Source organism: Mesorhizobium sp. M0960 (assembly GCF_040319055.1).
In the GTDB taxonomy this organism is placed as follows: domain Bacteria; phylum Pseudomonadota; class Alphaproteobacteria; order Rhizobiales; family Rhizobiaceae; genus Mesorhizobium.
On sequence record NZ_JAMYNN010000001.1, the window covers coordinates 728,697 to 841,350 of the forward strand.

Below are 112,654 nucleotides of genomic sequence, written 5' to 3' on the forward strand. Positions count from 1 at the left end.
ATCCGCCCTCGCGACATCGTTACTATGAAAGCGTTGGAAAATGCCGCGACCGTGGTCTCGGCCACCGGCGGCTCGACCAACGCGGCGCTGCATCTGCCGGCGATCGCGCACGAAGCCGGGATAAAGTTCGACCTTTTCGACGTGGCCAGGATATTCGAAAAGACACCCTACATCGCCGACCTCAAGCCGGGCGGCAAATACGTCGCCAAGGACATGTTCGAGGCCGGCGGCATTCCGCTCTTGATGAAGACGCTGCTCGACCATGGCTATCTTCATGGCGATTGCCTGACGGTGACCGGCCGCACTTTGGCCGAAAATATGGAACATGTTTCCTGGAATGACAGCCAGGATGTGGTCCGTCCCGCCAACAAGCCGATTACCCAGACCGGCGGGGTCGTGGGCTTGAAGGGTAACCTTGCCCCCGAAGGCGCGATCGTGAAGGTCGCAGGCATGGCGGAACTCAAATTCTCGGGTCCGGCGCGCTGCTTCGATTCGGAAGAGGAATGTTTCGAGGCGGTTACGCGCCGTAACTATAGCGAAGGCGAGGTTCTCGTCATCCGTTACGAGGGTCCGCGCGGCGGCCCGGGCATGCGCGAAATGCTGTCGACGACGGCGGCTCTCTACGGCCAGGGCATGGGCGGCAAGGTGGCGCTCATCACCGACGGGCGTTTTTCTGGCGCGACGCGCGGTTTCTGCATCGGCCATGTCGGGCCGGAAGCGGCCGTCGGTGGCCCGATCGGGCTTCTGAAAGACGGCGACTTGATCTCGATCGATGCGGTGAACGGCACGATCGAGGTTGCATTGTCCAAAGCCGAACTGGCGGCGAGGGCAAAAGCATGGAAGGCGCGCACGACCGACTATCAGTCGGGCGCGATCTGGAAATACGCACAGACGGTCGGATCTGCCCGCGACGGCGCGGTCACCCATCCGGGCGGTGCCAAAGAAACACACTGCTATGCGGACATCTGAGTTGTTGAGGTCGTCTGTCCTTTCGGCACTGGTTGCGCTCGCCACGTTTGGCGCGACCTTAGGCGCCGTCGGCCAGGCCATGGCCTTCGACGACAAGGTGTTCGACGACAAGACCGGCGTGAAGCCGCAGTCGAGCCCGTGGGCGGTGTTCCAGTTCGGCTTTTCCGCTTACAAGAACGGCCATAAGGAGCAGGCCGCGGAAGCCTACAAATATGCCGCCGAGAACGGCCAGATCGGCGCCACCTGGAAGCTTGCGCGCATGTATGCCGAAGGCGATGGCGTGGCGCGAGACGACTACGCGGCGTTCAAGTTCTTCAGCGAGATCGTCGACCAGGACGTCGAGCCCGGTTCGCCCGAGGAAAGCTATGTTTCGGACGCGCTGGTGGCGCTTGGCGACTATCTGAGGAAAGGCATTCCCGGCAGCCCCGTCGAGGAGAACGAGGTGGCGGCCCAGGAATATTACATGCGTGCCGCCGCCAACTACCGCAATCCGAACGCCCAGTTCGAGATGGGCCAGATGTTCCTCAAGGGCGAGGGCGGCGTCAAGGCCAGCGTCAAGCAGGCCGGACGCTGGTTCCAGCTGGCGGCCGAAAAGGGCCATGCGGGCGCGCAGGCGACGCTCGGCAACCTGCTTTTCCAAAGCGGCAAGATCGTCCGCGGGCTGGCGATGATGACCGCGGCACTCGAACGAGCCTCACCCGCCGACCAGCCATGGATCCGCGGCATGCAGGAAGAAGCGTTTGCCGCCGCCGGCGAAGCCGACCGTCGCACCGCGATTTCGCTGGCCGACGACATCCTGACCAAGGGTGGCGGCGACCAGTAGGCCGGCGGGATTTGTCGATTTAAATCAGTTCTCGGTCGGTTTCGCCGGCACGCCGCCTGGCGCCGGTGTTGATATCGGCGTGCCTTGCAGATGCGGGGCCAGTGTGTTCTCCGGGCAGCCGTCCCGCTGCTTTGTCCAGGACGTGTTGTTGAGCACCATCTCGCAGCGGGCGAGGTGGCTTTGTCCGGCAAGTGTCAGGCAGGCCATTTGACCGATCTGGAACGATTTGCCATTGGCAAGGCATAGCGGAGCGGCAACGGCCGGCATCGCGCCAAAAGCGAGCGCCGCGGCACACGTGCAAAGTGCAAGTCGGATAGTCATGGGAACCCCAGCCACCATGATGATTTCTCATCAAGCGCGCGATTTGTGGCGATAAGAGGTCAACTTCTCAATGTGCCGCCGGACAGCAGCTCCGATCAGGCCGGCCGCAGCGCCAGATCGATTGCCACCGGCACATGGTCGGAGGGTTTTTCCCAGGCGCGCACCTGTTTTTCGATCGAAGCCGAGGAAAACCAATTGGCGGCTTCGGGCGACAGAAGCAGGTGGTCGATGCGGATGCCGTTGTTCTTCTGCCAGGCGCCGGCCTGATAGTCCCAGAACGTAAAGACGTCGGGGGCGTCGGTGACGGCACGCACGGCTTCGGTGAAGCCGAGATTCTTCAGCCGCCGGAACGCCTGCCGCGTTGCGGGCTGGAACAGCGCGTCGCTTAGCCAGTTTTCCGGATATTTCGCATCGGCCGGCTCAGGAATGACATTGTAGTCGCCGGCCAGGACCAGCGGCTCTTCCAGTGCAAGCCGCTCCTCGGCCCAGCGCTCCAGCCGCGTCATCCAGGAAAGCTTGTAGGAGAACTTCTTCTCGTCGTCGATTGGGTTGCCGTTCGGCAGATAGATAGAGGCAACCCGCAAGGCGCCCTTGTCGGTCGAGAACACGCCTTCGATGAAACGCGCCTGCTCGTCGGCATCGTCGCCCGGCAAGCCGCGATTGACCTCGTCGAAACGCAGCTTCGACAGGATGGCGACGCCGTTGAAGCCTTTTTGGCCGTAGGTCTCGACATTGTAGCCGAGTGCCTCGATCTCGGCGCGAGGAAATTGCTCGTCGACCGTCTTGATCTCCTGCAGGCAGGCGATGTCGGGCGCGCTTTCCGTCAGCCAATGGGTCAAATTGCCGATGCGGGCGCGGACGCCGTTGATGTTCCAGGTGACGATTTTCATGACGTCCTCGATAGGCTGGTGGTCCGGAGACTAGCGATCCGGCGGGTGACGTTCGACAAGGCCGATCGTATTGCCTGCCGGGTCCTTTAGGAAGGCCATCCACTCGCTTTCCCCCGCCTGGCCGAACAGGCCTTCGGTGTCGCGATGGACGAGCGCCGGCGGCGCGGTGAAGGGAACACCGGCGGCCCTTGCCGAAGCGTGGAACTCTTCGAGGTCCGATATGCCGAGATAGACGGTGCCGGCCGGCAGGCCGTCGGTGAAAAGCAGGCGCACGTCACCTGCCATGATGAAGGCGATGCCTGGAGGATCGAAACGCGCATGCAGACTCATGCCGAGCACCTCGCGCCAGAAGGCCAGCGTTGCGTCGAGGTCGCGTCCGGCGGAAAGCGCGATCTGACGGACCGCGCCGATGTCGGGCATTTCTAGATCGAGAAGCTGGTGCCGCAGCCGCAGGAGGCGACCGCATTGGGGTTCCTGATCTGGAACGACTGGCCCATCAGATCGTCGACAAAATCGATCACCGAGCCGCCCATATAGACCAGCGACAGGTCGTCGATCAGCACGGTTGCGCCGTCCTTCTCGATGGCGACGTCGTCATCATTGCGCCTATCGACCAGATCGAACTTGTAGGAGAAGCCGGAACAGCCGCCGCCCTCGACCGAGACGCGCAGGGCCGTCTTGCCGGCTTCGCTCGCCACGATCTTGGCGATCCGCTTGGCGGCGGCGTCGGTCATCTCGACTTTCATGGCGGTCTTGGCATCAGCGCCCATGGGCGTCACCTTGCTTTCGGTTTCGTATGATAGGTATGAAGCGCGACGGGGCAAGTCAACTGCGGCATACGCTATGACCAACGAGTTGGGCGACATCGGATTCGGCTATCGGCCGCGCGCGGCCTATGCCAGCGACCCGGCGAAGTCGCGCGGCCGGCTGTTCGACGAGGTGGAAAGCCCGACGCGCACGCCGTTCCAGCGCGACCGCGACCGCATCATCCATTCGACGGCGTTCCGCCGGCTGAAGCACAAGACGCAAGTGTTCGTCGCACACGAAGGCGACCATTACCGCACAAGGCTGACGCATTCGATCGAGGTGGCGCAAATTGCACGCGCTCTGGCGCGGGCACTGCGCGGCGACGAGGACCTGGCCGAGGCGGTGGCCCTGGTGCACGACTTCGGCCACACACCCTTCGGCCATACCGGCGAGGACGCGCTGAACGAGAAGATGGCCGCCTGGGGCGGCTTCGACCACAATGCGCAATCGCTGCGCGTGGTGACGCGGCTGGAGCGGCGCTATGCCGAGTTCGATGGGCTGAACCTCACCTGGGAAACGCTGGAGGGGCTGGTCAAGCACAATGGCCCACTGACCGATGCCAAGGGCAAAGGGCTGAAGGGGCCGGTGCCGCAGGCGATCCGCGACTATTCCGAACTGCACGACCTCGAGCTCGACCGCTTCGCCGGTATCGAGGCGCAGTGCGCGGCGATTGCCGACGACATCGCCTACAACACCCATGACATCGACGACGGGCTGAGGGCAGGGCTGCTGACGCTGGACATGCTGCAGGACCTCTCGCTGCCGGGGTCGATCCTCAAGGGGGTGCGTGAGCGCTATCCGGCGCTCGATGACGTACGCACCGGCCACGAGCTGATGCGCCGGCAGATCACTATCATGGTCGAGGACGTGATCGTCTCGACGACGGCTAATCTGGCGCGCATCAAGCCCGACAGCGCCGAGGCGGTAAGGGCGGCCGGCGAGACGATGGTGAGCTTCTCCGCCGAGACGGCCGTATCGGAAAAGGAGCTGAAGGCCTTTCTCTACAAGCATCTCTATCGGCACGCGGAGGTCATGCGGGTGCGCGCCGACGCCGACCAGATCGTCAGGGACCTGTTCGACGTCTATTTCGCCGATCCGCGCGCCATGCCGGATGGCTGGCGCGAAGGGCTCGATCGGGCGGAGGATCGCGTCAAGGCGCGCAGTGTTGCCGATTTCCTGGCTGGCATGACGGACACTTATGCACTCAAGGAACACAGGCGTTTGTTTGACCATACGCCGGATTTGAGCTAGGGCGGGCGCGATTTTGCCGGCCAACGAGCCGGATCCCTGCAAAACCGTCAGAGCCATAGCAATGAACATCTTCGCCGATTTCAACGCGCGAATCATAAAGGCCGTCGAAGCGCTTGATTTGAAAGACAAGGATGGCGTGCCGCCGGATCTGTCGCGCATCGCCATCGAGCCGCCGCGCGATGCCAGCCATGGCGATCTCGCCACCAACGCTGCCATGGTGTTGGCCAAGCCGACCGGCCAGAACCCGCGCGCGCTGGCCGAAAGGCTGGCCGAGGCGCTGCGCGCCGACGAGGATATCGCGGCCGCCGAGATCGCCGGCCCGGGCTTCGTCAATCTCAAGCTCAAGGACGACTTCTGGCAGGCACATCTGACGGCGCTGCTCGGCGAGGGCCGCAATTACGGCCGCTCGACAGTCGGGGGCGGCAAGAAAACCAATGTCGAGTATGTCTCCGCCAACCCGACCGGGCCGATGCATGTCGGCCATTGCCGGGGTGCCGTGGTCGGCGACGCGCTCGCCAACCTGATGGCCTTCGCCGGTTACGACGTGACCAAGGAATATGTCATCAACGATGCCGGTTCGCAGATCGACGTGCTCGGACGCTCGGTCATCCTGCGCTACCGCGAGGCGCTTGGCGATGAGATCGGCGAGATTCCGGCCGGGCTTTATCCAGGCGACTATCTGATCCCCGTTGGTCAGGCGTTGGCCAGCGAATTCGGCCGCTCCCTACTGCAGATGCCGGACGAGGAGGCACTTGCCATCGTCAAGGACAGGACGATCGACGCGATGATGGCGATGATCCGCGAGGATCTGGCGCTGCTCAACGTGCATCACGACGTCTTCTTTTCCGAGCGGACGCTGCATGCCAACAATGCGAAGAAGATCCGCTCGGCGATCAGCGACCTGACGCTGAAGGGCCACATCTACAAGGGCAAGCTGCCGCCGCCCAAGGGCGAGAAGCCGGACGACTGGGAGGACCGCGAGCAGACGCTGTTCCGCTCGACCGCGGTCGGCGACGACATGGACCGGGCGCTGGTCAAGTCGGACGGTACCTTCACCTATTTCGCTGCCGATGTCGCTTACCTCAAGGACAAGGTCGATCGCGGCTTCGTTGACCTGATCTATGTGCTTGGCGCCGATCATGGCGGCTATGTGAAACGGCTGGAAGCGCTTGCCCGGGCGATTGCCGGCGACGAGGTCAAGCTTACCGTGCTGCTTTGCCAGCTGGTGAGGCTGTTTCGCGCCGGTGAGCCGGTGCGCATGTCGAAGCGGTCGGGCGAGTTCGTGACCTTGCGTGAAGTGGTCGAGGAGGTCGGCCGCGACCCGATCCGCTTCATGATGCTCTACCGCAAGAACGACGCGCCGCTCGATTTCGACTTCGCCAAGGTGACCGAGCAGTCGAAGGACAATCCCGTGTTCTACGTGCAGTATGCCTCGGCGCGCTGCCATTCGGTGTTCCGGCAGGCAAGCGAGCAATTGGGCGAGGCCATGTTCGACCGCAACCAGCTGGCCGCCGAAGTGGCTTTGCTGACCGACGAGGGTGAGATCGGCCTGATCAGGAAGCTTGCCGAATATCCGCGGCTGATCGAAGCCGCGGCGCTCGCGCTTGAGCCCCACCGGCTGGCATTTTACCTCTACGAACTTGCTTCCAGCTTCCACGGACACTGGAACCGGGGCACCGATAATCCCGACTTACGTTTTGTTAAGGTTAACGACCGACAATTGACGCATGCCAGACTAGGGCTGGTGCAGGCTGTTTCGGACGTTTTGACGTCCGGCCTGACGCTGATCGGAGCCAATGCGCCCACCGAAATGCGTTAGGTTTGAGTAAAAAACCTGTCACCTTTTGCCCACATTGCGCTGGTAAGGGCCAACCCTACGCGACGTCCATGGCGTCCGAATGAGTGCGAGTTCGGGAACAATAATGGCAGACAGAACCCAGCTGAGAGCAGCCGACCACAACGACATCGCCAACGATGATCCGTTCGCGGAACTGACCAGGATCATGGGGTTCGACCCGCGCCAGCCGGTCAAACCGCAAACGCCGGCCCAGCCGAAAGCCGCTGCCGCCGAACCGTCGGTGGATGAGGCCGATTTCGACATCGATCTCGAGAAGGAGTTGATGGGCGAATTCGGCGCCGACGCCAATGACAATGCTTCCCCTGCCGAGCTTCGCGAGCCGACACCCGAACCGGCCGCCGCCGACGAAATGGAGGACGCGCTTGCTGCCTCGTTCGAACAGGATTTCGCGTTCGACGACAGTGCGGTGGATGATGTTGCTCCCGTTGCGGCCGCTCCTGTTGCCGCCGACGAAATTGCCTTCGCCCCCGAAAGGGCGTTCGCTCCCGCTGTCGAGCCCGAGTTCGACGAGGAGTTCGATAACGCCGTCGCCGGCTCGCTCGAAGACGTGTCGCCGTTCGAGGACGACCTTTCGAGTGACGACGAACTTGCCGCCTCGCTCGATCAGGATTTTCGGCACGACGACGATGTGACGGGCAAGATCGGGGCGACGGGCGAGGACGGACCTAGGGCCGCAGCCGATGCATACGCGCCGGTCGACGAGCCCGCCTTCGACGACGAGCCTGCCTTCGACAATGAGTTCGACAACGCCGTGGCCAACTCGCTCGAAGACGAGCTGATGCTCGAAGAGCATGAGCCGATGGAGCAGGCCGTCGCCGTTGAAACCGCGGCGCAAGCCGCCGAGCCTGCGTTCGATGACGAGTTCGACGATGCCGTTGCAAGCTCGCTCGAAGACGAGCTGATGGTCGACGAGCATGAGCCGGCGGAAACCGTCGCCGCCCCGGCATCGCCGGTTGAGGCGGTTTCGGACGATGAGAATTTTGCCGGCCATTTCGATGATGCCATGGCCGATGTCGACATGGACTTAGACGTTCGCCCGAACGAGCCTGCCGAAATCGAAGAACCAGAGGCCGCCCGGCTTTCCGGCACGGCTGCTGAAGCGGCGTTCGACGACCATTTCGATCTGAGCCTCGACGATGCGCTTGCGGAGGACGTCGAAGAGCCCGTGGCGCAGGTTGCGGCCGAACCAGTGGCGCCGGCCGCTGTCGTCCCGACAGCCCCAGTGGCTGAGGAACGCAGCCTGGAAGACGAGCTGAACGCGCTGCTGGGTGCAATGAGCACACGGCCGGCACAAGCGGCCAACGAACCTCAGACAAGCCAGCAGCCTGCCCAGAAGCCTGTGATGGCTGCTGCTCAGCAGCCCGTGGCGCCCGCAATTCAGGAGCCAGCAGTGGCTGCTGAACAGCCAATGGCGGCGGTCAAAGACGTCGCCAACGAACCGGTGCATCCTGTCGACGAGCTGGATTGGGAACTCGACGAGCACGAGCCCGCTGAGCCGCAGCAGTCCAGTGCCGCCGATGACGCCGATCTTGGCAGTGTCCTCTTGGATGAGCTTGAAGGCGAGGATTTCGGCGCTGAAGCCGCTGCCGGACCTGCGGATGATTTGGACAACGATGCGCTCGATGCCGACTTCGCCAGGAATATCGGCCTGGATCATGACTCGGCCGACAAGAGTGCCGCAGCTGCTTCCGAAGAAGATCCGCTCGATGCGCTGAACTGGCTGACGACACGCGCCACGCCGCCCGAGCCGGCCCGCTCGTGGAGCCGCGTGACGCCGGTCGCCCAGCCTCAGCCCGCTTTTGCAAGCCAGCCGGTGGCTTCGGCGCGTCCGGCACCACCGCCGCAGCCGGCTGCAACGCCGTCCTATCGGGCCGCACCGGTCGAAGAGGCGCCGTCCTATGAAGGCCAGGCATCCCGTGAAGAGAGGCCGTCCTATGAAGATCGGCCCGCCTACACGGAAGCTGCACCAACTTCGCATCAACAACCTTCCGCCTATGACGAGATGCCCGATGTCGAGACGGTCGACGTGCCCGAGCGCGTCGTGGCGCTGGCGGACGATCTCGATATTCCGGAGCTCAATTTCGACGATGACGAGCCGGTGGCGCCCGCCTACGACGATCTTGATGCCGATTTTGCCGGCCTTCTCACCGAAATGAATGCCACGGATATAGCGCCTGCCCCGGTGCGCAGTGCTGGCTATGACGATGAATACGATGCCGGCTTCGCGTCTGGCTATAAGCAAGATCGTGGCGAGACGCGCGGCTATGGCGCCAAGCCTGCGGCGGCCCCCGTCAGCGCGGCGGCCGCTTCCTATGCCGATGCAGCGGACGGTTTCGATCTGGGCCCATTGCCCAGTGGCCAGCCGGTTTCGCAAGCCGACGATTTCACCTTCGATGAGCTCGACTACGATCCCGAACTGGACGACGAGATGTCGGTCCCGGGCCTCGCCGAACGCGAGGCCGAAAGGCGGCCGCGCAGGCGCGGGCTGCTGATAGGAGCGATAGTCGGCGCGGTGGCGATCGCCGGAGGCCTTGGCGCCTTTGCGTTGACCCTCGGCGGCAAGAGCGACGGCGATGCGCCGGTTATCGTCAAGGCCGACAACAGGCCGATCAAGATCAAGCCGGAAAATCCAGGCGGCGCCGTCGTGCCGAACCAGGACAACAAGGTCTATGACGCTGTGGTCAAGGGCGCCAAGCCCGCCGAGCCCGTTCAGCAGAAGCTGGTCACCAACACCGAAGAGCCTGTGGACCTGAAAGCCAACGAACCGGAGAGCCGCGTCGTCGATCTTTCGCCCAATGACCCCGACGCCGCGGACGATCTCGACGCGCCCGGCACAGTGGCGTCCGACACCAACGCCTCTGGTATCAACGCGCCTGATACCAACGCGCCTGACACCGATGCGCTTGGCGCCAATGCCGCTGGCGGTACCGAAACTGCCGCCGCACCGGCGCCCAAGTCCGAGGATCGCATCGCGCAGGTTCTGCAGGAGGCCGAGAAGGGTGCCAACCCCGAGATCGTCGCCGTTGCGCCGCGCAAGGTACGGACCATGGTCGTGAAACCTGACGGCTCGCTGGTGGCGCGCGAGGATCCGGCGCCTGCCGCCCCGCAGATGGCTGCTGCCGAGCCGGCAGATCCGGCGCCGCAGCACGTGGCTCCGTCGGCCCAGGCCGACGCCGCCGCGCAGACTGGCACCGTGCCCCTGATCGAGCAGATGACAAGTGATCCGAAGATTGGCGATCAGAAGATTGGTGACCAGCCGAGTGGCGATCAGGCGAGTGGCGATCAGGCCGAAACCACCAAGCTGCAGCCGGCGCCCAAGCCCGACACCAAGGCCGAAGCCAAGGCCCAGCCCTCAGCCAGCAAGCAGTCCGCCAACACCCCGGCCACGGTCCCAGTGGCGCCGCAGCGTCCGTCCGACCAGCCGGTCGACGTAGTCGGCGAAGTCAAGCCCGATCAGGTTGCTTCCATCGATCCGGCCGCGGCCGGCGCTGGTTCGTGGTCGATACAGATCGCTTCGCAGCCGACAGTCGAAAGCGCCCAGTCGACTTATCAGGATCTGCAGCGCCGCTACGGCAGCGTGCTTTCCGGCCGCACCGCCAACATCGTCAAGGCCGAAATTGCCGGCAAGGGCACCTTCTACCGCGTCCGCGTTCCAGCGCAGTCGCGCAACGAGGCGATCAAACTGTGCACCAGCTACAAGGCTGCCGGCGGCAATTGCTTCGTGTCCCACTAGCGGCACCAAAAACCTCTCGAAAAGCCGGCGCTCGCGCCGGCTTTTTTGCGTGAACGGAAATCCCTGGAGGCAATTGCGGGCGATTCCCTTTGTCGGCGCGAAGCTCTAAACTGTTCCGCATGACCGAATCAAAATCCATGATCCTCGGCTGCGCCGGGAAATCACTGACCCGCGACGAGATCCGTTTCTACCGCAACGAATGCCCGTGGGGTTTCATCCTGTTTGCGCGCAATATCGGCGAGACCGAGCAGATCCGCGATCTGGTCGCCGCCATGCGCGACTGCGTCGGGCGCGCGGATGCGCCGGTATTCATTGACCAGGAGGGCGGCCGGGTGCAGCGCCTGCGGCCGCCGCTGGCGCCGAACTATCCGGCTGCCGGCGCACTCGGCGCCTTGTGGCGCGACGACCATGACGCCGGCACCCGTGCCGCCTGGCTGATGGCGCGGCTGCATGCCTTCGATCTGCTGCGCTACGGCATCACGGCGGATTGCCTGCCGGTGCTCGACGTGCCGATCGAGGGCGCCAGCGACGTCATCGGCGCACGCGCCTATGGCAAGGAGCCGCGCGCCGTCATCGAATTGGGTCGCGCCGCGGCGGAAGGCCTGATGGCGGGCGGCGTGCTGCCGGTGATGAAGCATATTCCCGGCCATGGAAGGGCCTTCGCCGACACGCATTTCGAACTGCCGACCGTCGACGCCTCGATCGGCGACCTGCAGCGGCATGATTTTGCCCCGTTCAGGGAGCTCAACCATTTGCCGATGGCGATGACGGCGCATGTCGTCTATAGCGCGATCGACCCGAAGAACCCGGCCACGACATCCGGCAAGGTCATCGAAAAGATCATCCGCGGCGAAATCGGCTTCGACGGCCTGTTGATGAGCGACGACACCTCGATGAAGGCACTTTCTGGGGATTTCCCGTCAAAGGCGGCCGCTATCCTTGCGGCGGGCTGCGATCTGGTCCTTCACTGCAACGGCGTGTTTGAGGAGATGGCCGGCATTGCATCGCGAACGACCGGACTTGAAGGCAAGTCGTTTGAGCGCGCGGAGCGGGCGCTGACCTATATCAGGAACTGTGACGTAGCGGACGAGACCGAGATTCGGGCCGAATTTGCCAGTTATTTCGACGCGGTGGCCTAGCATCAAAGGAAGCGAAGTGGCGGAAACATTGGACCTGAAGGCCGGCAAGGCCGCACCGATGGACCGTCTGTGGGCCGAGAACGATGATTCCCGGCTGACCGGCGATCCCGCTTTGGTCGTCGACGTGGCCGGTTTCGAGGGTCCGCTCGATCTTCTGCTGCATCTTGCCCGCAACCAGAAGGTCGACCTGTCGCGCATCTCGATCCTGGCGCTGGCCGAGCAATATCTGGCCTTCGTCGAGAAGGTGAGGGCGCTGCGGCTGGAGCTTGCCGCCGACTATCTGGTGATGGCGGCATGGCTGGCCTTCCTCAAGTCGAAGCTCCTGATCCCCAAGCAGCCCGGCGACGAAGGCGAAAGCGGCGAGGAACTGGCGGCAGTGCTGCAGTTCCGGCTGAAGCGGCTGGAGGCGATGCGCGACGCGGCGGCACGGCTGGTCAACCGCAACCGGCTCGGACGCGACGTGTTTGCGCGCGGCATGCCGGAAATGGTCATCGTCGAGAAGCGAAATGCCTATTCGGCCTCGCTCTACGATTTGTTGACCGCCTATGCCCAGCAGCGCCAAAAGCAGGCGATCACCAATGTGACGATCGCCAGGCGCGGCGTGTGGTCACTCAAGGATGCGCGTGACGTGCTGATCAGGCTGATCGGGTCGCTGCGCGACTGGACGGCGCTCGACAGTTTCCTGGTCGAATATCTGGCTGGCCCGGAAGAGCGGCGCACCGCTGTCGCCAGCTCGTTTGCCGCAACGCTGGAACTGGTGCGCGAAGGCAAGATGGAGATGCGGCAGGACCAGGTGTTCGCGCCGCTTTATCTGCGCGGCCGCGCTCAAGCCATCAAGATAGTCGAGGTGACACCATGAGCGAACGCGCCAACGCTTCGGTCATTCCGTTCAAGGTCGAGGACGACGCCGAGCAAGGCGCGGTTGCCGAGAACCCGGCACAAAACCAGGGGCAGAATTTGTCGCAGAATCCCGGCGAGCGGCTGCATATGGCGGAGGCCGTACGGATGGCCGAGGCGATCGTATTCGCCAGCGCCGAGCCGGTCAGCGAAAAACAGCTCACTTCGCGGCTGCCCGACGGCATCAACATTGCCGCGGCGATGGCCGAACTGCAGCAGATCTATGCGCGGCGCGGCGTCAATCTGGTGCGCGTCGGCGATGCCTGGGCCTTCCGCACCGCCGGCGACCTCGCCTTCCTGATGAGCCGCGACACGGTGCAGCAGCGCAAGCTGTCCCGCGCTGCCCTCGAAGTGCTGGCGATCATCGCCTACCACCAGCCGGTGACGCGCGCCGAGATCGAGGACATCCGCGGCGTCGAGACGTCAAAGGGGACGCTCGACACGCTGATGGAGACGGAATGGGTGAGGATGCGCGGCCGGCGCCGCACGCCCGGCCGTCCCGTCACCTACGGCACAACCGACATTTTCCTCGACCATTTCGCGCTGGAGGAGATCCGCGATCTCCCCGGCATGGAGGAATTGAAGGGTGCAGGATTGCTGTCCGGCCGCATGCCGTCGAATTTCTCGGTGCCGCTGCCGCCGGCCGACCCCGATGCGCTCACCGACGACGAGGATCCGCTGACCGACATCGACCTCGAGGACCTCGGCCTTTTGACGCCGCGCGTCACAGAAGATTGAGCCGAGCGCCATCTTTAAGCCACAGCCAGGATGGAACTGCGCCGATTGGTAGCGGGCCGCCGTGCCGAAAGTGCGTGACTTCGGCCATTCATTCATGAACTCTGTCGCAGTTCTGTTTGAATCCGAACCCGAAAGCGCATAGATCAGCGTCTGGGAAACCGTTCGAGAGAGATTTGCTATGGGTTCATTTTCGATTTGGCACTGGATGATCGTTCTGGTGATCGTGCTGCTGGTCTTCGGCCGCGGCAAGATCCCCGAGCTGATGGGCGACATGGCCAAGGGCATCAAGAGCTTCAAGAAGGGCATGGCCGACGACGAGACTGCCGAGGACAAGCGCACCGTCGAACACCGTTCCGACGAGACCGTGTCGGTACCGAAGGAAAAGGCCAGCAAAAGCTGAGCCCAAAACTTTGGTTGGCCAAAACTTGAGTCGGCCTGAAACTTGAGTCGGAACGTATAGCCATGTTCGAAGTCGGCTGGACCGAGATGCTGGTGATCGCGATCGTCATGATCGTGGTCGTCGGGCCCAAGGATTTGCCCAACATGCTGCGCACCTTCGGCCGCACAACGGCGAAGCTGCGCGCCATGGCGTCGGATTTCCAGCGGCAGTTCAACGACGCACTGAAGGAAGCCGAACTCGACGACGTCAAGAAGTCGGTCGATTCGCTGAGAAGCCTCAATCCGGCAGCCGAGATCAGGAAGCAGCTCAATCCATTCGAGCAGGCCGCCGCCGACGTCCGTTCCGGCGTCGATGCCGTGATGAAACCCAAGCCGGCGGTCGAGGCCGCCTCGACAGAGCAGGCAGCCGAGCCGCTGAAGAACGGCGCGACGACGATGCCGGGCGTCAGCCCGCCGGAGCCGACGCCGGCCACGCCGATCTTTCCGGCGATGACGGACGAGTCCGACGTGGCGCCGGCAGTAGAGGCGCAAACGACTGCAGCGGCCGTGCCGCAAAAAGCACCGGCGGCAAAGAAGAAGCCGGCGCCCGCGAACGCCGCGGCCGCAGTGCCGGCCAGGCCGGCCAAAACCGCTGCGCCGAAGGCAAAAGCTGAGCCGAAAGCGCAGTCATCAGCAGCGAAGAAGCCGGCGGCAGCAGCGAAGAAGCCTGCGGCAGCAACGAAGAAGCCGGCCGCCACGAAAACGGCGGGAGCCGCCAAGTGAGCACTTCGGACACGGAAAAGGACGAGATCGAAAAATCGTCGGCTCCGCTGATGGAGCACCTGATCGAGTTGCGCCGGCGGCTGATGTGGTCGATCGGCGGTTTTTTCGTTGCTTTTCTTGTGTGCTTCTTCTTCGCCAAGAAGCTGTTCAACCTGTTGGTGATCCCGTTCAGATGGGCGACCCAATGGGCCGGGCTCGACCCGCACAAGGTCGAGCTGATCTATACGGCGCCGCAGGAGTTCTTCTTTACCCAGGTCAAGCTCGCCATGTTCGGCGGCATGGTCATCGCTTTTCCGCTGATCGCCACGCAGATCTACAAATTCATCGCGCCCGGCCTCTACAAGAACGAGCGCAATGCCTTCCTGCCGTTCCTGATCGCCTCGCCGATCCTGTTTCTGATGGGCGCGTCGCTGGTCTATTTCTTCTTTACGCCGATGGTGATGTGGTTCTTCCTCGCCATGCAGCAGACCGGCACCAACGACCAGGTGCAGATTTCGCTGCTGCCGAAAGTGTCCGAATATCTCAGCCTGATCATGACGCTGATCTTCTCCTTCGGCCTGGTGTTCCAGTTGCCGGTGGTGACAAGCCTGATGACGCGAGTCGGCATGCTGTCGTCGCAAGGGTTGGCCGAGAAGCGCAAATGGGCGATCGTCATCGCCTTCGTCGTGGCGGCGGTGCTGACGCCGCCCGACCCGATGAGCCAGATCGGCCTCGCAATTCCGACGATCCTGCTCTACGAGGTCTCGATCTGGTCGGCTCGCTTGATCGAGCGCAGCAAGGAGCGCGACCGTGTCGCCCGCGAAAAGCAGGACGCCACGGAAGAGGTGGCCGAAAAGCCGGCGGACGCGTCGTCGACGTAGGTGGGGTTACCGGCTGGCATCTTTCTTCCGGCCGCAGCAACTTTGTTCTTGCTTTGTGCCGGCAGCTATGCTACTAATCTGGGTATGGTGCTGATTCGGCGCCGACGACCCGCCCTCTGAGGCGGGTTTTTTTGTTTCAGGTTCCCTTTCGACCAAATGTTGCGAGTGCTGCCGTCTGTGAAGTCGGCGGGACAGATGGCGGCGTGAAGAAACGCCGGCGTTCCCGTCTTGCATCAATGAAAGATGCGGTTTACGCCCTCTGGTCTTTGTTTTGGGCATGTCGTTGCCCCACAACCGCTGCGCATTTTTTGGGCGACATGCCCTCGAGGACGAACAGACCATGCTTGACATCAAATGGATTCGCGACAACCCGAAGGCCCTTGTCGACGCGCTCCAGAAGCGCTCGTGGTCGGCCGAGGCGGCGCAGTCCACCGTCGACGATCTGATCGCTGCGGATGAGGCGCGGCGCGAGCATCTGACCGAGCTGCAGACCAGGCAGGAGCGCCGCAACGCCGCATCGAAGGAGATCGGCAATGCCATGCGCTCGGGCGATGCCGCGCTTGCCGAACGGCTGAAGGCTGAGGTCGGCGAGATCAAGGCCTTCATCCAGAACGGCGAGGCGCGCGAACGCGAACTCGACAAGGCGCTGAACGACGCACTGGCGGTGCTGCCCAACGTGCCGTTCGACGATGTGCCGGTCGGCAAGGACGAGCACGACAACGTCGTCAAGCGCGTCGTCGGCAAGCTGCCGACGCGGCCGAATTGGGTGAAAGAGCATTTCGAGATCGGCGAAGCGCTCGGCATGATGGATTTCGAGCACGCGGCAAGGCTTTCCGGCTCGCGCTTCACGGTGCTCAAGAACCAGCTGGCGCGCATGGAGCGCGCACTCGGCCAGTTCATGCTCGACCTGCATACCACCGAGCACGGCTACGAGGAGATCGTCCCGCCGCTGATGGTGCGCGACGAGGCGCTTTTCGGGACTGGGCAGCTGCCAAAGTTTGAGGAAGATTTGTTCTTCGCCCGGCATGGGGATGGCAGGCTTGGCCTAATCCCCACCGCCGAAGTCCCACTCACCAATCTCGTGCGCGAGGAGATCACGCCGCACGAAAAACTGCCGCTGCGCTATACCGCGCTGACGCCGTGCTTCCGCTCCGAGGCGGGTTCGGCCGGCCGCGACACGCGCGGCATGCTGCGTCAGCACCAGTTCAATAAGGTCGAGCTGGTGTCGATCACCGATCAGGACTCGTCGATTGCCGAGCACGAGCGCATGACCGAATGCGCCGAGGAGGTGCTGAAGCGGCTGGGCCTGCCGTTCCGCACCATGACGCTGTGCACCGGCGACATGGGCTTTGGCGCGCGCAAGACCTACGATATCGAGGTCTGGCTGCCCGGCCAGAATACCTATCGCGAAATCTCGTCGTGCTCGGTATGCGGCGATTTCCAGGCCCGGCGCATGGACGCCCGCTACAAGGACAAGGATGGCAAGGGCAACCGCTTCGTCCACACGCTGAACGGTTCGGGCACCGCCGTCGGCCGCGCTCTGATCGCCGTCATCGAAAATTACCAGAACGAGGACGGCAGCGTAACCATTCCTGAAGCGCTTCGGCCTTACATGGGCGGTCTGGAAAAGATCGAATCGAAATAATGCGCATCCTTCTGACCAACGACGACGGCATCCATGCCGAGGGCCTTGCATCACTCGAACGCATCGCCCGCACGCTGTCGGACGACGTCTGGGTGGTGGCACCGGAACAGGACCAGTCCGGCTATGCGCATTCGCTGTCGATCTCGGAGCCGCTGCGCCTGAGGAAAATCGGCGAAAAACACTTTGCCGTGCGCGGCACGCCGACCGACTGCGTCATCATGGGCGTGAAGAAGATCCTGCCCGAAGCGCCCGACCTGATCCTGTCCGGCGTCAATTCCGGCGCCAACATCGCCGACGACGTCACCTATTCGGGCACCGTCGCCGGCGCCATGGAAGGCGCGCTGCTCGGCGTGCGCTCGATCGCCATCAGCCAAGCCTATTCCTATGTCGGCGAGGACCGCGTCGTTCCCTATGAGACAACCGAGGCGCTGGCGCCAGCGCTGCTTCAAAAGCTCGTCGCCATGCCGTTGCCGGACGGCGTGCTGCTCAACGTCAATTTTCCGAATTGTGCGCCGGAAGAGATCGCCGGAACTGTGGTCACTTCGCAGGGCAAGCTGGTCCACAGCCTGTGGGTCGACGAGCGGCGCGACGGGCGCGGCCTGCCTTACTACTGGCTGCGCTTCGGCCGCGAGCCGGTCGAGGGCAAGCAAGGCAGCGACCTCCATGCCTTGCGCAATCGGCTGGTGTCGGTGACGCCGCTGCAGCTCGATCTCACCGCGCATGAAATCCGCGATCAACTGGCCAAGGCGCTCGCATGAACTTGAATCACGCTGCAACGGTCGACGACCGCGAAGGTTTCGCTGCCTTCCTGCTTCGCCTGCGCGGCAGGGGCACGGTGCCGAAGGCGCTGATCGCCGCCTTCGAGGCGACGCCGCGGCGCGGCTTCCTGTCTCCGCATTTCCACTCGATTGCCTGGTCGGACCGTATGCTGCCGATCGAATGCGGCGAGGCCATCGAAGGCGCCGACCTGCAGGCGGCGGTGATCGCGGCACTTGCCATCGAACCGGGCAACCGCGTGCTCGAGATCGGCACCGGATCCGGCTACACGGCGGCGGTGATGTCGCGGCTTGCCGCGCGGATCGTCACCATCGACCGTTACAAGACGCTGGCCGAACAGGCCCGGCAGCGTCTCGAGGCACTCGCCATCGGCAACGTCATCGTGCGCCAGGCGGACGGTTCCAACGGGCTGGCCAACGAAGCGCCGTTCGACCGCATCGTCGCCTGGGCGGCCTTCGACAGCCTGCCGCGTTTCCTGCTCGACCAATTGTCGAGCGGCGGCATCGTCATTGCGCCCATCGGACCCGACGAGGGCGAGCAGGTGCTGGCCAAGCTGACCAAGGTCGGCAGCCGCTTCGAACGCGAGGATATCGGCCTGGTGCGTCTGCAGCCGATCCTGCGCAGTGTCGCGGCGGTCATCTAGGGTGTGTCGATATTCAGGTGAGGCCGGCCTGCAAATTGCGGCTTCCTCCGCTTCCGGTGCTCACGTACCCAAATGTACGCTCCGCTCCGGTTCTCGGAATCCACCATTTTCGGCTCGGCCTGACCTGAATCTCAACACACCCGGCGCTCGATCCTCGAAACATTTTTAAGAAAATTTGCGTCTGATTCTACAGGTTTAACCGACCGGTAACATTAACGCGCTTTAATCAGGCTCAGTTGTACCGGGTCTGTGCGGGTTAGTGCGATGCAATTCAGTGTTTTGAAGGCAAACGGACGCAATCTGGCGCGTGGCTGCGCCGTCCTCATGATCGCAGGGGCTGCGACGGGGTGTAGTTCCCAGGTGGCGCGGTTCAACAGCGTCGACGACGTGTTCACCGCCTCGACCAACAACCAGCGCGCCATCATCGACAAGCAGGATGCTGCCCAGCCCTATCCGGGCGATGTTGCGGCCGCGCCGATCGACGGCAGCCACACCCAGTCGGTCAGCCGCTCAAGCCTCGAACCCGTTACGGCGCAGCAATTGCCGCCGCCGGCTCCCGCCCTGGCACCCGCCGCTCGCCCGGTGCGTACCGCTGCCGCGCCGGCCCTGGCGCCTGCCGCTCCTCGTGTCGACAGGACGGCAACCGGCACCGTCGCTCCTGCGGCAAGGCCGTTCAAGAACGCCGAGCCCGACGCGCCGCGCGTGGCGACGGCCGCCGGCGCACCGCATGCAACCGAGATCGTCGTCAAGGACGGTGAGACCATTTCCGGCCTGTCGCGGCGCTACGGCGTGCCGGCCGACGCCATCATGAAAGTCAACGGGCTGAGCGCGACCAAAGGGCTGAAGACCGGCCAGAAGCTCGTCATCCCGGCCTATGCGTATTCGAGCAACGGCGCCGCGCCGAAAGTCGCCGATGCCAAGCCCGCGAACGGCACCAGGCACGACCAGCCGGCCGATGCGCCGGAGAAGGTGGCCGTGCTGCCGCAGCAGCCGAAGGTCAGGGAAGGCAAGTCCGCCGCGCAGGTGGATGCCTCGGCTGCCGCAAGCCAGCCGAAGGATGGAAAGGCCGCGCCAAAAACTGCTTCGGCGACGGCCAAGCCGGCCGGAGCCGGCGGCACCTACACGGTTCAGCAAGGCGATACGCTGTCCGCCATCGCCAGGAAGACCGGCGTCGGCGTCGTTGCGCTGAAGCAGGCGAACGGCATGCAGGATGGACTGCTCAAGATCGGCCAGACCCTGAAAGTGCCGGCAGGCGGAACCGCTGTCGTCGCCAGTGCGAAGCCGGCAAAGGTCGATCCGGTGACGACGGCCACCACCCAGCCGCCGGCCAAGGGCACGCCGACGCAGACGCTCGCCTCCTACACGCCGCCGAAGAAGGACGCGAAAGTCATCCAGCAGGCCGAGGACGACGATGCGGTGGCGCCGGATGCAACCGGCATCGGCAAGATGCGCTGGCCGGTGCGCGGCCGCGTGATCTCCAGCTTCGGCGGCGGCAAGGACGGCGTCGACATCGCGGTGCCCGAGGGGACGCCGGTCAAGGCAGCCGAAAACGGTGTCGTCATCTATGCCGGAGACGGCCTCAAGGAATTCGGCAACACAGTGCTGGTGCGTCACGAAAACGGTCTGGTCACCGTCTACGGCCATGCCAGCTCGATCGAGGTGCAGCGCGGCCAGAAGGTCAAGCGCGGCCAGGAAATCGCCCTGTCCGGCATGAGCGGCACCACCGACTCGCCGAAACTGCATTTCGAAGTGCGCAAGAACTCGGCGCCGGTCGATCCGTCGGGTTATCTCGAATAGAGAAAAATCCGATTTTGCGGGCCGCCTGACCTTCAGCCCGCCGAGGAAGTCCGCTCCGCAAGGTGCGGGCTTCTTCTGTTGCCAGTCCTTGAGCGGCTAGTCCTTGAGCGATTTTCCGAGCCGGCCTGCCAGATCCTGGGTGAACTGCCAGGCGACGCGGCCCGAACGGCTGCCGCGGGTCGTCGCCCATTCCAGCGCCTCGGCGCGCAGCGTCTCGGGATCGATGGCCAGATCATGATGGCGGACATAGCCATCGATCATGTCGAGATATTCGTCCTGCGAACATTTGTGGAAGCCAAGCCACAGGCCGAAGCGGTCCGACAGCGAAACCTTCTCCTCGACCGCTTCCGACGGGTTGATCGCCGTCGAGCGCTCATTGTCGATCATGTCGCGCGGCAACAGATGCCGCCGGTTCGAGGTGGCATAGAAGATGACGTTGGCCGGGCGGCCTTCGACGCCGCCTTCAAGTGCTGCCTTCAGCGATTTGTAGGATGTGTCGTCATGGTCGAATGACAGGTCGTCGCAAAACAAGATGAAGCGAAACGGCGCTGCCTTCAGCAGGCCCATCAGCTTCGGCAGGGTGTCGATGTCTTCGCGGTGGATCTCGATAAGCTTGAGCGGCACGTCGGGCTTCGCCGAAGCGTTGACCGAGGCGTGTACCGCCTTGACCAGCGACGATTTGCCCATGCCGCGCGCGCCCCATAACAGCACGTTGTTGGCAGCGTAGCCGGAGGCGAAGCGCTCGGTGTTGTCGACCAATATGTCGCGGACGCGGTCGACGCCGCGGATCAGGCCGATATCGACGCGGTTGACCTTGCGCACCGGTTCCAGATAGCCGGGATCGGCCTGCCAGACGAAGCAATCGGCCTCGCGGAGGTCGGTTTGAGGCACCGGCGGCGGGGCGAGGCGGGCGACCGCCTCGATCAGGCGGTCGAGCTTCTGGTGCAGGATATCGATAGGGCTGTCGGTCATCTCTTGTCTTTTTGTTTCGCGTTTTGTTTCGCGTTCAGGACGGTGCGGTAGGGCAACCTACCTGATTTCAGCGGTTTCGAAACTCGTCCCAAGCATTTGTTCGGGCATGATCTTTTGCGAAAACCGAGCATCGCTTTTCGTGATCACCCTCTAACACGGCTCACCAGGCCGGAAAAGCAGCCGATTTGCCCGGCAGCGCAGTTGCATTGGCAACGTTACCGACTATATTCCGGCCAAATTTGGCGGGGCCGCCTTGCGGCTGTTTTTCAAAGTTCAGGAGTACCTCGATGTTCGTGACACCGGCATACGCCCAAGGCATCGGCGGGGACTCGTCCGCAATGTTTATCCAGATCGTGCCGTTTGCTCTGATTTTCGTGATCATGTATTTTCTGATCATCCGGCCGCAGCGCACGCAGCTGAAGAAGCGCGGCGAGATGCTGGCGGCGGTTCGCCGCGGCGACACCGTTGTCACCGGCGGCGGCTTGGTCGGCAAGGTTACCAAGGTGATCGACGACAACGAGCTCGAGATCGACCTTGGCGGCGGCACCAAGGTGACGGCGCTGCGCTCGACGCTTACCGACGTGCGCGTCAAGGGCGAGCCGGTGGCGAACCAGAACGCCAAGAAATAACCGAATTGTCGGCGGAACGATCCGCCAGTACGCCCTGACGGACGACGCCATATGCTTTATTTTTCGCGCTTCAAGATGATCCTGATCTGGCTGGCCGTGGCCGCCACAGTGGTCCTCGCTGCGCCCAACCTTTTTTCCGCCAGCACGCTGGCCAAGCTGCCCGACTGGGTGCCGAAGCGGCAGATGACGCTTGGCCTCGACCTGCAGGGCGGCTCGCATATCCTGCTCAGGATGGATCCGAACGATCTGATCAAAGATCGGCTGGAGACGACGCGCGACGAAATCAGGACGCTGCTGCGCGATGCCAAGATCGGCTATACCGGCCTTGCCGGAACGGGCCGCACGGTGCAGGTCCGCATCACCGATCCCGCACAGATCGAGGCTGCCAAGAAGGCGTTGAAGACGTTGACCGATCCGGTGGCGGCCGGCTTGTTCAGCGGCGGCTCGATCCAGGAGATGACGCTGGATGATTCCGAGCCCGGCCTGCTCAAGTTCACCGTCACCGATGCGGGCATCAAATATCGTACTTCGGCAGCGCTGACGCAGTCGATCGAGGTCGTCGGCCGCCGCGTCAATGAACTCGGCACGACCGAGCCGATCGTGCAGCGGCAAGGTGACGACCGCATCCTGGTGCAGGTGCCGGGTCTCCAAGACCCGCAACGGCTGAAGGAAATTCTTGGCCAGACCGCCAAGCTGACCTTCCAGATGGTCGACCAATCGATGCCGGTGCAGGACGCGCTGAACGGCCGTCCGCCGCCGGGATCCTCGGTGCTGTATTCGCAGGACGACCCGCCGGTTCCGTATCTGATCGAGAACCGCGTCATCGTTTCGGGTGAAAACCTCGTCGATGCCCAGGCGACGTTCAACTCCCAGAACAACGAGCCGGTTGTTTCGTTTCGCTTCGATTCGAAAGGGGCGCAGCGGTTCGGCCAGGCGACATCACAGAACGTCGGCAAGCTGTTTGCCATCATCCTCGACAACCAGGTGATTTCGGCACCGCAGATCCGCGAACCGATCCCCGGCGGCACCGGCCAGATATCGGGGAATTTCACCGCTGAGAGCGCCAACGACCTCGCCGTGCTGCTGCGCGCCGGCGCCTTGCCGGCGACGCTGACGGTGATCGAGGAGCGCACGGTGGGCCCTGGCCTCGGACAGGATTCCATTCATGCCGGCAAAGTCGCCGGCATCATCGGTTCGATCCTGGTTGTGGCGTTCATGTTCGTCGCCTACGGCTTCTTCGGCTTCCTCGCCAACATCGCGCTGGCGGTGCATGTGGCGATGATCGTCGGGCTGCTGTCGCTGCTTGGAGCGACGCTGACCTTGCCCGGTATCGCCGGTATCGTGCTGACCATCGGCATGGCGGTCGATTCCAACGTGCTGATCTATGAACGCATCCGCGAGGAGCGACGTGCCGGCCGCTCGGTCATCCAGGCGATCGATACCGGTTTCAGCAAGGCGCTGGCCACAATCGTCGATTCCAACGTCACCTCGCTGATCGCGACCGTGGTGCTGTTCTATCTCGGCACCGGGCCGGTGAAGGGCTTTGCCGTCACCTATGCCATCGGCATCCTGACCACGGTCTTCACCGCCTTCACCTTCACCCGCCTGCTGGTGTCGATCTGGCTCCGCCGGGCCCGTCCGAAGGAGTTGCCGCGGGCGCCTGTGACTTTCGTTCCGCCCGGAACGAAAATTCCGTTCATGGGCATCCGCCGCTGGACATTCACGCTGTCCAGCGTGCTTTCGGTCCTCGCGGTTGTCGGATTCATGACCATCGACATCAATTACGGCATCGATTTCAAGGGCGGCTCACTGATCGAGGTGCAGTCCAAGTCCGGTAATGCCGATCTGGCCGACATCCGCGGCAGGCTGACGGAACTCAATATCGGCGAGGTGCAGGTTCAGCAGTTCGGCGAGCCGAACGACGTGCTGATCCGCGTCGGTACGCAGGAGGGCGGCGAGAATGCCGAGCAGACCGTCATCGACAAGGTGCGCGGCGAGCTGCAGGACCAGTATGATTTCCGCCGCGTCGAAGTGGTCGGGCCGACGGTCTCGGGCGAGCTTGCCAAGCAAGGCACCATCGCCATGCTTGTCGCGCTGCTCGGCATCCTGATCTATGTCTGGTTCCGCTTCGAATGGCAGTTCGCGGTCGGCGCCATCGTTGCGACCGTGCATGACGTGGTCATGACGATCGGCTTCTTCGTCATCACCGGCCTGGAATTCAACCAGTCGTCGCTGGCGGCGATCCTCACCATCATCGGTTATTCGCTCAACGATACGATCGTCGTCTATGACCGTGTTCGCGAGGATCTGCGAAAATACAAGCGAATGCCGCTGCCGCAATTGCTGAACAACGCCATCAACGAGACGCTGTCGAGGACGACGCTGACCTCGGTGACGACGATCCTGGCGCTGCTGGCGCTGGTGCTGTTCGGCGGCGAGGTGATCCGCTCGTTCACCATGGCCATGCTGTTCGGCGTCGTGTTCGGCACCTATTCGTCGATCTTTATCGCCGCGCCACTGCTTATCCTGTTCAAGCTGCGGCCGCAGGCCACAGCATCCGATGAGGAAAAGCCGGTGGGCGGCGGCAAAGCCATAGCCACCTGACGGCTTGCCGCAAACGTGGCCAAGGGCATCGTCATCCGCGAGGCGCATTTCCCCGGCCGCGCACCGATCGAGGCTTACGGCAATGGCGGTTTCCGCTTTGCCGACATGTCGCACCGCGGCTCGCTGCTGTGCCTGCCTTCTGGCATCTATGGCTGGGAGCCGGCCGATCCGCTGGCGCTGACGGCAGCGGATTTCACCAAGCTGTTCAACGAGGCCGACAAGGTCGAGATCCTGGTGGTCGGCAGCGGCAAGGATCTGAGGCCATTGCCGGCGGCGTTGCGTGCTGCGCTGAAGGATGCCGGCATTTCCGCCGATCCGATGTCGACCGGGGCGGCAGTGCGGACCTATAACGTGCTGCTGGCTGAAGACCGCGCCGTGGCCGCAGCACTCATCGCCGTCGACTGACGTGGCCGAAAACACCAAAGCCGTCATGGAGACGGTGCGCGCCGCCGATCATGACCGCTATCTCGCCGCGCTCTACGCGCCCGAAGACAAGCGGGACGCGGTGTTTTCGCTCTATGCCTTCAACGCCGAAATTGCCGGCATACGCGATCGCATCCGCGAAGCGCTGCCGGGTGAAGTCCGGCTGCAATGGTGGCGAGACGTCATCGCCGCCGAAGAGGATCGCGCTAAGGTCGGCCATCCCGTGGCCGACGCGCTGAGGGCGACTATTTCCGCTCACCGCCTGCCCAAGGCCGCTTTCGACAATATGCTCGAAGCGCGCGTCTTCGATCTCTATGACGACCCGATGCCGTCGCGCACCGATCTCGAAGGCTATTGCGGCGAGACTGCCGCCGCGCTCATCCAGCTTGCGGCGATGGTGCTCGATCCGGTCGAAGCACCGCGCTTTGCCGAACTTGCCGGCAGGGCAGGTTGTGCGCAGGCGATGACCGGTCTCCTGCTTCTGCTGCCGCTGCATCGTAAGCGGGGACAGTGCTTCGTTCCGGCCGACATTCTGGCTGCGGCGGGATCGTCGCCGCAAGAGTTCGCTACAGGTGACGGCGGGCCGGGCGCGGAACGCGCCGTTGCCGCGATGATCGCGCTGGCACGCGAGCATCTCTCAGCTTTCGAGCAGGGGGCGTCCGCCCTGCCGATTTCACTGCGTCCGGCGTTTCTGCCGCTGGCGCTGACGGGCGCCTATCTCGGCAAGATGGACGGCTCCCGCCATTCACCGCTTGATGGCGCGGTGCGGCTTTCGGCCTTGCACCGGCATTGGCTCTTGTTCCGGCGCGCAACGCGGGGCTGGCCGGTCGCATAAAGGCTGCCGCGTAGCCAACCCGACCGTCATTCCGCAGCTTCCGCCTGCGCCGGCAGCCCGAGCCATTCGCGGCAGTCGGCGAGCGCGCGCGATGTCACCGCGTGCCGCTTGGCGACCGTCTTGTCCTTGCCGCGCAGTCGCTTGCCTTCGATCTTTGGCGCGTCCACGGGCGGGAACAGGCCGAAATTGACGTTCATCGGCTGGAAAGAGCGCTTTCCCGGCTCGTCGTCGGAGACAATATGGCCGCCGGTGATGTGGTTGAGCAGCGCGCCGAAAGCGGTGGTCAACGGCGGCAGCGACGGCGCATGGCCAAGCCTTTCGGCGGCGGCGAAACGCCCGGCGAGCAGGCCGATGGCGGCACTCTCGACATAGCCCTCACAGCCGGTGATCTGGCCGGCAAAACGCAAGCCGGGCCGCGACTTCAACTGCAGCGAAGCGTCGAGCAGCGTCGGCGAATTGATGTAGGTGTTGCGGTGCAGGCCGCCGAGGCGGGCGAATTCGGCGTTTTCCAGCCCAGGAATGGTGCGGAAAATGCGCACCTGCTCGGCGTGCTTCAGCTTGGTCTGGAAGCCGACCATGTTGTAGAGCGTGCCCAGTGCGTTGTCCTGGCGAAGCTGGACGACGGCATAGGCCTTTACAGACGGATTGTGTGCATTGGTCAGCCCCATCGGCTTCATCGGCCCGTAACGCAATGTCTCGATGCCACGCTCGGCCATCACCTCGATCGGCAGGCAGCCGTCGAAATAGGGCGTGCCTTCCCATTGCTTGAATTCGGTTTTCTGGCCGTCGACCAGCGCCTGCACGAAGGCAAGGTACTGCTCCTTGTCCATCGGGCAGTTGATGTAATCCTTGCCGGTGCCGCCGGGGCCGACCTTGTCGTAGCGCGACTGGAACCAGCAGATATCCATGTCGATCGTGTCGAAATGGACGATCGGCGCGATGGCGTCGAAGAAGGCGAGCGCGTCGGCGCCGGTTGCTTCCGCGATCGACTGGGCGAGCGAAGGGGCGGTCAGCGGGCCGGTGGCGACGATCGCCTGGTCCCAGTCCGCCGGCGGCAGGCCAGGCACTTCCTCGCGCCGGATGGTGATGAGTGGGTGCGCTTCGAGCTTTCTGGTGACCGCTTCGGAAAATCCGTCGCGGTCGACGGCCAGCGCACCGCCGGCCGGCACCTGGTGCGCGTCGCCGGCGCTCATGATCAGCGAACCGGCGAGCCGCATTTCGGCATGCAGCAGGCCGACGGCATTGGCTTGCGCGTCGTCGGAGCGGAAGGAATTGGAACAGACGAGCTCGGCCAGCCCGTCGGTCTTGTGCGCATCGGTGCCGCGGACGGGACGCATTTCATGCAGGATAACCGGAATGCCGGCTTCGGCCGCCTGCCAAGCAGCTTCGGAGCCGGCGAGACCGCCACCGATGACGTGAATGGGATTTGTGTTCATGAGCGCCGAAATAATCCCTTGGCGCGGCGATTGCAATTACACGAATCAGCCGCGCTGTTGCCGCCACGCGCTGCAATCGTCTACTATTGCGAATGGGTGGGAGTCTCGGGGTCTTTGCCAGAGCGACATTTCTGACAGTCGTGATCGCCGTGGGCGGATCAGCAGCGGCCGGCGAACCGGCCGCGACGGCTTCCAAGCGGATCCCCATATGCCATGGTTACGGTTGCAACTATCGCACGACGCTGGCGCTTGGCCCCAGTGACGGTGCGCGTTTCCGCTCTATCCTGCGTGCGGGCGCGGGTTCGCCCCAGGCCGAGCGCTCCGCTATTTCGAAGGCCGTCCGCTATTTCGAACAGCGCATTTTCCAGGCCATCGGCGTCCGCGACCAGCCGCAGTCGAAATTCGGTGCATCGCGCGTCAGGGGCCAGATGGATTGTGTCGACGAATCGACCAATACGCATGCGTTGCTGGTCTATCTTGCCGAGCGAAAACTGCTCAGGTTTCATAAGGTCGAGGACAAGGCCTCGCGAGGCCTGTTTGTCGACGGGCGCTATCCGCATTGGACGGCGGTGATCAGCGACCGCGGCGGTACAGAATGGGTGGTGGATTCCTGGTATGCGCCGATGGGCGGCGCGCCGGATATTTTTCCGCTGAGCCAGTGGAAGAAGCGAGGCGTGCTGAAGAGCGGCGCGCTGGACTGACGACGGGGACGTCCCACCAAAAACGGCTCCCGGGGCGTTTCGAGCCTGAAAACAACAACACCCGCCGGGGGAGGAGGTCCGGCGGGTGTCGTTTTGTTGGCCGATCCTCGGGAGGAGGTGAAGATCGACCGTATTCGTCATCGCCGGGGAGGAGGTCGGCTTTGACGAAATTCCTTTCGCCATTTGAAAGGGCGCGAAACCCTTCTTAGAAACAACGCCCGCCGGGGGAGGAGGTCCGGCGGGCGCCGTTTTTGTGGTCAACCCTCGGGAGGAGGTGAAGGCTGACCGTATCCGTCAGGGTCGGGGAGGAGGTCGACCCTGGCGAAATTCTGCTGGTTAGATCGCCCTGCGAGCGACCATCTTGATCTCGTCGCGGACGATGCCGAGATCATTGAGCTGGCGGTTTGACAGGCGACCCAGCTCGGTAACCGTCTCGCGGTAGACGCGCCAGTTACGATAGTTGCGGATCAGGTTCATTGTCGTTCTCTTTCAAAACTGGTTCGGACCATTTGCGGTCCGAAAGGATTAGACCGCCTTGCGGGCGACGTAGTGGATGTCGCCGCGGCTGATGCCGAGGTCGGTCAGTTCACGGGTGCTCAGGCGGCTCAGCTCAGAAACGGTGTCCCGGTAGCGGCGCCAGTTGCGATAGTTGCGGATCAGGTTCATGGTATTCTCGTTTCGTCTTTCTTTCGGATCATTCCGTCTTTGTGTGCACCGTGAAGATAAGAGGGGTCATATCGATTTAAAAGCGCTATTGGTGCATGGCAGCAATGCAAATTGTGCATTGCAGCATTAACGCGCGTCCAGTTTTCTGCCCAGATCGGAAAATGCCGTTAGGTCAAACGCTTGGGCGGACGAGCTAAAAGGGCTAAACAAAGGGGGAGGGGCATGGCGAGCTATTCGTCACGGGTCAGGTTGGATATCGCACGATGGCAGCAGGCCGGCCTGATCGACGCGCCGACAGCCGACGTGCTGACGCGCGACGTCGAGGCCAACGAACGCAAATCGCTGAGCTTCGGCTCGATCCTGGCGATGATGGCGGCACTGTTGTTCGGCGCGGCCATCCTGATCTTCATCGCCGCCAACTGGGAAGTCATCCCGCGGCTGGTACGGGTCGCAGCACTCTTTGCCGTTATCCTTGCCGGCTATGTCGGCGGCGCGGTGCTGAAAATGCGTGACCATGCGGCGATCGGCGAAGCGCTGTGGATCGTCGCGGCAGCAGCGTTCGGCGGATCGATCGCGCTGATCGGCCAGATGTACCATTTGTCTGGCGACGAGGCCTCCGCCGTGGTCACCTGGGGCGCCGGCACGGCGCTGGCGGCGGTGGCGCTGCGCTCGAACCCGCTGACCGTCGCTGCCGTCGGCATCGCCGATGCCTGGCTGTTCCTGAAAGGCTTCGAGTATCGCGCGGAATTCCCGCATCTCTTCGTCGTCATGGCGCTGGTGCTGTTTGCCGTTTCGTTCTGGACGCGCAGCCAGGCGGCGCGCCACCTGATCATCCTGTCGGTGCTGTTCTATCTCGTGCTCCTGGTGACGCGGTATGACACGCTGCAACTCGCTATCCCGCTCGTTGTCGCGTCGGTGTTGCTTTTTATCGCCGCGATCTTTGCTGCCGGGCCGGTCGACAGGATCTTGCAACTGGGTGGCAGGCTGCCCCTGCACGCGCTGATCGGCTTTCTCACCGGCCTGGCGATGATCCAGTTCGAACTGGCGGATGAAAGCAGCTACAGCAGCGGCTTCGCCATTGCCTCGGCTGTTGCGCTGGCCGGCATCGTCGCGGCGATCGTGCTGGGCGGCCGCGAGAGCCGGGGACTGCGCTGGGTTGCCTATGCGGGCTTCGCCTTCGAACTCGCCATCATCTATGTGGTGATGCTGCAATCAATGCTCGACACGGCAGGCTTCTTTCTTGCGGCGGCGGTGCTTCTCGCCGTTCTTGCTTTCATTATCATCCGCATAGAAAAGCGCATGAACGCTCCGGATATGACAGGTGCAGCAGCATGATGACCGGCAAAAGACTGATCATCTCGGCGCTGGTCCTGGCGCTCGTCCAGATCGGCTTTCTGAGTTGGATCATCGCCGGACGCGCGGCGATCCTGCGCGACGGCAAGCAAGTCCTGCTCAGGGTTGAGCCGATCGATCCGCGCGATCTCTTGCGTGGTGACTACATTCTGCTCGGCTACGACATTTCGCGCATACCGGTGAAGCTGATCGGCAACATTCCACCCGGCAAGCTGGCGAGTGACGACACGCCGATCGTGGTCAGGCTGAAGCCGGGCGCCGACGGCTATTGGGGTCCGACCGCGGCTTGGTTCGGGCAAGCGCCGGTGCCGGCAGCATCCGGTGAAGCCGATATCGTCGGACACGTCTCCGAGGGCTCGGATCTCAGCGCAGCCACGACGATCGCGCCGGATTACGGCATCGAGCGCTTCTATTTGCCGGAGGGCGAGGGCATGGCGATCCAGAACGACATGCGGGTGCGGCCGTTCGGCATCCGCGTCGCGATCGCGGCCAACGGCACGGCGCAGATCAAGGCGCTGGTGGACGGCGACAAGACGCTGTTCGAGGAGCCGCTCTATTGAAGCGTGGAAGAATCTAGGTGTCGGCGCTCGGGGGATCGAAATGGTGCGCCATAGTGGCGCCTGTCCTCCTCCGCCAAGGCTTCGGAGGGCACTCCTTCGTCTAACGAGCTTCGAGCGGCCTGCCACCCGAAGCTCGAAGAGCGAAGGGTGGTGCGGATGAAGGGACTCGAACCCCCACGCCTTTCGGCACTGGAACCTAAATCCAGGGCGTCTACCAATTCCGCCACATCCGCATTGCCCGGCCAATCCCATGTAGCCATCATTCTGTCAATGTCAGAGCCCACATCGGCATCATTGGCCGGAATGCAAAGATGGTTGAAAATCAGCGTCGCCTGTGACAAAAGGCGTGTCGAATGTGACGGGACGCGACGATCCGCTTCTGCAGAATGTGATAAGAAGTAGGAAAAACAAAGACTTACTCACATTTTGGAGCGTATTTCTGGAGGATTTGTGCCGCGTTGGGCGGACAAATCGCCAAGTCCCGCACCAAAAGCCATTCCCGGCAAGATCATACCGGCAGGCTGTGAACGGCAGGGGCCGTTTGACGGCCTCATTGGTGGAAACAAAGGTTTTATGATGCAGGTCACCGAAACGCTCAACTCCGGTCTCAAGCGCGAGATCAAGATCACCGTGCCGGCCGGTGACATGGAAGCCAAGCTGATGGCGCGGCTCTCCGATGCCAGGAACAAGGTCCGCATCAACGGCTTCCGCCCCGGCAAGGTGCCGGTGCAGCATCTGCGCAAAGTCTATGGTAAATCGTTCATGGCCGAAGTGGTCAACGAGATCCTCAACGATTCGACCCGTTCGATCATCACCGGGCGCGGCGAAAAGGCTGCCATGCAGCCAGAAGTGATCATGACCGAGGACGAGAAGGAAGCCGAGAAGATCCTGGCTGGTGGCGCAGATTTCGAGTTCCGCCTGAACTACGAGGTCATTCCGCCGATCGAGATCAAGGATTTCTCCGACATCAAGGTGACGCGTCAGGTATTCGAAGTGCCTGATGAGGAGATCGATGAACAGGTCAAGCGTGTCGCCGAGTCGGCGCGCACTTATGAGCCGAAGACCGGCAAGGCCGCCGAGGGCGACCGCGTGACCCTCGATTATGTCGGCAAGATCGACGGCGAAGCCTTCGGCGGCGGCGCCGGCACCGATCAGCCGCTGGTGCTCGGCTCGAAGGAATTCATCCCTGGCTTCGAGGACCAGCTGGTCGGCAGCAAGGCCGGCGACGAGAAGCAGGTCACGGTTACCTTCCCGGAAAACTACCAGGCGGCGCATCTGGCCGGCAAGGAAGCCACTTTCGACGTGACCGTCAAGGAAGTGTCGAAGCCCGGCGAACTTGAGATCAACGACGAGATGGCCAAAAACCTCGGCCTGGAGTCGCTGGAGCGCCTGCGCGAGGTGGTGCGCGGTCAGATCGAAAATCAGTTCGGCTCGATGACGCGCCAGAAGGTCAAGCGCCAGTTGCTCGACCAGCTCGACGCCGCCTACTCGTTCGAGGCGCCGTCCAAGCTCGTCGAGGCCGAGTTCAACAACATCTGGAACCAGGTCAACCGCGATCTCGAAGCCGCCGGGCGCACCTTTGCCGACGAAGAGACGACGGAAGAGGAAGCGCGTGCCGAATATATGCGGCTTGCCGAGCGCCGCGTGCGTCTCGGCCTGGTTCTCGCCGAAATCGGCGAGAAGGCGGGCGTCACGGTGACGGACGAGGAATTGCAGCGCGGCCTGTTCGAGCAGGTGCGTCGCTATCCGGCCAACCAGCAGCAGGAGGCCTTCGAATTCTATCGCAACAATCCCGAAGCGCTGAATACGTTGCGCGCGCCGATGTTCGAAGAGAAGGTGGTCGACCATCTGCTTGGCCAGATCTCGGTCACCGACGTCAAGGTCAGCAAGGAAGAGCTGCTGGCCGACGACGAGGATACGGAGACGACCAAGGCCAAGCCGGCGAAGAAGGCGGCTGCGAAAAAAGCCGACACCAAGAAGGCCGACGACGACGCTGAAGAGCCCAAGAAGAAGGCTGCGCCGAAGAAAAAGGCCGCCAAGGACGCTGAATAACGTCCCTGCTGAATTCCAAAAGGCCGCCTTCTCGAGGCGGCCTTTTTCGTTGTGGCGCAGGCGCAACGGATTTCACGCATCTGGCGGTCGAGGTGGCGATACGAAGCTTTGATGATTATCTGCGCTGGGTTGCGGATCGCAGCGGTTGTTGGAGGCATCGTTGAGACAGTTCTTCGGTATCGGAAGCGTGGTCGCGGCGGCGTTCCTGCTTGCGTCGGTCTACGGCATCGCCCAGGCTGACACGGTTCTCGACAACTGGCGGTTCGACAAGACCAGCGACGGTCTGGTCACCGCCTCGCTTTACGCTACCAACAAGCTCATCACCGGCGGCGGCGCATTGAGCTACAGCCCGGTATTGACGATTGCCTGCCGGACCGCCGGCGAACCGCGTTGGAGCGAATGGCTGCAGCTGAGCGATACTGTTTCCGCCAGCCGAACCATCGCCATGTCGGTGACTGTCGACCAATCCGGCAAGCTCAACGAAAGCTGGTCGGTCGGCCCGCGCAGCAGGATGCTGGTGCGCGACGGTGCCGACGGCATCAGGCGACTGATTTCCGCGGACCGGCTGCTGCTGTCCTGGCGGTTCGGGCTGCTGTCGGGGCGCGGCAAAGCCGAGTTTGACCTCGCCGGAGTTGAAGAGGCGGTCGGCCGGATCGCCACCACCTGCAACACCAAATTGCCTTGAGCAGATTGTCCGCATGAAACCTTTGCATGGCCGAACTCTACCTGCCGGCCGGGTTCCGTGGTATGTAGGTGCCGCAACTCCAGGCAGTGGATATCCGTTCTGCCATTCAAGAGCGCATGCCAGCGGACTAGATGTCGGCCTGTGCAGGTCAGCCAGGGCAAATTGGCGATCAGGGAGGAAATGCCATGCGTGCCATTGTGTTTTTTATCATCATGTCGGTCGCGACCGTCATCGCCGGCCCCTCGTGGGCTCAGGATGCCGCGGCGGGTGAGAAGGTCTTCGCCAAATGCAAGGTCTGCCACGTCGCGGACAAGGATCAGAACAAGGTCGGTCCGTCGTTGAACGGCGTCATCGGCCGAACGGCCGGCACGCATCCGGGGTTCAGCTATTCCAAGGCGATGACCGAGGCCGGCAAGTCCGGCGTCAAATGGGACGAAGCCACACTGACGAGCTACCTTCGCGATCCCAAGGCGATGGTCAAAGGAACGAAGATGGCGTTTCCCGGCCTCAAGAAAGACGAGGACATCGTCAATGTCATTGCCTATCTGAAGCAATTCTCCAAATAACGCGGCTCTTCCGCCGGATCTTGGTATCGCAAACAGGTCGAGGCATAGCCTCGGCCGCAATCTGCCGGCAGTGTCGGTGGGGAGGGCGGCTTGTTGCAAAAAAGACATTGGCCGGCTAGGCTGCCGTTCCCATCGGTGGTCGTCTGAATGTCGACTGAAGAAAGCCGTCTCAAGGATACCGGCATCCGCCTCTCGGAGGCGACGGCGTGTGATTTCCTTGCGCTTTTGAAACCACGGGTCATGGCGCTTGCCGTGTTTACTGCGTTCGTCGGCCTGATGATGGCGCCCGGCGTAATGAATCCAGTTATCGCCGTAATCGCCATCGGCGCAATTGCGGTCGGAGCAGGAGCCGCCGGCGCGCTCAATATGTGGTACGACGCAGACATAGACGCCTTGATGTCTCGCACGTCCAAGCGACCAATTCCGTCAGGCCGCGTCACGCCTGGCGAAGCTCTCGGCTTCGGTCTGGTGCTTTCCGCACTGTCGGTCATGACGCTCGGCGTGCTGGTGGGGTGGCTTGCCGCATCGTTGTTGGCGTTCACTATCTTTTTCTATGTCGTTATCTACACAATGTGGCTGAAGCGCTCGACGCCACAAAATATCGTCATAGGCGGCGCGGCAGGCGCCCTTCCTCCAGTGATCGGGTGGGCGGCTGCAACCGGCGCAATCGGCATCGAAAGTGTCATTCTGTTTCTGATCATTTTCCTCTGGACGCCGCCTCATTTCTGGGCGCTGGCCCTTTTCAAGGTCGGCGACTATGCCGCGGCGGGCATCCCGATGATGCCGAATGTGGCCGGCCAGCACTCGACCAGAAAACAAATCTTCGCCTATTCGCTGGTCTTGGCGCCAATCGGCGTGCTTCCTTGGGCCTTCGGCTTCGCGAGCGGATACTACGGCACTGCTTCAGCAGCGTTGGGCGCAGGGTTCATTTGGCACGCCTGGAAGGTCCTCGTCGCCGACAAGGAGATGAAGCCGGCAAAGGCGCTGTTTGCGTATTCGATTGTCTATCTTTTCGCGATCTTCGCGGCGCTGCTTGCCGACACCATTGTAATGCGAGTGGTCGCGTCAGCCGGCTATTGAGCCCGGCTCAAAACATCACGTTGGCAGAGCACAAAATCCCAGCAACAGCAGAATAACGACGCCAAGGCCGAGTATGAGAACTGTCCTTCCATCCATGACCTTCACCTTCGTCTAGAAGAGCATATCGAAGAACGGCATCCAGAGCTAGTCGGGCTACCCGGGACCTCTTACCCCCGGGGGCCTTCGTACAAAGCGCGACAAGTCCCCCGCATGAGAGTATATTGATCATGGTGCAGGTCGCGGTTTGCGTGGCCAATCACGCAGAACGGCAGCACCGTAAAACGCGACCTTACCGGACCCGGTCTGGAGGAATGGTCATGGCAAGTTTTCACGTGATAGCAGGCGCCAACGAGACGCTGGAACACACCAGAATTCGAAAAATCGGTGTCTCCGATCTTTTTGATGCGCTCAGGCGTGGCGTCGATGATTTCATGGTCAAGCCGTCGCACATCGTTTTTCTCTGCCTGATCTACCCGCTTGCGGGGGTCGTGCTTGCCGTCTGGACATCAGGCAACAACACGCTGCCATTGTTGTTTCCGCTTGTGTCCGGCTTTGCGCTAATTGGTCCGTTCGCGGCGATCGGCCTCTATGAGATCAGCCGGCGACGGGAAGCCGGGCTCGATGCCTCGTGGAGGCACGCCTTTGAGGTCAGAAGTTCTCCGGCGCTGCCGGCTATTGCGGCGGTCGGCATCATGCTGCTTGCGATATTCATCGCCTGGCTTTTGACGGCCCAGATATTTTACCAGACCGTGTTCGGCCCGGCGCCGCCGCAATCGCTGTCCAGCTTCATCAGTGATATATTCGCCACGGGACGCGGCTGGACACTCATCATCCTGGGTCACGCCATCGGCTTTGTGTTCGCCGCGGTTGTGTTGTGCACCACGGTCGTCGCATTCCCGTTGTTGCTCGACCGCGATGTCGGCGCCTACGAAGCCATCCACACCTCGGTGCGCGTTGTCCTGGCCAACCCGATCGTGATGGCAGTGTGGGGCCTTATTGTCGCCGTCGCCTTGATCATCGGCTCGCTGCCAGTGTTCGCCGGGTTGGCGGTCGTGCTGCCGATCCTTGGTCATGCCACCTGGCATGTCTATCGGAAAGTTGTCGAATCGCCGCCGGCTACCAGACCGTGAGCTGAAAAACCTGTCCTCCGCACCGAGCGCCGGTGCGGGGAGGGTGGGGCAGAGCTTTCAATAGGCGGGGTGGCTGAAACGGGCCTGGCGCGCGTCTTTTGTCAGGTCGCGGAAATCCTTGCCGCTCACATGCACCAGCGTCCTATGGTCACCGCCCTCGAAATAGATTTCGGGAGCGTCGCCGAGGCTTTCATCGAGGACCACCGGCACATCATAGGCAGCGCCGATCGGCGGCACAGCGCCGACATCGCAATCGCCGAACAACGAGACCACCTCGTCTTCGGAGGCAAGTCCAAGAGGCTTGTCCATAACATCCTGCAATGTCGCGAGTTCTATCCTGTGCGTGCTTGGAACCACGGCCAGCGCGTAGCCACGGTCGTGGTGAACGACCACCGATTTGGCCATTATGCTGCCAGGCACATGTGCCGCAATGGCGGATTGTCTGCTTGTCGCCGTGCGGTGATGCTCGACGGTGTCGTAGGAAATGCCTTTCTTATCGATGAAGTCCTTCAGTCTGTTTGCGATGGTCATCTTGGGCGCCCCTTGCTGGTGTTCGCGACGCATGTGGAAACGCCGGCATCGCCTGTCGTTTCCGATACCAACAGAAATGGTCCAGCCGTAGATTGTTTCAAGGCGAAGGCTCCAGAACAGGACGGCCTGGATCCGGATTGCATGTCAGGGCCCGGCCCCGAAAAACGCCATTCGGGTGAGAAGGGTGTAGTCCGCTTCGAAGACCATCAGCGTCACGAATACCAGCACCAGCACCGGCGGCAGGATGATTGCATATGTCAGCGCCAGCCGTTCCCAGGCCATGTGCATGAAGATGGCGACGATCAGCCCTGCCTTGAGGATCATGAAGATCAGGATCAGCGACCATCTGAGATAGCCGTGGAGCCCGAAATAGTCGACCAGATAGGAGCAGGTGCTGAGGATGAACAGCCACGCCCAGACCACCAGGTAGAGCTTGATCGGGTGCTCCTGATGAACCTCCGTAGGGGTAACGCTGGTCGCCGTCGCATCATGCGTACGGGCGCTGTCGAGCGTGTGTTGTCCAAGGCCATTTGCGGTTGCTTCAGCCATGTCCTGCCTCTCACCAAAGATAGAAAAATGCGAAAATGAACACCCAGACCAGGTCGACGAAATGCCAGTAGAGCCCCATGATTTCGACGTTTTCGTAGCGGCCCCTCCGGCTGGTGAAGAAGCCGGGCCGTCCGACGTCGTAGTCCCCGCGCCAGACCTTTCGCGCCACGATGATCAGGAAAATCACCCCGATCGACACATGTGTGCCGTGGAAGCCGGTGATCATGAAAAAGGATGCGCCGAACTGTGCAGCGCCCCACGGATTGCCCCAAGGCCGCACGCCCTCGGTGATCAGCTTGGTCCATTCGAAGGCTTGCATGCCGACGAAGGTCGCGCCGAGTGCCGCGGTCAAAAGCATCAGGACTGCCGTCTTGCGGCGGTCGCGGCGGTAGCCGAAATTCACCGCCATGGCCATCGTTCCGCTGCTCGAGATCAGGACGAAGGTCATGATGGCGATAAGGATCAATGGAATGTCGGAGCCGCCGATGCGCAGGGCAAAGACCTCGCTCGGATTGGGCCACGGCACGCGTGTGGAGATACGGTCGGTCATGTAGGAGAGCAGGAAGCAGCCGAAGATGAACGTGTCGCTGAGCAGGAAGATCCACATCATGGCCTTGCCCCAAGACACGTTTTTGAACGCCCGCTGATCCGAGGACCAGTCGGCGGCGATGCCTTGCCAGCCTGCGGGCCGCGGCCCCGTTCGGCCGATGTGGGTCAGTGTCGTCTCAGCCATCCGCCCGTTCCTCCTAGGTCAGCAACCCTCGGCAAATGTCGATTAAAGTCGAAGCCCAGCCGGCCAGAAGAGCGAAGATGGCGAGCCAGACGAAAAGCAGGAAATGCCAGTACATGGCGCACAGCTCGACGCTCAGCCGAAGCCGCTGCGGCCGCGCACCGTTCCAGGCACCGACGGTCGTTCTGCCCAGGCCGACCAGCCCTCCCAGTATATGCAGCCCATGCATTCCCGTTAGCAGGTAGAAGAAGCTGTTGGCCGGATTGGACGCCAGAAAATAGCCATCCGCGCTCAGTTCCCGCCATGCCATAAGCTGTCCAACCAGGAAGGCGAGCGCCGTGAGTCCAGCGGTGGCGAGGCCGAGCCTGACCATGTCCACTTGACCCTTGCGCGCCGCGAGCGAAGCGCACTGCATGGCAATGCTGCTCAAGACCAGTACGCCGGTATTAAGCCAGAGCAGAGGCGGGATGGGCAGCGGCTGCCAATCCGACAGCGCCATGCGCATGAAGTAGGCACTGGTGAACAGCGCGAACAGGCAGCCGACGACGGCAAGGAAGACACCGAGACCGATCTTTGCGGTCGGAAGCGCCGATCGGTCCAGGGCGACAAAATCCCCGACCAAACCTTGCTCGAGCCACGGCCTCGTCATTAGCCGCTGATGCGAGAGCCACCACCCAGCAATGCCGGCGATCACGAGCAGGAAAACCAGAATGACGCTCATGCCGGCTCCCTGGAAGGTCCGAAGGAGCCCGGAACGTTTTGCGGTATGAAGTCCTCCTTGGCGCCCGGTACGCTGTAGTCATAGGCCCAGCGATAGACGATCGGCAGATCCTTGCCGAAATTGCCATGGCCCGGCGGTGTTTCGGCCGTCTGCCACTCGAGCGTCGTTGCCCGCCACGGATTGCCACCAGCCTCACGGCCATGGCGGATGCTCCAGATGAGATTGAACAGAAACACGATCTGGGCAAAACCGACGATAAAAGCCATGATGCTGATAAACGAGTTGAGGTGGTGGGCCGATTCCGTCATCACCGTCATATCGGTCAATTCGTTGTAGCGCCGCGGCACGCCCATCAAGCCGAGATAGTGCATGGGAAAGAAGATCAGATAGGCGCCAAGGAAGGTGACCCAGAAATGGAACCGGCCCAGCGTCTCGTTCAGCATCCGACCGGTGACCTTCGGATACCAGTGATAGATCGCGCCGAAGATTACGATGATCGGGGCGACCCCCATGACCATATGGAAATGGGCGACGACGAACATCGTGTCCGACAGCGGAACGTCGACGACGACATTGCCGAGGAATAGCCCAGTCAACCCGCCATTGACGAAGGTGACGATGAAGGCCAGGGCAAAAAGCATCGGTATGGTGAGGTGGATGTCGCCACGCCACAGCGTCAGCACCCAGTTGTAGACCTTGATGGCTGTCGGAACCGCGATGATCAATGTCGTGGTGGCGAAGAAAAAGCCGAAATAGGGATGCATGCCGCTGACATACATGTGGTGCGCCCAGACCACGAAGCTCAGTGCGCCAATGCCGACGATGGCCCAGACCATCATGCGGTAGCCGAAGATGTTCTTGCGCGCATGGGTGCTGATCAGGTCGGAGACGATGCCGAAGGCCGGAAGCGCCACGATGTAGACCTCAGGGTGGCCGAAGAACCAGAACAGATGCTGGAACAGGATCGGGCTGCCGCCGCCATGCTGCAATTGTTCGCCCATCTCGACGATCGCCGGCATGAAGAAGCTGGTGCCGAGCGCCCGGTCGAGCAGCATCATCACGCAGGCGACGAACAGTGCCGGGAAGGCGAGCAGCGCCATGACGGTGGCGGTGAAAATACCCCAGACGGTGAGCGGAAGGCGCATCAGTGTCATGCCGCGCGTGCGGCCCTGTAGCACCGTCACGACATAGTTCAAGCCGCCCATGGTGAAGCCGATGATGAACAGGATCAGCGAGACGAGCATCAGGATGATGCCCCAGTCCTGGCCGCCTGGCGTACCGGTCATGATCGCCTGCGGCGGATAGAGCGTCCAGCCGGCACCTGTCGGTCCGCCGGGGGCAAAGAAGCTCGACACGAGGACCAGCACGGCCAGGAGATAGATCCAGTAGCTCAGCATGTTGACATAGGGAAAGACCATGTCGCGAGCGCCAACCATCAGCGGGATCAGATAGTTGCCGAAGCCGCCCAGGAAGAGTGCGGTGAGCAGGTAGATCACCATGATCATGCCGTGCATGGTGATGAACTGGTAGTAGGCTTCCGGGGTGATGAAGTCGAACGTGCCGGGGAAGCCGAGCTGCAGCCGCATCAGCCAGGACAACACCAGCGCCACCATGCCGATCGCCGTCGCGGTCGCCGAATACTGGATGGCGATGACCTTGGCATCCTGCGAGAAAACGTATTTCGTCCACCAGCTGTGCGGATGGCAAAGTTCCATTTCCGCGACTTCGGCCGGCGGTACCGCATCTGCAGGTGTGATATCGACCATAGGAACACCTCCGTGCCCTTTTCGGCCATGCCCGACAGTTCGGGCCTGCCGCAATCTTTTCAATGCCGACGGCGCGCCGTCGTTCCGGCGTCTACTCTGCCGAGCCCATCTGTTGGGGCGCGGACAGCTGCGCAAAAGTCTGCTGCTGGCCAAGCCACGCCAGATAATCTTCCTGCGTATCGACCATGACCACGCCATGCATCATCGGATGCCCTTGGCCGCAGAGTTCGGCACACAGGACCTGGAAGGTTCCGGTCTTGGTCGGAGTGAACCAGAAATAGGTGACTGAGCCCGGGATCATGTCCATCTTGGCGCGGAATTCCGGCACGTAGAAATCGTGCAGCACATCGATCGAGCGGAGCAGCATCTTGACCGGTTTGCCAACCGGCAGATGCAGGTCGGCCGCTTCGACCACGACGTCGTCCTGGCCGTTGGCATCAGCGGCGATGACGCCGAGCGGATTTTCAGCGTTGACGTCGCGAGTGTCGGATGTGCCGAGCTTGCCGTCCTTGCCGGGCAGGCGGAAACTCCATTGCCATTGCTGGCCGACGACTTCGACCTCGGTTGCGTCGCTTGGGACGTTGACGAAGCGGCTCCAGACGAACAGGCCGGGAACCAGCAAAGCCGTGACACCGACGGCAGTGACGACTGTCAGCCAGGATTCGAGCCGCCTGTTCTCAGGTTCATATGCCGCCTGATTGCCTTCCCGATGACGGAAGCGGAAGACGCAATAGGCCATGAAAAGAACCACGGCGGCGAAGACGACGCCGGTGATCCAGAAAGTTATGATGATGGTGTTGTCGATATAGTCCCAGTTCGAGGCAATCGGCGTCCACCACCATGGGCTCAGGAAGTGGAACAACACCGAGCCCACGACGATCAGAACGAGTACAAGCGCAACGGCCATGTCCCGGTTCCTCCCGGTATTCCAAGCGGCGCAAAGCCGTCCCGGGAAATACCAAGTGCATCATAACTTGATTTGCGATGAAAATTCTAGAGCCGGCGGTGGGAAGGGCAAAAATACCATTTCTCGGTGCTGGCGGTCCTTCGGTTCGGCGGTGATCAGCGGTAGCGCGCGGCAAACATCGTCAGCGTCGAGTAAACGGCAATGGCGAGCATGCCGAATGTGCCCGGAACGGCGATCGTCGGGGATCGTCGCGCGCAGGGTTCGATCCCCTGCTCGACCGACAGCTCGACGAAGGGAGTGGAGCCCCTTTATTGGCCGGCAGATGTCACCCGCCAAACTGTGTTGCCGACGTCGTCGGCGATGAGCAGGGCCCCGGTTTTGTCGACGGCCAGGCCGACAGGCCGCCGCGCGCCTTGTTGTCCTTGTCCAAGAAGTCAGTCACCACGTCCTGTGCGGCGCCACTCGGATGGCCGCGGCTGAATGGTACGAACACCACCTTGTAGCCATTGAAGCGCGTGCGGTTCCAGCTCCCGTGCTCGCCAACGAAGGCGCCGGCGCGATACGCCTGGGGGAGGCTGGTTGCCGTGTAGAAGGCCAATCCCAGAGGGGCGACGTGGGAGCTCAGCGCATAATCCGGAACGATCGCTTTCGCGACCAGGTCCGGACGCTGGGGCATGACTCGGGGATCGAGATGCTGGCCGTAATAGCTGTATGGCCACCCGTAGAAGCCGCCGTCCTTTACCGACGTTAGATAATCCGGCACGAGATTGGGGCCGAGCTCGTCGCGCTCATTGATCACGGCCCAGAGCGCCCCGGTCTGCGGCTCCCAGCTCAGGCCATTCGGATTGCGCAAACCGCTGGCGAAAATGCGCGACCTGCCGGTAGCCCTGTCCACCTGCCAGATCGCGGCGCGGTCCTTCTCCGCCTCGATGCCGTTCTCGGCCACGTTGCTGTTCGAGCCGATGCCGACATAGAGCAGCGAGCCGTCCGGGCTTGCCACCAGGCTCTTCGTCCAATGGTGGTCGATCGGGCCGCCGGGCAGGGCGGTGAGCGGCGTTCCGGGCGCGGTGATCTTGGTGTCGCCGGTGGTGTAGGGATAGCGAACAATGGAATCAGTGTTGGCAACGTAGAGATCGCTTCCCACCAGCGCCACGCCGAAGGGCGAGCTCAGGTGGTCGAGGAAGACGCTGGTCAGCTCGGGCTTGCCATCGCCATCGGCGTCGCGCAGCAAGGTGATGCGGTTGCTTGGGCCGCTGTCGCCGCCCGAAGTGACCCACGATTCGATCCAGCCCATCACCAAATCCTTGGGCCGTTTGATCGGTTCGCCGCCCGGCGCCTTGGACTCGACCACCAGGACGTCGCCATTGGGCAGCACATAAAGTGAGCGCGGATGCTGCAAGCCGTTGGCAAAAGCCTGGATCTGCAGCCCCTGCGCGACTGTCGGCTTTTCGTCGTTCTTCCATCCTACCACGGAAGCGAGATGCATGGGCGGGAAGAAATATTGGATCGGCTCCGGCAGGTTTGGATTCGGCCCTATCTGACTGCTGGGATCCGGGTCGTTGCCGCTGCACGCTGCAAGAGTGATCGCCGCAGTGCAAGTAAGGATGGACGCCGCGATGCGCCCGGCCTGTCTGATGGAGCTTGCTACGCGCATCAATCCGCCACTCCGACGTGATGCCGGTACACCATGGACCAGCCCAGCCAACCAGTGAAGATGAGGATGAGCACGACAACCGCCGAGAGGATCAAGCCGGTGGGAACGATGGAGGTCCATGCATCGCGGGTGTGCACGAGCATGTTGATCACGGACAACACCAGCGCCAGCAGATTACCGAGCACGTGCGGCCAGGCAGGGGGCTGTGCCCTTATCAGCGGATTAGCCAGAAAATCGATCAACCCCACGATCGCTGCAAGGCAGCCCATGATCACGCCGACGGTAACCAGCCAAGCGGAGAAGTCCGCCCACATCATCTCCGCCGTTCGCCAATAGGCCAGATCCGTCAGCAGGGTGCCGACGAAGCAGGCGATCGGAAACGGCACTAGCATCGGATGAATGGGATGTCCCGCAATCCTGGCCGTCGAACGCGGATTGTCACCGACCATAATGCGCAATCCTTCTCAGTTCTCGTCCAACAACCCCCAATACGGCCTCCGGCAGCTGTTGCCGAGAGGCCGGCAGACGACACATCGATCCGTCAGGCCCAAAAAAGGGCGCTGGCTGGCTGCGCCTGCTAGGCGGCGGACTGGGTCGGAGGGTTCTGGTACATCATCCAGAGCTCGATCGCGGCCAGGACGGCGACCAGAATGCCGATCACGACATGCACGGTCATCGCCGTGGTCGCCTGGAATCCAAGCACCCAGGGCGATACGAGAACCCACAGTCCGACGACAAGGTTCACCCACTCTTCCCACACGGCAAATGCCGCGAGGGCGGCAATCGAAAGCACGACAATCAAGATTCCGCTGCCGAGGGCGTTCTGCGTCTGCGGGCCTGCCGCAAAGGCGAAGATCCAGGGAGAGAAGAACAGAATTGCCCCAAGGATCAGGTTGGCTACGTCACAGAGCCTGGCGTTTGTCCACTGGTTCATGGCATCCTCCATTGGGAGCGTTTGTGGCTCCCGAGTTCGGCAAGGTGGTGCCTGAGTCCGGCGAGATGCGCCCGAAGCCGCTCACTCCGTGTTACGGCAGTGCCCTTGCCCGGCCGGAGTTTCCGCATCTGGCGGTACTCCAGCCAAATCCGGCTATCTAACTGAATTCCGGGCTTTATGTTCCATTCGGCACCGGCACGCCTGGATCACTTGATGGTGATCGAGCGATCCAAAGCCGCAGTGGGCTTGGTCAGCGGCGACGTGCCAGCGGCGCGGACAGGCTCATTCTTTTCTCGATCCGGTGAAAACATTGGTCGTGGATCGCAGTTCTTGAGACGAGACGCTCTTGCTCGTCTTGATTGCCGCCGAAGCTTGTTTAAGAGACGACCGGTCCGGATTGACGCGCGATACTTTCGCTGCAAAGGTGTTTTAACGACTTGTTTACCATGCGTCAGTCAGGGTTGGGGGGAAATTGGAACCGTTTCTGGGGGCGAACCGCCTTAATTGGGATGATCGGGCCGAACTGCACTCGACCGACACAACGGGCAGCTACCACATCGAGAATGTGCTGGCAGGCGGATCCAATCTCTATGAATTGGAAACGCGCGAGGTCGGCGATATTGCGGGCAAGGATATCGTCCACCTGCAGTGTCACATCGGGCTTGACACGATCAGCCTGAAGAATCTCGGCGCAGGCAGCGTGACCGGCCTCGACTTTTCACCGACGGCGATCGCGGCGGCGCGGGATTTCGCTGCGAAGGCAGGCACCGACGTACGTTTCGTGGAAGCGCCCCTGTTCGAGGCCGTCGAAGCGCTCGGCCGGACCTTTGACATCGCTTACGTTACCTGGGGTTCGGTAAACTGGCTGGACGACGTGTTCCGCTGGGCGCGGGTGGTTGCCAGTCTCCTGCGACCCGGCGGCCGGCTCTACATGGCCGAGGGCCATCCATTGATGTTTCAGTGCGATCGAAAGGCCGCGGCCCTGGAGTTGAAGCACGACTGGCGAACGCCGATAGCTCGGCCGCTCGCCTGGAACGAGGAACTGACCTACACCGGCGACAATCGTATCTTGAAGCATCCTCGCTATTATGAGTGGATCCATCCGATCAGTGACGTGGTGAACGCGCTGATTTCAGCTGGTCTGACGCTCGATTTTCTCAATGAGCATGACACGGTTTCGTGGCAGCACTTTTCATTTGCAGTGCGGGCCGGCAAGGATATGTACGGCCTGCCAGAGAACTCTCCCAAGATACCGATGGCCTATTCCATTGGCGCGACGAAGCGGAGCGTCGGCAAGATACCATATCTTGTGTCTCACAAGTCGATTGAGGGCCACTAGCCCAAGGTCAACGCTCTTGACGTACTCGGGTCGGAGCATCGAGGTGTGCAATGGCGCTCGTGTCTGCGGTCTTCCGAGCAAGGCTGATCTCGTTTCATGTTGGTCCGCTTCATGCAGCCTGCCTTCAACATCGCGCGGGCGGTGGTGTCGATGTCGACATAACAGCCGGCGTCAGCCATCGGAAAATGCGAAATTTTTCAGGAGTGTGAAGGTCAAATTAAACATTGAACGCTAATATTCCTCATCGGGTCGACCCGAGAACCTGAAATGGCAATTGAGGAATCGCCTATTGGCTTTTTTCCGCGCTAGGTTCGGCGGCATTAAGGAGGCCGTCTTTTCGTCGGCAAATATTCCGGCGGCGATCGCGTTTGTCGTCATCCTTATCAGCGCAGCGTTCGCGGAGCACCAGAACAAGATCGTCTCGGACCAGGCCGTCCGTGCGGACGTGCTGACCAAGGTCAACCTCATCCGCGCCAAGCTCGAAGGCAATATCAACGGAAACCTTCAACTCGTGCATGGACTGGTCGCTGCGGTCGTAACCGAGCCCTATATGGGACAGCAACGCTTCGCTTCGCTGGCGAGTAATCTGTTTGGCGCGAACTCGCAATTGAACAATATTGCCGGCGCGCCCGATCTGGTCGTTTCCCTGATGTACCCGATGGAGGGTAACGAGCAGGCGATGGGCCTCGATTACCGCAAGAACGAGCGGCAGCGTGCGGCTGCGCTAAGGGCGCGAGACGAACGCAAGCTGGTGCTTGCCGGTCCCGTCGATCTGAAGCAGGGAGGACAAGGCTTTATCGGTCGCTTTCCGGTTTTCGTGCGGAGCGCGGGCAATACGGAAAGGTTCTGGGGCATCATTTCCGCCGTTGTCGACGTGCAGCGTCTCTATCGGGCGAGCGGGCTGCTTGACGACGATCTCGGGATTGACATAGCGCTGATCGGCAGGGACGCTCTCGGCCAAAATGGAGACCAATTCTACGGCAATGAGCGGATCGGCAAAAGCGATCCGGTGACGGCCGACGTTTTGCTCCCGTCCGGTTCGTGGCAGATCGCGGCCATTCCCAAAAATGGCTGGCCTTCGACGCCAAGTAACGCATGGTTGTTGCGCGCGATCATGGCGACGGCCGGGGCCTTGGTTGTGTTCCCCTTCCTGGTCACAGGTCGCCTGATCGGCGAAAGACAGCGCAATTATGCGGAATTGCGTCGATTGTCACGACGCCTGGAACTCGCTCTGGAGGCCTCGGCTATTGGGGTTTGGGAACACGATCTCGCGACCAACGAGCTTACGTGGGATGATCGCGTAAATGAAATATATGGCAAATCAACCGGGGAGCACCGGGGCTACATAGACTGGGCGGGTGCAATCCACCCAGATGATTTGGCTACCGCCAACGCAGATTTCGACAGCGCGGTGGCCAGCGGACGACCCTATTTGTCGGAGTACCGGATTGTGCGTCCGGATGGCGAGGTCCGTCATGTCCGGTCCAAGGCGATCGTTTACCGGGTCGCAAACAACACTCCAAAAATGATAGGCGCGGAATGGGACGTTACAGCCGATGTCCTGCTGAACCAGGATCTGGTTCGAGCAAAACAGCTGTCCGAGTCGAAAAATGCAGAACTCGAGTCGGCCAAAGCGCGCATAGAGCACATCGCGCTTCATGACTCGTTGACCGGCTTGCCCAACCGGCGTTACCTCGACCAGGTACTGGAAGATTACGCGGCAAACGCCAGGCGCTCAGGCGGGCATGCGGCACTGCTTCACATCGATCTGGATCGGTTCAAGCACATCAATGATACGCTGGGCCACGCCGCCGGTGACGCAATGTTGGTTCACGCGTCAACAGTCCTCAGATCGAAGGTCGGCGACGAGGGATTCGTCGCCCGCATCGGGGGAGACGAATTCATCGTTCTGTGCGTGGTGCGCGACGATACCAAGCAACTGGCGCTGCTCGCTGACCGCGTCATCAGCCAGATGCGCGAACCGGTCTACTACCAGGGCCATCGATGCCGTTTTGGTGTCAGCGTGGGAATCGCAGTCGACAACGGAAAAAATATCGAAGCCAAACACCTGCTGGTAAACGCCGATATCGCGCTTTACCGAGCAAAGAGGCGTGGGCGCAATCGATACGAATTCTTCACCGACGCGATGCAAAGCGAAATCGTCGATACAAAGCGGATTGCCGACGAAATTCTCGGCGGCCTTGAGCGCAACGAGTTCATCCCCTTCTACCAGCCCCAATTTGACGCAAAGACGCTCGAAATCGTGGGGGTTGAGGCGCTGGCGAGGTGGAGACATCCAGAAAAGGGTATTTTGGCGCCCGATGTCTTCCTGAGAATTGCGGAAGAACTGAATGTGGTCTCGATCATCGACCAAGCCATATTGAAGCAGTCGCTTTTGGACTTCAAAGAATGGTCCGCTGCGGGACTCCACATTCCGCGGGTATCGGTCAATGTTTCGGCGCGACGCCTTCAAGATGAGGAGCTCATCAAGAGCTTGCGAGAACAAAATATCGAAAAAGGGACAGTTTCATTCGAGCTTGTTGAGTCAATTTTCCTGGACGAGAACGACGACCTTGTCACCTGGAATATCGAGCAGATAAAAGAACTCGGGATTGACATCGAAATAGACGATTTTGGTACTGGTTACGCTTCGATAGTCAGTTTGCTCAAGTTGCAGCCTCGCCGGCTAAAGATAGATCGGCAGCTGGTCACCCCAATCGTCAAATCGCCGCAAAGAAGGCAGGTTGTCTCGTCAATCATTGACATCGGCAAGTCCTTGGGTATCGAGGTCGTGGCGGAAGGTGTCGAGACGATGCAGCACGCACGGATACTCAAAGGCCTGGGCTGCGACATGTTGCAGGGTTATGCCTTCGGCTACGCGCTCGATTCCGACGGACTAAAGGCCTTTGTTCGATCCCGGCGGCTGCGCACAGCCAGCTGAGCGCCAGTCCCCGCATTTACCGGCGCGATCGGCGTTGAGCGTCGCATCAATATGCGCGTGGCAGGCCAGGCCGGTAACAATAAGCCTCAAATAAGCAGCAGGCCCTTCATGCTGGAGTGGCCTTTCCTGCCGATGATGATGTGATCGTGAACGGCAATGCCAAGCGGTTTGGCCGTCTCGATGATCAGCTTGGTCATCTCGATGTCGGCGCGCGACGGCGTCGGATCGCCCGATGGATGGTTGTGAGCCAGAATAATCGCCGTCGCCGAGAGCTCCAAGGCGCGCCTGACCACCTCGCGCGGATAGACCGGCGTGTGGTCAACGGTGCCGACCTGCTGCACTTCGTCGGCGATCAGTGCGTTCTTCTTGTCGAGGAACAGGATGCGGAACTGCTCCCGCTCCTCGAAGGCCATGACCGACCGGCAGTATTCGAGAACCTGCGTCCAGGTCGACAAAAGCTCGCGGCCGGCGATCTCGCCGCGCGCCATGCGCTGCGCCGTTGCGGCAACCACCTTCAGGTCGAGCGCCACCGCCGGGCCGATGCCCTTCACCTCCTGCAGGCGCTCGACGGGCGCGCCGAGGACCTCGGCCAATGTACCGAAGCGTGCCAGCAATGCCTTGGCGACCGGCTTGGTGTCGGCGCGCGGGATCAGCCGAAACAATAGAAGCTCGAGCAGTTCGTAGTCGGGGAGGGTGTTGGGGCCGGCAGCAAAGCGTTCGCGCAGGCGGTCGCGATGGCCGAGATAATGCGGCTTGTCGGCGGCCACCGCCTTCGCGGGCGATCGCACCGGCCTTTCGGGAAAGAAGGCCCGCTCGTCGTCGTCACCGTTCATGGCTGCCCCACCCAGCATTTGCCGGGCAAGGTAACGCCCGATCTGCCAGACACTAGGCCCGCAGGCCGGGGCGGTCGAGGTTTTTTGGCGATAGCGTGAAGATCTCGCAGCCGGTTTCGGTGACGCCGATCGTGTGCTCGTACTGCGCCGACAGCGAACGATCGCGCGTCACCGCGGTCCAGCCGTCCGACAGCACTTTCACATGCGGCCGGCCGAGATTGATCATCGGCTCGACGGTGAAGATCATGCCCGGCCGCATCTCGACGCCTTCGCTGGCGCTGCCGTAATGCAGGATATTCGGCGCGTCGTGAAACAGCCGGCCGACCCCATGGCCGCAGAAATCGCGCACCACCGAGCAACGCTCGGCTTCGGCGTAGGTCTGGATGGCGGCGCCGATGGCGCCGGTGCGGGCGCCCGGCTTGATTGCCGCGATGCCGCGCATCAGGCACTCATACGTGACTTCGAGTAGCCGCTCCGCGGCACGCTTGATCGTGCCCACTGGATACATGCGCGAGGAGTCGCCATGCCAGCCGTCGAGGATATAGGTGACGTCGATGTTGACGATGTCGCCGTCCTTCAACGGCTTGTTATCGGGTATGCCGTGACAGACGACGTGGTTGATCGAGGTGCAGGATGATTTCGTGTAGCCGCGGTAGTTGAGCGTCGCCGGAAGCGCGCCATGGTCCATGCCAAATTCGAAAACGAAACGATCGATCGCCTCGGTGGTGACGCCGGGCGCCACCATCGTCACCAGGTCGTCGAGGCAGCGCGCGGTGAGATCGCAAGCCTTGCGCATGCCGATAAAGCCTTCCTCGTCGTAAAGACGGATCTGGCCGGTGTTTCTGAGCGGTGCCGCGGCGGCGTCGAGATAGGTGACCATTTTTATCCGTCTTGCAGAGATGCGAGGCTGGATGAGCCTCGGCGAGAGAAATCTCCCCAGATTTGGCACTGGAAAGCGCAAGGTTCAAGGACGAACTGCCGGCGAACGGCCGAAGACCAGCGATATATTCACGCCTGAGGCATTCTCCTTGCCTGGAGCGGCCCATGCTTCGCCGGGTTCATTGGCTACCGCAGTGACGACACATTTCTAGGCGAGAAGTCGGCCCAAGCACTAAGCCGCTACGGCAACTTTTTGCAACGAACGGCGTCGCTGCGGGGGCGTCGGTTCGGGAGAGATCGCATGGACAGACTGCAATTCGAGGTGCCGGTGCGGATCGCGCCTGTGCCCGGCCAGCCGGTCGAGGAAATCTACAGTGTCGAGCAGGCGCTCGATTTCCTGCAAACGTGGCCGGTCCGCCGGAAGGGGCCAACCTACCAGGCCGCGTTCAACGCCTGTTTTGGTGCCACGGTGGACATCGTCGAGACCGAGGACGCATGGCGGGCCTTCATGGCCTTTTGCCGGGTGAGCGGCCTGCTGGCCAGGGACATGATGGTTCCGCGCAAGCGCGGCGGCGAGGCGAGGGGACTGCGGGCGTAGGGAGCCGTCGACATAATCTTCAATTTGTCTGGCAGCCTTTGCCGACATCCTCATCAGAGTGGTGGTCCGGCAAGGTTACGCAGCGCGTTAGCGATGGCATGTGCTAAGTACTTGAGGTCTCTGGTACGCCCAAGGGGAATCGAACCCCTGTTACCGCCGTGAAAGGGCGGTGTCCTGACCGCTAGACGATGGGCGCGCTCAGATGTGAGCGCTTATAGTTGCGTCGCGACAAACCGGCAACCCGTCTGCTGCCGGCTGCGACAACTTTTTTCCTTTGGCTCCAAACCGCGTCTTTCCGACAGCCAAGCTGGTTTTTGCGGCATGATGCAACGCCGCCGAAGGGCCTTCAGTGGCGGAAGAACCTCGCCCTAGCCGCGCCTGCGGCAGCGCCAGTTCCAGTCGCGCTCCGGTCCGACATCGACGTGGACGGATTCGGTGTGGCAGTAGGTGCCGACGCCGCCGCGGCCCGGCATGGTGCGGATATAGCTCGCCAGTTCCCATTTTGAGACGCCGGGAACCTGGATGTCGGCGGCGGCGCAGTACATGTGCAGCGAGTTCTTGGCACCGTTGGCGCGACGGTTGCGGGCCGGATCGCGATAGCCGGAGGTAACCGTCATCTTGCGGCCGTAGTGGCCTTCGATCGTCTTCAGCACGCGAACCAGCGACGGCTTCAAGCAGGCGACATCGACGCTTTCGTTCTGTTTCAGGAGACCGTTGGGTGCCAGCCGGGCGAGGCCGGCGGCGGAGGCGACCTGGTAGGCGCCACCCGAACCTTCGTCTTCGTTGAGGTCGACATCACTCTCGTCGTCGAGGCCGGATTTGCGCTTGATCTCGAACAGTGCCGTCTGGCGCACGCCGGGCAGCGCATCGGCCGTGAAGTGGCTGGTATCGCCGGCCGATGCCAACTGCACCGGCTTTTCAGCCGGGTTGGCCGAGGCCAGGGTGACGGTGGGCTTTGCCGCGGGCGTCGCCTTGGCCTGCAAGACCGCTGGCTGCCCGCCCGATCTGCTGTTGGCCGGCGATGCCGCCGAAGCAGGCGTAGCGCTGAACAGCGAGGCCAGGAAGTTTTTCTTCGGTGCATAGGCCTGTGGCTGCGGCATCTCGCCGGCGGTCACATAGACCGGGTTGTTCATCGCCGGCGCGGCGGCCTTGGCATCGGGCTTCGATGCGCCGGCATCGGCGGCGGCACTGTTCTGCGCAACAGCGTTGGCCTGTTCAGCCGCCTCGGCGTTTGGTTGCAGCGGTTGCGGCGAATGTCCCGCGATCGTCTCGGCCGCCGTGGGAACGGCGATCGGGAAGCCGGCATCGGACTTGGCCCCTGGCTTGGCCATTGGCACATAGGCGACCTGCTCGGGAAGGTTGGCGTCGCCCTCTGCATTCATCGTCATTTGTGCGGTTGTCATCTGCGACGATGAGGCGGCCGTGCTGGCCTGGGGCGCACCGGCGGCCGTGCTGATTTCGGTGGCCGAGGCATTATAGCCTGGCATGCCGACCGACATGGTCGGGTCGCCGGCAGAGGTGCAGGACGCCAGAAGCACCGAGAAAAGCGCCGCCACAATGGCGCGGCTTTCTCCCTTCGCGAGGCGCGATCCTGCTGATCTCAAAACAAAATTCCCCCTCGATATCCGACCGGTTCGTCATTGGCGCGGCGTCGAAACGTCTCGTCGAAATGACCCTTGTTCCCCGAACCGGAAACGAGACCTGTGTCAAATCTGCAAGCCTCAAAGTAATTTGGCGGCTAGAGGATGAATCAAGGCTGCTCAGGGTTGACGACACCATTTCGCCCGCTTTTGGCGGCGCGTCAACTCACCACACATTACAGATGGTTACACACGCATCTTGACATAGGTGCCGGGGGCTTCGCCTAGAACTTGCATATGCTCGCCCGGTTTGCGGGCCGGTACGCGGGTATTGTCCCTGGCTTCGATCCAGCGCTGCCAGTGCGGCCACCAGGAGCCGGGATGGTCAGTGGCCCCGGCGAACCACTGGTCGAAGTCCCCAGCCGGCTTGCCGCCGGTCCAGTAGTGGTATTTCTGCGCCGCCGGCGGATTGACGACGCCGGCGATGTGGCCGGAGCCGGCCACGACGTAGTCGACCTCGCCGCCGAAATATTTCGAGCCGAGGAACACCGACAGCGCCGGCGCGATGTGATCCTCCTTCGAGGCGAGGTTGTAGACAGGGATGGTGACATCCTTCAGCGAAACCGTGCGGCCCGCCAACTCCATCATGCCTTGCGAAAGCCTGTTCTCGAGATAGCAATTGCGCAGGTAGAAGGAATGGTTGGCAGCGCCCATGCGGGTCGAATCGGCGTTCCAGTAGAGCAGGTCGAAGGGCAGGGGATCCTTGCCGCGCATGTAATTGTTGACGACATAGGGCCAGATCAGGTCGCCCGAGCGCAGCATGTTGAAAGCAGTCGCCATCTTGGTGCCGTCGAGATAGCCTTTTTCGCTCATTGCCTTTTCAACGGCCGCGACTTGCTCCTCGTCCACGAACACTTTCAAGTCGCCGGCATAGGTGAAATCGACCTGCGTGGTGAAGAAGGTCGCCGATTTGATGCGGTGGTCGCCTTCCTGCGCCATCAAGGCCAGCGCTGCCGCCAACAGCGTGCCGCCGACGCAATATCCGATGGCGTTGACTTGCCTTTCGCCGGTGGCCTTTTCAATCGTGTCGAGGCCGTATTGCAGGCCCTCCCTGATATAGGCCTCCCAGCTCTTGGCGCCGTGCCGCTCGTCCGGATTGATCCAGGAGATGACGAAGACCGTGTGGCCTTGCTCGACCGCCCAGCGGATGAAGGATTTTTGCGGGTTGAGGTCGAGGATGTAGTATTTATTGATCCATGGCGGGCAGATCAGCAGCGGCCGCTTGAGCACGGTCTCGGTCGCCGGCTCGTATTGCAGGATTTCGGCGACGTCGCTGCGGCCGACCACCTTGCCGGGCGTGGTGGCGAGATTCTTGCCGATCTCGAAGGGTGAATAATCCGCCTGCCGCAGCTTCAGGTCACCCTTGCCTGCGGCAATGTCCTCGGCCAGCATTTTCATGCCGCGCACCAGGTTTTCGCCGTTCGAGGCGACGGTCTCGCGAAACAATTCCGGATTGGTCAGGATGAAATTCGACGGCGAGATGGCGTTGGACACCTGCCTGACATAAAAGCTGGCCTTGTGGCGGGTGTGCTCGTCCAGACCGTCGGCGTGCTCGACCAGTTCGGCCGCCCAGCGCGAGGTGACGAGATACGCCTGTTTGAGGAAATCGAAAAAGGCGTTGCGGCCCCATTCCGGGTCCTGGAAACGCTTGTCGCCGCGCTCGGGCTTGACCGCATCCTCGGTCTCCTCGGCACCGGCGCCGATGCGCTGAACGGCATTGGCCCAGACGGCCATATAGCCGGAAAACAATCGTGTCTGTGCCTCCAGCGCGCGCTGCGGGTCGGAGAGCCAGTATTCGGTGAGTTTGGAGAACGTCTTCACCATGTCGACGACCGGCTCGGCGACATGATCGCGCACCTCGCCCTTTTCCCGCGGCTCGGCCCATGCCGAGGCGGCCTTGCCGGCCTGCTCGATCATGCGGGCCATGTTCAGAGCAAAGCGTTCCGGGTCCTTAACCAGATATTGCTCGACGGTCGAAGGTTGGTCATCTTCCGCTTTGCCCGAATCGGGTGTTTTGGACATGGTTCGCGGGGTTCCTCCCGAAGCGTTTTGTTGACATATTACCATGGGATATCTGACAGGGTCCAACGTGCTCTAACCCGGCCGCCAGGAAAACAATATGACGATTAATATTGGCAAGAACGTTTTTTCCGGCACTGGTCGTTTTTGCCGCATGGCGCTCGTCCTGCTGGCGATGGCCGGTTGCACGAGCAGCAACATAGAAGGTGCAGCGCCCGCCACCGGCCTTGTCGGGGCGAAGGACACCGGTTCCTACCCGAACCTGAACATCCCGCCGCAGGTGGCGGCCGAGCAATTCACCGACGAGGAAAAGAACGCCAAGCTCGCCCAGCTGAAGGCCGAGGAGCAGGGCCAGGCCGCGAAGGGCGGCGGCGTCAAGGTCGCGGACCAGGCTGCGCTGGACCAGCTGGCAAAAAAACACGGCGCCGAGGCGCTGAAGCAGATCGAAGGCAAATGCGACCCCGCTCTCGACCCTAATTGCAAATAAGCTTATACGCGCGACCGCAACCTCACTGTCTGGAACTGCCATGGAAGAATTTCACAAGGTCCGCCGGCTTCCGCCCTATGTCTTCGAACAGGTCAACCGGCTGAAGGCCAGTGCCCGCTCGCGTGGCGCCGACATCATCGACCTTGGCATGGGCAATCCGGACCTGCCGACGCCCAAGGCCATCGTCGACAAACTCTGCGAGGTAGTGCGTGATCCGCGCACGCACCGCTATTCGTCGTCGCGCGGCATTCCGGGCCTGCGCCGTGCCCAGGCCAATTATTATGCCCGCCGTTTCGGCGTGAAGCTCGACCCGGACAGCCAGGTGGTGGCGACGCTCGGCTCGAAGGAGGGTTTTGCCAATATGGCGCAGGCGATCACCGCCCCCGGCGATGTGATCCTGTGCCCCAATCCGACCTATCCGATCCACGCCTTCGGCTTCATCATGTCGGGCGGCGTCATCCGCTCGCTGCAGGCCGAACCGGACGACGGTTTCATCCCGGCACTGGAGCGCGGCATCCGCCATTCGATCCCGAAGCCGCTGGCGCTGATTCTCAATTATCCGTCCAACCCGACGGCACTGGTCGCCTCGCTCGATTTCTACAAGGAGGTGGTGGCTTTCGCCCGGAAGAACGACATCATCATCCTGTCGGACCTTGCCTATTCCGAGATCTATTTCGACGGCAATCCGCCGCCTTCGGTGCTGCAGGTGCCGGGCGCCATCGACGTCGCAGTCGAGTTCACCTCGATGTCGAAGACCTTTTCGATGCCGGGCTGGCGCATGGGTTTTGCCGTCGGCAATGAAAGGCTGATCTCGGCGCTGACGCGGGTGAAATCCTATCTCGACTACGGCGCCTTCACGCCGATCCAGGTGGCGGCCGCGCATGCACTCAACGGCGACGGAGCCGATATCGCCGAAGTGCGCGACGTCTACCGCAAACGCCGCGATGTCATGGTCGACGCCTTCAGCCGTGCCGGCTGGACCATTCCCGCACCGGCGGCGTCGATGTTCGCCTGGGCGCCGATCCCGGAGCCGTTCAAGCACCTCGGCTCGCTCGAATTCTCCAAGCTCCTGATCGAGCACGCCGACGTCGCGGTGGCGCCGGGCGTCGGCTTCGGCGAGCATGGCGACGATCACGTGCGCATCGCGCTGGTCGAAAACGAGCACCGGATCCGTCAGGCAGCGCGCAACATCAAGCGCTTCCTCGCATCCAGCGCCAAGCAGCCGAATAACGTCGTACCGCTCGCCGCGCATCGCTGAGTTTTCTACACATCAATCGACCGAATGGGGCGTCGCCGGACATGGCTGAAGCGTTGCGTGTTGGAATTGCCGGCCTCGGCACCGTCGGTGCGTCGGTGGCTCGCGTGCTGCGCGACAAGGCGGCGGAACTGACGCGGCAGTGCGGCCGCGAGATCGTCGTGTCAGCGGTCTCGGCCCGCGATCCCAAACGCGACCGCGGCGTTGATTTTGGCACAGCACTGTGGTTCGACGACGCCGTCAAGATGGCCCAGACCGCCGAGATCGATGTATTCGTCGAACTGATCGGCGGCGACGAGGGCGCGGCACGATCCTCGGTGAAGGCGGCGCTCGAGGCCGGCCGCCATGTCGTCACCGCCAACAAGGCACTGCTTGCCAAGCACGGCGTGTCACTGGCCGAGATCGCGGAAAAGAGGGGCGTGCTGCTCAACTACGAAGCGGCGGTGGCCGGCGGCATTCCGGTCATCAAGACGATGCGCGAGGCGATGGCCGGCAATTCGGTGACCCGCGTCTTCGGCATCCTCAACGGCACCTGCAATTATATTTTGACGCGCATGGAAGCCGAGGGCCTGTCCTTTGATGCCTGCCTGAAGGACGCCCAGCGGCTGGGCTATGCCGAAGCCGACCCGACCTTCGACATCGAGGGCCACGACACCGCGCACAAGCTGTCGATCCTGACCAGCCTTGCCTTCGGCACGAGGATTGCGGCCAATGACATCTACATGGAGGGCATCTCCAACATCAGCCAGGCCGATATCCGCGCGGCCGGCGATCTCGGCTACCGGATCAAGCTGCTTGGCGTCGCCCAACGCACCGAAAGCGGTATCGAGCAGCGCGTTCACCCGACCATGGTGCCGACGGCCTCGGTCATCGCGCAGGTGCACGGTGTCACCAATGCGGTCGCGATCGAAACCGACATCCTCGGCGAATTGCTGCTTTCCGGCCCCGGTGCCGGCGGCAACGCCACCGCTTCGGCGGTGATCGGCGACATTGCCGACATTGCCAAGAGCCGGCCTGGCTTCCAGCATGGCCCGGTCTTCGGCCGGCCGGCGAAGGAATTGAAGCCCTACAAAAAGGCGCAGATGCGCAGCCATGCCGGCGGTTATTTCATCCGGCTGACCGTGCACGACCGCCTCGGCGTTTTCGCCGCGATCGCCAAACGCATGGCCGACAACGACATTTCGCTGGAATCGATCGTGCAACATGCCGCAGGGCCGGAAACCGAGGCACAGAAGACAGTCATCCTGGTCACCCACGAGACGACCGAGGCGGCGGTGCGCAAGGCCGTCGACGGCATCACCAGGGACAGCCTTCTGACCGACAAGCCGCAAGTCATCCGCATCGAGCGGGCCGGATAGCAGTCTCAAGTTTTGCCTTTAATCGATTGATATTGCTGCGCTTTCAAAAAGGTCCAGCGCAGGTCTTGCTGTTGTCACGAGGCTTTGACACAAGAAGCGCGTCTCTGGCGGGAGGCTAATGCATGTCGCCCAAAAGTGTGCGGCGGTTTTGGGACAACGACATGCATAGAAACAAAGTGCCAACGAGGATTATCCATCGATGAATGTGGCCCAGAACATTGTCGCCGGCCTCGACCGGATACTGACCATGGAATTGGTGCGCGTCACCGAACGCGCCGCGGTCGCGGCCGCCAGATTGCGCGGACGCGGCGACGAGAAAGCCGCCGATCAGGTCGCGGTCGACGCCATGCGCCAGGAGCTTAATCGTCTCGCCATCAACGGCACGGTGGTGATCGGCGAGGGCGAGCGCGACGAGGCGCCGATGCTCTATATCGGCGAGGAGGTCGGTACAGGCAAAGGCCCGGCTGTCGACATCGCGCTCGATCCGCTCGAAGGCACGACGATCTGCGCCAAGAACCTGCCCAATGCGTTGGCCGTCATCGCCATTGCCGAAAAAGGCAGCCTTCTGTTCGCGCCGGACGTCTATATGGACAAGATCGCCATCGGCCCGGGCTATGCCGATGGCATCATCGACATCGATGCCTCGCCGGCCGAAAATATTGCCAGCCTGGCCAGGGCCAAGGGCGTTCCGGTGGCAGAGATCACCGCCTGTATCCTCGACCGGCCGCGCCATGGCGCCTTGATCGAAGCCGTGCGGGCGACAGGCGCCGCGATCCGGCTGATCGGCGACGGTGATGTCGCCGGCGTCATCCACACCACCGACCCGGACGAAACCGGCATCGACATCTATCTCGGCACCGGCGGTGCGCCGGAGGGCGTGCTGGCGGCGGCGGCCTTGCGCTGCACCGGCGGCCAGATGCAGGGCAGGCTGATCCTTGACACGCCGGAAAAGCTGGCGCGCGCGGCGAAGATGGGGATCTCCAACCCGAAACGGATCTACCACACGCAAGACATGGCACGCGGCGACGTGCTGTTTGCCGCGACCGGCGTCACCGACGGCAATATGCTGGCCGGCGTCAAGTTCGGCCGCAATTTCATCACCACGCACACGATCGTGCTGCGCTCGTCGTCGCGAACCGTGCGCGAAATCAAGGCCAGGCACCAGGATCTGGAAAAGTTTTGATTTCGACTCAGTTAGCCGTTGCATATTGTGCGCAATGACAAATTGCAGACGGCGCGTCACGTGACGGGGGAAAGACGCTTTTTCCTAGATGTCAGGCAGTCGGCCACCGGCGTTTCCTGGGAACACCGACTGACCGAGCGTCAGGACATGGCTGCGCTCGCCATCGCGCAAGGTTATGGCGTGCCCGACATCGTGGCACGCGTGCTGGCCGGGCGCGGCGTCACTGCCGAGCAGACCGAGCGGTTCCTGGATCCGACCATCCGCAACCTGCTGCCCGACCCGGCATCGCTGACCGACATGGACAAGGCGGCCTCTCGCATCGCCCAGGCGGTGACGGCAAGGGAAAAGGTGGCGATCTTTGGCGACTACGATGTCGACGGCGCCGCCTCATCGGCGCTGCTCAAGCGCTTTTTCGCACATTTCTCGGTGCCGTCGGAGATCTACATACCGGACCGCATCTTCGAGGGTTACGGCCCCAATCCGGAAGCGATGCGCGAACTCGTCTCGCGCGGCGCGACGCTGATCGTCACCGTCGATTGCGGCACCAACAGTGCTGCTTCCATCGACGCGGCGAAGGCCGCCGGCGCCGACGTCGTGGTGCTCGATCACCATCAGGTCGGCGGGCCGTTGCCGGCGGCGGCTGCGGTCGTCAATCCTAATCGCGAGGACGATCTTTCCGGGCAAGGCCATCTTTGCGCCGCCGGCGTCGTCTTCCTGTGCCTGGTACAGACGGCGAAGATCCTGCGCAGCCGGCTGCCGGATGCCGCAGCGCCCGACCTGCTTGGCCTGCTCGACCTGGTGGCGCTGGGCACCGTCTGCGACGTGGTGCCGCTCACCGGCATCAACCGGGCCTTCGTGGTCAAGGGGCTACAGGTGGCGCGGCAGCAGAGGAACGAAGGGCTGGCGGCACTGGCGCGGGTCTCGCGTATCGGCGAGCCGATCAGCACTTTCCATCTGGCCTTTCTGATCGGTCCGCGCATCAACGCCGGCGGGCGCATCGGCGACGCAGCACTTGGCAGCCGCCTGCTTGCAACCGACGACCCGGTCGAGGCCCGCACCATCGCCGAGACGCTCGACCGGCTCAACCAGGAGCGGCAGTCGATGGAGCAGGAGATGCTGGCCGCGGCGCGCTCAGAGGCCGACGCCGAGCTTGCCGGCGGCAATGGTCCGGCCATCGTGGTCACAGCCAGCAGCAACTGGCATCCGGGCATTGTCGGCCTGCTTGCCTCGCGGCTCAAGGACCATGCAAGACGGCCGGCTTTTGCCATCGCCTTCAACGCCAATGGCGTCGGTACGGGGTCAGGCCGTTCGGTGTCGGGCTTCGACCTCGGCCGGCTGGTGCGCGAGGCTGCCGATGCCGGGCTGATCGTCAAGGGCGGCGGCCACGGAATGGCGGCAGGCATCACCGTCGAGCGGGCGAAGCTCGGCGCGCTCCGGGCTTTTTTCGAAGAGCGCGCTGCGGTGGATGTGTTCCGGCTGCAAGGCGAGGAGAGCCTGGCGATCGACGGCGCGCTTGCCGCCGAGGGCGCGACGCTTGCGCTGCTCGATGCGCTTGAGCGGGCAGGGCCGTTCGGCGCCGGGCATGTCGCGCCGGTGTTCGCGCTGCCGCGTCACCGGCTGGTTGATGCGCGGGCGGTCGGCACCAACCATATCCGCGCCGACCTGCAGTCGGAAAGCGGCGGCCGCATCCAGGCGATCGCCTTTCGCGCCGTCGATACTGCGCTTGGCGAATTCCTGTTCAAGAACAGGGGCAAACCGGTGCACGTCGCCGGCTCATTGTCGGGCAATCACTGGAACGGCAACCGCACGGTGCAGTTTCGTATCGTCGACGCGGCGCTTGCCTGAGAGCTCGCTGACCGCTCGGCCTAAGCGAGGACGGTCTGCAGCCGGGTCAGTTCGCCGATTTGCGCCATCGTTGCCTGGTAGCCGATACGGATCGCTTCGTCGGCGCGGTGGAATTCGGTCAGGCCGATATGGCTGAGCTTCGGCTGCAGCGACATGTCCGGCGGGTCGCCGGCCAGCCTGGCGCGCGAAATGCGGTCCTGGATGATGTTGAAGGCTTCGACCATGACGCCGGTGATGCCGAGCCGCGTCTCGCGCGACTGACGTTCGGGATCGGCGTGGCCACCCCTTGGCGCGTCTCTCTCGACGATCAGCTCGCCTGCGCTGTGCTTGATCACCGCGGCGCGGCCGAACAGATCGTAGTGAAGGTTCACCGCAACCACGAGCGGCTGCTCGTAGGCACGGCAGACCGAGACCGGCACCGGATTGACCAGTGCGCCGTCGACCAGCACGCGCCCGTTGCAGGCGACCGGCTCGAACACGCCGGGCAGCGCGTAGGAGGCGCGCATGGCGGTACTCAACGAGCCGCTCGACAGCCAGATTTCATGGCCGGTGCGGATTTCGGCAGCGACGCAGACGAACGGTTTTGGCAGGTCCTCGAAGCGGATGCCGGCTATGTGCTCGCGCAGCCGTGCATCGAGCTTCATGCCACCGAACAGGCCGCTGCCGCGTAGATTGAGGTCGAGAAGGCCAAAAATGCGCCGCCTGGTCAGGCTGCGCGCGAATTCTTCCAGCTCGTCAAGTTTGCCGGCAACATAGCAGCCGCCGACCAGCGCGCCGATCGAGGTGCCGGCGATCATCGACACTTCGATGCCGGCTTCGTCAAGCGCGCGCAGCACGCCGATATGCGCCCAGCCGCGCGCACAGCCGCCGCCCAATGCCAGCGAGATCCCTGTTTTACCTGGAGATTTGGTTTCGGATGCGCCTGCGGCCGAGGAGAGGCCATTGGCCTCCCGAACGTCAGGTCTGTTGCGCAATGACGCCCAGTCGAGCATCACAATCTCCCTTGTCCCACGGTCATCCTACAGGCGGGCCGTATCGAAATCATGAATATACGTGGCTGAAGTGCTGCGAATGGTTCATACTGATGGTGTTTTGGGCTTTCGATACGTTTTTTCCGCATCGAACAGCGGCTTGCTGCCGTCGTTGGCAAGCGTCCCTTTGCCATCGCTCAGCCCCACCGTCCGATAAAAGCATGAACGTCGGCCGGTGTGACAAGTTGCTTCGTGACCCAGCACTTTGACGCGCAACCATATCGCGTCCTGGTCACAATCCGTGAGCATCTCGACGACCTGCTGGACATTGCCCGAGGTTTCGCCCTTCTTCCACAGCGCGTTGCGCGAACGCGACCAGTAGTGCGCGATGCCGGTCTCGAGTGTCAGCGCCAGCGCCTCGGCATTCATATGCGCGACCATCAGCAGCATGCCGTTTTCGGCATCGGTGACGACGACAGTGACGAGGCCGCCGGCGTCGAAGCGCGGTGAAAGGACGGTGCCTTCCTCGAGTGCCTTCTTGTCAGATGGAGCTTTCGGGAATTCCAATGCCGACATTCGCCGGTCCCTATTTAGCGAGGGCGGCGCGGGTCTGATCAGTTCCGCCGCCGCGCACCATGGTGACGAAGCGGACCTGCTCTTCAGGTGTATCCTTGAAGACGCCGGTGAAGGTCGAGGTCAGCGTGGTGGAGCCCTGTTTGCGGATGCCGCGCATGGCCATGCACATATGCTCGGCCTCGAGCATGACGGCGACGCCGCGCGGATTGAGCACGTCCTGGATGACGCCGGCAATCTGCGCGGTCATCGCTTCCTGGGTCTGCAGGCGGTGGGCAAAGATGTCGACGACGCGGGCGATCTTGGACAGGCCGACAACCTTGCCGTCAGGCAGATAGCCGACATGCGCCTTACCGATGATCGGCACCATGTGATGCTCGCAATGCGAGTGGAACGTGATGTCCTTGACTATGACGAGGTCGTCATAGCCGGCGACTTCCTCGAACGTGCGGCCAAGCTCCTCGGCCGGGCACATATCGTAGCCGTTGAACATTTCGCGGAACGCCTTGGTGACGCGCTTCGGCGTGTCGATCAGGCCCTCGCGCTCAGGATTGTCGCCGGTCCAGCGCAACAAGGTGCGCACCGCGGCTTCGACTTCGGCCTCACTCGGCCGGTCGGTGACCGGCTTTTCCATATAGGCCGACTGCGGCATGAGTTTCTTGATAACGGCGTCCATAAAGGCGTCTCCCGTAGTTCCTCTCTCAGGAGGAACGAGTTGAACGGACCACGACCTTTCGGGTGTTAGAAACTCGCCCGGTTTCCAGCCCGTAAGTGGCGTGAACAGATTTGGGCAGGACGAGACTTGCGGTCGCCTTGTCGATACCCGACTACGACCATTATATATGTTCGTGCCGAGCGAAAGGAAGACGCCAGAGCGGCAATCGCTGTTCGCTGGGCGGCGACAGATTGGAAAAATATGATCGACGACGTCTACAATGCGAAAATTCTGGGTTTTGCCGGAAACATCGCACGGATCGGCCGGCTCGACCGGCCCGACGCAACCGCACGAGCACATTCCAAGCTGTGCGGCTCGACAGTGACCGTCGATCTGAAGATGGATGACGGCGTCGTCAGCGATTTCGCGCATGACGTGAAGGCCTGTGCGCTTGGCCAGGCGTCGTCTTCGATCATGGCGCAGCATGTCGTCGGCGCCAGCGCCGAAGAACTGCGCAGCGTGCGCGAGACGATGCTGAAGATGCTGAAGGAAAATGGCCCGCCGCCCGAAGGCCGCTTCGCCGACCTGAAATACCTGGAACCGGTGCGCGACTACAAGGCGCGCCACGCCTCGACCATGCTGACCTTCGACGCGGTGGTCGATGCGATCGGCCAGATCGAGAAGAAGCGGGCGGAACAGGCGGCCTAAACCTCGGCAAGAAAACGCCGGCTTTCGGCGAATTCCGCCCGGACCCAGTCGGCAAAAGCCCTGGCAGGCTCGGAAAGGTCATTCAGTCTTCTGGCCACCAGCCAATAGGCGCCGGACGCAACGTCGATGTCGAAAGGCTTGACCAGCGCGCCGGACGCAAGTTCTTCGCCGATCTGCAAAAGATCGCCCAGTGCGACACCATGTCCAAGCAAGGCTGCCTGTTTCGAAAGCGAGGCATCCGCCAGCATCGGTCCACGCGCAGGCACGGCTTCAGGGGTCACGCCGGCCGCTTCGAACCAGCGCGTCCAAGCCTGACGGTTTTCTTCGTGCAGCAATGTATAGCGACCAAGGTCGATCGGTTTTTCCAGAGCTGGCCCGGACGCAAGAAGCGCCGGCGACAGAACCGGTGAATCGACGACCGAGGCAAGCTGTTCGGCTTCGCTGCGTGGCCATGAAGTGGCGTGTGCACTGAAGCGTAGAGCAAGTTCAGGCTGATCGCTGCGGAACTCTATCAACCTCGGGTCGACCTCAAGGGAAACGTCGATATCGGGTCGCAACTGGCGAAATCGGTTGAGCCGCGGCACCAGCCATACGGATGCAAGCGACGGCTCGACGCTGACACGGACCACGGACTGCGTCGGGGCCGCCGTCAATTCCGAAAGCAGCCTGTCGATGCCCCCGAAACTTCTGACCAACTGGTCGAGCAGCCGCCGGCCGGTGTCGGTCAATTCGACGCGGCGATGATGGCGGAAGAACAAAGGTTGGCGCAGGAATGTTTCGAGCTCGCGGATCTGGCGGCTGATCGCCGCCTGCGAAACATAAAGCTCCTCGGCCGCACGGCTGAAGCTCAGGTGACGACCGGCTGCTTCGAAGCTTCTAAGAGCCGTCAGGGGGAGGCGTCCGCGCTTCATTCGCATAACTCAGAGTTATCTGACGTCGACGTTATACTCGTTTGAAGAGCAAGGCCAGCGGCGCTCTAATCGGTGCTCAAAGGAGTGCTGCCATGATCCAGTTTCTCAACATCCTGAGCGATGTCGTGCGGATCGCGACATTTCAATGGCATGACGAGAAACCGCATGGCGACTGGTGCGAGGGGAGGCCGCCGACCAGCGTCGCCGCATGTCGGAAGCCGACGCCCGACCGGTACCCGGTTCGCCGTTCGAGGCAGTGACGGGATTGCCGGAACGGCATTGCGTTCCCGGCCCGATGCGCACATCTATCCTGAAGGGAAACGCGACGCGGAGACTGTGGTGGTCGGCCAACATCGGCATGCGCACGGCGCCAGGCCGATTCGACAAGGACGCAACTGGCCCGGCCCGTGGCGCAAGACGCCGGGCCGCGTCTTCGGCACGTCGCTCGTCCGGCTCTACCAGCTGACGCTGTCCGGCTTTGTGGGCAATTCCTGCCGGCATCTGCCGACCTGTTCCGAATACGCGCACGAAGCGATCGCCCGGCATGGACTATGGGCCGGCGGCTGGATGGGATTCTTTCGCGTGCTGCGCTGCGGGCCGTTAGGGACGCATGGCATCGACCGCGTGCCCGAAACCCTGGCTGAGCGCTATGTCTGGTTTGCGCCGTGGCGGTACTGGCGGATCGGGAAAAAACGTGGCGACCTAGACAGTTGACCGCAACTGTTCGTTACACAACCGCACCGCTGTTTACGATCTGGTAGGGTTAACCGCAGCTTGCGCGGACATAGCGCATTTAAGACAAAATCGAGACAAGACGCCTCGCTAAGCCGCTCCTGATACCCTTCAGGAGAGATTGCCAAATGCGCCGGATAGATCGTCTTCCCTTCGTTTTCGCCGTGGTTCTCTATGTCCTGGCGTGGCTGTTGGGCTTTCCGATCCGTGCGCAATCGGCGCCTCTCGGGGACGTCGAATGCACGCTGATCGTCGACGCCGCGAGCGGCGAGACGCTGTACCGGCAAGGGGTTTGCGATCAGCGCGTCAGCCCCGCCTCGACATTCAAGATTCCGCTGGCGCTGATCGGCTATGACGCCGGAATCCTGGGCGACGAGCATACACCGAATTGGGAGTACAAAGCGGAGTTCAACGCGCCGAAACGGGACCGCAAGACCGTCGACCCGACGATCTGGGAAAGGGATTCGGTCCTTTGGTTCTCACGCGAGATCACGCGCCGGCTCGGCAGCAAACAGTTTGCCGGCTATGTGTCCAGATTGGACTATGGCAACACCGACGTCTCCGGCAATTCCGGCAAGAATGACGGCCTCCCCCATTCCTGGGTGAATTCTTCGCTCGAGATATCGCCGGTCGAGCAGGTCGATTTCCTGCGCAAGCTGCTGGCGCGGAATCTGCCGGTCTCGGACAAGGCCCATGCGATGACCAATGCGATTGTCCCGACCTTCCGGGCGGGCGGCTGGACGGTGCAGGGCAAGACCGGGACGACCAGGCTTGGCGACGATGCCGACAAGCGCTCGCTTGGCTGGTTTGTTGGCTGGGCGCAGAAGCATGCTCGCAAGATCGTCTTTGCCCGCCTCGTAGTCGATACGAAACGTTCCGACACGCCGAAGGGGCTCAAGATGCGGGCGATGTTCCTGAAAGAGCTGTCGAATCTCCTCGGGTGACCTAAATCCGGCTTTACGGCGCCGAAAACTGCCCATAAAAGACCGCTCGCCGCCGGACGCATCCGGCTCTTACTTGATGTAAGTCGCAACCCCAAAATCGCTACGCAGTTTTGGGCGACGTGCATTTTACCACCCGCGCTCGTTTGCGGGACTGGATAGGAGAATTTAATGCTGAATTCCGTTTCCCTGACATTTCCCGATGGCTCCGTCCGCGACTACGACGCGGCGATGACCGGCGCCGGCCTGGCGGAATCGATCTCGAAGTCGCTGGCCAAGAAGGCCGTTGCCTACAGCATCGACGGCACGTTGCGCGACCTTTCCGACCCGATCGGCAAATCAGGCAAGCTCGAAATCATCACCCGCGAGGATCCGCGTGCGCTGGAGCTCATCCGCCATGATGCCGCGCACGTGCTGGCCGAAGCCGTGCAGGAACTTTGGCCGGGAACGCAGGTGACCATCGGGCCGGTGATCGAGAACGGATTCTACTACGACTTCGCCCGCAACGAGCCGTTCACGCCCGACGATTTCCCGGTGATCGAGAAGAAGATGCGCGAGATCATTGCGCGCAACAAGCCGTTCACCAAAGAGGTGTGGTCGCGTGAAAAGGCGAAAAGGATCTTTGCCGACAAGGGCGAGCGCTACAAGCTCGAGCTGATCGACGCCATCGCCGAGGATCAGGATCTCAAGATCTATGCGCAGGGCGACTGGTTCGACCTTTGCCGCGGTCCGCACATGGCCTCGACCGGCCAGATCGGCAACGCCTTCAAGCTGATGAAGGTCGCCGGCGCCTATTGGCGCGGCGATAGCAACAACCCGATGCTGACGCGCATCTACGGCACGGCCTGGGCCGACCAGGCGCAGCTCGAAGCCTATCAGACGATGCTGGAGGAAGCCGAGAAGCGCGACCACAGGAAGCTCGGCCGTGAGATGGACCTGTTCCATTTCCAGGAGGAGGGCCCCGGGGTCGTGTTCTGGCACGCCAAGGGCTGGAGGATGTTCCAGAACCTGGTCAATTACATGCGCCGCCGCCTGGACGAGCAGGGCTACCAGGAGGTCAACGCGCCGCAGGTGCTCGACAAGAGCCTGTGGGAGACCTCAGGCCACTGGGGCTGGTACCGGGACAACATGTTCAAGGTGACGGTCGCCGGCGACGACACCGACGACGACCGGGTGTTTGCGCTGAAGCCGATGAACTGCCCCGGCCACGTCCAAATCTTCAAACACGGGCTGAAGTCCTACCGCGATCTGCCGGTAAAACTTGCGGAATTCGGCAATGTGCATCGCTATGAGCCGTCCGGCGCACTGCACGGGCTGATGCGGGTGCGCGGCTTTACCCAGGACGATGCCCACATCTTCTGCACCGAGGAACAGCTCGCCGACGAGTGCATCAAGATCAACGACCTGATCCTGTCGACCTATGCCGATTTCGGCTTCGACGAAATCACGGTCAAGCTGGCGACCCGCCCCGAAAAACGGGTCGGCACCGACGCGATGTGGGATCACGCCGAGGGCGTGCTGCAGGACGTGCTCGACAAGATCGCGGCGCGGTCGGGCAACCGGATCAAGACGGGCGTAAATCCGGGCGAGGGCACGTTCTACGGGCCGAAGTTCGAATATGTGCTGAAGGACGCCATCGGCCGCGACTGGCAATGCGGCACCACGCAGGTCGACTTCAACCTGCCGGAACGGTTCGGCGCCTTCTACATCGGCTCCGATTCGGAAAAGAAGCAGCCGGTGATGGTGCATCGCGCCATCTGCGGTTCGATGGAGCGTTTTCTCGGCATCCTGATCGAGAATTATTCCGGCCATTTCCCGCTCTGGTTCGCGCCGCTGCAGGTGGTGGTGGCGACGATCACTTCCGATGCCGACGATTACGCGCGAAAAGTCGTTGCGCAGCTGAAGGCGGCCGGGCTGATCGCCGAAACCGACCTGCGCAACGAGAAGATCAACTACAAGGTCCGCGAGCACAGCCTTGCCAAGGTGCCGGTCATCGTCGTTTGCGGCAAGCGCGAGGCTGAGGAAGAAACGGTCAATGTCCGCCGTCTCGGGTCGCGCGACCAGGAATCGCTTGGCCTCGCGGCCGCCGTGAAACTGCTTTCCGACGAGGCGGTGACACCCGACCGCAAGCGCCGCGCGGCCTGAGCCGGCCAATCAGCAACGAAATGGCGGTGGATCGCTCCACCGCCATTTTCATATGCTTGTCACGCCAATTGTGTAGCGAGCCCCATGCTCAAGCTGAAGATGCGCGAAAGACCGTTTCCCGAGCTCTCCTATGCCGGTCCGCATCAGCCGGCGCTGACGCGCTGGTTCATCCACTCGGTCGAAGGCCTGTCGGGACGTGATCGCTTCGCCGCACTCTATGATTTCTGGCGCCGGCAAGTGGTGCCGAACGGAGAGCGCGTGTTCAGCCGCATGCTGGAGCTGATCGACGTCCGGGTGCGGACCGCCGGTCAATGGCCGCCGGCAAACCTGCCCGACACGCCGCTGGTGATTGTTGCCAACCATCCGTTCGGCATCGGCGACGGTATTGCCGTGCTGTCGCTGGCGGAGCAGCTCGGCCGACCGTTCCGCGTCATGATCCACAGGGATCTGCTCAAGATCCGCGAGATGGAGCCCTATTCGCTGCCGATCGACTTTTCCGAGACCAAGGACGCGCTGAAGAACAACATGGCGGTCCGCCATGAAGCGGTGCGGCTGCTCAAGGAGGGCGTCACCATCGTCGTCTTTCCGGCGGGAGGTGTCGCCACCGCGCCGAAGGGGTTTGGCCGGGCACGCGATCTGCCGTGGAAGGTGTTTCCGGCCCGTCTCGTTCAGGACGCAAAGGCGTCGGTCATCCCATTGCATTTTTCGGGCCAGAACGGCCGGCTGTTCCATCTGGTCAGCGGACCGATGAACATGGCCGAACGCGACGGGCGTGTGGCGAAATTCGTCGGCAAGGCCTCGCTGACACTGCGCACATCGCTGCTCATCCGTGAATTTGCGCGGCTCTCCGGCAAATCGATCGACGTGCGCGTCGGCGACGTGCTGGGGTGGGACGAACTGGAGCCGCTGCGAGACCGCAAGGCCTTGCTCGACCGCCTTCAGCGCGGCGTCTTCGATCTGGCGCCGGCCGAGACGACTGGCCGCGTGCCGTTGCTGGCGCGACGCATGCGCAAAGCAGCCTAGAGGGGGCGCGGCTTAGTCGGCGCCTTCCTCGGAATCGATGGCCGAAGCTTCGGTTGCCGGGACTTCGATGTCCTGATTGTGTCCGGCCACCACCGTAAAATCCTTCTGGTAGATGCGGTCGCGGTTTTTGGCGATGATGGTGTAGTCGCCCTCGGCCAGCACCATCGAGGCAAAGGCGCCGACGGTCTCCTTGATCGGGTCGCCGGACTCGTTCAGCAGCGACCAGGAGGTGTCGGCGATCGCCTCGCCGCCCGGCTCGCGCACCAGCTTCATGGTCATCTCGGCGGCACGATGCTCGACCGTCGCTTCGGTCAGCTTGCCGGCCTCGACGCGGATGTCGGAGCGGATGACCGCGTTCACAGCGCCATAGGTCGAAACAACGTGGTAGGTGCCGGCATTGAGCCGCACGACGCTGTTCGGCTCGACATCGGGTATGATCAGCGCGCGATCGCCATCGGCCGCGGCGTGGCTCTCATAAATCGAGAAGCGCAGCTTCTTCGGCGGTATGCGCACCCCTCCCGACAGCACGGCATCAAGCTTGAGGCCGCCGGCATCGAGCACGAGGCTCTCACGCTTGGCTTCCTTGCCGACGGTGATGCGCTTGGTGGCGCCGGCCCGCCCGTAGGAGGCATGGACCAGATAGGAACCCGGCTCGAGCTGGAATACGGCGGTGCCGCCATGAGCGGAGGCGACCATCGGCAGCTTGCCGTCGCTGGCCGATTCGGGCTTGAAGACGCGCCAGACGATGCCGCGCGTGATGTCGGCACCCTTGTCGGTCAATTGCGCCGACAGCGTGATCGCCCCGCTGCTGCCCAATGCCAGCGATGTCTCGCTTTTCGGAGGCGCATAGCCCGAAATTCCGGGAAGTTTCAGATCACTGAGGCCGTCTACATTCTGGGCGGCGGCAAGCGAAACCGGCACCATCAACAGTGCGGCAGCGAGCCATATCAGGAAAAGACGCAATGTCCCCTCAAACATGCCTTGCGTTGAAGCCCAATGCGGTGGCAATTTCAAGGCTTAAGAGTCCGGTCGGCTTCTGCTAGAGGGCTCTTTGTCCGGCGCGTCGCGCCAATGCCCGAGCCGCCCGATATCCCGATGGCGCGCTTCAGCTCAAATTCCAGGAGACTTGCGCCCATGGCGTCGCCGATCATCGATTTTCTGCTGACCCGAAATTCCGCGCCGATCCCGGATTTGAAAGAGCCGGCACCGGGCGATGCGGAGATCGCGACCATGATCGCCGCCGCCTCGCGGGTGCCGGATCATGGCCGGCTGGAGCCCTGGCGTTTCATCCTCTATCGCGGCCAGGCTCGCGTCGAGATCGGCAAGGAGTTGGCAGCACTTGCCGAACAGCGCGAAGGGCCGTTGCCGGAAGGCCGCCGCAACCAGGAATTGGCACGCTTTTCGCGGGCGCCTCTGGTCATCGGCGTGATCTCGATCCCCAGGGAAAATCCAAAGATCCCGCAATGGGAGATGTTCTTGTCCGGCGGCATGGCTGCGATGAACCTGCTGCTTGCCGCCAATGCGCTGGGCTACGGTACCAACATGATCAGCAACTGGTATTCCGACGTGCCAGAGGGCAGGGCGATCCTCGGTCTGGCGCCGCATGAGCGGGTCGTCGGTTTTGTCCATATCGGCTCCTATCAGGGGCCAGCGCCGGAGCGGCCACGGCCCGATCCGGCAAAGCTCTACGCCGACTATTCGGGGCCGTGGGTGGGATAATTTTCGACCCGGAACCAGACCCTAAGCGTCAAGCCCCGCTGCCCTGGCTCGCGCCAGGAGCCGCTCGGCGAGCTTGAGATGCGGCCGGTCGTACATCTTGCCGTCGATGCCGACGACGCCGGGGTTTCCCGCCGCCTTGAATGCCTCGACGATCGCCAGCGAATTTTTCACCGCTTGCGCCGAAGGCGTGAAGGCGGCGTTGATGACCGGCACCTGCGCCGGATGGATCGCCATCTTGCCGGTGAAGCCGTCGCGCTCGGCCTCGGCGCATTCGGCCTCGAAGCCGGCCATGTCGCGAAAATCCGGAAAGACGGTGTCGATCGCCGCGACTTCCGCGGCATTCGCCGCAAGCAGGGTCATGGTGCGGGCGAAGCGGAATACATCCGTGTAGCGGCCATTCGCGTCGCGCGTCGAGCGCGCGCCGATTGCCGCCGACAGATCTTCCGCGCCCCAGGTGACGCCGACAAGCCGCGCGCTTGCCTTGGCGTAGGTCACGGCGGCCAGAACGCCGGCGGCCGTTTCTGTGATGATCGGCAGGATCTTTATCGCGCCATCCGGCAGGCCGCTTTCAGCTTCGTGCACCCTGAGCTTGGCCGAGAGATGCTGGACATCCAGTCCGCTGTTCGACTTAGGCAGCATGATGCCGTCGGGCTTCACTGGCACGAGCGCCGCCAGATCGTCGTCGGTCAGTCCGGTCGAAAGGTCATTGACGCGCACATAGATCGCGGAGTTGGTTCGGTGCCTGTGCCCGGCGAGGAAACGCGCCGCTGTGTCGCGCGCCAGCCCCTTGTTTTGCGAGGCAATCGAGTCCTCGAGATCGACGATGACCATGTCGGCGCCCGCGCCAAAGCCCTTCTCCAGCTTCTTTTCCGAATCGCCGGGAACGAAGAGCAGGGAACGCATCGGCTATGCCTTTTTCATCATCATGGCTTGCCTCGTGCATCTGGCAACCAGCACGTCGTTCTGGTTATAAGCGCGGTGCTCGAACTCGACGATACCGCGGTCCTGTTTCGACCTGGAATCGCGCACCGAAACCACCGTGGTCTCGACGCGAATCGTGTCGCCATGGAAGACGGGGTGCGGAAACACCGTCTCCTTCATGCCGAGATTAGCGATGGTGGTGCCGACGGTGATGTCGTTGACCGAGATGCCGATCATCAGGCCAAGCGTGAACAGCGAATTGACCAGGGGCTTGCCCCATTCGCTCTTGGCGGCGAAGTCGAAATCGATGTGCAGCGGTTGCGGGTTCAGCGTCATCACCGAAAACAGCATGTTGTCGCTTTCGGTCACGGTCTTGCGCAGCGTGTGCTTGAACACATGGCCGACAACGAACTCCTCAAGGTAAAGGCCGGCCACGGTCTGTCTCCTCCACTGCTTAAGGGTTGATAGGCGTTGCATACCGGGCTCGCAAGCCAGTTAACGAACATGGTGAACCGTTCGTAAACCATTTGTGCCTACGGTCCCGACAGGCGCCAGAAGCGTTCTGGCAAAGGGGCGTAAGCAGGCGACATGGTCGTTTCGCATTTCCTGAAATGGATCCACACGGCAAAGGTGTCGGAGCGTGCTGCGGCGGCAAGCGCGCTGGCTCGCGCCTATGTCGATTCGGACCTGCCTTTCGAGGACCGCTGCGCTGCCGAGGCGGCGCTGACGTTGCTGCTCGATGACGCATCGTCAAAGGTGCGGCTGGCGATCGCCGACGCGCTTTCCATGAGCCATCATGCGCCGCCGCAGATCGTCAGCGCGCTGGCTTCGGACCAGCCCGAGGTGGCCGCTTTGGTACTGGCGCGCTCGCCGCTGCTTACCGATTCCGACCTGATTGATCGGGTTGCCGGCGGCCAGAAAGCGACGCAGAAGGTGATCGCCGACCGGCCGCGCGTCTCGATGTCGGTTGCGGCAGCGATCGCCGAGGTCGGTGAGCCGGAAGCCTGCACCACGCTGCTCGCCAATAGCGGCGCCGACATCGCATCCGTCAGCTTTCGCCGCATGGCCGAGCGTCACGGCCATCTGCCTCTGGTGCGCGAGGCGCTGATCGCCGACACCCGGCTGCCCGCCGACTGCCGGCATATGCTGCTGGTCAAGCTAGGGGAGATGCTCAAGGGGTCGCCATTGGTGCTGGCGCTGATGGGCGCCGCCAGGGCCGAGCGCATCACGCGCGATGCTTGCGTCAAGGCTTCGGTGACACTGATCGAAGGCACGCGGGCGGAGGAACATACCGCACTTGTCGAACATCTGCGCCTGCGCGGCGACCTGACCGCAAGCTTCGTCATCCGCACCATCGCGCACGGCAAGGTCGACTTCTTTGGTTCGGCGCTGGTCGCGCTCAGCCAGCAGCCCGAGCAACGGGTGAGGGCGCTGCTGGCCAGCGGGCATGACATAGCGTTGCAGGCACTGTTCCGCAGCGCCGGGCTTGCCGCCGCCACCCACGCCATCATCCTGCGCGCGCTGAAGGTCTGGCGTGAGGTCGCCAATGGCAAACGCCTCGCCGGCGTCCAGGAAGTCAGCTGGCTGATGCTGAAGGAATTGGGCGGACAGTCCGCCGAAGGCGATCTCGCCAGGCTGGTCAAATCGATCCATCTCGATGCGCTGCGCGAGAACGCACGCGGGCACGCGCTGGCGATCGCGGCTGCTTAAAGCAATTCCAGGAAAAGCGTGAAACGGTTTTCCGACTTGCGTCAAAATAAAAAACTGAGCGGTTCGGCGTTTCCGTGAAACGCTCAACCGTTCCAGGCCTCATCCTTCGCGAAAAATCCGGAAAAGTCTTGCGCACAGTGACAGCCGCCGTCCGCGGCTCGCCTAGCAGAAGACGCTCAGATATCCAGCACTTCCGTCGCGGCGAATTCCGCGCGTTCCTGGATGAAGCGGAAGCGGGCCTCGGGCTTGGTGCCCATCAATGCGTCGACCGCATCCTTGGTCGCCGCCTCGGCGTCGATGACGTCCACCCTGAGCAGCGTGCGCTTTCTCGGGTCCATGGTGGTTTCTTTGAGCTGGGCAGCCATCATTTCGCCCAGCCCCTTGAAGCGGCCGATTTCGACTTTGCCGCGCCCGGTGAATTCGGTGCGCAGAAGTTCGTCTTTGTGCGCATCGTCGCGGGCATAGGCGACCTTGCCGCCTTGCCGGATCGAGTAGAGCGGCGGCACCGCCAGATAGAGATGGCCGCCGCGGACCAGGCTCGGCATCTCCTGGTAGAAGAAGGTGATCAGCAGCGAAGCGATATGGGCGCCATCGACGTCGGCGTCGGTCATGATGATGACCCGGTCGTAACGCAGGTCCTCGTCGCGGTATCTCGAGCGCGTACCGCAGCCCAAGGCCTGGATCAGGTCGGATATCTGCTGGTTGCCGGCCAGCTTGTCGTTACCGGCGCTGGCGACGTTGAGGATCTTGCCGCGGAGCGGCAGCACCGCCTGGCTGGCGCGGTCGCGCGCCTGCTTTGCCGAACCGCCAGCCGAATCGCCCTCGACGATGAACAGCTCGGCGCCGGCCGCTGCATTCTGCGTGCAATCGGCGAGCTTGCCGGGCAGGCGCAGCTTGCGCACGGCGCTCTTGCGCGACACTTCCTTTTCCTGGCGGCGGCGCACCCGCTCGTCGGCACGCGCGATCACCCATTCGAGCAGTTTCGAAGCTTCCTGCGGATTGTCGGCCAGCCAATGGTCGAACGGGTCGCGGATGGCGCTTTCGACGATGCGGATCGCCTCGATCGTCGCCAGCCTGTCCTTGGTCTGGCCGACGAATTCCGGTTCGCGGATGAACACCGACAGCATGCCCGCCGCCGAGATCATCACATCCTCGGATGTGACGATCGAAGCGCGCTTGTTGCCGACCAGGTCGGCATAGGCGCGCAAGCCGCGCGTCAAAACGTTGCGGAAGCCGGCCTCATGCGTGCCGCCTTCCGCGGTCGGAATGGTGTTGCAATAGGAATTTATAAAGCCGTCGCCGCCGAACCAGGTCACCGCCCATTCGAGCGAACCGTGGCCGCCCTGCTTCTCGCTCTTGCCGGCGAACATTTCACGGGTCACCTGGAATTCGTCGCCGAGCGAGGCTTTCAGATAGTCCTTGAGGCCGCCCGGAAAATGGAATTCTGCCTTGGCCGGCGTCGTGTCCTTTTCCTTGATCAGCGAGGGATCGCAGGTCCAGCGGATTTCGACACCGCCGAACAGATAGGCTTTTGACCGCGCCATGCGGTAGAGCCGCGCCGGCTCGAACGCAGCACCCTTGCCGAAAATCTGCTCGTCTGGATGGAAGCGGATCTTCGTGCCGCGCCGGTTGTGCACCTCGCCGAGCTGCTCCAGGCCGGTCACCGGAACGCCTCGCGAGAAGCGCTGGCGATAGAGCTTGCGCCCAATCGCAACCTCGACCTCGAGATGGTCGGACAGCGCGTTGACCACGGAAACGCCGACACCGTGCAGGCCTCCCGAGGTCTCGTAGACCTTGCTGTCGAACTTGCCGCCTGAATGCAGCGTGGTCATGATGAGTTCGAGCGCCGGCTTCTTGAATTTCGGGTGCGGATCGACCGGAATGCCGCGGCCGTTGTCGGTTACAGACAGGTATCCGTCGGCGGAAAGCTCGACATCGATGAAGGTAGCATGGCCGGCGACCGCCTCGTCCATCGAATTGTCGATGACCTCGGCGAACAGATGGTGCATCGCCTTGTCGTCGGTGCCGCCAATGTACATGCCCGGGCGGCGGCGCACCGGCTCCAGCCCCTCCAGCACCTCGATATCGGCGGCACTATAGCTCTCGCTGGCGTCACGGGGCGCCGGCCGCTTCGTCGCCTGCACCAGCGGGTCGGCCGGGCGCGCGGCGGCGCGAGCCGGTTGCGGCTGCTTGCCCAAATTGCCGAAAAGATCGTTGCTGTCGTCCATGCTGGTCCTGGATTCCGATGCTGCGAATCACCACCCGATACTGCCACGCTTTTTGCGGGCAGGCGACGGAGGTTCCTGTTACGTTCGAGGATAGAGCCTCTTACTGCAAAACCATTCGACAACCAAGCGGCGGAAATGGGGTCGAAGCTTGGAGCATCGACGCTTTGTAAACCTTGTCTGAAGGTTACGCCGCAAGGTTGGCTGAAAAACGATATCCGCGGACTGTCGCTGACCTAGAATGAAGCGAAACCCTCAAGAGGCTGTCGCTTAAGCATGTTGGATTACAGTTCGCTCCTGCTCGCAGCGGCGCTGTCGGGCACGTGCCTCAGCATCACCATGTTTGCGATCTGGTTCACCGCGCCACAGGCACGCTTTGTGCTGACGGTGGCGTGCGGCATTCTCGTGCTCGTCGCACATGTGGTCTTGTTTTGGCATTACACAAGAGATCCAAGCCCCTGGCTTTGCCAGATCGTGCTTGCTCTTCTCAGCCTCGGCTTCCTGATTATCTGCCTGTCGGCCATGCAATATCTCAGCATGCGCGACTATAGGCGGGCCATCTTGCCGACCTTGGCTGCGATGGCTGTTTGCGCGGGCGCGACGTATCTCGGGTTTGATGGTGTCGGCTTCATTGTCACCTATGCGACGGTAACGGCGCTACTCTCGCTTATCGGGGCGATGTTCTGGATTGAGGGTGGTCATGATCGCCGGATATTGCTGGTCGTATCGTTCCTGAGCGGCGTCTGTGCGCTGTCGTTCGGACTTTGCGGCGCGGTCCTGCTGGTCAAGGGCCAGTGGGTGCTCGGCGTAGCACCGGACAATTGGGCCGAGCGGGTGAATTCCGTCGTAGCCGTCGCCTGCATGACCGGGCTTGGCGCATTAACGCTCTCCCTGCACCATTTGCAGGCGCAGATCGAATTGAAGGCCGAGACGATGACCGATCCATTGACCGGGCTGATGAACCGGCGGGCGTTAACGGCACTCTACGGCGAGCGGGTCTTCGGTCCGTTCATGTCCGTCACCATGTTCGACCTCGACCATTTCAAAAGGACGAACGACGTATTCGGTCATCCGGTCGGCGACCAGGTCCTGCGCCGCTTTGCCGCCGTCATCAGGAAATACGCCAGAACCGGCGTCGACGCCTTCCGGCTGGGCGGCGAGGAATTCGTGCTCGTCATGTCGCGGATGACGGAAGAAAAAGCCTATGACATTGCGAGCAAGATCAGCGTCGCCTTCGGTACGGAAGTCGTGGCCACCCAGCTTGGTCCGTTGCGAAGCACAGTCAGCGGCGGCATCGGCTTTGGTGGGACGAGCGGCACCGGTCTCGATGATGTGCTGGCCGAAGCCGACGCCGCGCTCTATGCGGCAAAGCGCGCCGGGCGAAATCGCGTCATCGCCCGGGACAGGGCGAGCAAGGCCGACGGGCCGGCCTTGCGTTCTGCCTGATTGAGGCTTCTATCTTCTTGTTAGACCATGATCTTGTCCGAAAACCGGATTCCACTCTTCGGGATCATGGTCTACTCCGCCGCACCCAGATATTCCGACAGCGGCGGGCAGGAGCAGACCAGGTTGCGGTCGCCAGCGACGTTGTCGATGCGTGACACCGGTGGCCAGTATTTTGCCGCCGTATCGGCATCGCCGGCGGGGTAGGCCGCTTCCAGGCGCGAATAGGGATGGGTCCACTGGCCGGCCAACGCCTCGGCGGCGGTATGTGGCGCATTGACCAGAGGATTGTCGGCCAAGGGCCATTCGCCCTTCGCCACCTTGGCTGCCTCGCCGGCTATGGCGATCATGGCTTCGCAGAAACGATCCAGCTCGCGCTTGGGCTCGGATTCGGTCGGCTCGACCATCAGCGTGCCGGCCACCGGGAACGACATGGTCGGCGCGTGGAAGCCATAGTCGATCAGCCGCTTGGCGATATCGTCGACGCTGATGCCGGCGCTGTCCTTGAGCACGCGGGTGTCGAGGATGCATTCATGCGCAACGCGTCCGTTGCGCCCCTTGTAAAGCAGGGGGAAATGCTCGCCAAGCCGCGTCGCCACGTAGTTGGCGGAGATGATCGCCGTCTCGGTCGCCTGCTTCAGGCCGGAAGCGCCCATCATGCGGATATACATCCAGGTGATCGGCAGGATCGAGGCGCTGCCGAACGGTGCCGCCGCCACGGCATGGGCCGAGCCTTCGGTGACGTGGCCGGGCAGATATGGCTTCAGATGCGCCTTGACGCCGATCGGGCCGACGCCGGGGCCGCCGCCGCCATGTGGAATGCAGAAGGTCTTGTGCAGGTTCATGTGGCACACATCGGCACCGATATCGCCGGGACGGGCGAGGCCGACCAGAGCGTTGAGATTGGCGCCGTCGAAATAGACCTGGCCGCCATGGCTGTGGACGAGCGCACAGAGGTCGCGCGCGCCTTCCTCGAAAACACCATGCGTCGAAGGATAGGTGAACATCAGCGCCGCGAGGTCTTTTGCATGCTCGGCCGCCTTGGCCTGCAAGTCTTCCATGTCGATATTGCCGTCCTCGGTGCAGCGCACGACGACGACACTCATGCCGGCCATGGCCGCACTTGCCGGATTGGTGCCATGCGCCGAGGACGGGATCAGGCAGACGGTGCGATGGCCTTCGCCACGCGACAAATGATAGCCGCGAATGGCGAGCAGCCCGGCATATTCGCCCTGGCTGCCGGCATTGGGCTGCAGGGTCACCGCGTCGAAGCCGGTGATCTCCGCCAGCCAGCCTTCCAGCTCGTCGATCATGGCGCGATAGCCTACCGAATGGCTCGCCGGGGCGAAGGGATGCAGGTTGGCGACATCAGGCCAGCTTACCGGCATCATTTCGGCGGCGGCGTTGAGCTTCATGGTGCAGGAGCCGAGCGGGATCATGGCGCGGTCGAGCGCCAGGTCCTTGTCGGACAGCCGGCGCAAGAAGCGCATCATGTCGGTTTCCGAGTGGTTTTCGCGGAAGACGGGTTGGGTGAGGAACTCCTTGCCGCGCGCTTTTCCTGGCATGGAACTGCCGGCGGCAACACCGGCCTTGGCGCCGAAAAGTGCTGCGATCGCCTCCAGATCGGCCTCGGTGGAGGTCTCGTCAAAGCTGATGCCGACATGGTCGGCGTCGATGACGCGCAGCAGCCGGCCGGTCTTCTCGGCGGCGGCGGCAACTGCGGCGGCTCTGCCCTTCACTTCCACGGTCACCGTGTCGAAGCGGCTTTCGCCGAGCACCGAAACGCCCGCTGCCTTGAGGCCGGCAGCCAGGCGGTTGGCCAGCGTGTGGACGCGGCCGGCAATCGCCTGCAGCCCGGCAGGGCCATGCCAGACCGCATAGGCCGTCGCCATGTTGGCGAGCAGCGCCTGTGCGGTGCAGATGTTGGAGGTCGCCTTGTCGCGGCGGATATGCTGTTCGCGTGTCTGCAAGGCGAGGCGATATCCGGGACGGCCCTTGCTGTCCGTCGACTGGCCAACGAGCCGGCCCGGCATCAGCCGCGTCAGCCTGTCGGAGACGGCGCAATAGGCGGCATGCGGCCCGCCAAAGCCCATCGGCACGCCAAAACGCTGCATCGGGCCGACGGCGATGTCGGCGCCAAGCCTGGCCGGTGCATCGGTCAGCGTCAGGCCCAACGGATCGGCAATGAAGACGACCAGCGCGCCGGCAGCGCGGGCCTTGTCGATCGCTGCCTTGTGGTCGCCATAGACGCCGAACGTGTCCGGCCAGGAGACCAGCAGGGCGGCGGTGTTGTTGTCGATCACCTCGCCGTCGACTTCGATGCCGAGCGGTTCGGCACGGGTGCGCACGACGTCCAGCGTCTGCGGGTGCGGCGTGCCGGCCAGTGCCACCTTGGTGCGCTTGTCGCGATGATGGCGCAGCGCGATGCCGACAGCTTCGGCCACCGCCGTCGCCTCGTCGAGCAGCGAGGCCGACGCCACCGGCAAGCCGGTCAGTTCTGTCACTAGCGTCTGGAAGTTGAACAGCATTTCCAGCCGGCCCTGACTGATCTCGGCTTGGTAAGGCGTGTAAGCGGTATACCAGGCCGGGTTCTCGAACAGGTTGCGCTGGATCACCGGCGGCACATGGACGCCATGATAGCCGCTACCGATGAAGCTCTTCAGCACCGTGTTCTTTGCCATCGTCGCCGCGAGTTCGGTCAGCGCTTCCGCTTCGCTTGCGGCGGCAGGCAGGGCCAGCGGCCGGTCGAGCCGGATCGACTTCGGCACTGCCTGGCTGATCAGGGTCTCGACCGAAGGAACGCCGATCGTCGCCAGCATGGCTCTGACGTCTTGGAGGCCCGGGCCGATATGGCGAGCCGAGAAGGGGTAGGGTGCTGCGGTCATCTTGCTGGTCCTGCTATCAACCAATATGGGCTTTGTAAGCGGCTTCATCGAGGAGGCCGTCGAGCTGGCTCTCATTGGCCAGCTTCATCTTCCACAGCCAGCCGTCGCCGGTTGCCGCCGAATTGACGAGCGAAGGATCGGCCGACAGCGCGGTGTTGGCTTCGGTGATCTCGCCGTCGACCGGTGCGTAGACGTCCGATGCCGCCTTGACCGATTCGACCACCACGGCCGTATCGCCCTTGGCCAGCTTTTTCCCTGGCTCAGGCAGTTCGACGAAGACGAGGTCACCGAGCTGCTGCTGCGCGTAATCGGTGATGCCGACGGTGGCGATGCCGCCCTCGACGCGAAGCCATTCGTGATCTTCGGTGAAATAGGTCTTTGCCATTGAAATCATCCTTTGCGGTAGCGATGGGGCGTGAAGGGCAAGGGGTGGATGTCGACCGGGATTTTCGTCCCGCGGACATCGGCGAACAGTCTTGTGCCGGGCTTGGCAAGCGGCGTCCGGACGTAGCCCATTGCCACCGGATGACCGGCCGAGGGGCCGAAGCCGCCTGAGGTGACATGGCCGGCAGGGTTGCCGTCGGCGTCGAAAAGGGCAGCACCGGCGCGCACCGGCTGGCGGCCGTCCGGCTTCAGGCCGACGCGTTTTTGCGCCGGGCCGCGCTCCAGGATGGCGCGCAATGCATCGGCGCCGATGAACGCGCCAGAGGCGCGAACCTCCTTGGGGATGGCCCACATCAGCCCGGCGCTGGCCGGATCGATCTCCGGCGTGACGTCCAGCCCGTGCAGGCACAGTCCTGCTTCGAGCCGCAGGCTGTCGCGGGCGGCAAGGCCGATCCACATCACTCGCTCGTCCTCGAGCAACCTGGTGACGAGGGTTCGCGCGTCCGCTTCCGGCAGGCCGATCTCGAAACCGTCTTCGCCGGTATAGCCCGACCGGCTCATGAACCAGTTTTCGCGCGGCTCGATGCCGTGCATGAACACCAGCGAACCGGTCTCGATGCCGGCGCGGGAAAGGGCAGCCCATGCCTCGGGGCCCTGGATGGCCAGGAAGACGCGGTCGAGCGCGTCCACCTTCACGTCGAAATCCTCGGCAAGTTCACGCAGATGCTTTTCGTCGGCGGCGGCGTTGCCGGCATTGGCGACCATCATGAAGCGCTCGACGCCGAGCCTGGTGACGATCAGATCGTCGAGTATTCCGGCGGCCTCATTGAGGAAGAACGTGTATTTGGACTGGGAAACCTGAAGCGCGCCGGCATCGAACGGGCAGGCGCGGTTCAGAAGCGCTGCTGCGCCCGGGCCGCTGATTTCGAACAGCTTCATGTGCGAGATGTCGAACAGGCCGGCATGCTCGCGGCTGTGAAGATGCTCCTTCATCACGCCGGCCGGATAGGTCAGCGGCATCGACCAGCCGGCGAAGGCGCCGAAGCGCGCACCGGCTGCCATGTGCAGATCTTCGAGGGGAAGGTGTTTGGTGTCGTCGCCCGTCATGTCATCTCCAGAGTCGCACGCAAGCGGTCGCGAATGGCGACCAGTCCGTGCCCCTCTGTCTGAAGCCTGAGAGACTCGCGCCCCGTAACTCTGTCGGCAGCGCTTACACCTTCGGCGCGGGGGCAAGCCCCGACTTTCCAGAGTGTCTTTCCCGTCTACGGTTCTTTTGCCTGAGAGATTTCGGGCGATTTCCCCTTCGGCGGCAGCTCTCGCTGCTCTCTCCCGCAAACAGGTAGGACTCGGTTAAGAGCCCTCGACTCGTCATCCATAGCCCGTGGACGACACCTTGTCACCTGCCAGCGACATTTTTACTGGCAGTCTTCTGCGGGCCTTCTTTACAGGCAAGCCTTCGCTAACCACGCCGCTTGCCGGTTTCTCAAGACCTTGCTGATATGCCGGATAAGGGCCGGCAATTGCCGGCGGCGGGCGGGGAACAAAATGGGCGAATTGATCATGAGCGCGCCAGTGGCCGGCTGACCTCGAAAAATCGGATCACGGCGGAAGACGTGGTCATGCTGCGCGGCGAAGTGTTCGGCGACGGCGTGGTAACGCGCGGCGAGGCCGAGGCGCTGTTTGCGCTCGACGCGACGGCGAGGGACAAATGCGCGGAATGGCTCGAGTTTTTCGTCGAGGCCGTCACCGACTTCATCGTCCACCAGGAACAGCCGGCCGGCTATGTTTCCCAGGACAATGCCGACTGGCTGATCCGGGCGATTTCGCGCGACGGCATGGTTGACAGCCGAACCGAACTCGAGCTGCTAGTGCACGTGCTGGAAGTTGCCAAATCATCGCCGAGCACGCTTTCCGGCTATGCGCTGGAGCAGGTCGCTCATGCGGTCGTGGATGGCAAGGGGCCGCTGACGACCGGCGGCAGGCTTATCCCTGGGTCGATAGCCAAGGCTGAGGTCGAGCTGTTGCGCCGCATCCTTTACGCCTATGGCGGCGATGGCAACATCGCCATCAGCCGCACCGAGGCCGAGGTGCTGTTCAAGATCAACGAGCGGACAGTGGCGGGCGACAATGATCCGTCGTGGAACGATCTGTTCGTCAAGGCGATCGCCAATTTCGTCATGTGTTCGGCCGGCTACGAAGCGCCGGTGCGCGATGTGGCGCTGCGCCGGGATGCTTTTTTCGAGCAGGCCGATCCGGAGATCGGCGGTTTCTTCAGCCGCATGGTGTCGGGTGGCCTGTCCGGCATTATGGAGGCCTATCGTTCACCGGGCGACGTCGAGGCCGAATGGGAATCGAGGAACAACGCAGCCGAGGCTCTGGCCCGCCGCGCCGAGACGGTCGATGCCGGCGAGGCGAAATGGCTGGCTGAACACATCGGCGACCGGCCGCTGCAGGAGAACGAGCGTGCGTTGCTGACGCTGATCAAGCACGCCTCGCCGGAAATCCACCCGGCGCTCAAGCCGCTGATCGACAAGGTCGCATAACAGGTCGCCAACCTATTGCTTGGCAGGTTCCGGCTTGGCGCCGGTGTCGAACCGCGACATCCATTTGAAGCTGCCGAACCAGTAGCGGCGCACGCCGCCTATGGTGCCGTCAGCGGTACGCGCGCCGATCCAGTTGTTGACGTATTGGATGAGGCGGACATCGTCCGGCCGCATGGCAAACGCCTCCGGCGTCCGCAACAGCGGACCGCCCACCATTTTCAATTTCGCGTCATAGAGCCTGGCGGCCATTTGCGGCGTTGGCGATGTGGCGACCATCGCCTGTGCGTCGCCGCCGATGATCGCGGCGAAAACATCTGAGGTATTGTCGAAAGACAGGATGGTCGCCTTAGGAAAAGCTTCCTTCGCGGCGGCTTCATCGGTGGAATTGGACAACACGGCGATCTTGTATCCCGGCGCCGCTACTGCCTTTCCCGGCCTTTTCCCAAGGCTGGCGATCGTCGCAACCATGCGGATATCGGCGGTACCGGTCTGGTTGGAGAACACCACCTCGCGTGCGCGTTCCGGCGTGCTGGCGTAGCCCGCCGCGATCATGTCGAAATCACCCTTGAGCAGTCGTGTCTTGAGGTCGTTCCAATGCACCTCGACCAGCTTCAGGTCGACGCCGAGATCAGACGCCAGCGCATTGGTCAGGTCGACATCATAGCCGGCGAACTTCCCGTCGGCCTTCTTGAGGATCCATGGCGGGTTGAGCGCCACGCCGACCGTCAGTGTCTTCTGGTCGATGATGCGCTTGAGGCTGTCATCCGCCCGGGCTGGCAGCAGCGACAAAGCCAACCAGGCAGAAAGGGCAAGTATAGTTGGGCCGATCATCTTAGCGCGCATTAATATAACCTCGCTGAGCCCGTCCGGTTGTCAGACTTACACAGAGGTGCCATTCTGTCGATAGCGGACCCTGATGGAGAGTTGCGATGTCGGCGCGGATGGCGGTTAGCAGTTCGATGATGTTCCTGGTTTGCATCCTGGGCAACCCGGCGAAGCTTTCGTTGCTGCCGACGGCAGCGCAGGCTGCGGGGGCAAAACGCGTGGTCTGCTCCAGCGCCGATTACCGCTATTCCTATTGCGGGATCGATACGCGACGTGGCGTGCAGTTGACCTCGAGGCTTTCGAAGGCGCGTTGCGTATATGGTAGAAGCTGGGGCTATGACGGCGGCGGCATCTGGGTCGACAATGGTTGCTCGGCCGAATTCGCAGTCGCCGGCCCCAACCGCAATCCCTCTGCTGGCGACGTCGCCGCAGCCATTATCGTCGGCGGCGTGGTGGGCGCAATTCTCGACAACGGCAATTCGCATCGGCATCATTCCGACAATTACTATCCGAAGCCGCGCCCGCGCCGTTACGACCAATCGATCGATCCGACGCCGCAATTCGACAATCAGGGCAACCCCAACTTCGATACCCACGGCAACTACCAAGGACCGCACGGGCTGGGGAAGCTTGTTACCCCTGACGACAATCCTGACCTGAATCCGGCACTGCGCAGCGACGGCGACGACAGCGACGACGACAGTTAGCTGAGGCTTAGGTCAGGTTTCGGTCAGATGCCGCCGTACCAGTCGTAGCCATTGTCCTCCCAATAGCCGCCTCTGCCGCCGCCGAGATTGGCAAAGCCGTCGACCAGCTCGATCTTGGTGAGATATTTCGGCATTTTGTAGCCGAGCTGGCGCTCGACGCGGACGCGTAGCGGCGCGCCGTTCTCGACCGGCAACGGCTTGCCGTTGACCCCATAGGCAAGGATCGTTTGCGGATGACGGGCATCGATCAGGTCGATCGAGCCGTAATATTTGATATCGCCGGCAAGGCTGCGGTCGATCGTATCGAGGCAGTGGAACATGACGTAGCGCGCCTGCGGCTTGACCACCGCCTGGTCGAGCACCAGCGACAGTGGCGTGCCGGTCCATTTGGCAATGCAGCTCCAGCCCTCGACGCAGTCGTGGCGGGTGATCTGGGTGCGGCTCGGCATGTTCATCAGCTGCTCGCGGCTCAGCGACAGCGGTTTTTCGACGAGGCCGGAAACCTCCAGCCGCCAGTCAGCGAAATCGTTGGCGAGCAGGCCCTTGTAGAAATCGTCGTCGGGCGCGGTGACGCCGTTCGGCCGCTGCGGCTGGCGAATGTCGGCCTCGGTGAACTCCGGCGCCAGCGCGTCACGGCCGGCAAGCAGCCGCTGCGCCCGCCAGGTCAGCCCATTGGCGCTTTCGAGGAAGCTGCGCAGGCCGTCGCCGACGCCAAGCTGGCTGTCGAAGGCGTCGCAGCCCGAAAGCATGATGCCGGAAAGGCCGAGGCTGGCCGAGGTCAGGAACTTTCTTCGGCTTATCTGTAGCTTGGGGCTGATCTCGAATTTCGCCATGTCAGGCGCTCCTCTCGGGTGCTTTGTCGCCATTCGCCGGCGGGTCGGTTCGATACCAGCCGGTGATAATCGAACGCAGCTCGTTGATCGGGCCGGCGGCCAGGATCATCAGGATGTGGATGACGAAGAAGGCGACGAGCAGCAGCATCACCGTGAAGTGAATGGTGCGCGCTGTCTGCCGGCCGCCGAGCAGGTCGTTCAGGAATGGCAGCACCGAGTTCATGCTCGGCGACATGGCCAGGCCGGTGATGATCATCAGCGGCAGCAGCACGAACAGCACGCCGCCATAGGCCATCTTCTGCAAGGTGTTGTATTCGCGCCTGTGGTGGAACCTGAACCTGGCATGGTCGACAATGTCTCGCGGCAGCCGCCTGAAATCATCGAGGCGCGGGGCAAGATCGCGCCGCAAATGGCCGTTGATCAGACTGGCGACCAGCCAGACCAGCAGCGTGGTGGTCAGCACCCAGGCGAAGAAGAAATGAACGACGCGCGCGGTGCCGAGATCGTAGTAGGAAGGGATCGTCGCCCAGGACGGGAAGGCGCGGGAGGTCTCCTGGCCGGCCGGACCCGACCAGCCGAGCACGCCGGTGGTGTCGAAGCGCTTGCCGAAGATCTCGGTATAGCCGCGCGGGCCAGTCACCGTGTTCTCGGCGCCAATGGCGAAGATGGTGTTGTTGTAGCCAAAGCCCGACTCCTTGCCGATGTAGAGCTGTGGGCGGGCGTTAAATATTTGCAGACCGGAAAGCAGCATGAAGAACAGCGCGATCGCCCACAGCCAATGCGTCAGCCGCGTCCAGCGCGACTGCCGATAGATCAGCGTCGCATCGCTCGGCGCGGCGGTATCTGCTTCGGCGGCTTGGTTTCTGGCAAGCGATTCCATCTGTTGTTCCCTCCGGCCGCACGTTCGCCGCGGCCTGTCAGATCTCTTCTCCTCCCAATACGTCGCCAGCTTAAGCGATGTTTCACCCGATCCCGGATTTATTACGGACTGCCGAGGCTGACTGCGAGGTTGACCGCGGCTGCCACGATCACCGTGTTGAAGAAGAACGACAGGATCGAATGCACAAGCACGACACGGCGCATTTGCGAGGTTGTGATGTTGGTGTCGGCAGTTTGCGCCGTCATGCCGATCACTGTCGCAAAATAGAGGAAATCCGAGCCTTCCGGCCGTTTGCCGCCCGGGAAGTCGAGGCCGCCGACCGGAATTTTCTTTTTGGTGTCGCCATCCATCGCGTCGCCGTCCAACCAATAGAGATGTGCGTAGTGAAGTGCCGCCATCGCATGGATGGTCAACCAGCCAAGCGGGATAGACAACAACGCCACCGTAAGCTCGACGGGATCCGCGCTCTTCTCCCTGTTGATCAATTGAAACAACGAGATGATGGCAATTGCGACCACAACCAGCGTGACCGCGAAGATGGCCAGCACCGGCAGGTCCGTGTCGCCTGCATTCTTGCGCAGATAGCTGCCAGTAAGCCGCGGCATGTGAGCGACGACAAGACAGAGATAGGCGGCAAAGAACACATTGGCGCCGATCGAATAGGCAAGCGGCGCACGCCAGATCAGCGCTGCGGCGAAGGCTGCCACGCCGATGCAGGCCGACAGCGCGAACGGCGTGTGGCGTTGCATGGGCATCCTGGTGGGGGTACCGGTCGTCATGGTTTCAGTCCGCTGAGGCGGATTTCAGCGCCCGCCGCAAGATGCGGTCAAGCTCGCCGAGAAACCGCGAGCGATCCTGCGGCGCGAAGCTCGAATTGTAGCCCTTGCTTTCGCCGGTCTCGCGCAGGTGCTGCTTGAGGTCGCGCATCGCCACCGCCATGCCGATCGTCTCAGGCGTAAACGGGCGTCCCGTCGGGCCGAGTACATGGGCGCCAAGCGCCACCGCGCGGGCAGCAAGCGGGATGTCGGCGGTCACCACGATGTCGTTGGGCCGGGCATTTTCGACAATCCAGTCGTCGGCGGCGTCCGCACCCTTGGAGACGACGACATTGCGGATCATCGGATCGCGCGATGGACGCAAGCCGCCATTGGAGACGAAGGTGACGACGATGCCGTGCCGCTCGGCGACCTTTTCGACCTCGGCCTTCACTGGGCAGGCATCGGCATCGACGAGAATAGCGGGTGCGGGCATCGTTGTTCCAAATGTGAAAGAGCCGGGCGACGTCGCCCGGCTCGATCGATGATAGTCGAGCGGCTACTAGGCCGGCAACGCGCCGGATCTCTTTGCCGTCCAGGTGGCGATATAGTCCATCAAGCCAGGATTGAGGCAGTCATAAGGCTCGAGCCCGATCGACTTCAGCTGTGACCTTATGCCGTCCATACGGCTCGGATCGACACCGGATTCGATGATCGACGAGACGAAGGCGGTGAAGCCCGGAGGCGACCAGCCGTCCTCCTGGAAGCGCTCCGGATGGATGAAGGACAGCCCCTTGAAAGCGTGGTCGCGCTCGACCGGGCCGTGCATGTGGACGCCGCAGCCGGTGCAGGCATGGCGCAGGATCAGCGCGCCCGGATCGACGATCCTCAGCTTGTCGCCGTTTTCGGTGACCGTCACGTCGGTTGTACCGGCCACCGCCACGACCGAGAACAGTGCGCCTTCCGGCTTCCAGCATTTGGTGCAGCCGCAGGCATGGTTGTGGGCGATCTGGCCCTTGACCTTCACTTTGACCGGATTGCTGGTGCAGGCGCAGACCAGCGTCCCGCCGGCAAAGTCGGCCTTTTCCCTGGGCAGTCCATTGTCGATTTTCGGATGCAGTTTTTCCGGCATTTTTGTCTCCTCCCTTGTTGAACATGTGCATTTTCGGCCGCTGGCTGATTGGCCGGCGGCTTTCTCCTCCTCCTCAGTAAACTACCACGCTCCTGATCGACTTGCCTTCGTGCATGAGGTCGAACCCCTTGTTGATGTCCTCGAGCTTCAGCGTATGGGTGATCATCGGATCGATCTGGATCTTGCCGTCCATGTACCAGTCGACGATTTTTGGCACATCGGTGCGGCCGCGCGCGCCGCCGAAGGCGGTGCCCATCCAGGTGCGGCCGGTGACCAATTGGAAGGGTCTGGTCGAAATCTCCTGGCCGGCGCCGGCGACGCCGATGATGACCGACTTGCCCCAGCCACGGTGGGACGATTCAAGCGCCTGCCGCATGACTTTCGTGTTGCCGGTGCAGTCGAACGTGTAGTCGGCACCGCCGATCTGGTCGGCGCCGCGCTTGGTCATGTTGACGAGATGAGCCACGATATCGCCGTCGATCTCCTTCGGATTGACGAAATGCGTCATGCCGAATTTCTCGCCCCAGGCCTTCTTGTCGTTGTTCAGGTCGACGCCGATGATCATGTCGGCGCCGGCAAGGCGCAGGCCCTGGATGACGTTGAGGCCGATGCCGCCAAGGCCGAAGACGACAGCGGTCGCGCCTTGCTCGACCTTGGCCGTGTTGATCACCGCGCCGATGCCGGTGGTGACGCCGCAGCCGATGTAGCAGATCTTGTCGAAGGGGGCGTCGGCATTGACCTTGGCCACCGCAATCTCGGGCAGCACGGTGAAATTGGAGAAAGTCGAGCAGCCCATATAGTGGAACAGCTTGTCCTTGCCGATCGAGAAGCGCGAGGTGCCGTCAGGCATCAAGCCCTGTCCCTGCGTGGCGCGGATCGCGGTGCACAGATTGGTTTTGCGCGACAGGCAGGAGGGGCACTGCCGACATTCCGGCGTATAGAGCGGGATGACATGGTCGCCCTTCTTGACCGAGGTGACGCCCTTGCCGACGTCGACGACGATGCCGGCGCCCTCATGGCCGAGGATCGCCGGAAACAGGCCTTCCGGGTCGGCGCCCGACAGCGTGAACTCGTCGGTGTGGCAGATGCCGGTTGCCTTGATCTCGACCAGCACCTCGCCATCACTGGGGCCGTCGAGGTCGACCTCCATGATCTCCAGCGGTTTTCCGGCGGCGACGGCGACAGCGGCGCGCGTTTTCATCAGGCAATCCTCCCATGGCAGTCTGCAATCCAGGTTAGATTTAACTTACCACTCAGCTCTGCGCTATGCACGAAGCGACGTTCTGATCCCGGATTTTCGTCAGAGCTCGCCGATTTGCATCCGGGATAGGCTCCGACTTTGCCTTGACCGGCCCCCTGAAGCCCATAAAACGGGAAGCCCAGAAAAGAAGGGCAGCCGAGGGACGAGGCCTGCATGTTCACAAAGATCCTGATCGCCAACCGTGGCGAGATCGCCTGCCGCGTGATCAAGACGGCGCGCAAGATGGGCATCGCCACCGTCGCGGTCTATTCCGACGCCGACCGCGATGCCGTGCATGCCGAAATGGCTGACGAGGCGGTGCATATCGGGCCTTCTCCCGCCGCGCAAAGTTATCTGGTCCCGGAAAAGATCATCGCCGCCTGCAAGACGACAGGGGCCGAGGCCGTGCATCCCGGCTACGGTTTCCTGTCCGAGCGGGCATCCTTCTGCGAGGCGCTGGAGCAGGAAGGCATCGTCTTCATTGGCCCGAAGCCCAAGGCCATCAAGGCAATGGGCGACAAGATCGAATCGAAGAAGTTCGCCAACGCGGCCAAGGTTTCGACGGTGCCCGGCTGGCTCGGCGTCATCGAAAACGCCGCCCATGCCGAAAAGATCGCCGGCGAAATCGGCTATCCCGTGATGATCAAGGCCTCGGCCGGCGGCGGCGGCAAGGGCATGCGCATCGCCTGGAGCAAGGCCGAGGTGCGCGACGGCTTCGACCGGGCGCGCTCGGAAGCCAAAAGCTCGTTCGGCGATGACCGCGTCTTCATCGAGAAGTTCATCGTCGATCCGCGCCATATCGAAATCCAGGTGCTTGCCGACGCGCATGGCAACACGCTCTATCTCGGCGAGCGCGAATGCTCGATCCAGCGCCGCAACCAGAAGGTCGTAGAGGAGGCGCCGTCGCCGTTCCTCGATCCCAAGACCCGCAAAGCCATGGGCGAGCAGTCTGTGGCGCTGGCCAAGGCGGTCGACTACCAGAGCGCCGGCACGGTCGAATTCATCGTCGATAGCGACAAGAACTTCTATTTCCTGGAAATGAATACGCGCTTGCAGGTCGAGCATCCGGTGACGGAACTGGTCACCGGCATCGACCTGGTCGAGCAGATGATCCGCGTGGCGGCCGGCGAAAAGCTCGCCATCAAGCAGGGCGACGTCAAGCTGAACGGCTGGGCGGTGGAAAGCCGCCTCTATGCCGAAGACCCATATCGCAACTTTCTGCCGTCGATTGGCCGGTTGACGAGATACCGGCCGCCGGACGAGGGGCAATTTGGCGAAATAGTCATCCGCAACGATACTGGCGTCACCGAAGGCTCGGAAATCTCGATGTTCTATGATCCGATGGTCGCCAAGCTGTGCACCTGGGCGCCGACACGGCTTGCGGCAATAGATGCGATGTCGGAAGCGCTGGACAGTTTCGTCGTCGACGGCATCGAGCACAACATACCGTTCCTGGCGGCGCTGATGCAGCATCCGCGCTGGCGGGAAGGGCTGATATCGACCGCTTTCATCGTCGAGGAATACCCCGACGGCTTCGCGCCGATCGTGCCAGACGCCGAGGAGAAAGCGGTGCTGGCCGCGATGGCTACCGCAGTCGAACTGCTGCGCCGCGACCGGCTCGACCGGCTGGGCGGGCGGCTGGCGCCGCATTCTGGCGCCTTGAAACGCGATTGGGTGGTGAAGATCGGCCGGGATTATCTTTCGGTCGCCATCGTCGAAGGCATGATTTCCATTCCGATGGAGCTCGACCTCACAATCGACGGCGGCAAGGCACTGAGGGTGACCTCCGACTGGCGGCCGGGCGATCTCATCTGGCGCGGCACGGTCGGCGGCCGCAAAGTCGCGGCGCAGGTCAGGCCGGAGCTGAACGGGTTCCGCCTTGCCTGGAAAGGCATGTCTGTGACAGCCCGCGCCATGCTGCCGCGCACGGCCGAACTCGAAAGGCTGATGCCGGAAAAAGTGGCGCCGGACACGTCGAAGATGCTGCTCTGCCCGATGCCTGGCCTCGTCGTGTCGATCGCGGTTGCCGAGGGGCAGGAGGTCAAGGCCGGCGAGACGCTGGCTGTGGTCGAGGCGATGAAGATGGAAAACGTGCTGCGCGCCGAGCGCGATCTCATCGTATCGAAGCTCAACGCCAAGCCTGGCGACAGCCTTGCGGTCGATGCGGTGATCATGCAATTCGCGTGAGGCTGAAATCCGCCTCGGCGCCGGCCTGGGACGTTGGAGATTAGCGAAAGCCGAGGTGACGGCCAATCTCCCCCCTCGTGGGGGAGATGTCCGGCAGGACAGAGAGTGGCGCGAAGAAACGCGACCTGACAATTCGTTGGCCGCCGCAACGTATTTTGTTCTTGCTTTGTGCCGGCAGCTATGCTATTAGTCTGGGTATGGTGCTAAATGGCTCCAACGACCCGCCCGCTGTGGCGGGTTTTTTGTTTTCAGGCCTGACGTCGGCGGGACAGCGCCCCTCTCTGTCCTGCCGGACATCTCCCCCACGAGGAGGGAGATTGGCAGGTTCGGCGGTGCTCTAAACTCACAAAGCTCCAATCGCTTCCGCTGGACTCGTGTTACCCGGTGCCGGACAATACATCTTCATCGACTGAGTCCTTGTGAGGCGGCGCGAAAAAACCATGGCGGATGAGAGACTTCCACGCGATCCCTTGCTGCGCGAGGCCTATGCGAAGGCGTCGCGGGCGGAGCAGGCGGCGCGTCGGTTCATTCATCTGCGCGTGCATTCGGCCTATTCTCTGCTCGAAGGCGCCTTGCAGCTCGGCAAGATCGTCGGCCATGCGGTGCAGGACGAGTGCCCGGCAATCGCCGTCACCGACACCAACAATCTGTTCGGCGCGCTGGAATTCGCCCAGAAGGCGGTAAAGGACGGCATTCAGCCGATCATTGGCTGCCAGATCGACCTCGCCTTTTCCGGTGAGGCGAGCGACAGCCAGCGCGACCGCAGGCGGCAAGGACCGGAGATGCGGCCGGTCGTCCTGATCGCCGCAACCGAGGCCGGCTACGGCAATCTGGTCAGGCTGGTCAGCCGCGTCTACCTCGAGACACCGCCCGGCGAAGCGGTGCATCTGACGACCGAGATGCTGCAGGGCCACTCCGACGGTCTGATCTGCCTTACGGGCGGGCCGCGAGGCCCGATCGGCAATGCCTTGAAAGAGGACCGCCGCGAACTCGCCGAGACCCGGCTCCTGGCGCTCAAGGGCCTGTTCGGCGACCGGCTCTATGTCGAGCTTGAGCGCGTCTCCGGCTATGACCGCACGATCGAGCAGTCGTCGGTCGACCTCGCCTACCGCCACGATCTGCCGCTGGTTGCCACCAACGAGGCGTTTTTCTTTTCTCGTGAAGACTATGAGGCGCATGACGCGCTGATCGCCATCGCCGAAGGCTCCGTGGTTGCGGCCGACAATCGCCGCCGCCTTTCGCCCGACCACTTCCTGAGAAGCCAGGCCGATATGGCGAGGCTGTTCGCCGACCTGCCGGAAGCAATCGACAACACCGTCGAGATCGCGCTGCGCTGCTCCTACTATCCGAAGACCCGCAACCCGATCCTGCCGCGCTTTGCCGGCCGCGATGTCGCCGACGCCGACGCGGCGGTTAAAGCGGAGGCGCAGGAACTTGCCCGGCAGGCGCATGAAGGGCTGGAGGCGCGGCTGGCGGCGCATGGGCTCACACCCGGCTACACGGCCGAGCAATATCGCGAGAGGCTGGATTTCGAGCTCGGGGTCATCGAGAAGATGAAATATCCGGGCTATTTCCTGATCGTTGCCGACTTCATCAAATGGGCCAAGGCACAAGGCATTCCGGTCGGCCCGGGCCGCGGTTCGGGCGCCGGCTCGCTGGTTGCGTATTCGACGACCATCACCGACATCGATCCGCTGCGCTTTTCGCTGCTGTTCGAGCGCTTTCTCAATCCCGACCGCGTGTCGATGCCCGACTTCGACATCGACTTCTGCCAGGACCGGCGCGAGGAGGTCATCCGCTACGTCCAGCAGAAATACGGCCGCGACCAGGTCGGCCAGATCATCACCTTCGGCACACTACAGGCGCGCGCGGTGCTGCGCGACGTCGGCCGCGTGCTGCAGATGCCTTACGGCCAGGTCGACAAGCTGAGCAAGATGGTGCCGTCGAACCCGGCCAATCCGGTCAAGCTCGCCGACGCCATCGCCAACGAGCCGCGCTTTGCCGAAGAGGCCGAGCGGGAGCCGATCGTGCAAACGCTGCTCGACACGGCGCAGAAGCTGGAAGGTCTCTACCGCCACGCCTCGACGCACGCCGCCGGTATCGTTATCGGCGACCGGCCGCTGTGGGAACTGGTGCCGATGTACCGCGATCCGCGCTCGGACATGCCGGTCACACAGTTCAACATGAAGTATGTCGAGCAGGCCGGGCTGGTGAAATTCGACTTCCTTGGGCTGAAGACGCTGACCGTGCTGGACAGGGCGGTCAAGCTGATCCGCCGCCGCGGCATCGAGATCGATCTCGCCCACATTCCGCTCGACGACCCGGAAACCTACGCCATGCTGTCGCGCGGCGAGGTGGTCGGCGTGTTCCAAGTGGAAAGTGCCGGCATGCGCAAGGCGCTGATCGGCATGCGGCCCGACTGTATCGAGGACATCATCGCGCTGGTCGCGCTCTACCGGCCGGGGCCGATGGAGAACATCCCGACCTACAACGCCAGAAAGCACGGCGAGGAGGAGATGGCGTCGATCCACCCGAAGATCGACCATCTCGTCAAGGAGACGCAAGGCGTCATCGTCTACCAGGAACAGGTGATGCAGATCGCGCAGGAGCTTTCCGGCTATTCGCTGGGCGAAGCCGATCTGCTGCGCCGCGCCATGGGCAAGAAGATCCGCGCCGAGATGGACAAACAGCGCGAGCGCTTTGTTTCCGGTGCGGTCGAGCGCGGCGTCGGCAAGCCGCAAGCCGACTTCATCTTCGACCTGCTGGCAAAGTTTGCCGACTATGGTTTCAACAAATCGCATGCCGCCGCCTATGCCGTCGTCTCCTACCAGACCGCCTATCTGAAGGCGCATTACCCAGTCGAATTCCTGGCCGCATCGATGACGCTCGACATGGGCAATACGGACAAGCTCGCCGATTTCCGCCAGGATGCGCTGCGCCTCGGCATCGAAGTGGTGGCGCCGTCGGTGATGACGTCGTTCCGGGATTTCGAGGTCGGCGAGAACCGCATCTTCTATTCGCTGGCCGCGCTCAAGGGCGTCGGCGACGCGGCGGTCGAGCACATCGTCGCAACGCGCGGCGAAAAACCGTTCAAGAGCCTCGCCGATTTCTGCGAAAGGGTCGATCCGAAGATCGTTGGCAAACGCGTCTTCGAAAGCTTGATCATGGCCGGCGCGCTCGACTGCTTTGGTCATGATCGCGCGGCGATGATGGCCGGCGTCGAGCGGATGATGGGGCTGGCGTCCTTGGCGCAGCAGAATGCCGTCACCGGCCAGCACGACATCTTTGGCGCCTCGCTGGGCGCACAGTCGCAGGCACTCAACCTGCCGGCGACCGAGCCCTGGCTCGCCGCCGACCGCCTGCACCGCGAATTCCAGGTGGTCGGGTTCTATCTCTCGGCGCATCCGCTCGACGAATACAAGGCGGCGCTGCAGAAAATGCGGGTGCAGAACTGGGGCGAGTTTTCGGCCGCCGTCAAACGTGGTGCTGCCGCCGGCCGGCTCGCCGGCACGGTCACCACCAAACAGGAACGCAAGACGCGCACCGGCAATAAGATGGGCGTCGTGCAGTTTTCCGACACATCGGGCCAGTATGAAGCGGTGCTGTTCTCGGAAGGGCTGGCGCAATACCGCGACCTGCTCGAACCCGGCCGCTCGGTGGTGATCACCGTTTCGGCCGAGGACAGGCCGGAAGGCGTCAATCTGCGCATCCAGACCGTGCAGTCGCTGGAGGACGAGGCAAGCCGCATCCAGAAAGCGCTGCGCATCTTCGTCAGAAATGACGCGCCGGCATCGACAATCCAATCGCAGCTTGGCCAGCGTGGCGACAGTCAGGTGAGCATCATCGTTATCAAGGAAGGCGGCGAGGGCGAGGTCGAGATCGAGTTGCCCAACCGCTACCGCGTCTCGCCGCAGATTGCCTCGGCTATGCGCGCTGTGCCGGGCGTGGTCGAGGTGGAGTTGGTGTAGCCGGCTGCCCGGCTGGCAACACTGGACGGCTGGTGGCCCAAACGTTATCGCAGTCGCCATGAATGCAATAGACAAGAGTGGAGCGCAGGATTCTTCAGCCTTGGCGCGGCTCCGCGACATGCTGCGCAAGCTATATCACGGGCGCACAGCGGCGGCGTTCCGGTTTCAGCTTGCGGCTGTTGTCATCGACCTCGCCATCATTGCCTTTTTTATTGCCACGCCGGTGATCCAGAAGTCGTCCTCGTTCCTCTGGCTGGACTACTCCGTGGCAGCACTCGTCGCCGCCGACATGATTGCCCGGCTGCTTGCCTCCAACGACATGCTGCGCCTGATGAGACAGCCGGCGTCGTGGATCGATGCCTTCATCCTGCTGACTCTGCTGATGCCTACGGCGCTGGCCAATCTCGGTTTTTTGCGCATCCTGCGGCTGTGGTCGCTGTCGCGTAGCGGCGCGCTGTGGCGATTTCTCGAGATGCGCGGCTTCAGGCGATGGCGCGAGGCGAGCCGCGCGGTCATCAATTTCCTGACGTTCCTCTTTGTCATCACCGGCTTCGTCTACACCTTCTTCTTCCGTACCGTGGGCGGTCTCGAAGGCTATGTCGATGCGCTGTATTTCACCGTCGCCACAGTTACCACGACCGGTTTCGGTGACATCGTCCTGCCCGGCGTGGCCGGCAAGCTCACCGCGATCGCCACCATGATCATCGGCATATCGCTGTTCGTCAGGCTTGCGCAGGCGCTCTTCCGTCCCACCAAGGTGTTCTTTCCTTGCCCGCAATGCGGGCTGCAGCGGCACGAGCCCGACGCCGTCCATTGCAAGGCCTGTGGGCACGTTCTGAACATACCCGACGATGGCGATTGAATTGCAGGGCTACGATGCTGCCACCTCAGCCGGTTTGGCGGCTTTTTTCTGCAGATTGAGCAGATTGCCGAGCAGGATCAGCAGGGCGCCGCTGGCGGTGAAGGCGTCGATCTGCTCGTGATAAAGCAGCCATCCGATCACCGCCGACAGCGGTACGCGCAAAAAGTCCATTGGCGAGATGACCGTCGCATCGGCATAGACAAGTGCGCGGGCCATGCAGAAATGCGACGACATGCCGGTAAACGCGATCAGCAGGATCCACGGCCAGAGTTCGAGCGGCGGGTTGCGCCATTCGTAAAGCGCCGGGACGAGGCCAAGCACCGACTGGATGATCAGCATCCAGAAGATGATACGCACGACGCTGTCCGTCCGCGTCAGCGACTTGACGAGGACCACCGAGACGCCGAAGCAGACTGCGGCTCCCAGCACGATAACATGCCCCGGATTGACTGCGCCGACGCCCGGACGCACGATGATCATCACGCCGATCAGCCCCAGCACGATTGCCGCAAGCCGTGGCCGGGAGAGCCTTTCGCCGAGGAAAGCGACCGCCAGCAGGGCGGTCCAGATCGGCGTCGTGAATTCGATCGAGATCAGCACCGCAAGCGGGATCAGCGTCAAGGCGTAAAGCCAGGCAGCCTGGCCGGTATAGTGGACGACGTTGCGGGCGATATGGGCCAGCGGACGCCCGGTGCGCATCGCCGGAAAACCGCCTGACATCATGACCAGCGGCAGCAGCATGAAAAAGCCGATCACCGAGCGCAGCTCGAGCACCTGGAAGACGTTGAGTTCTGCCGTCGTGGCCCGGCCGGCGACCGACATCGCCAGGAACGAGGCGATCGACAGCGCCATCCAGAACGCCGCCTTGGGGATCGAGGGTGCGGGTACCATGCGTGCTATGTCGCAAGCCGGCGCTTTCATCGCAACCGCTAGCCGACGCATTCGACTGGGCCAGCCGTGAAGCGTTGCAAACAGTGATGTTGAAGCCGGAACCCGCCGCTGAGGGAAGCGTTGGTCCCTCAGTGTTTGCGTGCTGTGTTTTGGATACCAACGAGGAGCGGTCCGATGAAATCACTCGCACGATTTGTACTTGCCGGCTGCCTGGCGGCCGGGGCCGGCGCAGCGCATGCCGACGATCCGGATTTTCTTCGCTCATTCCAGGGGGATTTCGCCGGCAAGGGCATCGTCAAGGTCACCACCGATGCGCCGACGGTGAATGTCTCCTGTCACTTCAATTCCGACGCGACGTCGAACTCATTGTCGCTCGACGGCAGCTGCCGCGGTCTTATCTTGGTGACGCGCGACATCAGCGCGGACATCAGGTCCAGCGGGACGAAATACAGCGGCACCTATGTCGGATCGCGCACCGGGCCGGCGCAATTGAGCGGCAGCCGAAAAGGCAACGCAATCAATCTCGGCATCCGCTGGGCCAAGGAGGTCAATGGCGATCGCAAGGCGCAAATGACGGTCGAGAAGAATGGCGAGGACGGCATGCGGCTGACCGTTATCGACGTCGACCCGAAAACCGGCGAGCGCGTGATTACCAGCCGGATCGATCTGCGGCGCACTTAGCACTATCACTCCTCGATCGGTTCGGGCGGGTGCGCATCACGGCCCTTGCCGAAGGTATAGCCGGTTTCCACCGCCCTGCGGCCGAACTTGCCGCGCAGCGTGTCGATGGCGCCTTCGGCCATGGCGCGCTTGCGTGACTTGACGTCGACCAGGTCGGGCGGGTCCGCCCGGTCATCGTCGGAGAGATCGCTGACGCCAATGCCGAGCAGCCGGTATTTCGTGCCATCCGCTTCCTTGTGTAGCAGCTCGAGCCCGGTCTGAAAGATGCGGTCGGCCAGCCGGGTCGGATCGCCGAGCTGGCGATTGCGCGTGCGGATCTTGAAATCCTGGGTCTTCAGCTTGAGGACGACGGTGCGTCCGGCAATGCCGGATTTTTTCAGCCGGGCCGAGACTTTCTCCGCCAGCGCCCTCAGCACCGAAACCAGTTCCTCGACGGAGGCGATGTCGGTGTCGAAAGTGGTTTCCGCCGAGACGCTTTTCGCGTCCTGGTCGGGAACGACGCGGCGGTCGTCCTCGCCGCGCGAAAGCCGGTAGAGCCGGTCGCCCATGACGCCATAGCGGCGCATCAGGTCGCCGCGTTCCATGCGCTGCAGCTGGCCGATGGTGCGGATGCCGTCGCGCTCGAGCGTGGCGGCAAAGGCCTTGCCGACGCCCCAGATCAGCGTCACCGGCTGCTCGGCCAGGAAGCCGATAGCCTCGGCCTCGCCGATCACCGAAAAGCCGCGCGGCTTGCGGAAGTCCGAGGCCACCTTGGCCAGGAACTTGCAATAGGACAGGCCTGCCGAAACGGTGATGCCGATCTCCTTTTCGACGCTGAGAGCGAAGCGCGCCAGCACCACCGCAGGCGGCAGGCCATGCAGGCGCTCGGTGCCGGCGAGGTCGAGGAAGGCCTCGTCGATCGAGAGCGGCTCGACCAGCGGCGTCAGCGCCTGCATCATGGCGCGCACCTCGCGGCCGACACGGACGTATTTCTCCATGTCCGGCGGGAGGACCACCGCGTCCGGGCAGGCTTCGAGCGCCTTGAACATCGGCATTGCCGAGCGCACGCCATGGATGCGGGCGATGTAGCATGCGGTGGAGACGACGCCGCGCTTGCCGCCGCCGATGATCAACGGCCGGTCCTTCAATGCCGGGTTGTCGCGCTTTTCGACCGCCGCGTAGAACGCGTCGCAATCGATATGGGCAAGGCGCAGCCGGTAGAGTTCCGGATGGCGCGCAAGCCGCGGACTGCCGCAGCGCTCGCAACGGCGTGCCTCGCTGCGCTGAAAATTCAGGCAGTCGCGGCAAAAACCGTGTTCGGGATTGTTGACAGGGGCCGCCATCGCTGCGAACATAAAGAGAACAAATGCAATGGTACGTCAGGACGGACGCCACGACAAGGCGGTGGGCCGGGAGAGAGCTCATGAATACGACCATAGCGCCGCTAGTGCCCGAGCTTTGGGCGGATTTCGAAGATCTTTTCGGTAAGCAAGGCGCCTGCTACGGCTGCTGGTGCACACATTTCCGGCTGTCGCCGGCAGCGCGCCGCGCGAGCGACCGGGAGCGCAACAAGGATCATATCAAGGCCCGGATCGAGGCCGGGCCGCCGCCCGGCGTGCTGGCCTTCGAGGGTGGTCAGGCGGTCGGCTGGATGCAGATCGGCCCGCGCGCCGACGTGCCCGAATGGAACAACCAGGGCAGGGGGTCGGCGCCGCTCGACCCCGCCGATGCCAGCGATCCCGGCGTCTGGGCGATCTCCTGCTTTTTCATCCGCGCCAGGGCACGCGGCAGGGGCCTGTCGCACCGCCTGGTCACAGGCGGCATCGACTTCGCACGGGAAAATGGTGCCCGGCTGATCGAGGCCTGCCCGATCGATCTATCGAAGGATTCGCGCTCGATCGGGCTGTTCGTCGGCTCGTCGCGGGTCTTCGAAAAGGCCGGGTTCCAGCGATTGGTCGAGCGCAAGCCGGGCCGGCCGCTGGTGCGGCTGGTGCTTTAGGCAATGCCGCGGGCGACATCGATCCGTCCGGCTCGCCTTGCGGTTGTGATGGTAATTCCCTACCAGTGATAGAAACGGTTTGACGGCCGCGAATAAGTGAGGATCGACATGAAGCGCGTTTTGCCACTTGTTTTACTGCTTGCCTGCAGCGGACCGGCCTTCGGCCAAGCGGTCGACAGGCAAGGGGCGAAGCAGCTTTCCGACGATCTGGCGCGCTATATCGGAAAGAAGCTGTTCGATATCGGGTTCGTGAAAATTTCAGTCGACGGCGATGCCTACAAGCTCGCATTCGACTTCAAGCCAGTCACGGATTTGATGGCAAAGCAGCAAGCCTTCAAGTTCGACATCACGCCTTACTTCATCTTGGTCAAGCCGCGCAAAGATGGACACTGGGACGTTTCGGCGGACGTGTCCCCGAAGGGGTCTATCGATTTCGTTGGCCCTGAGGGGGCGCAGCACATCGACTTCTCCGTGTCGGACAACAAGTTCACCGGAGTTTATGACCCCGACCTGGCCGCTTTCGCGAGCGCAACCGGTTCGATGGCTGGCATGACGATGACCACCCGAGAGCCCAAGCAGCAGGCGGATGTCACGGTCGGTCCTGGCACTGCCGTAATAGTTTCGACCAAATCCGCAAACGGCGGCGTCGATTTCACGGTGACGGAAAAAATAACGAGCTTCGCCGAAACGATCAAAGTCAACGATCCCAAAAGTGGGTTGAGTTTTCCGGCTGCTGTAAAAGCGCCTGAACTTTCCGTGGATGCGGCCGGCAAGGGTTTGCGGACAAAGCCGCTGCTCGACCTGCTTGCTTTCATCGTGGCGACTGATGATGCAGCCAAATTCAAGGCGGATGGGGCGGAGTTCAAATCGCTTCTGACGGCAGCACTGCCGTTGTGGGAGCGGATCGACGGCACCTACGGCTTCAAGGACCTTGTGGTGGAGAGTCCGGTCGGCAAGTTCGGTGCGACGCAACTGAATACCGCTGTCGGCATGGACGGCATCGCCAAGGAAGGCAAGATCAACTACGCGTTCAAGGTTTCCGGCCTGACAATACCGCAGCAGGTGCTGCCCAGCTGGAGCGTTGCGTTGCTGCCGACGGATATCGACCTCAACTTCGGCGGCGCCAACATCGATCTGGACAGCATGGCGAAGAAAACCATCGAAACCCTTGATTTCAGCAAGGATCCACCGCTGCCGGCAGATTTCGGCAACCAGATCTCCGCCGATTTCCTGGCCAAGACGCCAAAGGCCATTCTCGGACACAGCACGATCAAGAACGGCAACATCGAGATTGCGATGGAAGGCGAGATGACCTTCCCCGGCAAGAAGCCGCGTGCGGACGTGACAATCGACATCACCGGCTACGACAAGATCGTGGAGACCTTGCAGACGGCGGCGAAGACGGACCCGCAGGCCGCGCAGTATTTTACCGGCGCGCTGGCGATCAAAGGGTTCGGCAAGACGCTGCCGGACGGCCGGCTTGAATGGGTGATCAACACCAAAGCCGACGGTTCGGTGACGGTCAACGGCGCCATGCTGAAGCCGGCCGACCCCGTTGGGACGGACAACAGTGGGGAAGAGGCAACGCCATAAAGCACCAGCAGCGGCCCATCGTCGGCGGCAGGTTCTTCGATCTGCCCGCAGTCTCGGGATCGTCGCCTATATCGAATGCTCATGATTGTCGTCGCCGAGCGGCAGCGCCCGCAACGCCTTGCCCACTGCGGCGGGTGGCGTTCCGGTCTCCTCGGAAAAACGCATCAGCGTCGGCTCGTGGGCGAGGATGAACTGCAGCACGCCGGCCAGGAAACCCGGCTCGCCGGCCGCCCGGCGGATGGAATGGGCCTCGATGCCGGTGATCGCCAGGAAGCGGGGCAGAAGTTCCGGATCGGCGGCGACGAAGCCCAACGCCTTTACGGCAATGGTTTCGGCTTCCTCGCGCATTGACGCTGCGTTTGCCATCGCTACTTTTCCTTCGTGGGCGGAATCGTTCTGTTTTCGCAGTAGTGGCAAGTGTTGCCGGCAGCAAGCTCGCCGACCTGGAATCCGAACGCTTTTCCGGCGGCCGGTTTCCGTTTCGTCAATCATATTGCCGTATAGTGGGAACAGGTTTGGTGCGTGCCGACAAGGGGCGCATGACGGCACCCTTCGAGTGGAAGGCCAGCCGGGACGGGAAATCGATGCCTAAAAAGGTTATGATCGTCGAGGACAACGAGCTCAACATGAAGCTCTTTCGCGACCTGATCGAAGCGAGCGGCTACGAGACGGTGCGTACACGCAACGGCCTGGAAGCGCTGGATCTGGCGCGGCAGCACAGGCCGGACCTCATCCTGATGGACATCCAGCTGCCCGAAGTGTCCGGCCTCGAGGTGACCAAATGGTTGAAGGAGGACGATGATCTCCACGTCATCCCGGTCATCGCCGTCACCGCCTTCGCGATGAAGGGCGACGAGGAGCGCATTCGCCAGGGCGGCTGCGAGGCATATATTTCCAAGCCGATCTCGGTGCCGCGTTTCATCGAAACTATCAAATCCTACCTGGGCGATGCCTGATGTATCTTTCCAGCCGAGCCGGAGCTTTGTGAAATGACCGCGCGGATCCTCGTCGTCGACGACATCCCAGCAAATGTCAGGCTGCTGGAGGTTCGGCTGCTCGCCGAATATTTCGAGGTTCTGACCGCCACCAACGGGCCGGATGCGATCGAGATCTGCGAGAACGGCAAGGTCGACGTCGTGCTGCTCGACGTGATGATGCCCGATATGGACGGGTTCGAGGTTTGCCGGCGGCTGAAGGGTGACCCGGCGACATCGCACATCCCGGTCGTGATGATCACCGCGCTCGATCAGGTTTCGGACCGGGTGCGAGGCCTCGAGGCCGGCGCCGACGATTTTTTGACCAAGCCGGTCAACGATCTGCAGCTGATGACGCGCGTCAAGAGCCTGGTCAGGCTGAAGTCGCTGACCGACGAGCTGCGGCTGCGTGCCTCGACGACGCGCAATATCGGCATCGAGGAGCTTTTGAGCCGCAACTTCGCGGCCGACGATGCGGTGCCAAAGGTGCTGCTGGTCGACGAGCGCAAATCCTCCTTCGAGCGCATCCAGAAGATGCTGCGCGGCAGTGCCGATCTCGACGTCGCCACCGATCCGCATGCCGGTTTCTTTCAGGCTGCCGAGTTGCCCTACGAATGCGTGATGATTTCGACGGCCTTCGCCGATTTCGACCCGCTGAGGCTCTGCTCGCAATTGCGCTCGCTCGATCGCACCCGTTTCCTGCCAATCATCCTTCTGGCGGACGAGGGCGAGGAGGGGCGCATCATCCGCGGCCTCGAACTCGGCATCAACGACTATCTGATGCGGCCGATCGACCAGCAGGAGCTGACCGCGCGGCTGCGCACGCAGGTGCGCCGCAAGCGCTACAACGACCAGCTTCGCGCCAGCGTCACCCAGACCATCGAGATGGCGGTGACCGATGCCCTGACCGGCCTGCACAACCGCCGCTATCTCGACAGCCATCTGCAGACGCTGTTCGACCGCGCCGTGGCACGGCGCCGGCCGCTGTCGGTGATGATCACCGATCTGGACCGCTTCAAGACCATCAACGATACGCATGGCCATGACGGCGGCGATGACGTGCTGCGCGAATTCGCGCGGCGGCTGCGCAAGAATGTGCGCGGCATCGACCTGGCCTGCCGCTTCGGTGGCGAGGAGTTCGTGGTGGTGATGCCGGACACGGACGGCGCGGTAGCCGAAAAGGTAGCCGAGCGCATTCGCGCCGAAATCGCCCAACTGCCGTTTGCCGTTGGCAGCGAGGGCAAAGCGATCGAAGTCACCGTCAGCGTCGGCGTGTCGTCGGTGCTGAAAGGGGTGGATACGGTCGCTGCGCTGATGAAACGCGCCGACCTCGCGCTCTACGAGGCCAAGAGCGGCGGCCGCAATCGCGTCGTCGCCAAGGCGGCATAGCCCGGACACCAATTAGCCAGTCAACGCGACAAGGTTACGAATTTACCTTAATCCAAGCGATTTGCGAGGCTTGGTTAAGAAACTGTTGATTTTCATAAGTTGGTGCGCAAATGTGCAGCCCTTAGACGTAACCGGCACGAGGCTAGATCGCCGGTTCGACCCGAAGAATACCCCATGATGCTCAGGTCCGCCGCATCTCCTGGGTCCGTGGGGTCGGCCGGCCGGCGCTGGCACATAGTGGCCTCCTCGTACCGCTGCCAAACGCCGGCCGGCCCCCAATTTCAAAACACATCAGGACTCTGTGTCAGCATCCAGAAAATGCTGGCTTTTTGCCGTGACAGGTAGGCCGCCTTTTGATCAGCACGCTGGGGGCGGTACGCATGTGCCTGCAGCCGATTGACAGAGCCTGTCTTCTATGCAGAAATTGGTTGGACCATTGAGCCATTTTTGGTGACCCGTTGGCATGACCGAATTCGGCCTTTCGCCCATACAGGCAACTGCTCGCGACGACGCGGTGCTCAAGGCCCTGGCCGGCTTTGTGATGCGGGAAGCCCTCGGGCCCGGCCAGAGACTGCCGACCGAACGCATCCTTGCCGAGCGCCTCAAGGTGAGCCGCAACACCGTGCGCGAGGCGCTGACGCGCTGGGAAGGGCTCGGCCTGGTCGAGCGGCGGCAAGGCAGCGGCACTTATCTCAAGGGAGTGGTGTCGCTGGACATGCTGCACATGCCGCTGACGCTGGCCGGCGGCAATGATTTCACCAGCCTGATGCAGACGCTGGAAATCCGCCGCGCGCTGGAGGCGGAAGCAGCCGCCCTTTGCGCCGTTCGCGCCGGCCAGGCAAATCTCGTCGAGATCGGGCGCAAGCTCGACATTATGGAGCAGGCCTTCCACACGCGCGCCGGCATGTCGGCGGAGGAGGACTGGGAATTCCACCAGTCGATCTACCGCGCTTCCGGCAATCCGCTGTTCGAGCAGATCATCGCCGCCATGCACGAGCTGTTCCACCGTTTCTGGGAGCATCCGCTCGGCGTGCGCGACTTCGGCCACGCCAGCTTTCCTTACCACCGCACCATCTACGAACGCATCGCCGCGCACGATCCGGAGGGAGCCCGGGCCGAGGCGCTGAAGCTGATCGCCACCGTCGAGGACGATCTGAAACGCGGTGCGGCCAAACTCAAACTCTCAGGCCAGAAATGAACGACCATCCCGCCGGTTTCGAAAACGACTATCTCGCCGAGGCTGCGACGCTTCTCGCCCATGACGAGCCTTTTCCCGGCGGTGCGGTGGTGCCGCCGATCTACCAGACTTCGCTCTTCACCTTCGCCAATTATGCCGAGATGGCCGACACATTCGCCGGCAGGCGACGCCAGCCGATCTATTCGCGTGGCGACAACCCGACGGTCATGGAGTTCGAGGCGCGTGTCGCGGCTCTCGAAGGCGCGGAAGCCGCGCGCGGCTTTTCCAGCGGCATGGCGGCGATCAGCGCCACGGTGCTTGCTTTCGTCGGTGCCGGCGAGCGCATGGTTGTCGTGCGCAATTGCTACGGCGATGCCTACCGGCTGTTCGAACGGCTGTTGCCTCGGCTCAACATCAAGGTCGACTATGTCGACGGTTCCGATCCGGACGCGGTCGCCGCAGCACTTCCCGGCGCCAAGCTGCTCTACCTGGAAAGCCCGACGTCGATGATGTTCGAGCTCCAGGACATAACGCATCTGGCACGGCTGGCCAAAGAGCAGGGCATCGTCACCTCGATCGACAATTCCTGGGCGACGCCGGTGTTCCAGAAGCCGATTTCACACGGTGTCGACCTGGTGCTGCATTCTGCCTCGAAATATCTCGGCGGCCACAGCGACACAGTCGCCGGCGTGGTGGCCGGTTCGGCTGCCCATATCCGACACATCAACGAGCAGACCTATTCCTATCTCGGCGGCAAGCTTTCGCCTTTCGAGGCCTGGCTGTTGCTGCGCGGGCTGCGCACATTGCCGCTGCGGTTGCCGCACCACATGAAGAGCGGGCTGACCATCGCCGAGCGGTTGAAGGCGCATGGCCATGTCGAGCGGGTCAACCACCCGGCCTATTCCAACCATCCAGGCAAGGCGACGCTTGCCGGCTATGCCGGGCTGTTCTCATTCGAAGTGACGGAAGACGTCGACATCCCGGCTTTCGTCGATGCGCTGAAACTCTTTCGCATCGGCGTCAGCTGGGGCGGCCATGAGAGCCTGGTCGTTCCGGCAAAGGCCTCGCTCGAGCAGACGCCGGGCCTGAATTCGATGGCGCGCTTCGGCGTCAGCCCGCGAACCATCCGCTTCAGTGTCGGATTGGAAAGTGTCGAAGACCTGTGGGCGGATGTCGCCCAGGCCTTCGACAGAGCAAAAAGATAAAAGGAGCCGTTCAAAATGGGAGTGCTGAACATGAAAAAACTGAGCATCCTTCTTGGTGCCGTCGCGGGTCTCGCGATTTCCGCCGGCAGCGTGCTGGCCGATTCCACCATCAAGGTGGTCGAGGTCATTACCAGCCCGCCGCGTACCGAATTCCTCAAGAAGCAAATCGCCGAGTTCGAGACGGCCAATCCGGGCGTCAAGGTCGAGCTCGTGTCGCTGCCTTGGGGCCAGGCGTTCGAGAAGTTCCTCACCATGGTGCAGGCCGGCGACACGCCCGACATCGTCGAGATGCCGGAACGCTGGATGGGCCTCTACGCGACCAACGGCCAGCTCGAGGACCTCGGGCCATACATGGCCAAATGGGACGATGCCAAAACGCTGGGCGAGCGCGCCAAGCAGTTCGGCTCGACGGTCGACAACAAGCAGTACATGATCCCTTACGGCTATTACCTGAACGCGCTGTTCTGGAACAAGAAGCTGTTCAAGGAGGCCGGCCTGGACGGTCCGCCGTCGACGCTCGACGAATTCGTCGAGGACTCCAAGAAGATCTCGGCGATACCGGGCAAATACGGCTACTGCCTGCGCGGTGGCCCGGGCGCCTTCAACGGCATGCACATGTTCATGAACATTGCCGCTGGTAAGGGCGGCTATTTCAACGAGGACGGCACCTCGACCATCAACGAGGAAGGCTCGGTCAAGGGCCTGCAGATGCTCGCCGACATGTACAAGAATGGCCTGGCGCCGAAAGATGCGGTGAGCTGGGGTTTTAACGAGACCGTCACCGGCTTCTATAGTGGCACCTGCGCCATGCTGAACCAGGATCCCGACGCGCTGCTCGGCATCGCCGACAAGATGAGCGCCGACGACTTCGCCGTGGCGCCGATGCCGGTCGGGCCGAGCGGCAAATCCTATCCGACGCTCGGTTATGCCGGCTGGGCGATGTTCGCCAATTCCCAGCACAAGGACGATGCCTGGAAGCTGATGGCGACGCTGTTGTCGCCCAAGGACAATCTGGAATGGGCAAAGGAAGTCGGCGTCATTCCGATCCACAACGGCGCCGACCAGGACGCTCACTTCAGGACCGAGCAGTTCAAGGGCTGGTTCGAAGAACTGAACAACGGCGACAAATACGAGATGGTGACGCCGCCGACGCATCTGGAAAACCTCGGCAATTTCGTCGACCAGGTGGCGATCAAGAATTTTCAGGAAGTGCTGCTTGGCCAGAAGGCGGCCAAGGACGTGGCCGACGAATGGGCCAAGTTCCTGACCAAGGAACAGCAGGACTGGCTGGCCAAGAACAAGAAATAGCTTTTCTTCCTTCTCCCCGTTCACGGGGAGAAGGTGTCACAAAGTGACGGATGAGGGGCGGCGCCAACCCGTCGTGGCTCGTGCTGGCTCTCATCTGCCTGCCCGTCCTCCGCAGCAGCTGCGCTGCAGCTGCGGAGGGTGGACCGGCATCTTTTCCCGTAAACTGGGAGAAGGGCGCTGTCCTCGACGCTGCTTCAGGAGACAATCCAGCACCAATGACCTATGCCGTGTCCGAAATACGATCCGCCGGCAGACCGCGAAAGAAGCGGCTATCCCATGCCGCGATCGAGCCCTGGCTCTATCTCAGCCCGGCTATCGTGCTGCTGGTCGTCGTGCTCCTGGTGCCGCTGGTCATCGGTATCGGCTACTCGTTCCGCAAGTTCTCGGCATTCAAATCCGAATATGTCGGGCTTGGGCAGTATCAGGCGATGCTGTCGGATCCCGTGCTCGCGCAGGCGCTCGTCAACACGCTGTGGTGGACGGCAGCCAGCCTGTTCTTCCAGTTCTTCCTCGGCCTTGGCCTGGCGCTGCTGCTCGACATGCCGTTCCGGGGCAGAAAGATCGTGCAGGCGGTGGTGTTCCTGCCCTGGGCGGTGCCGTCCTTCCTGTCAGGCCTGACCTGGGCCTGGCTGTTCAATCCGATCATCGGGCCGCTGCCCCACTGGCTCTATGCATTGGGGCTGAAAGCCGAGCCGACCAACGTGCTCTCCGATCCCTCGACAGCCATGTGGGGGCCGATCGTCGCCAATGTCTGGTTCGGCATTCCCTTTTTTGCCATCACACTTTTGGCGGCGTTGAAGTCGATACCCTCGGAATTGCATGAGGCGGCGGCGATCGACGGCGCCTCGCCGTGGCAGCGCTTCACCAAGGTGACGCTGCCGTTCCTGGCGCCGACCATCGTCATCACCGTCATGCTGCGCACGATATGGATCGCCACCTTCGCCGACCTGATCTTCGTCATGACCGAAGGCGGGCCTGCCGGTTCGACCGCCACAGTGCCGGTCTATATCTACGTCAGCGCGTTCAAGTCGCTGGACAAGGGCTATGCCTCCGCAGTGGCGGTGCTGCTGCTTGTGCTGCTCATCGTCTATGCGATTGCACTGATCGGCATACGCCGCTCGCTGGTGAGGCACGTCTGATGATTGCAGGACGCTCCGTCTCCTCGCGCGTTCTCGGCGGCATCGGCCTCTACGGCGCCATCGGCGCCTATATGGCCTTCGCGCTGTTCCCGATCTTCTGGACGTTGAAGATCTCGGTCACGCCGGAGCGGCTGCTCTACTCCGAAGGCATCACTTTCTGGCCGTCGCAAACGACGCTGCAGAACTTCGTCACCGTGCTCGAAGCCACCGATTTCCCGCGCTACTTCCTGAACAGCGTTATCGTTTCGGTGTCGACGGCGGCCTTCGTAACGGTCATTGCCACGCTGGCCGGCTACGCCATGTCGCGATTTTCCTTCCGCGGCAAGGCGACCCTGGCCATTCTGCTTCTGCTCACCCAGACTTTTCCGCTGGTGATGGTCATTCCGCCGATCTACCGCATCATGGGGCAGATCGGCCTCATCAACAGCTTGACCGGCCTCGTCATCATCTACACCGCCTTCAATACGGCCTTTGCAACCTTCCTGATGCAGTCGTTCTTCGATGGCATTCCGCGAGACCTGGAAGAGGCGGCGATGATCGACGGCTGCACGCGCCTGCAGGCGATGCGCAAGGTGATCGTGCCGCTGACGCTGCCCGGCATGGGCGCGACGCTCGGCTTCGTCTTTACCGCCGCCTGGAGTGAGTTGCTGTTTGCGCTGATGCTGATTTCCAGCGACGACCAGAAGACCTTCGCGGTCGGCCTGCTCACCTATATCGGCAAATTCGCGGTCGACTGGGGACAGATGATGGCCGCTTCCATCCTGGCGCTGATCCCGGTCTGCATGTTCTTTGCCTTCCTGCAACGCTACCTCGTCACCGGCCTTACCGCTGGTGCCGTCAAGGGATAGATCGATGGCCTCCGTCACTCTCGACAAAGTCCGCAAAGACTATGGAGCCGTGCGCGTCCTGCACGCGGTCGATCTCGAAATCGCCGACGGCGAGTTCGTCGTCCTGGTTGGGCCATCCGGCTGCGGGAAATCGACCCTGCTGCGCATGATCGCCGGGCTGGAGGAGGTCTCCGACGGCGAAATCCATATTGGCGAGCGCCTGGTCAACGACATCGCGCCAAAGGACCGCGACATTGCCATGGTATTCCAGTCCTACGCGCTCTATCCGCATATGGACGTGTCGAAGAACATGGGTTTCAGCCTGATGCTGAGGAAGGCCGGCAAGCCGGCGATCGATGCAAGGGTGGACGGTGCCGCCAAGCGGCTCGGGCTCGATGCGCTTCTGCAACGCTTGCCGCGGCAATTGTCCGGCGGCCAGCGTCAGCGCGTCGCCATGGGCCGGGCCATCGTCCGCGACCCGAAAGTCTTTCTCTTCGACGAGCCGCTTTCGAACCTCGATGCCAAGCTGCGCGTCCATATGCGTGCCGAGATCAAGGCGCTGCACCAGCAATTGAAGACCACTTCGGTCTATGTCACCCATGACCAGATCGAAGCAATGACAATGGCCGACCGTATCGTCGTCATGCATGACGGCCTCGTCCAGCAAGTCGGTGCGCCGCTCGATCTGTATGACCGGCCGGTCAACATGTTCGTCGCCGGGTTCATCGGCTCGCCCGGCATGAATTTCCTGCCTGCCGTGGTTGAAAAGACCGCCAAGTCGGATGCCGGACTGGCCGACGGCCAGAAGCTGCGGCTGCCGGACGGGTTGCCGCTCAGGGATGGCGATGCGATCACCGTCGGCTTACGGCCGGAGCATATCCGGCTTGCCGACAATGGCGCGCTGAAAGGCGAGGTGGGCGTAGTGGAGCCGCTCGGCCTGTCGACTCAATTCTACACCAAGCTTGCCGGCCAGCAGGTGTGCGTCTTCGCCATGGGTCGGGCCAGTGTGAAACCGGGTGAGGCCGTGCGCCTGTCGGCCGACCCGGCGTCGCTGCATCTGTTCGATCCGGCAAGCGGTGATCGCATCGGCTAGTCCTGCATCCCCGAAACGAAAAACGCCGCCCGGAAGGCGGCGTTTCGGTACTGCGAGAGAAAACCGGATTACTTGATCTTGGTTTCCTTGAACTCGACGTGCTTCTTGGCGACCGGGTCGTATTTGCGGAACGACAGCTTGTCCGTCTTGGTGCGGCTGTTCTTGCTGGTCACGTAGAAGAAACCGGTGTCGGCGGTCGACAGAAGCTTGATCTTGATGTTTGCGGCTTTGGCCATGATGTTCGTCCGTTAATGTTCGTGGAGTTTTGGCCGCTGGAGCACGGGGAAACACCCGGACGCGGGAAACTTGCCGCGACACATAAAGAACGCGCCCGGAAAGTCAACCCTTGTCCAGGTTCAAGCGTCTTCCGTGACTGGCAGCGCCTTCTTCCAGTCTCCAGTCGTGTTCCACCAGCGGTTCGGGTTGGCGCGGTCGTCGAGACCCTTGGAGCGGCTGGCAAGCAGCGGCTGAATGCGGATCACCGGCTCCTGATAACTGTGAACCTGGTAAATCGCTTCGACGACGCGAGCGGCGAGCTTCTGGTCGTCGGGCAGTTCGAACGACACCTCGACAGTGCCCGGCCGCCTGCGCAATTCCGTCTCGGCGCCGGCGGCGGCACCTTCAAGCGGCCGGTAGCGTTCGATGCCGTCCGCTGACTGAAAGGCATTGCTGTCATATTTGCCCATTCTGAGCGGCGCGATCGCGACCACCGCCTCCATGATGCGGTCGACATCGGCGGCCGGTGCCTGAAAGGTCACCAGCAGCAGCAATTCCATCCGCAGCGATTTCGTCTCAAAGCCACTGTCGATCATCCGAGGTCTCCCTGCTTATGCACTTTGAGGGAGCATATACGCGAGCGCTCCTGACATGGTGGTGTCAGTAGTTAGTCAGCAGTGGGAGCAATGTCGGCAGCGGGCCCACTCAGAGGATTTTGCGGAGCAGCCTGGTGCCAACCAGCACGATATAGCAGGCGAAGAACAGGCCGAGCGCCCAACCGAAGCCCGACGGCCCGAAAGCATCCATGCCGATGCCGATTGCCTGCGGGCCAAGCACCATGCCGACACCGTAGCAAAGCACGAAGGCGGCGTTGGCGGAGGCCAGTTCGTGGCCGGAAAGCTGGGAACCGAGATGCGCCAGACCGATCGTGTACATGGCGGCGACCACGCCGCCCCAGACGAACAGAAGCGCTGCCATCAAGTGCCAATTCTGCGCGAAGAACGGCATAAAGACGGTGCCGACAAGCCCGACCGTGGCACAGGCCATCAGCAGATAGCGGCGGTCGCTGACGCGGTCGCTGATCATGCCGATCGGGATCTGCAACAGCACGTTGCCGAGCCCGATCATAGTGAGCAAAAGAGCTGCGTCGGCCTCGGAGTAGCCGATGCGGTTGCCGTAGACCGGGAACAGCGCAAAGCCGCCGGTCTCGACCGCACCGAACACCAGCACGGCCGCGGTCGCCGTCGGCACCAGCCAGATATAACGCAGGAAATTGCTGGTTTCGCCGTCGGCGACGATCGTCGGGCTCTCGTTGCGTGCTGCCAGAACCGGTATGGCAGCGAGCGTCACCAAAGCGATGGTGACGCCGAAGGGCAGGAAGCCGCTGCTGCCGAGATGAGCGAACAGCCATGGCCCGGCGGCAAAGCCGAGAGACAGCACGGTGGCATAGATGCCGAGGACCAGTCCGCGCCGGTGTGGCGGCGCCGAGGTGCTGATCCAGAATTCTGAGAGGATGAACAGCACCGTCAGCGCGACGTGCAGCAGGACGCGCAGCGGAAACCACATCCAGAAAGCTGGCGCGAAATGGAAACCGACAAAGGCCAGCGCCCCGGCGACGATCATGGCAAGCATCGTCCAGGCGACCCCGAACCGCATGGCAAGCGGGGTGGCGAGCGGCGCGCCGGCGATCGAGGCGAGGCCGGCGACCGCGGTATTGAGACCGATCATCGACGCCGAATGACCACGCGTTTCCAGGATGACGCTGAGCAGCGGCATGCCGAGGCCGATGGCGATGCCGACGACGCTGATCGAAGAGATCGCCGCGACCATCGGCAGCCAGTGTACGCGTTCCTCGCTCTGCGGCTGGGTATCGACTGTCATGGAATGCCTGGCTGCTCTAGAGAATTTCGCGGACGAAGCGATTGCGGACAAGCCGATAGAACGGCACGGGACCGCCGGGCCTCAGCAGCGGATCCTGGGCGAGCCGCGTTTCCAGCTCCTCCAGGACCGTGCGCGTGATGTCTGGAACGTCGGCTTGACTGGCCTTGGCCAGCGGCAGCCAAACGACGTCTTCCAACTCGTTGGTCGGACCGCCACCCGGCAGTTCCACGGCGACGTCGTCGCGCCATGCGGCG

The 112,654-nt window shown here is 62.5% G+C and carries 105 protein-coding genes, 2 tRNA genes, 2 pseudogenes and 1 riboswitch (2 of these 110 only partly in view); of the genes and pseudogenes, 60 read left to right on the forward strand and 49 right to left on the reverse strand.

Annotated features, from left to right (window positions below; all coding sequences use genetic code 11):
- Both ilvD and NKH63_RS03650 read left to right on the forward strand, forming a co-directional pair.
- On the forward strand, positions 1–969 hold the 3' portion of the coding sequence (gene ilvD / locus NKH63_RS03645; protein WP_023720050.1) for a dihydroxy-acid dehydratase. The gene continues 756 nt to the left of window position 1, outside the view; only the last 969 of its 1,725 coding nucleotides appear in the window; its start codon lies off the left edge, out of view; it ends in the stop codon at positions 967–969.
- The gene (locus tag NKH63_RS03650; protein ID WP_023678939.1) at positions 956–1,792 is read left to right on the forward strand and encodes a tetratricopeptide repeat protein; all 837 of its coding nucleotides are present in this window, start codon (positions 956–958) and stop codon (positions 1,790–1,792) included. The genes ilvD and NKH63_RS03650 overlap by 14 nt, the downstream gene beginning before the upstream one ends.
- A 24-nt stretch (positions 1,793–1,816) precedes the next feature.
- Here NKH63_RS03650 and NKH63_RS03655 read toward each other — a convergent pair whose 3' ends face one another.
- The 4 genes from NKH63_RS03655 to erpA all read right to left on the reverse strand — a co-directional run bounded on the left by NKH63_RS03655 (position 1,817) and on the right by erpA (position 3,773).
- Positions 1,817–2,131, reverse strand: coding sequence for a hypothetical protein (locus NKH63_RS03655; RefSeq protein ID WP_023720051.1), 315 nt, complete (start codon positions 2,129–2,131; stop codon positions 1,817–1,819).
- Positions 2,132–2,208: 77 nt separating this feature from the next.
- On the reverse strand, positions 2,209–3,003 hold the full coding sequence (gene xth / locus NKH63_RS03660; RefSeq protein WP_023720052.1) for an exodeoxyribonuclease III: 795 nt from the start codon (positions 3,001–3,003) through the stop codon (positions 2,209–2,211).
- A gap of 30 nt (positions 3,004–3,033) precedes the next feature.
- Complete coding sequence (locus NKH63_RS03665) at positions 3,034–3,423, reverse strand: VOC family protein (RefSeq protein WP_352482117.1); 390 nt, start codon at positions 3,421–3,423, stop codon at positions 3,034–3,036.
- Between the two features lie 2 nt (positions 3,424–3,425).
- The gene (gene erpA, locus NKH63_RS03670; RefSeq protein WP_352467016.1) at positions 3,426–3,773 is read right to left on the reverse strand and encodes an iron-sulfur cluster insertion protein ErpA; all 348 of its coding nucleotides are present in this window, start codon (positions 3,771–3,773) and stop codon (positions 3,426–3,428) included.
- A gap of 73 nt (positions 3,774–3,846) precedes the next feature.
- On the opposite strand from erpA, the gene NKH63_RS03675 reads away from it, so the two are divergent.
- The 13 genes from NKH63_RS03675 to NKH63_RS03735 all read left to right on the forward strand — a co-directional run bounded on the left by NKH63_RS03675 (position 3,847) and on the right by NKH63_RS03735 (position 20,309).
- Complete coding sequence (locus tag NKH63_RS03675; RefSeq protein WP_352482119.1) at positions 3,847–5,061, forward strand: deoxyguanosinetriphosphate triphosphohydrolase; 1,215 nt, start codon at positions 3,847–3,849, stop codon at positions 5,059–5,061.
- Between the two features lie 61 nt (positions 5,062–5,122).
- Positions 5,123–6,880, forward strand: coding sequence for an arginine--tRNA ligase (gene argS, locus NKH63_RS03680; RefSeq protein ID WP_352917640.1), 1,758 nt, complete (start codon positions 5,123–5,125; stop codon positions 6,878–6,880).
- Between the two features lie 103 nt (positions 6,881–6,983).
- On the forward strand, positions 6,984–10,652 hold the full coding sequence (locus tag NKH63_RS03685; protein WP_352482123.1) for an SPOR domain-containing protein: 3,669 nt from the start codon (positions 6,984–6,986) through the stop codon (positions 10,650–10,652).
- Between the two features lie 119 nt (positions 10,653–10,771).
- A complete protein-coding gene (nagZ, locus tag NKH63_RS03690) occupies positions 10,772–11,791 on the forward strand; it encodes a beta-N-acetylhexosaminidase (protein ID WP_352482125.1) in 1,020 nt (339 codons plus the stop codon).
- A gap of 58 nt (positions 11,792–11,849) precedes the next feature.
- Entirely contained in the window at positions 11,850–12,650 is an 801-nt protein-coding gene (locus tag NKH63_RS03695) for a segregation and condensation protein A (RefSeq protein WP_352482297.1), read from the forward strand.
- Entirely contained in the window at positions 12,647–13,426 is a 780-nt protein-coding gene (gene scpB / locus NKH63_RS03700) for an SMC-Scp complex subunit ScpB (protein WP_352482126.1), read from the forward strand. The genes NKH63_RS03695 and scpB overlap by 4 nt, the downstream gene beginning before the upstream one ends.
- Before the next feature lie 178 nt (positions 13,427–13,604).
- Positions 13,605–13,826 carry a twin-arginine translocase TatA/TatE family subunit gene (locus NKH63_RS03705; RefSeq protein ID WP_023678929.1) on the forward strand — a complete coding sequence of 74 codons (222 nt, stop codon included), beginning with the start codon at positions 13,605–13,607 and terminating at the stop codon, positions 13,824–13,826.
- Positions 13,827–13,888: 62 nt separating this feature from the next.
- Positions 13,889–14,587, forward strand: a complete 699-nt coding sequence (gene tatB / locus NKH63_RS03710; protein ID WP_352482128.1) for a Sec-independent protein translocase protein TatB — start codon at positions 13,889–13,891, stop codon at positions 14,585–14,587.
- On the forward strand, positions 14,584–15,447 hold the full coding sequence (gene tatC, locus NKH63_RS03715; RefSeq protein ID WP_023720061.1) for a twin-arginine translocase subunit TatC: 864 nt from the start codon (positions 14,584–14,586) through the stop codon (positions 15,445–15,447). The genes tatB and tatC overlap by 4 nt, the downstream gene beginning before the upstream one ends.
- Positions 15,448–15,787: 340 nt before the next feature.
- Entirely contained in the window at positions 15,788–17,092 is a 1,305-nt protein-coding gene (gene serS, locus NKH63_RS03720; protein WP_352482130.1) for a serine--tRNA ligase, read from the forward strand.
- Positions 17,092–17,850: a 5'/3'-nucleotidase SurE gene (gene surE, locus NKH63_RS03725; protein WP_352482131.1), complete on the forward strand. Its 759-nt coding sequence runs from the start codon at positions 17,092–17,094 to the stop codon at positions 17,848–17,850. Before serS ends, surE begins: the two co-directional genes overlap by 1 nt.
- Positions 17,847–18,512, forward strand: coding sequence for a protein-L-isoaspartate(D-aspartate) O-methyltransferase (locus NKH63_RS03730; RefSeq protein WP_352482133.1), 666 nt, complete (start codon positions 17,847–17,849; stop codon positions 18,510–18,512). The genes surE and NKH63_RS03730 overlap by 4 nt, the downstream gene beginning before the upstream one ends.
- Before the next feature lie 264 nt (positions 18,513–18,776).
- Positions 18,777–20,309 carry a peptidoglycan DD-metalloendopeptidase family protein gene (locus tag NKH63_RS03735; protein ID WP_352482134.1) on the forward strand — a complete coding sequence of 511 codons (1,533 nt, stop codon included), beginning with the start codon at positions 18,777–18,779 and terminating at the stop codon, positions 20,307–20,309.
- A gap of 96 nt (positions 20,310–20,405) precedes the next feature.
- Here the strand turns inward: NKH63_RS03735 and NKH63_RS03740 are convergent, their stop codons facing one another.
- Both NKH63_RS03740 and NKH63_RS03745 read right to left on the reverse strand, forming a co-directional pair.
- Positions 20,406–21,281: an ATP-binding protein gene (locus NKH63_RS03740; RefSeq protein WP_023720180.1), complete on the reverse strand. Its 876-nt coding sequence runs from the start codon at positions 21,279–21,281 to the stop codon at positions 20,406–20,408.
- A gap of 160 nt (positions 21,282–21,441) precedes the next feature.
- Entirely contained in the window at positions 21,442–21,663 is a 222-nt protein-coding gene (locus NKH63_RS03745; protein ID WP_210164500.1) for a hypothetical protein, read from the reverse strand.
- Here NKH63_RS03745 and yajC point away from each other — a divergent pair.
- The 4 genes from yajC to NKH63_RS03765 are packed head-to-tail and all read left to right on the forward strand — an operon-like array spanning position 21,569 to position 25,772.
- Positions 21,569–21,910, forward strand: a complete 342-nt coding sequence (gene yajC / locus NKH63_RS03750; protein ID WP_352482135.1) for a preprotein translocase subunit YajC — start codon at positions 21,569–21,571, stop codon at positions 21,908–21,910. The genes NKH63_RS03745 and yajC overlap by 95 nt on opposite strands.
- A gap of 51 nt (positions 21,911–21,961) precedes the next feature.
- Positions 21,962–24,514, forward strand: a complete 2,553-nt coding sequence (gene secDF, locus NKH63_RS03755; protein ID WP_352482136.1) for a protein translocase subunit SecDF — start codon at positions 21,962–21,964, stop codon at positions 24,512–24,514.
- A gap of 15 nt (positions 24,515–24,529) precedes the next feature.
- Entirely contained in the window at positions 24,530–24,919 is a 390-nt protein-coding gene (locus tag NKH63_RS03760; protein WP_352482138.1) for an Mth938-like domain-containing protein, read from the forward strand.
- Between the two features lie 25 nt (positions 24,920–24,944).
- Positions 24,945–25,772, forward strand: a complete 828-nt coding sequence (locus tag NKH63_RS03765) for a phytoene/squalene synthase family protein (protein ID WP_023720177.1) — start codon at positions 24,945–24,947, stop codon at positions 25,770–25,772.
- Positions 25,773–25,798: 26 nt separating this feature from the next.
- Here NKH63_RS03765 and trmFO read toward each other — a convergent pair whose 3' ends face one another.
- Positions 25,799–27,208, reverse strand: a complete 1,410-nt coding sequence (trmFO, locus tag NKH63_RS03770; RefSeq protein WP_023720176.1) for a methylenetetrahydrofolate--tRNA-(uracil(54)-C(5))-methyltransferase (FADH(2)-oxidizing) TrmFO — start codon at positions 27,206–27,208, stop codon at positions 25,799–25,801.
- A gap of 149 nt (positions 27,209–27,357) precedes the next feature.
- Here trmFO and NKH63_RS03775 point away from each other — a divergent pair, with 149 nt between their 5' ends.
- Positions 27,358–27,909, forward strand: a complete 552-nt coding sequence (locus NKH63_RS03775) for a hypothetical protein (protein WP_245278626.1) — start codon at positions 27,358–27,360, stop codon at positions 27,907–27,909.
- Positions 27,910–28,245: 336 nt separating this feature from the next.
- On the opposite strand, the gene NKH63_RS03780 is transcribed toward NKH63_RS03775, so the two are convergent.
- Both NKH63_RS03780 and NKH63_RS03785 read right to left on the reverse strand, forming a co-directional pair.
- The gene (locus NKH63_RS03780) at positions 28,246–28,386 is read right to left on the reverse strand and encodes a DUF1127 domain-containing protein (protein ID WP_023678914.1); all 141 of its coding nucleotides are present in this window, start codon (positions 28,384–28,386) and stop codon (positions 28,246–28,248) included.
- A gap of 48 nt (positions 28,387–28,434) precedes the next feature.
- A complete protein-coding gene (locus NKH63_RS03785) occupies positions 28,435–28,575 on the reverse strand; it encodes a DUF1127 domain-containing protein (protein ID WP_023720174.1) in 141 nt (46 codons plus the stop codon).
- A gap of 222 nt (positions 28,576–28,797) precedes the next feature.
- On the opposite strand from NKH63_RS03785, the gene NKH63_RS03790 reads away from it, so the two are divergent.
- Positions 28,798–29,910 (forward strand): DUF2157 domain-containing protein, encoded by a 1,113-nt coding sequence (locus NKH63_RS03790; RefSeq protein WP_352482140.1) that lies wholly within the window; start codon positions 28,798–28,800, stop codon positions 29,908–29,910.
- Entirely contained in the window at positions 29,907–30,488 is a 582-nt protein-coding gene (locus tag NKH63_RS03795; RefSeq protein WP_352482141.1) for a GDYXXLXY domain-containing protein, read from the forward strand. The genes NKH63_RS03790 and NKH63_RS03795 overlap by 4 nt, the downstream gene beginning before the upstream one ends.
- Positions 30,489–30,636: 148 nt before the next feature.
- Here the strand turns inward: NKH63_RS03795 and NKH63_RS03800 are convergent.
- Positions 30,637–30,721, reverse strand: a tRNA-Leu gene (locus NKH63_RS03800).
- Positions 30,722–31,064: 343 nt separating this feature from the next.
- Between NKH63_RS03800 and tig the strand changes: the two genes are divergently transcribed.
- From tig to NKH63_RS03825, 5 genes are all read left to right on the forward strand, one after another.
- Positions 31,065–32,540, forward strand: coding sequence for a trigger factor (gene tig, locus NKH63_RS03805; RefSeq protein WP_352482299.1), 1,476 nt, complete (start codon positions 31,065–31,067; stop codon positions 32,538–32,540).
- Between the two features lie 160 nt (positions 32,541–32,700).
- A complete protein-coding gene (locus tag NKH63_RS03810) occupies positions 32,701–33,225 on the forward strand; it encodes a hypothetical protein (protein WP_352482143.1) in 525 nt (174 codons plus the stop codon).
- Between the two features lie 212 nt (positions 33,226–33,437).
- Positions 33,438–33,791, forward strand: a complete 354-nt coding sequence (locus NKH63_RS03815) for a c-type cytochrome (RefSeq protein WP_502896297.1) — start codon at positions 33,438–33,440, stop codon at positions 33,789–33,791.
- A 147-nt stretch (positions 33,792–33,938) separates the two neighbouring features.
- A complete protein-coding gene (locus tag NKH63_RS03820) occupies positions 33,939–34,871 on the forward strand; it encodes a heme o synthase (protein WP_023720168.1) in 933 nt (310 codons plus the stop codon).
- Positions 34,872–35,188: 317 nt separating this feature from the next.
- The gene (locus tag NKH63_RS03825) at positions 35,189–36,001 is read left to right on the forward strand and encodes a DUF2189 domain-containing protein (RefSeq protein WP_352482145.1); all 813 of its coding nucleotides are present in this window, start codon (positions 35,189–35,191) and stop codon (positions 35,999–36,001) included.
- A gap of 57 nt (positions 36,002–36,058) precedes the next feature.
- On the opposite strand, the gene NKH63_RS03830 is transcribed toward NKH63_RS03825, so the two are convergent.
- The 9 genes and pseudogenes from NKH63_RS03830 to NKH63_RS03870 form a co-directional block, all read right to left on the reverse strand.
- Positions 36,059–36,532, reverse strand: coding sequence for an aminoacyl-tRNA deacylase (locus NKH63_RS03830; RefSeq protein ID WP_023720166.1), 474 nt, complete (start codon positions 36,530–36,532; stop codon positions 36,059–36,061).
- 144 nt (positions 36,533–36,676) lie between these two features.
- Complete coding sequence (locus tag NKH63_RS03835; RefSeq protein ID WP_023720165.1) at positions 36,677–37,081, reverse strand: cytochrome C oxidase subunit IV family protein; 405 nt, start codon at positions 37,079–37,081, stop codon at positions 36,677–36,679.
- Between the two features lie 10 nt (positions 37,082–37,091).
- Positions 37,092–37,814, reverse strand: a complete 723-nt coding sequence (locus NKH63_RS03840) for a heme-copper oxidase subunit III family protein (protein ID WP_352482147.1) — start codon at positions 37,812–37,814, stop codon at positions 37,092–37,094.
- Between the two features lie 13 nt (positions 37,815–37,827).
- Positions 37,828–38,532, reverse strand: coding sequence for a cytochrome c oxidase subunit 3 (locus tag NKH63_RS03845; protein ID WP_352482148.1), 705 nt, complete (start codon positions 38,530–38,532; stop codon positions 37,828–37,830).
- Positions 38,529–40,298, reverse strand: a complete 1,770-nt coding sequence (ctaD, locus tag NKH63_RS03850; protein ID WP_352917641.1) for a cytochrome c oxidase subunit I — start codon at positions 40,296–40,298, stop codon at positions 38,529–38,531. The genes NKH63_RS03845 and ctaD overlap by 4 nt, the downstream gene beginning before the upstream one ends.
- Positions 40,299–40,389: 91 nt before the next feature.
- Positions 40,390–41,205 (reverse strand): cytochrome c oxidase subunit II, encoded by an 816-nt coding sequence (gene coxB / locus NKH63_RS03855; RefSeq protein ID WP_023720162.1) that lies wholly within the window; start codon positions 41,203–41,205, stop codon positions 40,390–40,392.
- A gap of 308 nt (positions 41,206–41,513) precedes the next feature.
- A pseudogene (locus NKH63_RS03860) lies at positions 41,514–42,859 on the reverse strand (PQQ-dependent sugar dehydrogenase).
- The gene (locus NKH63_RS03865) at positions 42,859–43,308 is read right to left on the reverse strand and encodes a DUF2231 domain-containing protein (RefSeq protein ID WP_023720160.1); all 450 of its coding nucleotides are present in this window, start codon (positions 43,306–43,308) and stop codon (positions 42,859–42,861) included. The pseudogene NKH63_RS03860 and the gene NKH63_RS03865 overlap by 1 nt, the downstream one beginning before the upstream one ends.
- A 128-nt stretch (positions 43,309–43,436) precedes the next feature.
- The gene (locus tag NKH63_RS03870; RefSeq protein WP_051409696.1) at positions 43,437–43,793 is read right to left on the reverse strand and encodes an SPW repeat protein; all 357 of its coding nucleotides are present in this window, start codon (positions 43,791–43,793) and stop codon (positions 43,437–43,439) included.
- A gap of 472 nt (positions 43,794–44,265) precedes the next feature.
- Here NKH63_RS03870 and NKH63_RS03875 point away from each other — a divergent pair, with 472 nt between their 5' ends.
- A complete protein-coding gene (locus NKH63_RS03875) occupies positions 44,266–45,132 on the forward strand; it encodes a class I SAM-dependent methyltransferase (protein WP_352482151.1) in 867 nt (288 codons plus the stop codon).
- A 361-nt stretch (positions 45,133–45,493) separates the two neighbouring features.
- Entirely contained in the window at positions 45,494–48,073 is a 2,580-nt protein-coding gene (locus NKH63_RS03880) for a bifunctional diguanylate cyclase/phosphodiesterase (protein ID WP_352482301.1), read from the forward strand.
- A gap of 86 nt (positions 48,074–48,159) precedes the next feature.
- Here the strand turns inward: NKH63_RS03880 and radC are convergent, their stop codons facing one another.
- Positions 48,160–48,906: a RadC family protein gene (gene radC / locus NKH63_RS03885; protein WP_023720155.1), complete on the reverse strand. Its 747-nt coding sequence runs from the start codon at positions 48,904–48,906 to the stop codon at positions 48,160–48,162.
- A gap of 52 nt (positions 48,907–48,958) precedes the next feature.
- Positions 48,959–49,786 (reverse strand): type I methionyl aminopeptidase, encoded by an 828-nt coding sequence (gene map, locus NKH63_RS03890; RefSeq protein WP_352482152.1) that lies wholly within the window; start codon positions 49,784–49,786, stop codon positions 48,959–48,961.
- A gap of 300 nt (positions 49,787–50,086) precedes the next feature.
- On the opposite strand from map, the gene NKH63_RS03895 reads away from it, so the two are divergent.
- Positions 50,087–50,383 (forward strand): DUF982 domain-containing protein, encoded by a 297-nt coding sequence (locus NKH63_RS03895; protein WP_023678889.1) that lies wholly within the window; start codon positions 50,087–50,089, stop codon positions 50,381–50,383.
- Between the two features lie 121 nt (positions 50,384–50,504).
- On the opposite strand, the gene NKH63_RS03900 is transcribed toward NKH63_RS03895, so the two are convergent.
- The 3 genes from NKH63_RS03900 to NKH63_RS03910 form a co-directional block, all read right to left on the reverse strand.
- Positions 50,505–50,579, reverse strand: a tRNA-Glu gene (locus NKH63_RS03900).
- Between the two features lie 172 nt (positions 50,580–50,751).
- Positions 50,752–51,939 (reverse strand): YcbK family protein, encoded by a 1,188-nt coding sequence (locus NKH63_RS03905; RefSeq protein ID WP_352917642.1) that lies wholly within the window; start codon positions 51,937–51,939, stop codon positions 50,752–50,754.
- A 270-nt stretch (positions 51,940–52,209) separates the two neighbouring features.
- The gene (locus tag NKH63_RS03910) at positions 52,210–54,045 is read right to left on the reverse strand and encodes a PHA/PHB synthase family protein (protein WP_352917643.1); all 1,836 of its coding nucleotides are present in this window, start codon (positions 54,043–54,045) and stop codon (positions 52,210–52,212) included.
- Positions 54,046–54,196: 151 nt separating this feature from the next.
- Here NKH63_RS03910 and NKH63_RS03915 point away from each other — a divergent pair, with 151 nt between their 5' ends.
- The 5 genes from NKH63_RS03915 (at position 54,197) to recJ (ending at position 60,170) form a co-directional block, all read left to right on the forward strand.
- Complete coding sequence (locus NKH63_RS03915) at positions 54,197–54,529, forward strand: hypothetical protein (protein ID WP_352482154.1); 333 nt, start codon at positions 54,197–54,199, stop codon at positions 54,527–54,529.
- Positions 54,530–54,569: 40 nt separating this feature from the next.
- The gene (locus NKH63_RS03920) at positions 54,570–55,787 is read left to right on the forward strand and encodes an LL-diaminopimelate aminotransferase (protein WP_352466981.1); all 1,218 of its coding nucleotides are present in this window, start codon (positions 54,570–54,572) and stop codon (positions 55,785–55,787) included.
- Between the two features lie 41 nt (positions 55,788–55,828).
- On the forward strand, positions 55,829–57,142 hold the full coding sequence (locus NKH63_RS03925) for a homoserine dehydrogenase (RefSeq protein ID WP_352482155.1): 1,314 nt from the start codon (positions 55,829–55,831) through the stop codon (positions 57,140–57,142).
- Positions 57,143–57,341: 199 nt separating this feature from the next.
- Positions 57,342–58,325, forward strand: coding sequence for a class II fructose-bisphosphatase (glpX, locus tag NKH63_RS03930; RefSeq protein ID WP_023720150.1), 984 nt, complete (start codon positions 57,342–57,344; stop codon positions 58,323–58,325).
- 60 nt (positions 58,326–58,385) lie between these two features.
- Positions 58,386–60,170, forward strand: coding sequence for a single-stranded-DNA-specific exonuclease RecJ (gene recJ, locus NKH63_RS03935; protein WP_352482157.1), 1,785 nt, complete (start codon positions 58,386–58,388; stop codon positions 60,168–60,170).
- Between the two features lie 20 nt (positions 60,171–60,190).
- Here recJ and NKH63_RS03940 read toward each other — a convergent pair whose 3' ends face one another.
- The 3 genes from NKH63_RS03940 to folE all read right to left on the reverse strand — a co-directional run bounded on the left by NKH63_RS03940 (position 60,191) and on the right by folE (position 62,390).
- Positions 60,191–61,162, reverse strand: a complete 972-nt coding sequence (locus NKH63_RS03940) for a patatin family protein (RefSeq protein WP_352482159.1) — start codon at positions 61,160–61,162, stop codon at positions 60,191–60,193.
- An 84-nt stretch (positions 61,163–61,246) separates the two neighbouring features.
- On the reverse strand, positions 61,247–61,717 hold the full coding sequence (hisI, locus tag NKH63_RS03945) for a phosphoribosyl-AMP cyclohydrolase (RefSeq protein WP_352482161.1): 471 nt from the start codon (positions 61,715–61,717) through the stop codon (positions 61,247–61,249).
- Positions 61,718–61,727: 10 nt separating this feature from the next.
- Complete coding sequence (gene folE / locus NKH63_RS03950; protein ID WP_352482163.1) at positions 61,728–62,390, reverse strand: GTP cyclohydrolase I FolE; 663 nt, start codon at positions 62,388–62,390, stop codon at positions 61,728–61,730.
- Positions 62,391–62,630: 240 nt separating this feature from the next.
- On the opposite strand from folE, the gene NKH63_RS03955 reads away from it, so the two are divergent.
- Positions 62,631–63,077 (forward strand): iron-sulfur cluster assembly scaffold protein, encoded by a 447-nt coding sequence (locus NKH63_RS03955; RefSeq protein WP_023720146.1) that lies wholly within the window; start codon positions 62,631–62,633, stop codon positions 63,075–63,077.
- On the opposite strand, the gene NKH63_RS03960 is transcribed toward NKH63_RS03955, so the two are convergent.
- Positions 63,074–63,988, reverse strand: coding sequence for a LysR substrate-binding domain-containing protein (locus NKH63_RS03960; protein WP_023720145.1), 915 nt, complete (start codon positions 63,986–63,988; stop codon positions 63,074–63,076). The genes NKH63_RS03955 and NKH63_RS03960 overlap by 4 nt on opposite strands.
- Before the next feature lie 92 nt (positions 63,989–64,080).
- Between NKH63_RS03960 and NKH63_RS03965 the strand changes: the two genes are divergently transcribed.
- The 5 genes from NKH63_RS03965 (at position 64,081) to NKH63_RS03985 (ending at position 68,829) form a co-directional block, all read left to right on the forward strand.
- Complete coding sequence (locus NKH63_RS03965; RefSeq protein WP_352482166.1) at positions 64,081–64,248, forward strand: hypothetical protein; 168 nt, start codon at positions 64,081–64,083, stop codon at positions 64,246–64,248.
- Between the two features lie 79 nt (positions 64,249–64,327).
- Positions 64,328–64,702 (forward strand): membrane protein insertion efficiency factor YidD, encoded by a 375-nt coding sequence (gene yidD, locus NKH63_RS03970; RefSeq protein WP_031194332.1) that lies wholly within the window; start codon positions 64,328–64,330, stop codon positions 64,700–64,702.
- 146 nt (positions 64,703–64,848) lie between these two features.
- A complete protein-coding gene (gene blaOXA / locus NKH63_RS03975) occupies positions 64,849–65,664 on the forward strand; it encodes a class D beta-lactamase (RefSeq protein ID WP_352482167.1) in 816 nt (271 codons plus the stop codon).
- Between the two features lie 168 nt (positions 65,665–65,832).
- Positions 65,833–67,806, forward strand: a complete 1,974-nt coding sequence (gene thrS / locus NKH63_RS03980) for a threonine--tRNA ligase (RefSeq protein ID WP_023720142.1) — start codon at positions 65,833–65,835, stop codon at positions 67,804–67,806.
- Between the two features lie 84 nt (positions 67,807–67,890).
- Complete coding sequence (locus tag NKH63_RS03985; protein WP_352482168.1) at positions 67,891–68,829, forward strand: lysophospholipid acyltransferase family protein; 939 nt, start codon at positions 67,891–67,893, stop codon at positions 68,827–68,829.
- Positions 68,830–68,841: 12 nt separating this feature from the next.
- Here the strand turns inward: NKH63_RS03985 and NKH63_RS03990 are convergent, their stop codons facing one another.
- Positions 68,842–69,807 carry an RgsD C-terminal domain-containing protein gene (locus tag NKH63_RS03990; RefSeq protein ID WP_352482169.1) on the reverse strand — a complete coding sequence of 322 codons (966 nt, stop codon included), beginning with the start codon at positions 69,805–69,807 and terminating at the stop codon, positions 68,842–68,844.
- A gap of 156 nt (positions 69,808–69,963) precedes the next feature.
- On the opposite strand from NKH63_RS03990, the gene NKH63_RS03995 reads away from it, so the two are divergent.
- Positions 69,964–70,548 carry a nitroreductase family protein gene (locus NKH63_RS03995; protein WP_023720138.1) on the forward strand — a complete coding sequence of 195 codons (585 nt, stop codon included), beginning with the start codon at positions 69,964–69,966 and terminating at the stop codon, positions 70,546–70,548.
- Between the two features lie 21 nt (positions 70,549–70,569).
- On the opposite strand, the gene NKH63_RS04000 is transcribed toward NKH63_RS03995, so the two are convergent.
- Positions 70,570–71,451 (reverse strand): HpcH/HpaI aldolase/citrate lyase family protein, encoded by an 882-nt coding sequence (locus tag NKH63_RS04000; protein ID WP_352482170.1) that lies wholly within the window; start codon positions 71,449–71,451, stop codon positions 70,570–70,572.
- A 3-nt stretch (positions 71,452–71,454) separates the two neighbouring features.
- A complete protein-coding gene (locus NKH63_RS04005; protein WP_352482171.1) occupies positions 71,455–71,904 on the reverse strand; it encodes a MaoC family dehydratase in 450 nt (149 codons plus the stop codon).
- A gap of 153 nt (positions 71,905–72,057) precedes the next feature.
- Here NKH63_RS04005 and NKH63_RS04010 point away from each other — a divergent pair, with 153 nt between their 5' ends.
- Positions 72,058–73,179 carry a DUF2336 domain-containing protein gene (locus tag NKH63_RS04010; RefSeq protein WP_352482172.1) on the forward strand — a complete coding sequence of 374 codons (1,122 nt, stop codon included), beginning with the start codon at positions 72,058–72,060 and terminating at the stop codon, positions 73,177–73,179.
- A 176-nt stretch (positions 73,180–73,355) separates the two neighbouring features.
- Here NKH63_RS04010 and parE read toward each other — a convergent pair whose 3' ends face one another.
- Positions 73,356–75,407, reverse strand: coding sequence for a DNA topoisomerase IV subunit B (gene parE / locus NKH63_RS04015; RefSeq protein ID WP_352482173.1), 2,052 nt, complete (start codon positions 75,405–75,407; stop codon positions 73,356–73,358).
- Positions 75,408–75,680: 273 nt separating this feature from the next.
- On the opposite strand from parE, the gene NKH63_RS04020 reads away from it, so the two are divergent.
- Entirely contained in the window at positions 75,681–76,850 is a 1,170-nt protein-coding gene (locus NKH63_RS04020) for a GGDEF domain-containing protein (protein WP_352482174.1), read from the forward strand.
- Positions 76,851–76,921: 71 nt separating this feature from the next.
- On the opposite strand, the gene gcvP is transcribed toward NKH63_RS04020, so the two are convergent.
- From gcvP to gcvT, 3 genes are read right to left on the reverse strand one after another with little or no spacing between them, the layout of a single operon-like run.
- Positions 76,922–79,732, reverse strand: coding sequence for an aminomethyl-transferring glycine dehydrogenase (gene gcvP, locus NKH63_RS04025; protein WP_352482175.1), 2,811 nt, complete (start codon positions 79,730–79,732; stop codon positions 76,922–76,924).
- 16 nt (positions 79,733–79,748) lie between these two features.
- The gene (gene gcvH, locus NKH63_RS04030; protein ID WP_352482176.1) at positions 79,749–80,117 is read right to left on the reverse strand and encodes a glycine cleavage system protein GcvH; all 369 of its coding nucleotides are present in this window, start codon (positions 80,115–80,117) and stop codon (positions 79,749–79,751) included.
- A 5-nt stretch (positions 80,118–80,122) separates the two neighbouring features.
- The gene (gcvT, locus tag NKH63_RS04035) at positions 80,123–81,223 is read right to left on the reverse strand and encodes a glycine cleavage system aminomethyltransferase GcvT (protein WP_023720130.1); all 1,101 of its coding nucleotides are present in this window, start codon (positions 81,221–81,223) and stop codon (positions 80,123–80,125) included.
- 148 nt (positions 81,224–81,371) lie between these two features.
- Positions 81,372–81,458, reverse strand: a riboswitch (glycine riboswitch).
- A gap of 203 nt (positions 81,459–81,661) precedes the next feature.
- Between gcvT and NKH63_RS04040 the strand changes: the two are divergent.
- Positions 81,662–82,659: pseudogene (locus NKH63_RS04040) on the forward strand (hypothetical protein).
- A gap of 12 nt (positions 82,660–82,671) precedes the next feature.
- Here the strand turns inward: NKH63_RS04040 and NKH63_RS04045 are convergent.
- Complete coding sequence (locus NKH63_RS04045; RefSeq protein WP_352482178.1) at positions 82,672–83,502, reverse strand: transporter substrate-binding domain-containing protein; 831 nt, start codon at positions 83,500–83,502, stop codon at positions 82,672–82,674.
- Between the two features lie 86 nt (positions 83,503–83,588).
- On the opposite strand from NKH63_RS04045, the gene NKH63_RS04050 reads away from it, so the two are divergent.
- Entirely contained in the window at positions 83,589–84,191 is a 603-nt protein-coding gene (locus NKH63_RS04050; RefSeq protein ID WP_023720127.1) for a DUF3011 domain-containing protein, read from the forward strand.
- Positions 84,192–84,214: 23 nt separating this feature from the next.
- Here the strand turns inward: NKH63_RS04050 and NKH63_RS04055 are convergent, their stop codons facing one another.
- The 6 genes from NKH63_RS04055 to NKH63_RS04080 form a co-directional block, all read right to left on the reverse strand.
- Complete coding sequence (locus tag NKH63_RS04055) at positions 84,215–85,024, reverse strand: molybdopterin-binding protein (RefSeq protein WP_352482180.1); 810 nt, start codon at positions 85,022–85,024, stop codon at positions 84,215–84,217.
- Between the two features lies 1 nt (position 85,025).
- Positions 85,026–85,904, reverse strand: coding sequence for a cytochrome b/b6 domain-containing protein (locus NKH63_RS04060; protein WP_352482181.1), 879 nt, complete (start codon positions 85,902–85,904; stop codon positions 85,026–85,028).
- Between the two features lie 101 nt (positions 85,905–86,005).
- Positions 86,006–86,683: a DUF1345 domain-containing protein gene (locus NKH63_RS04065; RefSeq protein ID WP_352482182.1), complete on the reverse strand. Its 678-nt coding sequence runs from the start codon at positions 86,681–86,683 to the stop codon at positions 86,006–86,008.
- Between the two features lie 4 nt (positions 86,684–86,687).
- Positions 86,688–87,155, reverse strand: coding sequence for a YaiI/YqxD family protein (locus tag NKH63_RS04070; RefSeq protein ID WP_352482183.1), 468 nt, complete (start codon positions 87,153–87,155; stop codon positions 86,688–86,690).
- A 66-nt stretch (positions 87,156–87,221) separates the two neighbouring features.
- On the reverse strand, positions 87,222–87,791 hold the full coding sequence (gfa, locus tag NKH63_RS04075; RefSeq protein ID WP_352482184.1) for an S-(hydroxymethyl)glutathione synthase: 570 nt from the start codon (positions 87,789–87,791) through the stop codon (positions 87,222–87,224).
- A gap of 73 nt (positions 87,792–87,864) precedes the next feature.
- On the reverse strand, positions 87,865–88,992 hold the full coding sequence (locus tag NKH63_RS04080) for an S-(hydroxymethyl)glutathione dehydrogenase/class III alcohol dehydrogenase (RefSeq protein WP_352482186.1): 1,128 nt from the start codon (positions 88,990–88,992) through the stop codon (positions 87,865–87,867).
- A gap of 213 nt (positions 88,993–89,205) precedes the next feature.
- Here NKH63_RS04080 and NKH63_RS04085 point away from each other — a divergent pair, with 213 nt between their 5' ends.
- The 3 genes from NKH63_RS04085 (at position 89,206) to NKH63_RS04095 (ending at position 96,048) form a co-directional block, all read left to right on the forward strand.
- A complete protein-coding gene (locus NKH63_RS04085; RefSeq protein WP_352482187.1) occupies positions 89,206–91,218 on the forward strand; it encodes an acetyl-CoA carboxylase biotin carboxylase subunit in 2,013 nt (670 codons plus the stop codon).
- 440 nt (positions 91,219–91,658) lie between these two features.
- Positions 91,659–95,186 (forward strand): DNA polymerase III subunit alpha, encoded by a 3,528-nt coding sequence (gene dnaE, locus NKH63_RS04090; RefSeq protein ID WP_352917644.1) that lies wholly within the window; start codon positions 91,659–91,661, stop codon positions 95,184–95,186.
- 58 nt (positions 95,187–95,244) lie between these two features.
- A complete protein-coding gene (locus NKH63_RS04095; protein ID WP_352482189.1) occupies positions 95,245–96,048 on the forward strand; it encodes an ion channel in 804 nt (267 codons plus the stop codon).
- A gap of 9 nt (positions 96,049–96,057) precedes the next feature.
- Here the strand turns inward: NKH63_RS04095 and NKH63_RS04100 are convergent, their stop codons facing one another.
- Positions 96,058–96,939 carry a DMT family transporter gene (locus NKH63_RS04100; RefSeq protein WP_352482190.1) on the reverse strand — a complete coding sequence of 294 codons (882 nt, stop codon included), beginning with the start codon at positions 96,937–96,939 and terminating at the stop codon, positions 96,058–96,060.
- Between the two features lie 174 nt (positions 96,940–97,113).
- Between NKH63_RS04100 and NKH63_RS04105 the strand changes: the two genes are divergently transcribed.
- Complete coding sequence (locus NKH63_RS04105) at positions 97,114–97,620, forward strand: hypothetical protein (RefSeq protein WP_352482191.1); 507 nt, start codon at positions 97,114–97,116, stop codon at positions 97,618–97,620.
- Positions 97,621–97,625: 5 nt separating this feature from the next.
- On the opposite strand, the gene NKH63_RS04110 is transcribed toward NKH63_RS04105, so the two are convergent.
- Positions 97,626–98,954 (reverse strand): DNA polymerase IV, encoded by a 1,329-nt coding sequence (locus NKH63_RS04110; RefSeq protein ID WP_352482192.1) that lies wholly within the window; start codon positions 98,952–98,954, stop codon positions 97,626–97,628.
- 68 nt (positions 98,955–99,022) lie between these two features.
- On the opposite strand from NKH63_RS04110, the gene NKH63_RS04115 reads away from it, so the two are divergent.
- Both NKH63_RS04115 and NKH63_RS04120 read left to right on the forward strand, forming a co-directional pair.
- Positions 99,023–99,598, forward strand: a complete 576-nt coding sequence (locus NKH63_RS04115) for a GNAT family N-acetyltransferase (RefSeq protein ID WP_352482193.1) — start codon at positions 99,023–99,025, stop codon at positions 99,596–99,598.
- Positions 99,599–99,706: 108 nt separating this feature from the next.
- Positions 99,707–101,191: a hypothetical protein gene (locus NKH63_RS04120; protein WP_352482194.1), complete on the forward strand. Its 1,485-nt coding sequence runs from the start codon at positions 99,707–99,709 to the stop codon at positions 101,189–101,191.
- A gap of 66 nt (positions 101,192–101,257) precedes the next feature.
- Here the strand turns inward: NKH63_RS04120 and NKH63_RS04125 are convergent, their stop codons facing one another.
- Positions 101,258–101,557, reverse strand: a complete 300-nt coding sequence (locus NKH63_RS04125) for a DUF3572 domain-containing protein (RefSeq protein WP_292657779.1) — start codon at positions 101,555–101,557, stop codon at positions 101,258–101,260.
- A gap of 173 nt (positions 101,558–101,730) precedes the next feature.
- Between NKH63_RS04125 and NKH63_RS04130 the strand changes: the two genes are divergently transcribed.
- The 8 genes from NKH63_RS04130 to NKH63_RS04165 all read left to right on the forward strand — a co-directional run bounded on the left by NKH63_RS04130 (position 101,731) and on the right by NKH63_RS04165 (position 110,303).
- Positions 101,731–102,147 carry a response regulator gene (locus NKH63_RS04130; RefSeq protein ID WP_348625950.1) on the forward strand — a complete coding sequence of 139 codons (417 nt, stop codon included), beginning with the start codon at positions 101,731–101,733 and terminating at the stop codon, positions 102,145–102,147.
- A gap of 33 nt (positions 102,148–102,180) precedes the next feature.
- Entirely contained in the window at positions 102,181–103,554 is a 1,374-nt protein-coding gene (locus tag NKH63_RS04135) for a PleD family two-component system response regulator (protein WP_023720114.1), read from the forward strand.
- A 463-nt stretch (positions 103,555–104,017) separates the two neighbouring features.
- Positions 104,018–104,752 (forward strand): FadR/GntR family transcriptional regulator, encoded by a 735-nt coding sequence (locus tag NKH63_RS04140; RefSeq protein ID WP_023720113.1) that lies wholly within the window; start codon positions 104,018–104,020, stop codon positions 104,750–104,752.
- Positions 104,749–105,936 carry a PLP-dependent transferase gene (locus NKH63_RS04145; protein ID WP_023720112.1) on the forward strand — a complete coding sequence of 396 codons (1,188 nt, stop codon included), beginning with the start codon at positions 104,749–104,751 and terminating at the stop codon, positions 105,934–105,936. Before NKH63_RS04140 ends, NKH63_RS04145 begins: the two co-directional genes overlap by 4 nt.
- 30 nt (positions 105,937–105,966) lie before the next feature.
- On the forward strand, positions 105,967–107,244 hold the full coding sequence (locus NKH63_RS04150) for an ABC transporter substrate-binding protein (protein ID WP_352482196.1): 1,278 nt from the start codon (positions 105,967–105,969) through the stop codon (positions 107,242–107,244).
- Between the two features lie 215 nt (positions 107,245–107,459).
- Positions 107,460–108,383, forward strand: coding sequence for a carbohydrate ABC transporter permease (locus NKH63_RS04155; RefSeq protein ID WP_023720110.1), 924 nt, complete (start codon positions 107,460–107,462; stop codon positions 108,381–108,383).
- On the forward strand, positions 108,383–109,231 hold the full coding sequence (locus tag NKH63_RS04160; protein ID WP_023720109.1) for a carbohydrate ABC transporter permease: 849 nt from the start codon (positions 108,383–108,385) through the stop codon (positions 109,229–109,231). Before NKH63_RS04155 ends, NKH63_RS04160 begins: the two co-directional genes overlap by 1 nt.
- 4 nt (positions 109,232–109,235) lie before the next feature.
- A complete protein-coding gene (locus tag NKH63_RS04165) occupies positions 109,236–110,303 on the forward strand; it encodes an ABC transporter ATP-binding protein (protein WP_023720108.1) in 1,068 nt (355 codons plus the stop codon).
- A 68-nt stretch (positions 110,304–110,371) separates the two neighbouring features.
- Here the strand turns inward: NKH63_RS04165 and rpmG are convergent, their stop codons facing one another.
- The 4 genes from rpmG to NKH63_RS04185 all read right to left on the reverse strand — a co-directional run.
- Positions 110,372–110,539 (reverse strand): 50S ribosomal protein L33, encoded by a 168-nt coding sequence (rpmG, locus tag NKH63_RS04170; protein ID WP_006201775.1) that lies wholly within the window; start codon positions 110,537–110,539, stop codon positions 110,372–110,374.
- Between the two features lie 120 nt (positions 110,540–110,659).
- Positions 110,660–111,115, reverse strand: a complete 456-nt coding sequence (locus NKH63_RS04175) for a YqfO family protein (RefSeq protein ID WP_023720107.1) — start codon at positions 111,113–111,115, stop codon at positions 110,660–110,662.
- Positions 111,116–111,224: 109 nt separating this feature from the next.
- On the reverse strand, positions 111,225–112,400 hold the full coding sequence (locus NKH63_RS04180; RefSeq protein ID WP_023720106.1) for an MFS transporter: 1,176 nt from the start codon (positions 112,398–112,400) through the stop codon (positions 111,225–111,227).
- Positions 112,401–112,416: 16 nt separating this feature from the next.
- Positions 112,417–112,654 carry the 3' portion of an NUDIX hydrolase gene (locus NKH63_RS04185; RefSeq protein ID WP_023720105.1) on the reverse strand. It continues 503 nt past the right edge of the window, so the window shows 238 of its 741 coding nt (coding positions 504–741); its start codon lies off the right edge, out of view — the gene reads right to left on this strand; its stop codon occupies positions 112,417–112,419.

What these genes read in the sequence shown, in the direction of transcription:
- ctaD (WP_352917641.1), bottom strand. Translation starts at nt 40,298, where the DNA reads ATGGTCGATATCACACCTGCAGATGCGGTACCGCCGGCCGAAGTCGCG.
- NKH63_RS03990 (WP_352482169.1), bottom strand. Translation starts at nt 69,807, where the DNA reads ATGTTTGAGGGGACATTGCGTCTTTTCCTGATATGGCTCGCTGCCGCA.
- serS (WP_352482130.1), top strand. Translation starts at nt 15,788, where the DNA reads ATGCTTGACATCAAATGGATTCGCGACAACCCGAAGGCCCTTGTCGAC.
- NKH63_RS03925 (WP_352482155.1), top strand. Translation starts at nt 55,829, where the DNA reads ATGGCTGAAGCGTTGCGTGTTGGAATTGCCGGCCTCGGCACCGTCGGT.
- NKH63_RS03745 (WP_210164500.1), bottom strand. Translation starts at nt 21,663, where the DNA reads ATGATCACGAAAATCAGAGCAAACGGCACGATCTGGATAAACATTGCG.
- NKH63_RS04140 (WP_023720113.1), top strand. Translation starts at nt 104,018, where the DNA reads ATGACCGAATTCGGCCTTTCGCCCATACAGGCAACTGCTCGCGACGAC.
- glpX (WP_023720150.1), top strand. Translation starts at nt 57,342, where the DNA reads ATGAATGTGGCCCAGAACATTGTCGCCGGCCTCGACCGGATACTGACC.
- NKH63_RS04160 (WP_023720109.1), top strand. Translation starts at nt 108,383, where the DNA reads ATGATTGCAGGACGCTCCGTCTCCTCGCGCGTTCTCGGCGGCATCGGC.
- NKH63_RS03965 (WP_352482166.1), top strand. Translation starts at nt 64,081, where the DNA reads ATGATCCAGTTTCTCAACATCCTGAGCGATGTCGTGCGGATCGCGACA.
- NKH63_RS03695 (WP_352482297.1), top strand. Translation starts at nt 11,850, where the DNA reads ATGGACCGTCTGTGGGCCGAGAACGATGATTCCCGGCTGACCGGCGAT.
- nagZ (WP_352482125.1), top strand. Translation starts at nt 10,772, where the DNA reads ATGACCGAATCAAAATCCATGATCCTCGGCTGCGCCGGGAAATCACTG.
- xth (WP_023720052.1), bottom strand. Translation starts at nt 3,003, where the DNA reads ATGAAAATCGTCACCTGGAACATCAACGGCGTCCGCGCCCGCATCGGC.
- folE (WP_352482163.1), bottom strand. Translation starts at nt 62,390, where the DNA reads ATGGACGCCGTTATCAAGAAACTCATGCCGCAGTCGGCCTATATGGAA.
- NKH63_RS04095 (WP_352482189.1), top strand. Translation starts at nt 95,245, where the DNA reads ATGAATGCAATAGACAAGAGTGGAGCGCAGGATTCTTCAGCCTTGGCG.
- NKH63_RS04135 (WP_023720114.1), top strand. Translation starts at nt 102,181, where the DNA reads ATGACCGCGCGGATCCTCGTCGTCGACGACATCCCAGCAAATGTCAGG.
- tatB (WP_352482128.1), top strand. Translation starts at nt 13,889, where the DNA reads ATGTTCGAAGTCGGCTGGACCGAGATGCTGGTGATCGCGATCGTCATG.
- NKH63_RS03920 (WP_352466981.1), top strand. Translation starts at nt 54,570, where the DNA reads ATGGAAGAATTTCACAAGGTCCGCCGGCTTCCGCCCTATGTCTTCGAA.
- map (WP_352482152.1), bottom strand. Translation starts at nt 49,786, where the DNA reads ATGGTCACCTATCTCGACGCCGCCGCGGCACCGCTCAGAAACACCGGC.
- NKH63_RS03870 (WP_051409696.1), bottom strand. Translation starts at nt 43,793, where the DNA reads ATGAACCAGTGGACAAACGCCAGGCTCTGTGACGTAGCCAACCTGATC.
- NKH63_RS03835 (WP_023720165.1), bottom strand. Translation starts at nt 37,081, where the DNA reads ATGGCTGAAGCAACCGCAAATGGCCTTGGACAACACACGCTCGACAGC.
- NKH63_RS04000 (WP_352482170.1), bottom strand. Translation starts at nt 71,451, where the DNA reads ATGCGTTCCCTGCTCTTCGTTCCCGGCGATTCGGAAAAGAAGCTGGAG.
- hisI (WP_352482161.1), bottom strand. Translation starts at nt 61,717, where the DNA reads ATGTCGGCATTGGAATTCCCGAAAGCTCCATCTGACAAGAAGGCACTC.
- rpmG (WP_006201775.1), bottom strand. Translation starts at nt 110,539, where the DNA reads ATGGCCAAAGCCGCAAACATCAAGATCAAGCTTCTGTCGACCGCCGAC.
- gcvP (WP_352482175.1), bottom strand. Translation starts at nt 79,732, where the DNA reads ATGACCGCAGCACCCTACCCCTTCTCGGCTCGCCATATCGGCCCGGGC.
- NKH63_RS03825 (WP_352482145.1), top strand. Translation starts at nt 35,189, where the DNA reads ATGGCAAGTTTTCACGTGATAGCAGGCGCCAACGAGACGCTGGAACAC.
- NKH63_RS03685 (WP_352482123.1), top strand. Translation starts at nt 6,984, where the DNA reads ATGGCAGACAGAACCCAGCTGAGAGCAGCCGACCACAACGACATCGCC.
- secDF (WP_352482136.1), top strand. Translation starts at nt 21,962, where the DNA reads ATGCTTTATTTTTCGCGCTTCAAGATGATCCTGATCTGGCTGGCCGTG.
- blaOXA (WP_352482167.1), top strand. Translation starts at nt 64,849, where the DNA reads ATGCGCCGGATAGATCGTCTTCCCTTCGTTTTCGCCGTGGTTCTCTAT.
- NKH63_RS04175 (WP_023720107.1), bottom strand. Translation starts at nt 111,115, where the DNA reads ATGATCGACAGTGGCTTTGAGACGAAATCGCTGCGGATGGAATTGCTG.
- NKH63_RS04060 (WP_352482181.1), bottom strand. Translation starts at nt 85,904, where the DNA reads ATGGAATCGCTTGCCAGAAACCAAGCCGCCGAAGCAGATACCGCCGCG.
- NKH63_RS04155 (WP_023720110.1), top strand. Translation starts at nt 107,460, where the DNA reads ATGACCTATGCCGTGTCCGAAATACGATCCGCCGGCAGACCGCGAAAG.
- NKH63_RS04120 (WP_352482194.1), top strand. Translation starts at nt 99,707, where the DNA reads ATGAAGCGCGTTTTGCCACTTGTTTTACTGCTTGCCTGCAGCGGACCG.
- NKH63_RS04010 (WP_352482172.1), top strand. Translation starts at nt 72,058, where the DNA reads ATGGTCGTTTCGCATTTCCTGAAATGGATCCACACGGCAAAGGTGTCG.
- NKH63_RS03995 (WP_023720138.1), top strand. Translation starts at nt 69,964, where the DNA reads ATGGCGTCGCCGATCATCGATTTTCTGCTGACCCGAAATTCCGCGCCG.
- thrS (WP_023720142.1), top strand. Translation starts at nt 65,833, where the DNA reads ATGCTGAATTCCGTTTCCCTGACATTTCCCGATGGCTCCGTCCGCGAC.
- NKH63_RS04070 (WP_352482183.1), bottom strand. Translation starts at nt 87,155, where the DNA reads ATGCCCGCACCCGCTATTCTCGTCGATGCCGATGCCTGCCCAGTGAAG.
- NKH63_RS04065 (WP_352482182.1), bottom strand. Translation starts at nt 86,683, where the DNA reads ATGACGACCGGTACCCCCACCAGGATGCCCATGCAACGCCACACGCCG.
- NKH63_RS04100 (WP_352482190.1), bottom strand. Translation starts at nt 96,939, where the DNA reads ATGGTACCCGCACCCTCGATCCCCAAGGCGGCGTTCTGGATGGCGCTG.
- NKH63_RS04145 (WP_023720112.1), top strand. Translation starts at nt 104,749, where the DNA reads ATGAACGACCATCCCGCCGGTTTCGAAAACGACTATCTCGCCGAGGCT.
- NKH63_RS03985 (WP_352482168.1), top strand. Translation starts at nt 67,891, where the DNA reads ATGCTCAAGCTGAAGATGCGCGAAAGACCGTTTCCCGAGCTCTCCTAT.
- NKH63_RS03790 (WP_352482140.1), top strand. Translation starts at nt 28,798, where the DNA reads ATGGCGAGCTATTCGTCACGGGTCAGGTTGGATATCGCACGATGGCAG.
- NKH63_RS03735 (WP_352482134.1), top strand. Translation starts at nt 18,777, where the DNA reads ATGCAATTCAGTGTTTTGAAGGCAAACGGACGCAATCTGGCGCGTGGC.
- NKH63_RS03915 (WP_352482154.1), top strand. Translation starts at nt 54,197, where the DNA reads ATGGCGCTCGTCCTGCTGGCGATGGCCGGTTGCACGAGCAGCAACATA.
- NKH63_RS03910 (WP_352917643.1), bottom strand. Translation starts at nt 54,045, where the DNA reads ATGTCCAAAACACCCGATTCGGGCAAAGCGGAAGATGACCAACCTTCG.
- NKH63_RS03665 (WP_352482117.1), bottom strand. Translation starts at nt 3,423, where the DNA reads ATGCCCGACATCGGCGCGGTCCGTCAGATCGCGCTTTCCGCCGGACGC.
- NKH63_RS03845 (WP_352482148.1), bottom strand. Translation starts at nt 38,532, where the DNA reads ATGAGCGTCATTCTGGTTTTCCTGCTCGTGATCGCCGGCATTGCTGGG.
- NKH63_RS04105 (WP_352482191.1), top strand. Translation starts at nt 97,114, where the DNA reads ATGAAATCACTCGCACGATTTGTACTTGCCGGCTGCCTGGCGGCCGGG.
- NKH63_RS03740 (WP_023720180.1), bottom strand. Translation starts at nt 21,281, where the DNA reads ATGACCGACAGCCCTATCGATATCCTGCACCAGAAGCTCGACCGCCTG.
- NKH63_RS03780 (WP_023678914.1), bottom strand. Translation starts at nt 28,386, where the DNA reads ATGAACCTGATCCGCAACTATCGTAACTGGCGCGTCTACCGCGAGACG.
- coxB (WP_023720162.1), bottom strand. Translation starts at nt 41,205, where the DNA reads ATGGCCGTTGCGCTTGTACTCGTTCTGATCGTCGTGGGCTCGGTGTTG.
- NKH63_RS03655 (WP_023720051.1), bottom strand. Translation starts at nt 2,131, where the DNA reads ATGGTGGCTGGGGTTCCCATGACTATCCGACTTGCACTTTGCACGTGT.
- argS (WP_352917640.1), top strand. Translation starts at nt 5,123, where the DNA reads ATGAACATCTTCGCCGATTTCAACGCGCGAATCATAAAGGCCGTCGAA.
- gfa (WP_352482184.1), bottom strand. Translation starts at nt 87,791, where the DNA reads ATGCCGGAAAAACTGCATCCGAAAATCGACAATGGACTGCCCAGGGAA.
- NKH63_RS04125 (WP_292657779.1), bottom strand. Translation starts at nt 101,557, where the DNA reads ATGGCAAACGCAGCGTCAATGCGCGAGGAAGCCGAAACCATTGCCGTA.
- NKH63_RS03820 (WP_023720168.1), top strand. Translation starts at nt 33,939, where the DNA reads ATGTCGACTGAAGAAAGCCGTCTCAAGGATACCGGCATCCGCCTCTCG.
- erpA (WP_352467016.1), bottom strand. Translation starts at nt 3,773, where the DNA reads ATGGGCGCTGATGCCAAGACCGCCATGAAAGTCGAGATGACCGACGCC.
- surE (WP_352482131.1), top strand. Translation starts at nt 17,092, where the DNA reads ATGCGCATCCTTCTGACCAACGACGACGGCATCCATGCCGAGGGCCTT.
- NKH63_RS04080 (WP_352482186.1), bottom strand. Translation starts at nt 88,992, where the DNA reads ATGAAAACGCGCGCCGCTGTCGCCGTCGCCGCCGGAAAACCGCTGGAG.
- NKH63_RS03955 (WP_023720146.1), top strand. Translation starts at nt 62,631, where the DNA reads ATGATCGACGACGTCTACAATGCGAAAATTCTGGGTTTTGCCGGAAAC.
- NKH63_RS04020 (WP_352482174.1), top strand. Translation starts at nt 75,681, where the DNA reads ATGTTGGATTACAGTTCGCTCCTGCTCGCAGCGGCGCTGTCGGGCACG.
- NKH63_RS03865 (WP_023720160.1), bottom strand. Translation starts at nt 43,308, where the DNA reads ATGGTCGGTGACAATCCGCGTTCGACGGCCAGGATTGCGGGACATCCC.
- gcvH (WP_352482176.1), bottom strand. Translation starts at nt 80,117, where the DNA reads ATGGCAAAGACCTATTTCACCGAAGATCACGAATGGCTTCGCGTCGAG.
- gcvT (WP_023720130.1), bottom strand. Translation starts at nt 81,223, where the DNA reads ATGACGGGCGACGACACCAAACACCTTCCCCTCGAAGATCTGCACATG.
- NKH63_RS03815 (WP_502896297.1), top strand. Translation starts at nt 33,438, where the DNA reads ATGTCGGTCGCGACCGTCATCGCCGGCCCCTCGTGGGCTCAGGATGCC.
- NKH63_RS03730 (WP_352482133.1), top strand. Translation starts at nt 17,847, where the DNA reads ATGAACTTGAATCACGCTGCAACGGTCGACGACCGCGAAGGTTTCGCT.
- NKH63_RS04085 (WP_352482187.1), top strand. Translation starts at nt 89,206, where the DNA reads ATGTTCACAAAGATCCTGATCGCCAACCGTGGCGAGATCGCCTGCCGC.
- NKH63_RS04130 (WP_348625950.1), top strand. Translation starts at nt 101,731, where the DNA reads ATGACGGCACCCTTCGAGTGGAAGGCCAGCCGGGACGGGAAATCGATG.
- NKH63_RS03840 (WP_352482147.1), bottom strand. Translation starts at nt 37,814, where the DNA reads ATGGCTGAGACGACACTGACCCACATCGGCCGAACGGGGCCGCGGCCC.
- NKH63_RS04055 (WP_352482180.1), bottom strand. Translation starts at nt 85,024, where the DNA reads ATGGCGAAATTCGAGATCAGCCCCAAGCTACAGATAAGCCGAAGAAAG.
- NKH63_RS03650 (WP_023678939.1), top strand. Translation starts at nt 956, where the DNA reads ATGCGGACATCTGAGTTGTTGAGGTCGTCTGTCCTTTCGGCACTGGTT.
- NKH63_RS03830 (WP_023720166.1), bottom strand. Translation starts at nt 36,532, where the DNA reads ATGACCATCGCAAACAGACTGAAGGACTTCATCGATAAGAAAGGCATT.
- tig (WP_352482299.1), top strand. Translation starts at nt 31,065, where the DNA reads ATGCAGGTCACCGAAACGCTCAACTCCGGTCTCAAGCGCGAGATCAAG.
- parE (WP_352482173.1), bottom strand. Translation starts at nt 75,407, where the DNA reads ATGGACGACAGCAACGATCTTTTCGGCAATTTGGGCAAGCAGCCGCAA.
- NKH63_RS03765 (WP_023720177.1), top strand. Translation starts at nt 24,945, where the DNA reads ATGGAGACGGTGCGCGCCGCCGATCATGACCGCTATCTCGCCGCGCTC.
- trmFO (WP_023720176.1), bottom strand. Translation starts at nt 27,208, where the DNA reads ATGAACACAAATCCCATTCACGTCATCGGTGGCGGTCTCGCCGGCTCC.
- NKH63_RS03705 (WP_023678929.1), top strand. Translation starts at nt 13,605, where the DNA reads ATGGGTTCATTTTCGATTTGGCACTGGATGATCGTTCTGGTGATCGTG.
- NKH63_RS04180 (WP_023720106.1), bottom strand. Translation starts at nt 112,400, where the DNA reads ATGACAGTCGATACCCAGCCGCAGAGCGAGGAACGCGTACACTGGCTG.
- scpB (WP_352482126.1), top strand. Translation starts at nt 12,647, where the DNA reads ATGAGCGAACGCGCCAACGCTTCGGTCATTCCGTTCAAGGTCGAGGAC.
- NKH63_RS03675 (WP_352482119.1), top strand. Translation starts at nt 3,847, where the DNA reads ATGACCAACGAGTTGGGCGACATCGGATTCGGCTATCGGCCGCGCGCG.
- NKH63_RS04115 (WP_352482193.1), top strand. Translation starts at nt 99,023, where the DNA reads ATGAATACGACCATAGCGCCGCTAGTGCCCGAGCTTTGGGCGGATTTC.
- NKH63_RS04150 (WP_352482196.1), top strand. Translation starts at nt 105,967, where the DNA reads ATGAAAAAACTGAGCATCCTTCTTGGTGCCGTCGCGGGTCTCGCGATT.
- NKH63_RS04110 (WP_352482192.1), bottom strand. Translation starts at nt 98,954, where the DNA reads ATGTTCGCAGCGATGGCGGCCCCTGTCAACAATCCCGAACACGGTTTT.
- NKH63_RS04045 (WP_352482178.1), bottom strand. Translation starts at nt 83,502, where the DNA reads ATGCGCGCTAAGATGATCGGCCCAACTATACTTGCCCTTTCTGCCTGG.
- dnaE (WP_352917644.1), top strand. Translation starts at nt 91,659, where the DNA reads ATGGCGGATGAGAGACTTCCACGCGATCCCTTGCTGCGCGAGGCCTAT.
- NKH63_RS03895 (WP_023678889.1), top strand. Translation starts at nt 50,087, where the DNA reads ATGGACAGACTGCAATTCGAGGTGCCGGTGCGGATCGCGCCTGTGCCC.
- NKH63_RS04165 (WP_023720108.1), top strand. Translation starts at nt 109,236, where the DNA reads ATGGCCTCCGTCACTCTCGACAAAGTCCGCAAAGACTATGGAGCCGTG.
- NKH63_RS03795 (WP_352482141.1), top strand. Translation starts at nt 29,907, where the DNA reads ATGATGACCGGCAAAAGACTGATCATCTCGGCGCTGGTCCTGGCGCTC.
- yajC (WP_352482135.1), top strand. Translation starts at nt 21,569, where the DNA reads ATGTTCGTGACACCGGCATACGCCCAAGGCATCGGCGGGGACTCGTCC.
- NKH63_RS03940 (WP_352482159.1), bottom strand. Translation starts at nt 61,162, where the DNA reads ATGCTCGACTGGGCGTCATTGCGCAACAGACCTGACGTTCGGGAGGCC.
- radC (WP_023720155.1), bottom strand. Translation starts at nt 48,906, where the DNA reads ATGAACGGTGACGACGACGAGCGGGCCTTCTTTCCCGAAAGGCCGGTG.
- NKH63_RS03785 (WP_023720174.1), bottom strand. Translation starts at nt 28,575, where the DNA reads ATGAACCTGATCCGCAACTATCGCAACTGGCGCCGCTACCGGGACACC.
- NKH63_RS03960 (WP_023720145.1), bottom strand. Translation starts at nt 63,988, where the DNA reads ATGAAGCGCGGACGCCTCCCCCTGACGGCTCTTAGAAGCTTCGAAGCA.
- NKH63_RS04050 (WP_023720127.1), top strand. Translation starts at nt 83,589, where the DNA reads ATGTCGGCGCGGATGGCGGTTAGCAGTTCGATGATGTTCCTGGTTTGC.